This is a genomic window from Streptomyces sp. NPDC056061 (genome assembly GCF_042266885.1).
Lineage (GTDB): Bacteria > Actinomycetota > Actinomycetes > Streptomycetales > Streptomycetaceae > Streptomyces.
On the sequence record NZ_JBHJWQ010000006.1, the window covers coordinates 1 to 114,357 of the forward strand.

Genomic DNA, 114,357 nt, shown 5'->3' on the forward strand with positions numbered 1-114,357 from the left:
GCGGATGACACCGCCGCGCCGCCCCACCGGCCGCTCCCGCACCGGGGTACGCCCCGTGTCCGGGGGGATTGTCCGTGGGTTTCCCGGGGGTTGGGGGGGTTTCCCGGGGGTTGTCCGGGAGTCAGCCGCCGCACTGCGCCAGCATCGCCGTCTTGTCGGCGGTGGTGACGGGCAGTTCGTACTTCAGGGCCACCTGCGCGAACCGCACCGCGTACGCGCAGCGGACCGGTTCGTAGGGCGGCAGCCAGGTCGCCGGGCCGAAGTCCCGCTTGGCGTTGTTGGCGGGACCGTCGACCGGAATGAGGTTCAGCGGGTCGTTGGCGATCTGCTGACGCTTGGTGTCGTTCCAGCGGGAGGCACCCATCTGCCAGTCGTACGACAGCGGCATGACGTGGTCGATCTGGACTCTGGTCGGCTTCTCCTTGCGCCAGTCGATGGTCGTGCCGGTGTACGGGTCCTTGAGCGTCATCGACACGACGACGCAGTCCGAACCGGAGCGGAGCTTCACGTCCTTGCCGTCGCGGGCGAGGAGGTCGTTGCGGGTGTCGCAGTGGTTCCGGGCCAGCGGTATCCCGTCGACCGTGTCCTTCCAGGCCGAGCCGAACTTCTCGCGGGCGTACCCGGTCCTCGCGCCCCGGCGCTTCGTCGCGACCTTCTCGATGACCTTCCGGCCCGCCGCCCGGTCCGCCTCCGTGGTGAGCGGCGCCAGTCCGGGCTTCGTCCCGTCGGGGTTCTCCAACGGGCTCACGCCGAAGCCGTCGACGGCCCGGCCGCCCTCGTTCGACCCACCGCCCTGCGAACTCCCGTTCCGCGAACCGCCGTCCTTCCGTCCGGCCCCGGAGGACCCCTCCTCGACGTCGCAGCCGGCCAGGGCCAGCACGGTCGCCGCGCTGAGCGCGGGCAGCATCACTCGGTACACACGGGGAGATATCACTCGAAGCCGTCCTGAGAGGAAGAAAGCCGAACGCGGGAATCGTACGGATGTCTTCTCTTCTGACGGTCGTTCAAGCGTGCGCGTCGGTCGAGGTGCGGCCGGAATCACACGGTTCGCGACCCGCGCGTGCACACGAGCCCGGAATCGACCGCCCGAACCGGACGCGTCGCGACCGAACCCCGGGAGGCACCCGGCGCCCGACCCGATCCCTGCGAGGACACCTGCCTCTACGCCTTCATTGATTACGCTGCGTAACACGCATCGAGGTATGATACGTAAATGAATGTTTCCCCAGTGCGCCGAAGCACCGGGGCCGGCAACGATCCGCCGACCGCCTCGACACCGCGTTGATCACCGGCGGCTGCCCGTACCCAGTACGCGACCGGGCGAGGGCGACGACTCCGCGCCGACGCCGCCTCTGCTCACTCGTCCCGTCACAGCCCCGGGCGCGTCGCCGGGCAGCGGCCTCGATGGTGTCGACTCGACTTTCGTGTTCACCGTCCGCAACCGTTCCGACCGGATGAGCCCGCGTGGGCAGGTCACCCGGCCGTGAACTCGTACTGAAGCTCGTACAGATGGCCCGCCTTGACCATGACGGTCGCCTCGATGGGGCGCCGCTCGTCGCTGAAGACCACGCGCAGTGTCCGCAGCACCGGCAACCCACCGGGCAGCCGCAGCGCCCGGTACTGCTCCTGCGTCGGAACCCGCGCGGAGACCCGGTCGACACTGAGCTGCGGCGGGTAGCCCAACTCGGCGAGCAGCGTCGGTGTGCCGCCGGGAATCTTCCGGCGTTCCGTCACCGCCGTTCCGCGCACGATGTCCAGCGGGTAGTACGAGGAGACGAGTTCGGCCGGCTCGTCGTCGATGGTGAGAAGTTGGCGCCGCAGGAGTGCAGTACCGGACGCCGGGAGCCCAAGGGCCTCGGCCACGTCGGCGGGCGGCTCGCACTCGGTGACTTCGAGAAGGGTGCTGCGGGCACGGGAGCCGTTCTTCGCGCTCTCCGTCAGCCAGCGGTACGGCTCGCCCGAGCCTGCCGGGGCCATGTACGAGGCCGGGCGAACGGTGCACTGGCGATGGTCCCGGACCGTCACGGCGGCGCCCGCCCTGCCGACCACCAGTCTCTCGTCCTTGAGCAGTTGCAGGGCCTTCTGAACCGTGGCGTTGGAGGCGTCGAACCGTTCCTTGAGATGCACGGTCGAGGGGAGGCTGGCACCAGGAGCGAGGTCGCCGCTCAGAATCTGGTCCCTGAGGTCGGCCGCGATCCGCTCGTGCAGTGAGCGGCGATCGACAGCATGCGTTTCGGGTCTGGGCACAGTCATCCGATCCTCATCTCGTACCGCAACTTCTGACGCCGTGGCGGCATGGCCATGACGTCGACCTGAATGGGCCGGTCCGAGGCGTCCAGAGTGAGCCGGGTCAGTTGCAGCACCGGTTCACCTGAAGTCAGCCACAGCTTCTCCTGCTCGTGCCGGGTCGCCGGCCTCGCGGTGATGTCCTCGCGCACGCGTACGCCGACGTGGCCCAGTTCCGCCAGGAGCCTGATCGCCCCGCCCCGGATCTTCGCCGTTCCGGCGAGGGCCGTGCCGCCCGCAATGCCCAAGGGGTAGTAGGTGTCCGTCAACTCGCACGGCTCGTCATCGAGGTACATGATCCTGCGGCGGGTGACGACGTGTTGGCCGACAGGCACCCCCAGCAGCTCCGCGACCGCCTCCGGCGCGGCCACCTCGCCCGCCTCGGCGATGCGCTGACTGCCCCGGCGCCCCTCCCCGGCAGCCTCCGCGGCCCACACGTCGCCCCGCGCGCCGGAAGGCTCGGCGAGATACGGCACCGAGGTGCTGACCCATTCACTGCCGCCCATGACCTTCTCCTCCGCAGCCGATCCCGTACCAATCTGCCGCATCACACCGTGGGCGACTCGACCGCACCCCCACAGATCTTGCCGCTTTTCGCGAATAGCGATACAGCCACCATCGCATTACAGCCCGTGAGCAAGGTGGTGAATCACCGTGTACCTGTCGAAGCAGCGACGTTTCCCCCGCAGACGCACGTCGGTCGGGGCCTCACGCGACTTCGTCACCGGCGTCCTCGTCGAGTGGGAGCTCCACCCTCTGATCGAGGACATAAAGCTGTGCGTCTCAGAACTCGCCACCAACGCGGTGCTGCATGGCGTACCGCCGGGGCGCGAGTTCTGCGTCGGCCTTCGCCGGGGTGAGGAACTGGTCCGGCTGGAGGTTCGTGACAGCGGGCCGGGGCAGCCAATGGTCCGGCGCCCCGACCACGACGCCTGCTCGGGGCGCGGGTTGTACCTCGTAAACGACCTCGCCGACGGCTTCGGAGTCGACGACCACGTCGTCGGCAAGACCGTGTGGCTCGCGTTCAGGGTGCCCGCCGTCCGCCCCGCCCCGTGACACGCCTCGGCCCCGCCGGGTGTGCCGGCGGGGCCGAGGGCCACGGCTCTCCCCGGGCTAAGAGCCCAGGATCGTCGTCAGGAACTCCCCCGTCCACGCCAGCAGTTCGCGGCCCACGACCGGCTTGCCGCCGATCCTGCCGGTGGTGGGGCGCGGGACCAGGATCTGGTGGACGGCCGGCTTGATGACCGTCTTGGGGTACAGGCGCTTGAGGCGCAGCTCCTGGGACTCGCGCAGCTCGACCGGGGCGAAGCGGATGTTCGGGCCCTGGAGCACGATCTCGGCGACGCCGCAGGCGCGGGCCAGCATGCGCAGGCCGGCGACCAGGAGGAGGTTCTCGACCGGCTCGGGGAGCTTGCCGTATCGGTCGGTCAGCTCCTCGCGGACCGCCCTGATGTCGTCCTCGGAGTTGGCGGAGGCGATGGCCCGGTACGCCTGGAGGCGCAGCCGCTCGCCGGGGGCGTAGTCGTGCGGGACGTGGGCGTCGACCGGGAGCTCGATCTTGACCTCCAGCGGCGGCTCCTCCTCGACGCCGCCTTCGAGGGAGGCCCGGTAGTCGGCCACCGCCTCGCCGACCATGCGGACGTAGAGGTCGAAGCCGACGCCCGCGATGTGGCCGGACTGCTCGCCGCCCAGGAGGTTTCCGGCGCCGCGGATCTCCAAGTCCTTCATCGCCACGTACATGCCCGCGCCCATCTCGGTGTGCTGGGCGATCGTGGCGAGGCGTTCGTGGGCGGTCTCGGTGAGCGGCTTCTCCGGCGGGTAGAGGAAGTAGGCGTAGCCGCGTTCGCGGCCCCGGCCGACCCGGCCGCGCAGCTGGTGGAGCTGGGAGAGGCCGAAGTTGTCGCCGCGCTCCACGATCAGCGTGTTGGCGTTGGAGATGTCGATGCCGGACTCGACGATCGTCGTGGAGACCAGGACGTCGAACTTCTTCTCCCAGAAGTCCACCACCACCTGCTCCAGGGCCTGTTCGGACATCTGGCCGTGCGCGGTCGCGATGCGGGCCTCGGGGACGATCTCGCGCAGCCGGGCGGCGGCCCGGTCGATCGACTCGACCCGGTTGTGGATGTAGAACGCCTGGCCCTCGCGCAGGAGCTCGCGGCGGATGGCGGCACCGATCTGCTTCTCCTCGTACGGGCCGACGAAGGTGAGCACCGGGTGGCGCTCCTCGGGCGGCGTGGTGATCGTCGACATCTCGCGGATGCCGGTCACGGCCATTTCGAGGGTGCGGGGGATGGGGGTGGCGGACATGGTGAGGACGTCCACGTTGGCGCGGAGCTTCTTCAGCTGCTCCTTGTGCTCGACGCCGAAGCGCTGTTCCTCGTCGACGATCACCAGGCCCAGGTCCTTGAACTTCGTCTCGGAGGAGAACAGCCGGTGGGTGCCGATGACCAGGTCGACGGAGCCCTCGCGCATCCCTTCGAGGGTGGCCTTGGAATCGGTCTCGGACTGGAAGCGGCTGAGCGCCCGTACGCTGACCGGGAACTGGGAGTAGCGCTCGGTGAAGGTGCCGTAGTGCTGCTGGACGAGGAGCGTGGTGGGGACGAGGACGGCGACCTGCTTGCCGTCCTGGACGGCCTTGAAGGCCGCCCGGACCGCGATCTCCGTCTTGCCGTAGCCGACGTCGCCGCAGATCAGCCGGTCCATCGGGACGGACTTCTCCATGTCGGCCTTGACCTCGGCGATGGTGGAGAGCTGGTCGGGCGTCTCCGCGTACGGGAAGGCGTCCTCCAGTTCGCGCTGCCAGGGGGTGTCGGGGGCGAAGGTGTGGCCGGGGGCCGCCATCCGGGCCGAGTACAGCTTGATCAGGTCGGCGGCGATCTCCTTGACCGCCTTCTTCGCCCGCGCCTTGGTCTTCGTCCAGTCCGCGCCGCCGAGCCGGTGCAGGGTGGGGGCCTCGCCGCCGACGTACTTGGTGACCTGTTCCAGCTGGTCGGTGGGGATGTAGAGGCGGTCACCGGGCTGGCCGCGCTTGGCCGGGGCGTACTCGACGAGCAGGTACTCGCGGGTGGCGCCCTGCACGGTGCGCTGCACCATCTCGATGTAGCGGCCCACGCCGTGCTGCTCGTGGACGATGTAGTCGCCGGTCTCCAGGGTCAGCGGGTCGATCGTCTTGCGGCGGCGGACCGGCATCCGGCCCAGGTCCTTGGTGGCGGTGCGCTGACCGGTGAGGTCGGTCTCGGTGAGGACGGCGAGCCGCAGCTCCTGGTCGACGAAGCCGTGGTCGATGGCGCCGCAGGAGACGTGGACGACGGACGGCGAGATCTCCCCCAGGTCGGGGTCCAGGCGGGCCGGGACGCCCTCCCCGCTCAGCACCTCCACGGTGCGGGAGGCGAGCCCCTGCCCCTCGGTGACGTACACCGTGCGCCAGCCGTCGGCGATCCAGCCCTTGGTGTCGGCCAGCGCGCGGGCGGTGTCGCCGCGGTACGCCTCCGGGGCGTGCATGCCGAGCTTGAGGGTGTCGGTGTCCTCATCGGCCTCGTCGGCGGCGAACGGGGAGACCGACCACCACATCATGCCCAGCTCGCGGGCCCGGTCCCGGATGCCGGCGATGCCCCACAGCGAGGCCGCGCCCACGTCGATCGGGGCCTGGCCGCCGCCCGCCGTCGCCGCCCACGACGCCTGGAGGAACTCCTGGCTGGTGGCGACGAGGTCGGCGGCCCGCGTCCGGACCCGCTCCGGGTCGCAGACCAGCGCCATCGACCCGGCGGGCAGCACGTCGAGCAGCAGCTCCATGTCGTCGACGAGGACCGGGGCGAGGGACTCCATGCCCTCCACCGCGATGCCCTCGGCGATCTTGCCGAGCAGTTCGCCGAGCTCCGGGTGCTGTTCGGCGAGGGCGGCGGCCCGGCCGCGCACCTCGTCGGTCAGCAGCAACTCCCGGCAGGGCGGCGCCCACAGCCCGTGTTCGGCGACCTCCAGCGACCGCTGGTCGGCGATCTTGAAGTAGCGGATCTCCTCGACGTCGTCGCCCCAGAACTCCACCCGAAGGGGGTGTTCCTCGGTCGGCGGGAAGACGTCCAGGATGCCGCCGCGCACGGCGAACTCGCCGCGCTTCTCGACGAGTTCGACCCGGGAGTAGGCGGCTGCCGCGAGCGCGTCGACGACGCTGCCGAGATCGGCGCTCCGCCCGGTGCGCAGCGCGACGGGCTCCAGGTCGCCGAGCCCCTTGACCTGCGGCTGGAGCACCGAGCGGATGGGGGCGACGACGACCTTGACCGGGCCGGTCTCCGGGTCGTCCGTGCTGGGGTGGGCCAGCCGCCGCAGCACCGCCAGGCGGCGGCCCACGGTGTCGGAGCGGGGCGAGAGCCGTTCGTGCGGCAGGGTCTCCCAGGAGGGGTATTCGGCGATGGTGTCCGGCGGCAGCATCGTGCGCAGCGCGGCGGCCAGGTCCTCCGCCTCCCGGCCGGTCGCGGTGACGGCGAGCACGGTCCGGCCGGACTCGCGGGCCAGGGCGGCCACGGCGAAGGGGCGGGCGGCGGGCGGGCCGACCAGGTCGAGGTGCATCCGGTGGCCGTCGCCCGCGGCCTTCACCGCTTCGGAGAGTGCCGGGTCACGTACGACGACATCCAGCAGACCGTGCAGACTCATGAAGGGCTTCCGTCCGGGTAACGAGGCAGGGTACCGGCAGCCGGCTGCTGCCAGGGGTCGGGGCAACGCGAAGGACCCGACACGTGCGGGAGGGCGGCTTCCGGGTCGGACCGGTCCGGACCGGGGAGCGCGGGCGGTGCGCACCGCCCGCGGCGGAGACCGGGACGCGCACGTGAACCGGAGAACGCGGACGTCACGGATGTGCGTGCCCGTCCTCGCGCCGTCACGCCCTCGCGGGCCGGGCCCGGCATGATCCAGGAGCCACCCCCGGCGGGCCGGGGACCACCAGCCTACGACTCCGCCGTGACGGCCGCGCCCGCAATCGCCCCGGACGGACACATGTGACCGGATCCCGGCCGACGTCTCGACGGCCACGGCACCGGGCGGCGGGCGACCGCGTCGGGCGTCCCGCCCGTGTCGTGGCCGGAATCCGCCGGAGGGTCCACGGGCCGGGCGGCGGCCCCGATACCGGCGGTCGCCCGGACCGGACCGCCCGTCGCGTATGCGGGGCCGCTCGTCGCGGGACGCGCACCGTTCATCTCCGTCTCGCACACAGTTGCGTTCGGGATCCTCACAGACATGATCTCAGCGTCTACTCTTTGGCCGAAAGATTCCACAAACAGTTGCACGGACAGTCAGTACGACGGCCGCAGACCAGTGCTCACGGGCGACCCCGGGAGTGCGCGGCCGCGCAGGGACCAGGCAGCGGGGGCGCACGTGGGCGACAACGAGATGTCCGTGTTCGGAGTCTCGGAGGCCGAGGAGGACATCTACCGGCATTTCCTGCGCAATCCCGGTACCTCCACCGATGATCTGCATCTCCTGCTGCACACGGACCCGCGGGCCGCGCGCGCCCACGTCGCCCGGCTCCAGGAACTGGGGCTCCTCCACCCCGAGGGGCCCGATCTGCGCGTCTTCCCGGCCGATCCCGAAGTCGCCGTGAGCCGGCTCATCGATCTGCGTCTGCACGCGCTGCACCAGGAGTTGCAGCGCGTCACCCGGTCCCGGCACGTCGTCGACGGCCTGCGCGCGGAGCAGGGGGCGCGAAGACCGCCTCCGCCGGGCATCGAGCAGTTGGAGGGGCTCGCGCAGATCCGCAACCGGATCGACGACCTCGCCTTCTTCGCCAGGGACGAGATCCTGTCCGTGGAGCCGTACACCAAGCTGTCACCGGAGAACATCGCCCGCTCGCGCCCGTTGGACCTGCGGTGTCTGCGGCGCGGCGTGAAGATCCGGAACGTGGTGATCCGGGCCGCGCTGCGGGACCCGGCGACCGCCGCCTACCTGCGGGAGCTCGCCGAGAACGGGGCGATGATCCGGGTGACGGAGCACAGCGCCGAACGCCTGCTGGTCTACGACCGCAGGGCGGCGCTCGTGCCGCTGGACCCGCACGACACCTCGCGCGGCGCCCTGCTGGCCCACCGCAGCGGCCTGGTGCGCAACATCATCGCCCTCTTCGAGAAGATCTGGGACCAGGCGGACGATCTGGGACGGGCGGGCGCCGAGGACGAGCAGGCACCGGACGACGACCTGACGGAGACCGAACGCCGGGTACTGGTGTCGATGTGCACCGTGGGCAAGGACGAGGCGGGCGCACGCGAACTCGGTGTCTCGGTGCGGACGTACCGGCGGCACGTGGCAGATCTGATGCAGACCCTGGGCGCCGCGAGCCGCGCCCATGCCGCGCTGCTGGCCCGGGAGCGCGGCTGGATCTGAGGCGCCGCCGGATCCGAGCGCGGTGCGCGGTGCCCGCGGCGGCGGGTGCGGCGGCCCGTGCGGTGCACGCGGCGGGCACGCGCGCGTGGCTGTTCCCGCGACGCGCGCGACCATCCCTGCCACGCACGTGACCGTCCCCGCGATGCCCGTGACCGTCCCCGCGACGCGCGTGCCGGGTGCGTGGTCGTCCGGGGGAGCCCTCGCGGGGACGGGCTCACGGCTCCTCCGCCCAGCCGTCCAGTGCCCGGTCGGCGAGGGCACCGGCGACGGCCAGGCGGACCGTGCCCCGGTCGACACCGCCGTCCAGGGCGATGCGCAGGGTGATCCGGTCCGGGCCCACCGACCGGGGGGTGCACGTCCAGTGGGCGGGAAGCAGGCTCAGCAGCCGTACGACGGTGGTCTCGCCGGTCGCGGCCGCACCGTCGCGGCGGACGGCGACCAGGTCGATGTGGCCGGTGCCGGGCACCGTCTCCTCCCGGCGGCGGGTCACCGGGGGCCGCCTTCCGGGGCCAGCATCCGCCTCGCCGCCGACACCAGGGCCGCGATGCCGGTGGGCAGAGCGGTACGGACGTCGGGGGCGAACTCCGGTGCGTGGTTCGGCGGCACCGGGGGCCCGCCGTCCCTGGCCCGGCGCCACTGCCCCGCCCCCGTGACGCCGAGCATCCAGTACACCGTCGGCACGCCCCCGGCACCGAACCGGGCGAAGTCCTCGGTGGCCGTGAGCGGGCCGCAGCCGACGACCCGTTCCGGGCCGAGCAGTTCCTCGTGCGCCCGGCGCACACGGACGGTGGCGGCCTCGTCGGTCAGCAGGGCGGGCGACCGGGCGGTGACGGTGAAGTCCGGATCCCCCGGGCAACCGGACGCCGCGCATTCGGCGCGCACGATCCGCAGCGCGGCGGCCGTCATCCGCTCGACCGCCGACTCGGACAACGCCCTTATGCACAGGGAGAGTTCCGCCGTGTCCGGGATCACGTTGCCGGGGCCCCCGGCGCGCAGCGCGCCGACGGTCAGCACCGCGTGCTCGGCCGGCGCGGTCTCCCGCGCGACGACGGACTGGAGTCGCAGCACGGTCGCCGCCGCCGTGAGGACCGGGTCGACGGTGAGGTGCGGGGTCCCGGCGTGGCCGCCGCGCCCGTGGAGCGTGACGTCCACCGCCGCGCTCGCCGCCATCAGCGGCGCACGGAAGTCCGCGGCGTGTGCGAGGGTGCCGGCGGGGGCTGGCGAGGTGTGCTGGGCGAGGACCGCGTCCGGGGTGCCGAACCGCTCGTACAAGCCGTCCGCCAGCATGTCCCGGGCGCCGGTCAGGGTCTCCTCGGCGGGCTGGCCGGCCACCAGGACCGTGCCGCGCCACGCGGACCGGGTCCGGGCGAGCTCGTCCACCGCCCCGGCGACCGCGGCGAGATGGAGGTCGTGACCGCAGGCGTGCATCACGCCCGGCACGGTGCTCGCGTAGGCGAGGCCGGTGCGTTCGGTGACCGGGAGGGCGTCGAGCTCGGTGCGGAGCATGACCGTGGGGCCGGCCCCGTTGCGCAGGACGCCGACCAGACCGTGACCGCCGCCGACCTTCCGGGCGACCTCGCAGCCGCTCCTCTCCAGCCCGGCGGCGAGCAGGTCCGAGGTGCGCCGCTCCGCCCCGGAGAGCTCCGGGTGCGCGTGCGCGTCGAGGTACAGCTCCAGCGCCGGGCGCAGGACCTCTCGCGACACCGCGGGGGTCGTGGATCGGGCCGGGGCCGGGGGCGGGGGGCCGGGTGGGGATGCGGGTGTCTCCTGCATGTCATCTCACCTCGTTCCGCTGGGCGGGCCGGTGGTCGTCCCGGCCCGCCGGGCACGTGTGGGGCCGGCTGCGTCAGCCTGCGCCGCCCCGGCTTCAGGAATGCGGCGTTCCGCTGTCAGGGGGTGCCAGCGGTCTGACAGCGGAACCGCGGCCGATCTGACAGTGGCGCCCGTTGCAATGGAGTCAGTGCAGGGGAACGCCGCCGGAGCCGCCGGCCCGTCCCCGGGACCCAAGGGAGAAGACCATGGCCCCCAAGACCGAGCTCGCCACCCTCGCCGACGAGATCCTGGAGCTGGAGTCGGAGACCTTCGAGATCTCGGACTACTCGGACGCCGCGGAGGTCGTGCTGGCCGGTTCGACGTCCTGCTCCTCGACCTCGACCTGCTCCAGCACCACCAGCACCACCTCCTGCAGCGCCTGACCTGTTCACCGGTCGCGCGTTCTTCGCCGGACCGCAGGCCCTCTCCGTGCCGTGAGCGCGGAGGGGGCCTGTGTGCTGTCGGCCCGGACGCACCGGTCACCGGCCCGGATTCACCGGTCACCGGCGCGATCCCGCGGCTCACGGGAAGGGGTGCGGGACGCGCTTGATCGCGGACTCCGGCAGGTCGTCGGCCCGTCTGCCCGCGGCCCGCGGCGCGGTGCGCAGCCGGGGCATGAGCAGGGCGCGCTGCCGGGCCCAGCCGAAGTCCAGCGGCAGCAGCCCGGGGACGAGGGCGGCGACCGTGTGCAGGCCCATGCGGCGCTGCTCCGGGGTGGTCTGGTCGACGGCGATGACGTCGTGTCCGGCGGCGACGAGCTGGTCCCGCAGCAGGTTCAGGTCGTCCAGCAGGTCCCCGGTGCGCGGGCGGTGGGGCTGCCAGTCGGCGAAGGTGTCGGCCAGCGGGCGCACGGCGACCGGTTCCAGGTACTCCCGGGCGTGTTCCGCCATCTCGGGCAGCCCGTACAGCTGGGCATGGTCCTTGAGCTGCCGCACCCGGGTGAAGTCGGCTGCCATGGCGGTGAGTTCGGTGTGGCGCTCGGCGACCTGGTAGGGCAGGTGCGGGATGTAGGTGAGGACTTCGGAGAGCGCGGACTCGACGGTCGCCTCCGGGTCGAATCCGGCGGCGGCGGCGAACGACAGCGTGCCGTATCCGCCGTCCCGGCGCACCGCGAGCGCGGTGACGACGGGGACGGCGAGGTCCATCCGGGTGTCGAAGGCGTGGACGTCGTAGCCGTGCAGCCCGGCCCGGTCGATCATGCTGCGGACTGCCGCGGACCGGCAGGTGGTGAGGTCGATCGCGGTGAGCGCGGTCCGGCCGTGCCAGGCCAGCAGGAAGGCGTCGCGTTCGACGATCTCCAGCAGCCCGTAGAGGATCGCCTCCTCGGGACTGCCGCCGGTGGCACAGCCGTTGGAGCATTCGAAGACGAAGTTGTCCGCCTCCACCCCGGCGCTGTAGTGGGCGAGCCGGGCGGGCACGAGGACCGGCCGGTCGTCGCGCAGGGAGTGGCCCCAGACCCACGGGATGGGCCGGTCCGGATCGAACGGGGAGACCATCGGGTCGCTCGCGTAGGTCTCGGGGGCGTAGAGACCGCAGGCGGCGGGGTCCAGGGCCCGGTCGGCGAGCCGGGTGTAGCTGTCCACGACGGGCGAGGTGCCGCGCCTGCGGGTGGTGCCCGCGTAGCGTTCCAGGCCCTCCAGGTGGGCGAGGACGCGGCTGGTGTCGTAGCTGTTGGCCTGGCCGCTCCAGGTGACGTCGTTGAGACCGGCGTAGCCGCGGACGAAGTGGGTGCCGGCGGCGGGTGCGGTGGTGGTGGACGTCGGGTTGATCCAGAGGTCCGAACCGAGGGTGCCGCAGACCGGGTTGACGAGCGCGGCGGTCGGCAGGGGGTAGGAGGACAGCGGCCGGAGCCGGTAGCCGTCCGGGTCCGGTTTCGGGGTCGGGCCGAGGTGCATGCGGGCCGCGTCGGCGGTGTCGGGAACCTCCTGGACGCAGGAGGGGCACAGCGGTTCGGGCAGGATCGGGAACGTCGCGGTGGCGAGGGTCACCAGGTCGATCCGGCTGACCCGGGGCAGGGCGCGGTCGGCGGGGGTGGCGTCGGGCAGGTCGTGGCCGCCGCCGAGGACCGCGCGGTAGAGGGCCCAGACCGCGTCGGTCGCGTAGTCGGTGAGGACCGGCCAGTGGACGGCGCCTTCCGGGCGCCGTCCGAGCTCCAGCGCCTCGCGCTCGGAGCGGCTGCGCAGCCGCTGCCAGCGCATGGCGAGGCACTGTCCGCAGGCGGTGGTTCCCGGCTCGCCGCCCCAGGGGCCGATCAGTACGGCGCGGGAGGTGAGCTGGACGTTGGCGGCCGGGCGGAGGCCGACGTACGGGTCGGGGCTGCCGAAGCCGAGTGTGTCGGCGGCGCCGAGCGGCACGACGCACGGCGCCGGCAGGCCCGCCGGGTCGGGAAGCTCCCGGTGGCGGCGGGCGAGGGCGTCGTGCAGGGCGGCGCGGGCCGCTTCCAGCGGGGTCTCGCCGCGCACCGGCGGTGTGGCGGGGGCGGTCGCCGTCGTCATGACTTGTCGCTCCAGCGGAAGGTCTTGAGCGCGATCGCGCACAGGACGACGGCGAAGCCGGTGAGGACCACGCAGGCGAGGCCGATGTCGCCGGTGGTGCCGCCGCCGGTGAGGGCGCCGGAGATGCCGTCGTTGAGGTAGCGCAGCGGCAGCACCCGGGAGAGGTTCTGCATCCAGTCCGGCATCGCGTCCAGCGGGAAGAAGGAGCCGGACAGGAACGCCATCGGGATCATCAGGCAGTTGGCGACGGCGGCGACTGCCTCGGGGGTCTTGGCGTAGCTGCCGACGATGACGCCCAGGGCGAGGAACGCGGTGATGCCGAGCACCAGGACCGGAAGGGCCAGCGGCCACCGGCCGTCGAGCCGGAGGCCGAACGCGGGCAGCAGCGCGACGGCCACGAAGACCACGGCCTGGACCGCGCCGATGCCGAGCGCGAGGACGTACCGGGAGGCGAGTACGGCGGAGACCGGCGTCGGGGTCATCCGGATGAGGCGCAGGATGTCGTCGCGCCGCCACTGCATGAGGACGAAGCCGACGCCGAACACGGCGGCGTTGCCGACGCCCCAGGACAGCACGCCGGGGGCGATGTAGTTGATGTAGGGCAGGCCGCTCTCCTCGACCGTCTTCCCGTGGAAGATCAGTCCGAAGACGACGAGGAAGATGAGCGGGAAGGCGAAGGTGAAGAAGAGCGTGGTCTTGTCGCGCGTGTAGGCCCGGTATCCGGCCTTGCTCAGCGCCGCGTATGCGCTCATCGAGGGGTGTCTCCGTATCACTGCTGGGGATCGTTGCGGGGGTGGGGGCGGCGGGCGGGGGCGGCCCGGTCGCCGGGGGTGCGGCGGTCCGGCGACCGCTACCGGCCCGGCGCGTCCGGGGCGCCGGAGGTGTCGGCCGGGGCGCCGGTGAGCGCGAGGTAGACGTCCTCCAGGTCGGCGGTGCGCGTCTGGACGCCCCGGAGACCGGCGAGTGCGTCGATCGCGGCGAGCACCTTGCCGGATTCGAGGGTTTCCAGCACCAGCGCGCCGGGCTCCTCGGTGACGGCGTCGACCCCCTCGATGGCCCGTGCCTGGGCGAGGGTGATCCGGTCGTCGGGAACGACCAGCCGGGTGGTGGGTGCGGCGGCGGCGATGAGGTGGGCGGGGCTGTCGAGGGCGACGACGGCACCGTCGACCATGATGGCGACGCGGTCGCACAGGGCCTCGGCCTCGTCGAGGTGGTGGGTGGTGTAGATGATGGTGCGGCCCTCGCCCTTGAGGTCGCGCAGCACCTGCCACAGCGCGCGCCGGGCCTGCGGGTCGAGGGCGGCGGTCGGCTCGTCCAGGAAGATCACTTCGGGTTCGTGGACGAGCGCGGAGGCGATGGCGAGGCGCTGGCGCTGACCGCCGGAGAGGTCGTCCACCCGGACGTCCCCCTGCTCGGTGAGGCCGACGGAGGCCAGGGCCCGGTCGGCCGCCGCGTCGTCGGTCCGGTAGAGGGCGGCCATGGTGCGCAGGTGTTCGCGGGCGGTGAGGCGGACGAAGAACGCCGAGGTCTGGGTCTGCACGCCGAGCCGGGGCAGCAGGGCCGGGTTGCGCGGCCAGGGGCTGGTGCCGAGCACGGTGACCGTGCCGGAGTCGGCCCGGCGCTGCCCCTCCATGATCTCGACGAGGGTGGTCTTGCCCGCCCCGTTGGGGCCGAGCAGTCCGAAGAACTCGCCGCGCCGCACGGTGAACGACACCCCGTCCACGGCGTGCCGGTCGCCGTACGTCTTGCGTACGCCGTCGAGGGCGACGGCGGGCGCGGACCGGTCGTCGTCCGGGCCTGCCTGGTTCCCCGGGGAGGCGGAGGGGGCGGTGGGGGTCATGGAACTCTCCTTGTGCGCCGCTGATCGGCGTTCTGGTGGGTCGGGCCTGCGGGGGTCAGGTGGTGAGCAGATGGTGGGCCGCCGCGACGAGGGCGGCCAGGACGGCGGCGGGCACCAGCACCGCGACCAGTCCGTAGACGCGGTACGCGATCCGGGCGCGGCGCGGGTAGTCCGCCGCGGCCGGGTCGCGGCGGACGGTGAGACGCAGGTGGGCGACGGTCGAGGTGGCCAGTTCGGTGGCCCCGCACAGCTGACTGGCGATGCGGTAGCCGTCGAGCGGCGGGAGCGGGACGAGCATGGCCAGTGCCTGCACGCTGCCCAGGAGCAGCAGCGCGCCGAGTGCGTCATGGGTGGCGGCGTCCAGGGGGGCGAACAGCCACAGTGCGCAGAACGGGAGCAGGAACAGCAAGTTCATCACGGCGCCGGCCAGTGCCGTCTGGATGCGTTGCCAACGGGAGCCAAGATAGAGGTAGTTGTCGACCGTGCAATACATGATGATCACGGGCAGCCGCCACCGCAGTCCAATTTCGGCCACCGTGCCGCCATGGTGCCGGGCGACCACCCCGTGGGCCAGTTCGTGCAGCGCGGTACTGAACCAGAGCAGTGTGGCGGTTCCCACCAGCAGCACCGGATTGGCGAACAACTCCCTTGCGGCATCGAGCAGTTCGCCAGCCCGGAGGGCGACCACCGCCTCCATCGCCAGCACCAGCGCCAGCAGCGGCACCAGCCAGCCGGGCGCCAGCAGGAAGCCGACCGCCCGGTGCAGCCGGTCGGTGGTGGCGTCCGCGTCGGCGACCAGCCGGATGCTGCCGCGCAGCAGCCCGCGCTCCGGGTCCGTGCGCCCGGCGGACCTCGCGGGGGCGGATGCCGGCCCGTCGGCAGGGCGGGCGGGGGCCCCGGCCAGCAGCCCGCGCGTGCCCAGCATCCGCAGGATCTGCTGCCAGCGCGCGGCGTCGAGCCTGCGGCCGTACTCCCGCGCGTACTCCTCGCCGATCTCCGCCAGGCTGCGGCTTCCGTCCATCCGGGCGATCAGGAAGTGCTCCTTGGGTCCGACCCTGAAGGAGCCGCCGCCGACCGTGTCCTTGATCAGATGCACCGTCGCCGCGCCGTGCAGCAGCGCGTCGCTCAGCAGGACCTGCGGGCCCAGTTCGGGCCGGTACTCGGCGAGGCCCTCGACGGCCCCGGGCGGGGCGGCGCTCATCCCGGCTCCCTCAGCGCCCGGCCCAGGACGTGCGCGAGGTACGCCTCGTCGCGGATGGTCACATGCAGCCGGTTGTTGGTCATGTGCATGTATGGCGAGAGGAGCAGCGGCAGCGCGACCGCCGGATCGGTGACCCGTTCGTCGCGCTCCCCGTCCCAGGACCGGAACACCAGATCCCCGTTGAGCGTCAGCTCCACTGCTCGTCGCCGGAGTTCGGCGCAGTGCTCGGCCCATCCGGCCAGGAAGCCGGGCAGCCGCGCCGGGTCGTCCCCACCGGTCCCGACAGCCGTGTCCCCCGGTTCGGCCGGTTCGGCGACGGCGGCGCGTATGCGGGCGAAGCGGGAGGCCAGGCCGGGCGCCATGGCGGCGTAGTTGCGGTCGTACTCGTCGCTGCCGATGAAGCCGGTGCCCGGGAACGCCTTGTGCCAGAACTCGTAGTAGCTGTCCAGGTAGCCGGCGAGTTCCGTGCGGTCGGGCAGGAACGCGGCCGACATCACCATCATCAGCTGGGCGGAGGTGCCGAGCAGCACGGTGCGCAGATGGAGGTTCTTTGTCCGGAACGCGTCGATGACCAGGTCGCTGGAGTGCCGGAAGTGCCATTCGGCCAGCTCGATCCCGGCCGGTCCGCCGTACTTGCCGTACTCCGGCTCGTACGGTTCGGCACTGCGCGAGTTGTTCGGGCGCAGCCGCATGCGGCCCGCTTCGTCGGTGTAGTGACCGCGTTCGGCACCGGGGAACTCGATGTCGAACAGGGTGTTGTAGAAGTCGTTGAGGAAGCCGGAGTCCACCTCGTACAGGGCGGGGCGTTCGGTCAGGAACGTGTCCACCGCCGCCTGGGTCCGGCGCCGGACCTCGGCCTCCGCCTCCGGGGCGGCGGGCTTGATCCGGAGCCGGACGTGCGGCCCCTCCAGCCAGTAGTTGATGAAGAAATAGCCGTCGATCAGGCCGTCCGCCTCCAGTTCCTCGATCAGCGGGCGCACGCACTGCGTCAGCATGGGGCGGGGGTTGGCGGCGTAGAAGACGTGCGTGGCCTGCCAGGCCCCCGCCCGGTCGGTCCCGGTGGCGGCCGGCGTGGGCGGCGCTGTGCTCATGACGGGTTGCTCCTTTCGGCGGGGGCGGCGGTCTCCACCGCGAGTTCGGCGACGTGGCGGCCCCGGCCGGAGACGGTGTGCAGGCCGTCCTCGTCGGGGAGCATCTCCCGGAACACGACCCGTGCCCCGGTCGTCTTGATCAGGGCCTCGAACGCGGCCAGCGAGAGCGGGCTGTCGAAGTCGACGTAGGAGGGTTTGGCGCCGGTCGCGCCCCGCGCCCCGCTGTCGGCGACGGTCGCGAAGACCCGGTCCGGCAGCCCGTGGGCGCGGCGGAACGCGTGCCAGCCCAGGAACCACGCGTCGTCCGCGTCGGCCGGTGCGCGCAGCGGCAGTTCGGCTGCGGGCGCGCTCCAGCTGCGCCGGGCGAGCACCACGCTGCCGTGCCGGACCCGCGGCCTGCCGGTGACCCCGTTCACCGGCACGCCCTCGGGGACGCCGCCCCAGACGTTCAGCGGGGACATCGAGGTCGGCGAGAGCAGGAGCAGGGTGCGGGGCAGTTCCGGCAGGGCGAGCGGGACGAGGTAGCCGAGGTAGACCGGCACCACTTCCTTGCCCAGCCGGGTGGAGCGCAGCACCAGGCGGTCGGTGTCGCGGTCGTGGACGAGGTGGAGGTCGTCCAGGTGGATCCGGTTCCCCTCCGGCAGGGTGCCGCGCTCGCCGGGGCAGACGATCTCGTACTCGGTGAGCCGGCCGTGCAGGTTGAGGTTGCTGGTGACGGGCCCGCCGGTGACCTCGGCCAGGACGGCGCCGTCGGGCAGCAGGTCCGCGGTGGCGGCGAGGAGCTGCTCGTCGAGGCCGTCGAAGAGGTGGGTGAACCTGCTGAACGGGAACGACACCCCGCCGTAGGAGCGGTTGAGCACGACCAGCGGATCACCGGGCCGGTCGGCGATCTGTACATGGTGCGCGAGCGGGGCGAACTCACCGCGCACGGTGGCGAGTTCGGCGGCGACCTCGTCCAGGAGGGCGTCGTCCACCCGGATCTCCGCGTCACCGGGCCCCGACCGGTCCCCCGGGTTCGTCTCCCAGGCCGCCCACAGGGCACGCATCCGCTCCACGAAGGTCTGCCGGGCGGTGTCGAGCGCCTTGAGCTGCGGCAGCGAGAGCCAGTTCTCCTCGGGGACGTAGCTGCCGTCCGCGTCGAACGTGGTGCGCTTCGCGGTGAACGACATGTACTGGTCGAAGAAGTCCTCGTGGAAGTCGTGGACCAGTTTCAGCAGGTCGTCGCAGCGCCCGCCACGCCCGTACCGGGCGAGGAAGAACCCCTTGAACGTGATGCGCTGCGGCAGCGTCAGGTCGAAGGCGGGCAGCACCCGCTCCACCGCGCCGAGCGGTCCGGCCGCCAGTTGCTCCCAGGCGGAGGCGGACAGTTCGGTGTGCCGTCCGGCCGCCACGTCCTCGTAGAGGAGGGTCTGCGGGACGCGCGCCCCGTCCACGCCGAGTTCCTCCTCCTGGAGGGTGCGCAGCGAGGAACGCAACTCGCCCATCAGCGCACGGCGTTCGGCCGGATCCGCGTCGGCGAACCGCTCGATGCCGGACGCCGGTTCCTCCAGGCGGTCGGCGAGCCGGCCGGCCCAGGGGCGGCCGAGATCGCGCAGCGAGTGCTGGAGGGCGCGCAGCGGGTCGGTGTCGTGGACCTCGGTGCGCAGGCACGGCACCTGCACCATGCCGATGTCGAGGAGCGCCCGGAGGTACTGGGCGCACTCCTCGGGGTCCGCGTCCCGGTCCTTCGCGAGCCAGTCGGCGAGTTCCCCGTACCGGAGGGTGCCGCGTTCCTCGAACAGGCCGAGGAGGCGCTCCAGGGTGCCGCTGCGGCGCAGGAAGAACAGCCGGTCCTTCACCGCGTCGAAGGTGACGGCGGTGTCCTCGTCGCCCTGGGTGACCCAGCGCCGCACGTAGCGGACCCGGTCGTCGTCGCGGCCCCAGCCGGAGGCCGGAGCGACCGGCAGGTCGGCCCGGCGCACCGGGTCGGCGATCACGGCCTCGGTGAGCCGGCCGACGGCGGCGACGTTCAGCCGCAGCCGGCCGTCCCACACGTCCTCGACCCGGACCCGCAGGCTCTGTTCCCCGCCGCCTTCGCCGCCCTCGCCGAAGGTGCCGAGGGCGACCCCGGTGAAGGTGGAGAACGGGCTGGTCTTGCACGCCGTGCGGTACAGGTACGAGAGCAGCGAGCGCTCGATCTTGCGCTGCTTCTTGTCCGGTGGCACGGCGGCGTCGGAGCGCACGTAGGTGTCGAGTTGCGCGTCCAGGACCGGGGAGGCGAGCGGCAGCGCCCTGCGCAGCCGCTCCTCCCCCGCCAGGGCGCGCAGGTGTCCGCGGGCGCGGGCGGTCTCCTCGGCGAGCAGGGCGGCGCCCGCCGCCCGCTGCTCCTCCAGGCGGCGCCGGGCGGCGAGCCAGCCGGTCAGCGCCTCCCCGGCCGCGTCGCCCGCCGGTCCGAGGCCGCGCACCAGGGCGAGGGCCCGTTCGACGGCCTCCGGGCGGGGCAGCCGGTTGTTGAAGATGTCGCGGCGCAGCGCGAGCAGGGTGCGGCGCAGCGTCTCGTCGTCGCTGCCGCCGACGAGGTCGTGGAGCAGGTCGCCGAGCCGTTCGCCGTCGGCGCGCACCCGCTCGGTGGTGTGCAGGACGTCGTCGGCCCAGCGTCGGCTGTCCGGGCAGCGCAGGCCCCGCACGCTGTCGACCGGCAGCCCGGCGACCCGCAGCATGAAGCGGGGGCGGGTGACGGCCGCGGGTGCGGCGGTGGCCGGGTGGTCCGGCGTCATGGCGGGGTCTCCCCTTCTCGTTCCGGTCGTCTGGTGGTGCTCACGGGGCGGGCGTGCTCACGGCCCGGGGAGCGGCAGGGAGCGAGCTCCCGGGGTCGTCAGGGCCTGCCGGGTGGCCCCCGGTCGGTCGGGGGCCACCCGGCGGGCCCTCACGCGATCTCGTACCGGAAGTCGGCCGGGGCGGGCCGCTCGTTGCCGATCATCATGATCAGCAGCGGGGCCTCGCCGGTGCCGTCGAGGCCGAGTTCCTCGATGTACGAGATGTTGTCGAAGCCGAGCGCGACGCCGCAGCCGACGCCGACGGCGGACGCGGTGGTGTAGGCGGTCTGGGCGATCGCCCCGACGGTGGCGTTGACCAGGCGGTATCCGCGGTCCCCGACGGCGTCGAGGACGGCGTCGGTGCGGACGGTCGGCACCAGGACGGCCGCCGCCTGCTCCAGGTTGTAGTTCGACAGGAAGTAGTTCTTCTGGAGGAAGGCGCCCGGCGCACCGGCCTTCACCAGGCGCAGGGCGTGCGCGTCGGGGTCGTACTCGTACGCCCCCGGTTCGATGCCGTCGACGTGGCCGACGAACGCGTAGAGCTTCGCCAGCCGCTGTCCGCCGCTGTCCCCGCCGATCCGCGAACCGGCCACCGAGGCCGCCAGGCAGGAAGCCAACTGCTCGGCGGTCATGGGGTGCTGGGCATCGAAGCGGCCGAAGCTGCTGCGGCGGGCGCGCAGCGCCGTGCGGACGTCGGTGGCGAGCGGCGGGCACGGCGGCAGCGCCGTCACGGGGCGGTCCGGGACGGCGGGGTGCGCGGCGGCCGGGGCGAGGGACTCGGGGGCGGGGCGGTCGGTGGCCCCGGAGGCCGTCACTGCCTGCATCCGCCGCAGCGCGTCGAAGGTGAGGACGGTGCGCGAGCGCTCCCGGTCGCGGTGACGCACCGCCACCGACGACGGGGCCGGGGAGACGGGGCGGGAGGCGGCGGAACCGGCCCACTTCAGCGGGACGACGGCGAAGACGCCCTCCTCCGCCGTGTCGACCCCGAGGAGCCGCCCGAGCCGTTCCTCGTCGAACCAGAGCGCGGGCTCGACGGACAGCCCGCGCGCCCCGGCCCACATCCGCCAGGTCTGCACGCACGCGCCGAGGTCCATGGTCACGGCGTGGAAGGAGAAGTTGTTGTACTTGAAGGCGTTCTGCCAGTACTTGATGGACAGGACGAGGTACTGGTCGGTGTCCGGGCCCGGGGCGCCGTCGCCGAGCGCCGCCCGCACCTCACCGGTCACGTCGCCGGTCAGCAGCCGCCGCATGGCGTGGTGCCGGGTGGAGTAGTAGTGCACCCCGGGCGGCACCGGGCCGCCGGCCCCGGAGACCCAGTGCACGGCGACCGGGTAGAGGCCGCCGCCGGAGGCGGTGCCCCGGGACCAGTTGGCGAGCGGGTAGAACGGCAGGGCGTTCAGGTCGGTGTTGGCCTGGACGCCGAGACGGCGGCCGGTGAGCCCGTAGGAGTCGCGGAGCATCCCGGACAGCAGCGCCAGGTCGAACGCGCCGTCCCCGCCCGCGTCCGGGGCCAGGCCCCGGTCCAGGTCCGCGTGGGCCGGGTAGTCGCAGTCGGGCAGCGGCATGCTGTCGGTGCCGGGGTAGAACTTCGTCTTGCGCGGGCCGTCCGACCAGTTCGGCACGAAGTCGGCGGGGTCCATCGGGACCCGGCCGCGATGCAGGATCGCGGTGGCGTATTCATGGGCGTACCCCATGGCGGGCTCCTCGGTCACGGGAAGGGGTGCGGGGCGGTCGGCGGGCCGGTGGGCGCGGGCGGCCGACGGCCCCGGTCGGTCGGCGGTCATGGGAAGGGGTGCGGGGCCGGGTTGAGGTCGGCGTCGGTCAGATCGCGGTCGCGCAGCCCGGCGGCGCGCAGCGCGGTGCGCAGCCGGTCCATGCCGAGGGCGCGCTGCCGGCTCCAGCCGAAGTCGATCGGCAGCAGCCCCGGCACCAGGACGCTGACCGTGGTCAGGCCCAGTGCGCGCTGTTCCGGCATGGTCTGGTCGACGACGATCACGTCGAACCCGGCGGCGGTGACGGCGTCCACGCACCGGGTCAGGTCCTCGCGCAGGTCGTCGGAGACCGGCGGCACCGACCCGTCGCCGTACAGCGCGTCGAAGGACCGCTTCGGCGGGCGGGGCGCGCCGGGTTCGCCGATCAGGAAGTGCGCGTGGTGGCCCATCTCGGGCAGGCCGTAGACCAGCGGGTGGTCGTGCAGCGCCTCGACCCGGTGGAAGTCGGCGGCCATGGCGCGCAGCCGCTCCCCGTCGCGCTCCGTGCGGTGGGGCAGGTTCACCGCGTCGGTGGCGATCTCGCAGAGCGCCCCGGCGAGCGCGGCCTCCGGGTCGAGCCCGGCCCCGGCGCCGAAGCACATCAGGCCCGGCCCGCCGTCCCGGCGCACCGCCACCCCGGTGACGACGGGGATCGGGAAGCTGATCCGGGTGTCGAAGAAGCGGGCCTCGTAGCCGTACATCTCCAGCCGGTCGACCATCTGCCGGGTGGCGGGGCGGCGGCTGGTCGCCGGGTCGATCTCCGGCAGCGCGGCCCGCCCGTACCAGGTGAGCAGGAAGGCGTCGCGCTCGACGACCTCCATCAGACCGAAGTAGACCGCTTCCTCCGGGCAGCCGCCGGAGGCGCAGCCGTTGGAGCTCTCCTGGACGAAGCGGTTCTCCAGGCCGGGGGCGTGGTAGTACGTGAGGACCTCGGGCACCAGGATCGCGCGCCCGTCGCGCAGCGACCAGCCCTGGACCCAGGGGACCGGGCGGTCGGGGGTGAACGGGGCGACCCGGGGGTTGGCGCGGTGGAAGGCGTCCGAGTACAGGCCGCACACCCGCGGGTCGAGCGCGTGCTCGCCGCGGGCCCGCAGGGCGTTCAGGGAATCCGTCGTCCCGGCCCGCTTGGCCCGGGACCGCATCCCCGCGTACCGCTCCAGCCCCTCCAGCACCCCGATCCGCATGCTCTCGGCGTAGGTGTCGGCGTGGCCGCCCCAGAACGTCTCGCGCAGGTAGTCGCCCGAGCGCATGGAGAAGCAGCCGATGGCCGCGGAGGTGGAGGTGGAGGAGACGTCCTGGACGACGGACGGGCCGAGCGAGCCGCACACCGGGTTGGCGTAGGGCTCCACCGGCAGGTCGTACGTCTCGATGTCCCGGACCCGGAAGCCGCCGGGGCGGCGCTTGGGCGCGGGACGCAGGACGAGTTCGGCGGCCTCGGCGGTGTCGGACTCGGTGACCCCGCAGCGCGGGCACTCGGGGTCGGGGACGAACGGGTAGTGCCGGACCGTCAGCGTCTCCAGGTCCACCAGGTGCACGGCCGGGCGGACCCCGGTGTCCGGTCCGGCCCCGGCGAGCCTGGCGGCGACGAGTCCGGCGACGGCGTGCGCGGCGAACGGGGTCGGGTACGGGGACTCACCGGCCGCCCGGGTGCCCGAGCCGAGCTCCAGCGCCTCCCGCAGCGCGACCGAACGGACCGCCTGCCAACGCCGTTCCAGGCACCGGGCGCAGACCCGCCCGGCGGCTCCGGGGCCTTCGGGGGCCCCGGACGGGCCGACGGGTGCGAAGGGACCGACGACGACGTGCCGGCCGTAGAACCGCACGGGCACGGCGTCCCCGGCACCGGGGCGGTCGGTGCCGCCCGCGTCCGCCGGTTCACCGGCGAAGGCGTCGTGCACCCCGAGCGGGGCCACGTCCAGCGGAGGCGGCGTGCCGTGCCGGGCCAGCGCCTCCCGGAGCGCCGCCGCGAACACGTGCGCGGTCCGGGTCGGCGCGGGGATCTCCCGGACCGAGGTATCAGCGGGCATCGGAGCCGCCCTCCGCGTTCGCCGTGCCCGCCGCACCGCCGTCGACGGTCAGCAGCACCCGGGCGGTGCTGATGCCGCCCGCCGCGAGGTCGGCCGGGGTGGTCGGCACGTACAGGGCGTCGCGGCCCGCGGCCCGGAGCGCGTCGAGGACCGCGTCGAACGTGGTCGCGGGCCCGTCCACCGCGACCGGCGAACCGGCCACCGCGACGCTCGCCGCGGCGAGGTCCCGGACCAGCGGGTCGCCCATGTCCACCACCGTCCCCGGGTCCTCGGCGGCGAGCTGCGCCTGCCCGAGCAGGTCCCGCAGCGCCGCACAGGCCGCCGCCCGGCGCGAGAGCCCCGCACCGACCGCCCAGCGTCCCCGCGCGTTCCCGCCCTCGGCCTCCCGGGCCAGCACCGCGTGGGCCGTGGTGCGCCCCTCCTCGCCCAGGTCCAGCAGCTCCACCGCCAGGTCCAGGTTGGCGGCGGACTTCAGCAGGAACACCAGCTCCGGGTCGTCGCCGTCGGCGGCGACCGGGCGTACGTCGGTGGCGCCCCGGACGGCCCGCAGCAGTGCGTCGTGCGCCAGCGCCGACATCAGGCCGGTGCCCGCCGCCTCCCGCGCGTCGGCCCCGGCCCCCGAACCGGCGGCCGTCGCGAGGTGGACGCGGTCCCGGTTGTGCGCGCCGAAGGACCGCACGGCCGCGGCGGGCACCCGGACCGGGTCCTTTCCGGTGAGCGAGGTGGCGACCGTCCAGGTGTCCGGGAGCGCCCCGGTGCCGCCGCCGGTGGTCAGCGCGTCCGGGCCGAGCACCCGGTCCGTGCCCCCGCCCGCCGCCGGGTCGAGCGGCACCAGGTGCTCGACGTACGCGATCGCCGCCGTGTACAGGGCCCGCATCCGCGCGCCCGCCAGGTGGTGCACGTCGAAGGCGGCGATCCGCCGCCGCGCCCCGGCCCCGAGCGCCACCTCGACCCGGCTGATCTTCAGCGGGGTCTGGGTCAGCGCCTCGTCGTCCCAGCTCCGGAAGATCCCGGTGTGCGGGCGCACCAGGGCCGCGCTGTGCCGGTTCAGCTCGTCGACCAGGTCCTCGGCGTCGCGGGCGGTCTCCACGGTCGCGGTGACCGGCAGTGCCAGGCCGTCGGGCAGGTCCGCGGCGGGCCCGCGGTCGTCCGGGCCGGTGCAGCGTGCGCAGCGGGGGTGCGGGCCGACGGGTTCGGACATCACGTCCAGCGAGGCGAGGTCCTGGATCAGGACCTGCCGGTCGGTCTCCGCGGGCAGCGCGCCGGTGGTGAGGCGGAAGATCTCGTAGCCGAGGAGGTTGCCCACCATCGCGGCGATGGGCCCGGACAGGGTGTTGGCAGGTGCGGGGACCGCGCCCGCCGCCTGGCTCCACAGCTCGGCCGCCGCCCCGGCGTCCACGTTGCCGCCCAGCCGCAGCACGGCGCAGGACCAGCAGCCGGTGGAGGCGGCGGTGGCCAGCGGGCCCACGACCAGGCGCTCGCCGAACAGCCAGGCGGGGATCAGGGTCCGCCCCTGCGGCACTCCGGCGGCGAGCAGCCGGTGGGTGCGCGGCCCGGCCCCGGGGCCGGTCACCACGACGACGTCGTACCCGTCCAGTTCCGCCCAGCCGGCCCCCGGACCCGCGGTGATCCGGTCGGCGCGCGCGGCGGCCCGGCCCGCCTCGGCCGCGACGTCGCCGAACTCCGTGGTCGTGCCGATCCGCACGCACCCGTTGCGCAGCAGGCTCAGCGCGCACCAGCGGGCGATCTCGTCGTCGCCGAGCACGGCGACCCGGGTGGCGCGGAACCGGGCGAAGCGTTCGGCCGCGCCGTCGGCGTAGTGGTCGAGGTAGGCGATCTGCGCGGCGAACCGTTCGGCGACCTCGTCCGGCACCGCCTCGGGCCCGGTGCCGGGCTCGGGCACGTCGCGGGCGAACTCCCGTGCGTACAGCGTCTTGACGAGTTCCGCGGCCATCGCCCGCTGGGCCGGTCCGAAGCCCGCGCAGAGGTCGGCGAGCCGGTGGTGGCCGGTCAGGTGCGGGACGACGAGCGAGGCGAAACGGTAGGCGGTGCGGCTGGCCAGGTGGAACCCGCCGTCGGCGTTGTGGAAGAGCACCCCGCCGGGGGTCTCGGTGAACAGCACGTCCCGGCGGATGCGCGGACGGGTCGTGGCCAGCGCGTCGAACGTCGCGGTTCCGGGGACATCCTGCGCGCCCCCGGGTGCGGGCGCTGCTGCGGTGTCGGCCGTCCGGGCGGGCTCGGGGGCGCGTTCGGCGGTCTCGGCGGTCTCGGCCATGGGGGTCTCACACCTTCTCTGTGCGGCGGATGCGTTCCTGGTCGGTTCTTCGTGCGTGGGCGCGGAGCAGTGCGTGGATCCGGTACGGGCCGGGCGGGCCGTCCTCCAGCAGCCCGGCGTCGGCGAGCCGTTCCAGGGCCGCTTCGGTGACGTCCGGGACGTCGTCGGCCGTGAAGGTGCCCCCGGTGCCGGCGGCGGCCCGGAGGAAGACCTCGGACAGCCGTGGGTCGAGCCGGTTCAGGGCCCCGTCCAGGACGGCGGTCACCGACAGGCTCGGGGAGTCGGTGAGGGCGAGCCGGGCCAGCGGGTCGTCGCCGAGCCAGTCGACGGCGTCGCCGAGCCGCAGGGCGGGGCGGGTCAGCAGCCGGGCCGTCAGGATGCGCAGGGCGAGCGGGAGGTGGCCGCAGAGCTCCGTCAGCCGGCGGGCCGCGTCCGGTTCCGCCCCGACGCGTTCGGGGCCGAGGACGGAGACCAGCAGCGCGTACGACTCGGTGCCGGTGAACACGGAGAGCCGGTGCACCCACCCGCCGTGCGTGGCGACGAGTCCGGCGAGGCCCATCCGGCTGGTGACGATCACCGCCCCCTGCGCCTGGGCGACGGCGGGCAGCACCGGGCGCACCTGGTCGGCGTCGACGACGTCGTCGAGGACGAGCAGGACGCGTCCGCCGTCCCCGCCGGGGCGCAGGGCGGCCGACGCCTCCGCCGCGATGTCGGCGGGCGGGCGGGCCTCGCCGTCCGGCCGGGTGGCCCGGATGACCGGCCGGCCGCCCGGGAACGCGTCCCGCACCAGGTGGGCGACGTGGTGGGCCAGGGCCGATTTGCCGATGCCGGGCGCCCCCGACACCAGGATGGTGGGCGGGTGCCGGTCGGCGTCGTCGGCGGACGCGGTGAGCCGGGCCGTCATGGCGGCGGTCTCGGCCTCGCGCCCGGTGAAGTTCGGGACCGAGGGGGCCGTGGGCGGCCCGGCCGTACCGGTGGACGCCCCGACGGCGGCGCGCGTCCCGGCGGGAACGGCCGCGGACGGCGGCGGGACCGGGGCCGGGACCAGGGCCGGGACCGGGACCGGGGCCGCGGGCGGGACCGGGGCACCGGCCACCGCGTCCGTCCCCGAACGCCCGGACTCCCCGGCGACGGGCGCCGTCGGCAGCGGGGCCGGGACCGCTGCCGGGACCACCGGCCCTTCGAGCGCCCTCGCGTCGCCGTCGGCGATCCGCACGACGGTACGGGACGGCAGCGCCGCCCGGCCGTCCCCCGGCCCCAGGTCCTCACCGCGCAGGATCGCGAGCTCCAGCTGCTGGAGTGCGGGCGAGGGGTCGACCCCCAGCTCGTCCAGCAGGAACCCCTTGACCCTCCGGTACTCGGCGAGGGCCTGGGTCTGCCGCCCCGTCCGGTAGAGCGCCTCGATCAGCTGCTCGTGGAGCCGCTCGTGGCCCGGGTATACGCGCGTAGCAGTCCACAGTTCGACGAGCGCCTCGCCGTGACGTCCCAGCCCCAGCAGCAGGTCGCAGACCCGTTCCACGCTCCGCAGTCGCTCCTCGGCGAGGCGCGGCACCTCGTCCCGGTGCAGCACGTCGGAGCGCACGTTGGCGAGCAGGGAACCCTGCCACAGCGACAGCGCGTCCTTGAGCTCGCAGAGCTCCGCCTCCGGGTCGTGGGACAGGAGCACCGCGCGGCGCACCTGCTCCCGGAAGCCGAGCAGGTCGAGGGTGTGCGGCTCGGCGGTGATCCGGTAGCCGCCGGGAACCGCCTCGATCGACGTCTCGGTCACCCCGTGCTTGGTGAAGAGCCTGCGCAGCCGCAGCACACAGGTCTGGAGCGCGGCCTTGGCGGTGGCCGGCTGCTCCTCTCCCCACACGGCCCGCTGGAGGTAGTCGGCGGATACGACGGAGTTGGCGTGCAGGAGGAGTGCCGCCAGCAGGATCGTCGGCTTCGACGGCTGGAGCACGACGGCCTCGGGGCCGTCGGTGAGGGTCAACGGGCCGAGCAGCTGAAACCGCATCACCGCGGTCTAGTCCCAGCCGTTGACCAGCTTGCACACCGGTATCGGCCCGGTGGGCAGGTGGAGTCGGACGAGGATCGCCTCCACGTCCGTGCAGACCCGTTCGGCGACGGGCGCGGGCGGCTGCCCGACCGTCGCGGCCTGTGGGGAGGCGGGGGCGGCGGATGCGGCGCCGACCGGGAGCGCGAACGCGGCGAGCGCGAGGCCGGCGACGGCGACGGCGACGGCGCGGGCGACGGCGGCCGGCCGCCGTGAAAGCGAAGAACTGAACACCTTTGTCCCCTTCGGCTGTTGCGTCCTGCCGGGGGTCTCCCGGCAGGACGACCATGCCAGCGGGGAGGGCGCGGGAGCAGGGGCGACCGTGTCAGCTTGTTGCACGGCCCGCGGCAGCTTCGTGCAACCGGGCGCCCCCGCCCCGGAGCATCCGGTACGCCGCGCAACGCGCGCCCGGCCGGGCCCCGGGCCGGGCGCGGACACGACACCGGCCCCGGGGTGTTTGGAGGAACACCCCGGGGCCGGCCAGTCATCCTACGTCGGCGGTGTCGCCGCGCGGTTCTCGCGTCACTCGGACGCGATCGCGTTCAGGACGTTCATCCTGCCCGCCCGGAACGCCGGTACCAGGGCGGCGAACAGTCCGACGAAGGCCGAGGCGACGAAGACGGTGAGGATCGTCGGCCACGGGATCTCCAGGACGCCGAGGCCCTCCAGGGCCAGCAGCTTCTGGGCCGCCGTGCCCCAGCCCATGCCCAGCCCGAGGCCGAGCAGGGCCCCGAAGACCGCGATGACCACCGACTCCAGGCGGATCATCCGGCGCAGCTGGCGGCGGGAGAGACCGATGGCGCGCATCAGGCCGATCTCCCGGGTCCGCTCGACCACCGACAGGGCCAGGGTGTTCACCACGCCGAGCACCGCGACGACGATCGCGAGCCCCAGCAGCCCGTAGACGATGTTCAGCAGCTGGCCGATCTGGTCCTCCACCATCTCCTTGAAGTCCGCCTGATTGCGCACCTCGTACTGCGGGTACGGGGCGAGGGCCTTCTTCAGCGCGGCGTACGCCTCCTTCTCCTTGCCGTCCACGGCCTTGGCGAACATGAGCATGTTGTCCGGCATGGCGTCGGCGGGCAGGTACCGGGCGGCGGTCGCGGTGCTGACGTACATCGAGTTCGCGTCGACGGTCGCGTCGTCCGAGGTGATCGCGGCGACCTTCAGCTTCGCCGTCTCACCGCCCGTGAACGCGACGGTGATCCGGTCGCCCACCTCGACGTGGTGGTCGGCGGCGAACTTCTCGCCGACCGACATGGCGTCCGGGCCGTACGCGTCGTCGATCTTCCCGGCCACCGTCTCGCGGCGGAGGTCGTCCGGGTACGTGGGGTCGGCGGCGGACAGGCGCGCACCCTTCTCGACGGCGCCGTCCGGGGTGGTGAGCCGGGCGCCGACGACCTTGTACCCGGTGAAGTGCTCGATGCCCGGCGCGGACTTCACGGCCTTCACCGCCTGGTCCACCAGGAGCGCGCCCGCACCCCCCGTCGGCTGGATGATGAAGTCGGCACCGACCGACTTGTCGAGTTCCTCGGTGGCCGAGGCGACCATGGAGGAGCCGACGACCGAGAGGCAGGCCACCAGGGCGAGGCCGATCATCAGGGCGGCGCCGGTCGCCCCGGTGCGGCGCGGGTTGCGCAGGGCGTTGCGTTCCGCGAGTCGTCCGACGGGACCGAAGACCCGCAGCAGGATCATGCCGAGCACCCGGACCACGAGACCGGCCAGCAGCGGCCCGATCACGATGAAGCCGACCAGGCTGAGGACCACACCGACGCCGAGCCACAGCGCGCCCGTGCCCGACTCGCCGGCCCGCGTCGTGGCGTACAGCGCGGCGGCGCCGCCGAGCGTGAGGACCAGGCCGATCACGGCCCGGACCCGACCGGCGCGCACGTCCGCCGGGGTTCCTGCGTCGCGCAGGGCGGCCATCGGGGAGATCTTCCCGGCGCGGCGGGCCGGGATGTACGCGGCGACGACGGTGACGACGATGCCGAGCACGAGGCCGATCACCGGGGTCGCCCAGGTGACGGTGAGGTCCCCGGTGGACAGTTCCATGCCCACGGCGCCCATGAGCTTCATCAGGCCGACGGCGAGGCCGATACCGGCGCCGACACCCAGGACGGAGCCGACGACGCCCAGGAGCAGCGCCTCGATCAGCACGGACCGGTTGACCTGCTCGCGGCTCGACCCGATGGCCCGCATCAGCCCGATCTCACGGGTGCGCTGGGCGACCAGCATCGAGAAGGTGTTGACGATCAGGAAGATGCCGACGAGGAAGGCGATCCCGGCGAAGCCGAGCATCGCGTACTTCATGACGCCCAGGAAGGAGCCCATCGAGTCCTTGCTGGCGTCCATCGCCTCCTTCTGGGTCTGGAGCTCGTACCCGGAGGTTCCGCCGAGCGCCGCGGCCACGTTCTTCTTCAGCTCGGTGTGGGAGACGCCGGACTCGGCGGTCACGAAGACGACGCTGAAGACGCCGGGCGTGCCGAGCAGCCTCTTCTGCGCGGTGGCGGTGTCGAAGTAGACGGCCGCCGCACCGGGGTTGGTGACCTTGAACGTGACGATGCCGCTGATCCTCGTCACGAGGTCGCCGCCGGCGGTGATGGTGCGCAGGGTGTCGCCGAGCTTCAGGTGGTGCTTGTCGGCGGTGTCGGCGTCGACCATCGCCTCGGTCGGGCCGCGCGGCACGTGACCGGAGGTGATCTCCATCGAACGCAGGTCGTTCTTGGTCCAGTTGCGCGCGATCGTCGGCGCGCCCGTGGTCGAGCCGATGTTCTCGTCGTGGCTGTCGACGACGGTGACGGACGTGCTGACGACGGCGCCCTCGGCGTACCGCACGCCGTGCGCGCCGGCCGCCCGCTCGACGGCGGCGGCGGGCACGGTGGCGGGCCTGCCGTTCCCCTGGGGCGGGGCGTCGTCCTCGGGCTTCTCGGGCCTGACGGTGACGTCGGCGGCCGTCGCGGCGAAGAGCTTGTCGAACGTGGTGTTCATGGTGTCGGTGAAGACGAGCGTGCCGCACACGAACGCCACCGACAGCAGGACCGCGACGGCGGACAGCGCCATGCGCCCCTTGTGCGCGAGGAAGTTGCGTCTCGATGTCTTCCAGACGGTCATGACGTCCGCCCGCGCGCGTCGAAGTCCTTCATCCGGTCCAGGACCTGGTCCGCGGTCGGCTGGTGCATCTCGTCGACGATGCGCCCGTCCGCGAGGTACAGCACCCGGTCCGCGTAGGAGGCGGCGACGGGGTCGTGGGTGACCATCACGATGGTCTGGCCGAGTTCGTCCACCGACCTGCGCAGGAAGCCCAGCACCTCGGCGCCGGACCGCGAGTCCAGGTTCCCGGTGGGCTCGTCGCCGAAGATGATCTCGGGGCGGGCCGCGAGCGCCCTGGCCACCGCGACCCGCTGCTGCTGCCCGCCGGACAGCTGGGTGGGCCGGTGCTTCAGCCGACCGGAGAGGCCGACCGTCTCCACGACCTGCTGGAGCCAGGCCGCGTCCGGCCTGCGGCCCGCGATGTCCATCGGCAGCGTGATGTTCTCCAGTGCGTCCAGCGTGGGCAGCAGGTTGAACGCCTGGAAGATGAAGCCGATCCGGTCGCGGCGGAGCTGGGTGAGCTTCTTGTCCTTGAGCCCGGATATCTCCGTCTCGTCCAGGAAGATCTGACCGGACGTCACGGTGTCCAGCCCGGCCAGGCAGTGCATCAGGGTCGACTTGCCGGAACCGGACGGTCCCATGATGGCGGTGAACTGCCCGCGGACGATGTCCACGTCGACGTGGTCGAGGGCGACGACCCGGGTCTCCCCCTCCCCGTACGCCTTGACGACCTGCCGTGCTCGTGCGGCGACGGCCGTACGCCCTCCAGCGCCCCCATGCCTGGGAATGGTCACAGCCGTTGTCACAGTTCTTCTCCTAATTTCGGTCGATGTTCGAGATGTCGCGGCGTACGGGTACAGCGTGAGGTTCACGAGGGGTCCGGCGCGCTGGGGCATGACCCCGACTTCGGGTGGGGTTTTCCCCACCCCGCCCCGTGGCCGGCCGCGTCCGCGGTGTGGCGGTGCGCTGCGGAAACACGCTACGGAACGCCCTGCGACCGCCACGTCGTCCGCCGGGACGAACCGCCCCTCCGTAAAAGTGGGGGCCGGCCCTTAAGGGCTGTCTCCTCGGACAGGGCTGCCGGGAAACATGAGGGCGCCCGCCGGGCTCACGGTCGGTTCCGTGTGCGCGGCGGGCGCCGGTAGATGCGGGCCGGAGCGGTCCTGGATCAGGTGCTCCTCAACCCTGAGGGGATCGACTTCAGTTGGTGCGGCGTCGGCGCTTGCCGACCCCGAGGACGAGTCCACCGGCGGCCGGCAACGCGGCACCGACCCCGAGGAGGGTGAGTGCCTGTGCACCCGTGGATGCCAGCCACCCGGAGGACTTGGAGGCCGACGGAACCGGTCCGGTTCCCGGGACGTTCGGGGTGCCGGGCCCGTTCGGGGCACCCGGTCCGTTCGGGACGCCCGGTCCGGCGGGCTTGCCGTCCGGCGTGATCTTCACCGTGGCACCGGCCTCGGGGGAGAAGACCTCCTTGTCGCCCGACTTCCCGGAGGCCGTTGCCTTGTTGACGGCCTTTCCGTTCGTCACGTCCTTGGCGGTGATGGTGTGCGCCGGGGCGGTGCAGTCCATCGACGCCCCCGGTGCCAGGCTGGTGGCCGGGCAGGCCACCTGGCCCGCGGTGGGGTCCGACACCCTGATGTCGGTGACGGTGCGGGTGCCCGTGCCCCGGTCGCCGCGTCGTAACCCGTATGGAAGACATTCGGGTTCGTCGTACACGTGACAGTGGGCACCGCTGCCCGTGCAGGCCCCGGAGCCCTCCCGGAGTCCGCATGAAAGATCCGCAGCCCTCACGAAATGCCCCGGTGGGACACCCCGACGACACCCGATCGGCATTCGGACGGCCCCCGGGGAACACCCTCGAAGGCCACGCTCCCGAACGACCGCACACAACTACGCCAATCGGCTCGGCAGTTCGAGCCAAGGTCTCCCCAAGCCCGCATACCGACGAGTAATGTTCACGCTTCCGAGCACTCCCCCACCCCGCACTCCTGCCTTGCCGTCCAGCCAGGAACCGAGCCACGCAAGGAGCAGCACCCCCATGTCGCACGGAAACCCCCCGCCCCCGTCCCCCTACTCCTCCTGGCCCGGACGGCCGCAGCAGCAGCCGCCCCGGGGGCACCGGCCCCCGCCCCCGCAGCAGGCCGACTACCTGCTGCCCTGGCAGCGCTCCCGGCCCGAGCCGTTCCCCGGGCCGTACCCGGACCCGCCGCACGGCCCCGCAGCACCCGGCACCGCCCCGGCCGCCGCCACAGTCCGCCATGGCGACCTGCGTCGGCTGCGCACCTCCTACCGCCAGGTCAGGCGCATCGCCGTCCTGACCGCACTCGGCTACTTCGTCGCCTTCCTGCTGCTCTCCGGCTTCGCCGGGGGCCAACTGGGCCGCCCCCTGTTCGGTGGCCTCAACCTCGGCCTGGCACTCGCGCTCTGCCAGCTTCCCGTGACCCTGCTCGCCATCGTCCGGTACGAACGGACCACCCGCCGCACGGTCGACCCGCTCGCCGCCCGGCTCCGGAAAGAGGCTGCGGACCAGTGAACGGATTCGACGACTCCGCCCGGTCGATGTCCCTGGTGGCCTTCCTGGCCGTGGGAACCCTCGCCCTGCTGCTCTGCGTGATGACCGGCCCCGACCGGGACGACCTCGACGAGTTCTACTCCGGCTCGCGCACCCTGTCCCCGCGCCGCAACGGCCTCGCCCTGGCCGGCGACTACCTCTCCGCCGCCACCGTCCTCGGCACCACCGGCATCATCGCCCTCACCGGCTACGACGGGATGATCCTCGCCCTGAGCATCACCCTGTCGCTCGTCCTGCTGATGTTCCTGCTGGCCGAACCCCTGCGCAACACCGGCGGATTCACCATGGGCGATCTGCTCGTACGCCGCGCCCCCGGCCGCGCGGTCCGCATCGCCGCCTGCGCCACCACACTCGCCGCCCTCATCCCGATGATGGTCGTCCAGCTCGCCAGCACCGGCGACCTGCTCGCCTTCATCCTCGGATGGGACACCTCCGGATTCCGCTCCGGCGCCATCATCGGCCTCGGCGTCCTGATGATCGCCTACGCGGCCATCGGCGGCATGCGGGGCACCGCCCTGATCCAGATCGTGAAGACCGTCGTCCTTCTCGTCGCCGCGTCCACCATCGCCGTACTGATCATGAACCGCTTCGACTGGAGCACCGCCTCCCTGCTCGCCGCCGCCCGGCAGGGCAGCGGCGAGGGAGCCGCGTACCTGCGCTCCGGGCTCCAGTTCCAGGGCAGCGGACTCGACATGGTGAGCTCCGAGCTGACCGTGGTGCTCGGCGCCGCCTGCCTGCCCCACGTCACCATGCGCATGACCAGCATCCGTTCCTCCCCCGCCGTCCGCCGCTCGCTGTCCTGGGCGGTCGGCGTCGTGGCCGGAATCTGCCTGCTGCTCGTCGTGATCGGCTTCGGCGCCGCGGCACTCGTCGGCCACGACGGCATCACCGCCGCCGGAGCGTCCGGGAACAGCGCCGTCCTCCAGGTCACCGGCGCCGTCGCGAGCGGCGGACGGGCGGGCGCCCTGATCGTCACGACGATGACGACGGCGATCTTCCTGACCCTGCTCGCATCCGTCGCCGGAATGATCCTTGCCTGCGCGAACTCCCTCGCCCACGACCTCTTCGCCCACGGCCTGCGCGGAATGCGCCGCCCCGGCGCGAAACCGCTCGCCGGCCGCACCGAGATGCGCACGGCACAGGCGTCCGCGATCGTCGTCGGGCTGCTCGCCACCACCCTCGCCGTCGTCGCCCGGCACTGGAACGTGCAGGCCCTTGCCACGCTCGCGTTCTGCGTCGGCGCGTCCGCCCTGGCCCCGGCCCTGATCTACAGCATGTTCTGGCGACGCTTCACCCGCACCGGCCTGCTGTGCACCCTGATCGTCGGCACCACCACCGTCATGGTGCTGATCACCGGCACCAACCTGGTCTCCGGCTCGCCCTCCTCAGTCTTCCCCGACCACGACTTCAACTGGTACCCGTTCACCACGACCGGGCTCGTCTCCATCCCTGCCGGTTTCCTCGCCGGCTGGCTCGGCACCGTCCTGCCCCGGCACACCGCCCCCACCGCACGCCGGCTGTACCAGGGAGAGGAACGCCGCATCCTGACGGGCGGGTCACCGGCACCGCACGACTGAGCACCACCACGCACCACCACGCCCGGCCCCCACGGCCCCAACCGCCCGCCCCGGCCCCGGTCCGCCGCCGAGTCCGGGCCACCTGCCCGGTGGGCGCCGCCCCGGAGCCACCCTCCCGGTGGGCGCCGGGCCCGGACACCTGCTCCTCAGGTCGTCGGCTCAGTCCGCCGCCGGGTCCTGGGACACCCGCCCGGTGAGCGCCGCGAGCGAGTTGCGCACATGCGCCATGTGCGCGTGCAGCTCCTCGCGCGCCTCCTCGTGCTCCCGCAGAATCCGCTCCGTCTCCCGGACCACCCGCTCCTCACGCATCCGGCCCTCCGCGATCAGCTCCGCCGCCCGCGCCTCGGTGTCCTCCCGGCGGTGCCGCGCCTCCTCCTCAGCCCGGGCCAGCTCCCGCCGCGCCTCGGCCAGCCGGTCCTCCGCCCGCCCGGTCAACTCCTCATGGTGCGCCACCTGCGCCGCGTCTGCCTCGTCCAGCTCGTCCTCGGCCGACTTCCACCGCTCGGCGTGCTCCTGCTCCTGATGGGCGAGAACGCTCGCGGTACGACGATGTGTCTCCTCCATCATCGACCGGGACTCCTCCCGCACCCCCTCGGCCTCCGCACGGGCCTCGGCGACGATCCCCGTCGCCTCCTCGCGGGCCCGGGACAGCGTCTCGTCGCCATGCTTCCCGGCCGCCTCCCGAAGCGCCTCGGCATCCACCCGCGCCGACTCCCGCAGCGCCCGGCCCGCCTCCTCCGCCGCGTCCCGCAGCGCCCGGGCCTCCTCCTGGGCAGCCCCGTTCAAGGAATCCGCCTCGCTCTGCGCCAGCGCCAGAATCCGCTGGGCACGCTCGCCGAGCGACGCGTAGTCCTGCGGGGCGAGCGTCGCGACGACCTCGCCCAGCCGCACCGCCTCGGCCGACAGCTCCTCCACCTGTGCGGTCAGCGCGGCCAGCCGCTCCCGCGCCTCGTCCCGCTCCGCCACCAGCCCGGCCATGGCGCGTTCCACCTGCTCCGGACGGTAACCACGCCCCCGCATGCCGACGAAGCCAAGCCCGGACACCGGTGCAGAACTCATCCCTGAAGCCTCTTTCCGACTCGCCGACCATCAGCAATACGTCAAGGATGCGGCAATTCGCACAGAAGTCGGAATCGATCAGCTGCTTTCAAGACGGAAGCGACAGGCATCACAGACCCCGTACGACACAGACCCCGGCCCCTCCCGGAACCGGGCACCACACCCGCGGAACCACCGCCCCGGACCCGATCCGACGGACCGCCCGGTGCGGGCCACCGTCCCGCGCCCACCGGATCGCCCCGCCCGATCGGCCCGCGATCAGTTCGCCGGATCGGCCCGTCGAATCATTCCGCCGGATCAGCCCACCGACACAGCCGACCCGCCGACACCGCCCCGCATCAGATCAGCCCGTCCCACATCTGCTCCAGGAGAACCGACCACCAACTCTCCGGCGACGCCAGCGCCGCCGCGTCCAACGCCGCCAGCTGAGCCTGGAAATCGACAGTCCAACGGCCCGCCTGCTCCGGGTTCAGCCCGAAACGCAGCCGCCACATCCGACCCAGCAACGCCATCGAACGCTGGAACTCCGGCAGCCCGGTGTTCACGAACTGCGGCGCCACCGACTGCCCGCCCGGACCCGCCTCGACCGGCACCGCCACGATGTTGGCCGTGCCGTACTGGACACAGATCGCCCGGCCGAAGTCGGTTCCCATCACGAGGTACGACCCCGCGTCCGGCGCGGCCTGCACCTGCCGCTGCGCGGCCAGCTCACCCAGCGTCGGCACCACCGGCTGTCCGGGCTGCGCCCAGAAGAACGGCCCGAAGTCGGCGGGCAGCCCCGCCCACACCAGCGTCCGCGCCACCGGCTCCGGCACGCCCTGCCGGGACACCGCGCGCTGGTCGAAGCGCAGGATGCCCTGCGGCCCGAAGCTCTGCAACAGCTCCTGGGCGACGGCCTCGGGCGGCACCGCCGGAGCGGGCGCCACCTGCGGCAGCGGCGCCCGTACCGGCGCCGGACGCGACGGACCGTCCGCCACCTGATGCAGCTCGCCCTGGTGCGTCAGCAGATGCTGCATGCCCTGCTGCCGGCTCGCATGATCGGTGCCGTACGGAGCGACGCTGGTGATCCGCACCTGCGGCCACGTCTCACGGATCATCCGCGCGCAGTAACCACCGGGCAGCTCGCACGACTCCAGCTCGGTGTGCAGCTCGATGACCTGCTGCGGCGGCACGTTCATGGCCCGCAGCTCATGCAGCATCTGCCACTCCGGGTGCGGGGTGCCGGGCGCCGAACGACGGATGAGCTGCTGCTCGCTGCCGTCGGGCGCGCGGTAGCGCAGCACGGCCTGGTAGCCGGGACCGACGGTCGGCTGCCCGCTCGGCTGCTGCGGATACCCGTACGCCGGAGGCGGCGGGGTGTGGCCGGGCGGCGGCACGGGCCCCGGGCCGCCCTGCGGCGCTCCGGGCGGGCCGGGAGGAGCGGGCGGGCCGGGAGGCTGAAGGGTCCCCTGCCCGCCCATGCTCGGGTCCGCGAGCATGGTCGCCGCATGATGCACCCCGCCACCCGGCGGAGGCGTCGCACCCGGAGGCGGCACCGCAGCACCCGGAGGACCGGGCGGACCAGGCGGACCAGGCGGACCAGGCGGACCAGGCGGACCGGGCGGCGGCGGAGTCACCTCACCAGCACCACCCGGCACACCCGGAACTCCCGGCACACCCGGAGCACCGGGCGGGCCAGGGGGACCGGGAGGCTGGAGGGCCCCCTGCCCGCCCATGCTCGGATCGGCGAACACCGTCGCCGCATGATGCACCCCGCCACCCGGCGGAGGCGTCGCACCCGGAGGCGGCACCGCAGCACCCGGAGGACCGGGCGGACCAGGCGGACCGGGAGGCGGCGGAGTCACCCCACCAGCACCACCCGGCACACCCGGAGGCATCGGCGGCTGCGGAGCGCCAGGGGCCCCCGGCGCGTCCGGCAATCCCTGTTCGGAAACGAGCTGCGTCGGCAGATACCCACCGGCCGGGGCACCCGGCGCACCCGGCCCCGAGGGCGGCGGCACCGGCGCACCCGGACGAGCACCGGGCGCCCCCGGCGCTCCGGGCGGCGGCGGCGTCGACGGACCGCCCCCGCGCGCGCCGCGCGGCGGCACGACGGCCCTGCTGGTGGACGCGTCCGCGATGTCACCGGCACCCGGCCCGGGAGCCCCCGAACCATCGGGCGCCTCCGGAACCGGCGCCCCCGAGGCGGGCTCGTCGCCGCGTCGCGGCCCCAGGCCCGGAACGATCGCCGTCGGAGGCAATTGGCTGCCACCCGACATCAGAGCGGTCGGCGCCTCGGCCGGAACCACCGGCGGCGGAGTGCCCTCGTCGTCGGCACCCGAGAGCGGCGGCGCGAACACCGTGGCCGGCAACGGCACCGCGCCCTCGTCCGAACCCCCGTTGGTGTCCGTCCCGTCCCACGGGGTGGAACCCGCCGACACCCCCGGCGCCGACGCCGGAACACCGTCGTTCGCGGTCGGCTCGTACGCGACCGGAGAAGACGGCACGGCGAACGAAGGCGGCGTGGCCGACGACGGCGAGGAAGCGGAAGAAGAAGGCGAAGAGGGCGAAGAGGGCGAAGAGGGCGGCGAGGAAACGGGAGCGGAGGAGGACGGCGCACCGGGGAGGGCCGCACCGGCCGACTCCCCGTCCCGACCGTCCCCGGCATCCCGGCCGGTCCCACCGCCCCGGCCCTCCCGCTCGGCCCGGTGATCCGGAATACCCAACTTGTCGGCCGCCTCCTGGAGCCACTCCGGAGGGCTCAACAGGAACGACGTCTGATTCAGATCGACCCGCTGCGGCGGCTCCGGAGCAGCCGGCCCGGCAACGACCGACCCGTACTCCTCCTCGTACCGCCGGATCACCTCACCCACCGGCAACCCCGGCCACAGCGTCGCCTCACCACTGTCCCTGGCGATCACCAGCCGCTGACGACCGCCGTCCGAGACCGGACCATCGACACGGTCCTCGCCCCACACGACGAAACCCAGCTCGAACTCCCGCACCCGCACCTCGCGGTGCTGATACGCGGGCACCTCACCATTGATCCACTCATCGGCGCGCTCCTGCGCCTGCGCGAACGTCACCACCACGCTCACCCCTCCACCGGGACGGCCCGCGCGAAGCCACCGTCCACCATCAGGTTCGCCACGGTCTCCAGCTCCGGCGGATTGCCCGCCAGACGCTCCAGGAACACATCGAAATCGTCACCGCACGGCAGCAACAGCCGATCCACCCGCTCCTGCACGGTCCAGCCGTCCCGGTCCCGGGCGTCGTCGTACGCACAGAACCAGACCGAGCCGATCCCGCCGCCCCTCACCTTCACCGCGAGCAGCCCGCCCTGCACGAAACCGACCCCCAGGAAATCCTTCGTCAGATGGTCCCGCAGGCACTTGTTCACATACACCAGATCATTCACGGCGGCCTCATCGCGCACCGTGAAGAACGGCTGGTCCACCAGCAGCCCCAGCTGCGCGTCCAGCGCCGTACCCACCGGCGCCGAACCACCCGCCGCCTTCAGGAACGAACGATAGGCACCCGGCAGCCGGTATCCGAGATCCTCCTCGACCCCCAACACCTGCTGCTCGCTCACCGCCACCGCACCCTTCGGCAGGCGGAAGTGCGCGGGCCGGGTCTCCTGCAACGGCCGGGTACCCCGCTTGTTCTGGTCGACCGCGGTCGCCGCAAGCCCGGCATGATGCCTCAGCAACGCCTTGACCTCGACCGGGATCAGCTCCATCCGCCGACCACCGGGAACGTGGTGCCACGTCCAGCCGTGCGGCGTCGCCACCGCCGGAATCGTGTCCCACAGCTCATGCCCGCTCGCCGCCAGCGCCGCGTTCGCCGAGACGTAGTCGGTCAACCGCAGCTCATCCACACCGAAACCCTGCGGGGGCTCCGCGATCTCCGCCGCAGCACGCGCGTACGGCGAAAAATCCGGACTCCCGCCCGCATCCATCCGCACACCGCCGGGATGGCGGGCCGCCCGGACCGGGTCCGGGAAATGCACGAGCTGCCCGGCGTAGGCCGCGTTCGGTGGCGCGGCTTGCTGCCCGAGCCGACCTGTCGTCATGGCGTTGCCCCCTGCTGCGTCCGGCTGGTGACGACCGACCCGCCACGCGTGTCTTCCACACTGCCCAGGGGGACGGTCCGGGCACAGCCTATGCGGTGCCGCAAGCCCCCGACCCGCCCATACGCCCCCTCCTCCCCATCCGTCACGAACCGTCACAGCGATGTGACGGACGAGCGACCGCCCACCCCCACGAGCGACACAAAGCCTCATAACCCCTCCCCAGCTTCCCCACGAGCCCGGACATTTGGCAGGCTGTCACCGCGACTCGGGGGCGTGCACATCACGCGGCCACCGCCGCGGGCACGGGAGGGAAAAGCGCCATGCACACTGCACAAACAGTTACATCCGGGGATCCCCGCCTCAGCTGGAGCAGCACCCGCACCAGCCACGCACCCCACCTGCGCCACCGCCGCGACGGCATCCTGCCCGCGGTGGCCGCGGCCCTGTCCGTACGCGGCGAAACCCTCACCTGCACCGCCGGCAAGGGCGACCAGCCACCCGCGCTCCACCCCCTGGTGCAGGACTTCCTCGACGCCCTCACCAGCAAGCAGCGCGAACGCTTCACCGGCCGCTGCCCCGAAGCCATACTCCTCTCCCGGCACCTCACCGCCGCCGAATCCGCCCGCTCCAAGCGCGCCCGGCGCAAACCCCTCACCAACGGCGAGGCCCGCCGCGCCCTCAAACACTCCCGCCTCACCGCACGACACATCCGCGAGGACGGCGACCCCCTGCACGGCAGCTACGCATCGCCGTGCCGCTCCTGCACGGCGATGCTCGCCCACTTCGGCGTACGTCCCGTCGACGTCACCACGGACGGGACGGCGACCACCGCCGAGAAGGGCTGACCACGCACCGATGAACGACCGACCCGCCCCGCCCGTACCCGGGCAGGCACCCCCCACCGACCGCCCCGCACCGTCCCGCTTCCCCGCAGCCGTCGACACCGCCCTGCGCACCGCGGGCTGGCAGCCCGGCCGCTGGGACATCCGCCGGGCCGAGGAATGGGCCGACGCCCTGCGCTCCCACCAGTCACCCGCCGGACACCGGCACGCCGTCTTCCCGGCCGCCGTCGAGGCATGGGCCGAATTCGGCGGACTGCACATCAAGGCCACCGCACCCGGCCGGCAGATCGCCCCGGCCCCCGTCCGCATCGACCCGATGAACGGCCTCCACCTCGCCCGCACCCTCGGCGACCTCGGCCGGGCCCTCGACACCGAGGTCAGCCCCCTGGGCGAGGAGGGAAACGGACAAGCCGTCCTCGCCATCGACGCCGAGGGCCGCGTCTACAGCGTCGACCACACCGGCGACTGGTACCTCGGCCCCGACATCGACCAGGCCCTGACCGCACTCGTCACCGGCATCCAGCCCGAACGCCTCGCCCTCCCCGACTGACGCCCCACCGACCGGGCGACCGCACACCGGAACCACCCGCCCCCACACCGCCCCGGCCCCTCGGCCGACACGCCCCGCCCCACCACATCACGCCGACGACGCGGCCCCGCGGTCCGGCAGCACCGCCGACACCCGGAATCCCCCCGCGTCCGTCGGCCCCGACACGAACACACCCCCCAGCCCCTGCACCCGCTCCCGCATGCCGACCAGCCCGTTGCCACCGCTCGGCAACCCCGCATCCGCCGTCGCCGCGTCCGACGGACCGTTCTCCACCTGCATCGCGACCTCCGCACCCCGATGCGCCAACCGCACCCACGCCTTCGCACCCGCCGCATGCTTGTGCACGTTCGTCAACGCCTCCTGCACCACCCGGTACGCCGTCTGCTCCACCTCCGGCGCATACGGACGGGCCTCACCGTCCACCGACAGCTCCACCGTCATACCCGCCGCCCGGGACTCCCCCACCAACTTCTCCACCTCGGACAGCCGGGGACCGTCCTCCACCACGGCAGCCGCCGCAGCTGCCGCCGCCCGGCCGACCGAAGCCAACGGCACCTGCGCCGAACGGGACACCACCGGCTCCCCCGACCGCAGCACCCCGAGCATCTCCCGCAGCTCCGTCAACGCCTGCCGGCCCATGTCGCCCACCAACGCCGCGTTCCGCACCGCCTTCGCCGGATCCTTCGGCGCCACCGCCTGGAGCGCCGCGGCATGCACCACCATCAGGCTCACCCGGTGCGCCACCACGTCGTGCATCTCCCGGGCGATCCGGGTCCGCTCCTCCGTACGGGCCCACTCGGCCCGCTCCTCGGCCCGGTCGGCGAGCAGCGACAGCTCCCGCTCCAGCGAGTCCGCCCGCTCCCGCAGGCTCTCCATCAGCCGCCGCCGAGCCCCTATGTACAGGCCGAACAGCACCGGCGGCGCGGTGAGCCCCAACGACATGATCAGGGAGATCACCGGCACATACCCGTCGCCCGGCCCGAAATCGGCCTGCTCGGAGACGCTCTGCCGCAACCGCACGTACGTGACGATGAACGTCCCCGCGAACGACATCCCGGTCAGCACCGCGGTGATCCTGCGCGGCACCTCGGAGGCGGCCAGCGTGTAGAGGCCGACCAGCCCCATCAGGAAACCCATCTCCGCGGGCGTCGTCGCGATCGCCACCAGCACCACGACGATCGGCCAGCGCCGCCGCACCACCAGCACGGACCCCGCCAGCAACCCGAACACCACGCCGACCGGCAGCGGCAACGCGGTGTCGGCCGCGAACTCCACCCCTTCCAGGGCGCACTCCAGCGCCGACAAGAGCCCGAGCCCCACATCCAGTGCGACACTCCGCCGCCGTCCCCACCACGCATAGCCGCGGGCGGTCGTACCCACGCCTTCCTGGTATGCCCCCGTTGCGGTCATGCCGTCCACCCTACGGGCGCCCGCACCTCATTCTCGGACGACCGGGACAGCACGCCCGTCCGTCGAACAGGGACAGAACAGCCACGTATCGCTTGAAATGGTGAATCGAGCAGGCTTTCGCACCGGACGTCCGCATTCCGGACAACGCTCGGCGCATGACGGAAATCACGGGCAAGTACGCCGACTTCGAAGGTCTGCGCGAGAAGGCCGTCGCCCTGCGAAGAGCCGGCCTCAGCCGCCGCCAGATCCGCGATCGCCTCCTCGTGGGCAACAACGACATCCTCAACCGCCTGCTGGAGGGCGAGCCCGCCCCGGAGTGGACCAAGCGCCCCAACGCCAAGGACGACCTGCGCGAGAAGGCCCGGGAACTGCGCCTCCAAGGCTGGACATACGACCGGATCCAGGTCGAGCTGGGCTGCTCCAAGAGCTCGATCTCCTTGTGGGTACGGGATCTGCCGAAGCCCGTCCGTAGCCGCACCGCCGCCGAGCAGGCCCGGCTCGCCGGACGGATGCGCTGGGACCACGAGCTGGCTGTGCGAGATGCAGAGCGCCGGAAGACCAAGGCCGCCGCGAAGGAGGAGATCGGCGCAATGACGGACCGCGAGCTCTTCCTGGCCGGAGTTGCCCTGTACTGGGCAGAAGGGGCCAAGGACAAGCCCTACGATCGACGCGAGACCGTTGCCTTCATCAACAGCGACCCTGACGTGATCACGGTCTTCCTGGCCTGGCTGGACCTGCTCGGAGTGGCAGCGGAACGCCTGTCCTACCGCGTGATGATCCACGAGTCCGCGGATGTGAACGCTGCCGAGCAGTACTGGGCCGACCTCGTACGCATCGATATCTCCGCATTGCAGAAGACCACTTTGAAGAAGCACAATCCGAAGACCGTCCGAAAGAACGTCGCGGAGGGCTACCGGGGATGCCTCGTCATCCGCGTCTCTCAGGGCGCCGCCTTGTACCGCTGCATCGAGGGATGGTGGTCCGGCTTGGCTTCCGACGCCAACGCCCGGCTCCGGCGCGGCTATCGACCCGGTAAGGTTTAAGCAGTGATCCGCCGTGGGGTAGCGGCATCCCGCAGGCCTTTGGAGCCTTGAGACGCTGGTTCGAATCCAGCCGGCGGAGCCCACGGGTGCGGGCCCCGGCCGTCAAGGCCGGGGCCCGCGCCCATGTCCGGCCACAGGCGCCCCGGTATCCTGCGGATGTCCACCACCCGAAGCCGAAGGGCATTTCCGTGAGCTCCGAACGCCCGGCAGCAGTCGTCGTCCTCGCAGCGGGTGAGGGCACCCGCATGAAGTCGAAGACCCCCAAGGTCCTGCACGAGATCGCCGGGCGTTCGCTCGTCGGCCATGTCGTCGCCGCCGCCCGCACCCTGGACCCGGCCCATCTCGTCGTGGTCGTCGGCCACGAGAGCGAGCGGGTCACCGCACACCTCACCGCCGTCGACGACCAACTGCGCACCGCCCACCAGGCCGAGCAGCGGGGCACCGGCAACGCCGTGCGCGTCGGGCTCGACGCGCTGGGCGGGACCGTCGAGGGCACCGTGATCGTCGTCTGCGGCGACACCCCGCTGCTGTCGGGCGAGACGCTCGCCGCGCTGGCCGCCACCCACACCGCCGACGCCAACGCCGTCACCGTGCTCACCGCCGAGGTCCCGGACTCCACCGGCTACGGCCGCATCGTCCGCGACCCGGCGACCGGCGCGGTCACCGAGATCGTCGAGCACAAGGACGCGGACGAGGCCCAGCGGGCGATCCGGGAGATCAACTCCGGGGTCTTCGCCTTCGACGGCCGGCTGCTCGCGGACGCGCTCGGGAAGGTCCGCACGGACAACAGCCAGGGCGAGGAGTACCTCACCGACGTGCTGTCCATCCTGCGCGAGGCCGGCCACCGGGTGGGCGCCTCGGTCGCCGGGGACCACCGGGAGATCCTCGGCATCAACAACCGGGTGCAGCTGGCCGAGGCCCGGCGGCTGCTGAACGGGCTGCTGCTGGAGCGGGCCATGACGGCCGGGGTCACCGTCGTCGACCCGGCGTCCACGCTGATCGACGTCACCGTCACGTACGAGCGGGACGCGATCGTGCACCCGGGCACCCAGCTGCTGGGCACCACGCATCTCGCCGAGGACGCCGAGGTCGGCCCGAACTCGCGGCTGAAGGACACCGTCGTGCGCGCGGGCGCGCGGGTGGACAACACGGTCGCGGACCAGGCGGAGGTCGGCGAGGGGGCGACGGTCGGCCCGTACGCCTATCTGCGGCCGGGCACGCGGCTCGGGGCGAAGGCCAAGGCCGGTACGTACGTGGAGATGAAGAACGCCACGGTCGGCGAGGGCAGCAAGGTCCCGCACCTGAGCTATGTCGGGGACGCGACGATCGGTGATCACACCAACATCGGTGCCGCGAGCGTGTTCGTGAACTACGACGGGGTGGCCAAGCACCACACCACGATCGGCTCCCACTGCCGTACCGGCTCGGACAATATGTTTGTGGCTCCCGTCACGGTCGGGGACGGCGTCTACACCGCGGCGGGGTCGGTCATCACCAAGGACGTACCGGCCGGTTCGCTGGCCGTCGCCCGGGGCCAGCAAAGGAATATCGAGGGCTGGGTGGCCCGGAAGCGGCCGGGGAGCGCGGCGGCGCAGGCGGCTCAGGCGGCCACTTCGGAGCAGACGAGCGAAAGCTGACCGGAAACAGGTACGTCGAGCACGGCGTACCGTGATAGGTGCTCACCCCATTTCGGCTGGCTCGTCGCAGATCGGGACACTGCGCGCGGCGCCAGGAACACGTCTGAGGAGACTGTGCTGTGACCGGGATCAAGACGACCGGCGAGAAGAAACTGATGCTCTTCTCCGGCCGCGCCCACCCCGAGCTTGCCGAGGAGGTCGCACATCAACTGGGTGTCGGTCTCGTGCCGACGAAGGCCTTCGATTTCGCCAACGGTGAGATCTACGTCCGCTTCCAGGAGTCCGCGCGCGGCGCCGACTGCTTCCTGATCCAGAGCCACACCGCTCCGATCAACAAGTGGATCATGGAGCAGCTGATCATGCTGGACGCGCTGAAGCGCGCGTCGGCCCGCTCCATCACGGTGATCGTGCCGTTCTACGGGTATGCGCGTCAGGACAAGAAGCACCGGGGCCGTGAGCCGATCTCGGCGCGTCTGGTGGCCGATCTGATGAAAACGGCGGGTGCGGACCGGGTGCTCACGGTCGATCTGCACACGGACCAGATCCAGGGCTTCTTCGACGGCCCGGTGGACCACCTGTTCGCGCTGCCGATCCTTGCCGACTACGTCGGTGCGAAGGTCGACCGTTCGAAGCTGACGGTGGTCTCTCCGGACGCGGGCCGGGTGCGGGTGGCGGACCGGTGGTGCGACCGTCTGGATGCTCCGCTGGCGATCGTGCACAAGCGTCGTGACAAGGACGTGGCCAATCAGGTGACCGTCCACGAGGTGGTCGGCAACGTCAAGGGCCGGGTCTGTGTCCTGGTGGACGACATGATCGACACCGGTGGCACGATCTGTGCCGCGGCGGACGCGCTGTTCGCGCATGGTGCGGAGGACGTCATAGTGACGGCGACGCACGGTGTGCTGTCGGGTCCGGCGGCGGACCGGCTGAAGAATTCGAAGGTCAGCGAGTTCGTGTTCACGGACACCCTGCCGACGCCGGGTGAGCTGGAGCTCGACAAGATCACGGTGCTGTCGATCGCGCCGACGATCGCGCGTGCGGTGCGCGAGGTGTTCGAGGACGGTTCGGTGACGAGCCTGTTCGAGGAGCAGTAGGCAGTAGGCGTGGCGGGTCGGTAGATCCGTTTTGGGGTGCGGCCTCCGCGCCGGGTAGACTCTTGGGGTTGCTCGGCGAGGGAGGCCGTACTCGTATGTACGGCGGTCCGTTATCGACGCGCTCTTCGTAGCAGGCCTGTCGTGGGCCGGGTGACCGTCCGAGTGTTGTCACCTTACGAGGAGTGCAGTCATGGCTGAGGTCAAGCTCGCCGCCCAGGTTCGTACCGAGTTCGGCAAGGGTGCCGCGCGTCGTGCGCGTCGTGCCGGTCAGGTTCCCGCGGTCGTCTACGGTCACGGTGCCGAGCCGGTTCACATTTCGCTGCCGGGTCACGCCCTGATGATGGCGCTCAAGACGGCCAACGCCCTGATCGGTCTGGACATCGACGGCAAGGACGCGCTGGTCATCCCGAAGGCGGTGCAGCGCGACCCGCTCAAGGGCGACATCGAGCACGTCGACCTGCTGACGGTCAAGCGTGGCGAGAAGGTCGACGTCGAGGTCGTGGTGCACGTCGAGGGCGATCTGGCTCCGGGCAGCAACCTGCTGGAGTACGTCATGAACACCCTGCGCATCCAGGCCGAGGCCACCCACATCCCCGAGTCCGTCACGGTCTCGATCGCGGGTCTGGACGCCGGTGCGTCGGTGTTCGCCAAGGACATCGCGCTGCCCGAGGGCTCGACGCTGGTGGACGACGAGGAGGCCATCGTGCTCCAGGTCGTCGCCGCGCAGGCCGAGGAGCCGGCCGCCGAGGCCGCCGAGGGCGAGGGTGCCGGGGCCTGAGCCTCGCTCGTTCCGCTTCATTGACGGGGCGGCGGTTTCTCCGTTCGGGGTCCGCCGTCCCGTTTTCCTGTCGACCGGGCCGTCGGGGTCCGGTGTCCGTCCGTGGGTGAGGAGACCGAGCCGAGATGTCCGATGCCACTGCTCCCTGGCTCGTCGTGGGCCTGGGCAATCCCGGTCCGGAGTATGCGGCGAACCGGCACAACGTGGGTTTCATGGTCGCCGATCTGCTCGCCGAGCGGATGGGTGGGAAGTTCAAGCGGGCGCAGAAGGCGCAGGCGCAGGTCGTGGAGGGGCGGGTGGGGCCGCCGGGGCCGTCGAGTCGCCGGGTGGTGCTGGCCAAGCCGATGTCGTACATGAATCTGTCCGGTGGGCCGGTGTCGGCGTTGTGTGATTTCTACAAGGTGCCGGTGGACCGTGTGGTGGCGGTGCATGACGAGTTGGACATCGATTTCGGGACCTTGCGGTTGAAGTTGGGTGGGGGTGACAACGGGCACAACGGGTTGAAGTCGATGACGAAGTCGTTGGGTGCCGGTTATCACCGGGTGCGGTTCGGGATCGGTCGTCCGCCGGGCCGGATGCAGGTGGCGGATTTCGTGTTGAAGGATTTTTCGTCGGTGGAGCGCAAGGAGCTGGCGTACTGCGTGGACCGGGCGGCGGATTCGGTGGAGTGTCTGTTGGCGGAGGGGCTGGAGCGGGCGCAGGGGGCGTACAACTCCTGACGTTCGCCGGTCCGGTGTGTGCGTGAGGTGTTCGTGGCACGGGCCCGATAGGCACACAAGCATGGACATTTCGGTCGGCGGTCCGGGGTTTTCCGGCCGCGAGTTGACCCGGTGCGCCGCTCTGCCCAAGGATCGCTGCCCATGAAGCGGAGCTCCTCCCACCGCGCCCTGGCCCCTGCCCGTACCGCTGCCATGGGCTTTGTCGTCCTGTTGCTGCTCGTCGCGGGGGTGCGGTCCTCGTGGGACACGGCGCACCACATCGTTCTGGACAAAGGTCGCGAGCACGGCACGATGACCGTGACGGGGTGTGGTGCGGAGGTGTGTACCGGGCCGTTCGCGCCGTCGGGTCAGGCTGCCGCGCGGGGGCGGGTGACGGTGGAGAAGTCGGTCGGGGCGCGGCGGGGTGATCGTTTTCCGGTGGTGGTGCGGCCGGGGACGGATGATGTGGTGCGTTCGGGGGTTGCGGGGTTCTTGCACGCGTGGGTGCCGCTGGGTGGTGCGCTGGTGCTGGCGGCGTTGGTCATCGGGGGTGGTATGCGGCTGACCCGGGTCGCGTGGGGTACGGGGATTGCGGGGGCGGTTCTGTTGGTGGCGACGTTCTTCGCGTTGTGACGTTTTTCGTGGCGTGAGGGAGCGCCGTGTCGGCGGGCTGTGGCAGCTCGTCGGCACGGCGCTCCGTGGTGTGTGTTGCCGGGGTGTGGTCAGCCGGTGTTGCGCAGGCCGGCGGCGACTCCGTTGACGGTGAGGAGGAGGGCTCGGGCGAGCAGCGGGTCGGGTTCTTCGCCGCGTTCGGCGGCGGCGCGCTGGCGGGCGAGCAGGGAGACCTGGAGGTAGGAGATGGGGTCGAGGTAGGCGTCGCGGATGGCGAAGGTCTGCTGGAGGACGGGGCTGGTGCCGAGGAGTTCGGTGGCGCCGGTGACCTTCAGGACTTCCTGGACGGTGAGGGCGTGTTCGGCCTCGATGTCGGCGTAGACGTGCTTGAGCTCGTCGGGGACGAGGGTGTCGACGTAGTGGCGGGCGATGCGCAGGTCGGTCTTGGCGAGGGTCATCTCGACGTTGGAGATGAAGTTGCGGAAGAAGTGCCAGTGTTCGTGCATTTCTTCGAGGACGGTGTCGAGGCCGGCTTCGCGCAGGGCCTTGAGGCCGGAGCCGACGCCGTACCAGCCGGGGACGATCTGGCGGGACTGGGTCCAGCCGAAGACCCAGGGGATGGCGCGGAGTCCGTCGAGTCCGGCGCCGGAGTCGGGGCGGCGGGAGGGGCGGGAGCCGAGGTGGAGTTCGGCGAGCTGGTCGACGGGGGTGGAGGCGAAGAAGTAGGCGGGGAGGTCGGGGTCCTCGACGAGCTTGCGGTAGGCGGCGTGGGCGGCGTCGGAGACGGTGTCCATGGCCGCGTCCCAGCGGGCGAGGGCTTCGTCGGACTGCCGGGGTGCGGTGTGCAGGGCGGATGCCTGGAGGGTGGCCGCGACGGTGAGTTCGAGGTTCTCGCGGGCGAGGGCCGGGATGAGGTACTTGTCGGAGATGACCTCGCCCTGTTCGGTGACCTTGATCTCGCCTTCGAGGGTGCCCCAGGGCTGGGCGAGGATCGCGTCGTGGGAGGGGCCGCCGCCGCGGCCGACGGTGCCGCCGCGGCCGTGGAAGAGGCGCAGGCGTACGCCGTAGCGGTGGGCGACGTCGCGCAGGCGGCGCTGGGCGCGGTGGATTTCCCACTGGGAGGTGGTGATGCCGCCGAACTTGGAGGAGTCGGAGTAGCCGAGCATGACCTCCTGGACGTCGCCGCGCAGGGAGACGAGGCGGCGGTAGGAGGGGTCGGCGAGCATCTCGTCGAGGATGACGTCGGCGGCGCGGAGTTCGTCGGTGGTTTCCAGGAGCGGGACGATGCCGATCTTGGCCCAGCCGGCGTGGAGGTCGAGGAGTCCGGCCTCGCGGGCGAGGACGGCGGCGGCGAAGACGTCGTCGGCGCCCTGGCACATGGAGATGATGTAGGACTCGATGACTTCGGGTCCGAAGCGTTCGAAGGCTTCCTTGATGGTGTGGAAGACGCCGAGGGTCTTCTCGCCCGCGGCGTCGAGGGGGGCCGGGGTGGGGGCGAGGGGGCGGCGGGAGCGGAGTTCCTTGGCGAGGAGCTTCTGCCGGTAGTCGCGGGGCATGTCGGCGTAGCGCCAGGATTCCTCGCCGAGGCGGTCGAAGAGCTGGCCGAGGGCGTGGTGGTGGGCGTCGGCGTGTTCGCGGACGTCCATGGTGGCGAGCTGGAGGCCGAAGGCGGCGAGGGTGCGGATGGTGCGGTCCATGCGTCCGTCGGCGAAGAGGCCGCCGCGGTGTTCGCGCAGGGAGGTCTGGATGAGCTGGAGGTCGGCGAGGAGGTCGGCGGTACCGAGGTAGTCGCAGCCGGGGCGGTGGGGGGTGCCGCCGGCGAGGCGTTCGCGAGTGTTGACGAGCTTCTGCCGGATGCAGGTGGCCTTGAGGCGGTAGGGCTCCTCGGCGTTCAGCCGCTTGTAGCGGGGGCTGATCTCGGGGAGGCGTTCGAGGTCCGCCTGGAGGGAGGTGAGGAGTTCGTCGGTGGCGCCGGTGTAGCGGATGGAGTTGGAGAGCTGGGCGCGGAGGTGGTCGACGAGTTCGAGGGCGTCGGTGATGCCGTGTTCGTGCTGGAGGATGAGGACTTCGCGGGTGACGGCGGGGGTGACGTTGGGGTTGCCGTCGCGGTCGCCGCCGATCCAGGTGCCGAAGGTGAGGGGGCGGGTGCCTGCGGGGAGTTCGACGCCGACGCGTTCGAGTTCGGCGGCGAGGTCCTCCAGGACGTCGCCGACGGCGCCGAGGTGGAGTTCGTCGAGGTAGTAGATGGCGTTGCGGGCCTCGTCGGCGGGTTCGGGCCGGACGACGCGGAGTTCGTCGGTCTGCCAGATGAGGTCGATGTTCTCGGCGAGGCGGAGGTCCTGGCGGCGCCGGTCGGCGTCGATGACGGGGGTTTCGAGGAGTTCGGCGATACGGCGGAGCTTGTTGAGGACGGAGCGCCGGGCGGCCTCGGTGGGGTGTGCGGTGAAGACGGGTCGCACGTTGAGGTTCTTGACGGTCTCGCGCAGGTGCTGCGGGTCGGCGTCCTTGAGGCGGTCGGCGGTGCGGGCGAGGAGCCCGCCCTCGGCGGCGCGGCGGTCGCGCATCTCGCGGGCGCGGTGGACCTGCTCGGTGACGTTGGCGAGGTGGAAGTAGGTGGAGAAGGCGCGGACGAGGCGTGCGGCGGTCTCCAGGTCCGTGTCGCCGAGCAGTTCGGCGGCGGCCTCGCCGTCGGTGCGGGTGAGGGCACGGACGCGTTCGACGAGGTCGAGGAGTTCCTGGCCCTCCTGGCGTACCAGGGTCTCGCCCAGCAGGTCGCCGAGGCGGCGGATGTCGGCGCGCAGCGCGGGGCTGGCGGCGGGGGTCTGGTCGGCACTGCTCACAGTGTGCGGCTCCTTGCAGTGAATGAGGAGGTGCGTCGCGTTGCGGCTGCCACCGAAGGGTGGTGGTGGAGGCCGCGCGGGCACGGGGTCTCCGGGGCCGCGGCCGGCGGCGGTGCCGACGCCACCCCGGAAAGCGGAGTGCGGACCGCGCTGTCCGACTCCACCAGGATAGGTGTCCACGTCGTCGGCACCGCTGGCGCCCCGTTCGGGTTTTCCCGTACGGGCGCGTCGTCGCGCTCTCGTGCGGTGGGGCGTCGCGCTGTCATACTTACGTAACCGTAGGTTACGGAACCGTAGCCGGACCTGTCCGTCGCATTCCTCATCCCCAGGGGACCCCCCATGAACACCAGCCCCGTGCTGCTCGACGATGCCCAGCCACCGGGGGCCGACGGCCCTGCTCTTCCGTCCGCCACGCTCGGCGGGGACAGCAAGCGGTCGGTCGAGCAGATCGCCCTTCTGCTGTTCATCGTGGTGCCGTTCCTGGCCTTGGTGGCGGCGGTGCCGCTGGCCTGGGGGCGGGGGGTGAGCTGGCTCGATCTGGGTCTGCTGGTGGCGATGTATTTCATCGGCTGCCATGGCATCACGATCGGCTTCCACCGCTATTTCACGCATGGTTCGTTCAAGGCGAGGCGTCCGTTGCGGATCGCGTTGGCGGTGGCGGGTTCGCTGGCCGTGGAGGGGCCGCTGGTGCGGTGGGTGGCGGATCATCGCAAGCATCACCGTTTTTCGGACGCGGAGGGTGATCCGCATTCGCCGTGGCGGTTCGGCGAGTCGCTGCCGGCGTTGTGCAAGGGGCTGTGGTGGGCCCATATCGGATGGATGTTCGATTCCGAGCAGACGCCGCAGCACAAGTACGCCCCGGATCTGATCAAGGATCCGGGGCTCCGTGCGGTCTCGCGCCACTTCGCCACCCTCACGGCCGTGTCGCTGGCGGTTCCGCCGCTGGTGGGTGGGCTGGTGACGTGGTCGTGGTGGGGTGCGGCGACGGCGTTCTTCTGGGGGTCCCTGGTCCGGGTGGCGCTGCTGCACCACGTCACCTGGTCGATCAACTCGATCTGCCACGCGGTGGGGAAGCGCCCGTTCCGGTCCCGTGACCGGTCGGGGAACGTGTGGTGGCTCGCGGTGCTGTCGTGCGGCGAGTCGTGGCACAACCTGCACCACGCGGATCCGACGAGCGCGCGGCACGGTGTGGAGCGGGGACAGATCGATTCGAGCGCCCGGTTGATCCGCTGGTTCGAGAAGCTGGGGTGGGCGTCGGACGTGCGCTGGCCGGACGCCGCGCGGATCGAGTCCCGGCGTATCGGCGCCCGCCGCGACCGTGCGCACGCCGACGCGGCATGATGGACGACGTGGCGACCGACTCCAGAACCAGCAGCGAGACCACCCGTTCTCCCTCCTCCCGGCGGGCCCGCCGGGTCAGGATGACCGGCAAGGAACGCCGCGAACAGCTGCTGGACATCGGGCGCACCCTTTTCGCCGACAAGGGTTTCGAGGGCACCTCGGTGGAGGAGATCGCGGCCCGCGCGGGCGTGTCGAAGCCGGTGGTGTACGAGCACTTCGGCGGCAAGGAGGGGCTGTACGCGGTGGTCGTCGACCGCGAGATGCGGCGGCTGCTCGACATGGTGACCGGTGCGCTGACGGCGGGCCATCCGCGGGAGCTGCTGGAGCAGGCGGCGTTCGCGCTGCTGGACTACATCGAGACGTACACGGACGGTTTCCGCATCCTGGTCCGGGACTCCCCCGTCGCCCAGTCGACGGGCACGTTCGCGTCGCTGATCAGCGATATCGCCACGCAGGTGGAGGACATCCTGGGCCTGGAGTTCAAGGCCCGCGGCTTCGATCCGAAGCTGGCCCCGCTGTACGCGCAGGCACTGGTGGGGATGGTGGCGCTGACGGGGCAGTGGTGGGTGAACGCGCGCAAGCCGAAGAAGGCGGAGGTCGCGGCCCACCTGGTGAATCTGGCCTGGCACGGCCTGGAGAACCTGGAGTCGAAGCCGCGGCTGATCGGCCACCGGAAGAACTGAGCCATCGGCGCTCGGGGGGTGCTCACTCGTTGTGACGACGCCGCGTCGAAGCGCCTCGTGCTGTGGCGCGCAGGGCCGAGAATCCCGTCCATGGGAGGAATCGTGACCGCCGAGCCGATCGCCGGGCACAGCAGCCGCTGCCGGTGCCGCCCCAGGACGGATACGCGGTGGACGACCTGTTCACCCTGCCCGATCTCCCACCGCTGCCCGCCCCGGAGGCCGCACGACCCGGCCCCTCCGGCCGAACGCCGCCGGTCCGGGGACACGGCCCGGGGCGGGCAGCGGCGGGACAGGCAGGTTCCCCGGTTCACCCGCCCAGCGGCTCCAGGAACTCCAGCCGGTTGCCCACCGGGTCGTGGCTGAAGAAGCGGCGGTGGCCGGGCAGGTCGTCGTCCCATCGCACCGGGGCTCCGTGGGCCTCCAGCCGGGCGGCGTACGCCTCGATGCCGGTGACGCGCAGGCCGGGGTGGGCCTTGCGGGCGGGGCGGAAGTCCTGCTCGATGCCCAGGTGGAGCTGGACCGGTCCGGCCTGGAACCAGCAGCCGCCGCGGGCGGCGAGGGCCGGGGGCTTGGCGGTCTCCGTCATGCCGAGGGCGTCGGCGTAGTAGGCGCGCAGGCTGTCCTCCGAGCCCGCGGGGGCGGCCAGCTGGACGTGGTCGAGCGCGGCGATCATGAGTTCTCCTTGTGGGCGACGGCGAAGACGCGGCGGAACGGGAAGACGGTGCCGTGCGGGCCGGCCGGGTAGGCGGTGCGCAGCAGGTCGCGGTACTCGGCGAGGAAGGCGTCGCGGGCCTCGGGGTCGTCGTCGAGGACGGTCAGGACGGGGCGCAGGCCGGTGCCCTTCACCCAGTCGAGTACCGGGTCCTGCCCGTGCAGCAGGTGCAGGTAGGTGGTTTCCCAGACGTCGGCCGTGATGCCGGGGCCCGTGAGGGCGTCGAGGTAGGCGGTGGGGGCGGGTACGGCGTCGGCGTGGCGCAGGACGCCGTGCAGGCGGTCGCGCCAGCGCGGGGAGGTGGCGAGTTCCCGCATGAGGACGTGGGAGGGCTGGTCGAAGTTGCCCGGGACCTGGAGGGCGAACGTGCCGCCCGGGGTGAGGGCGTCCAGCCAGGCGGGGAAGCGTGCGGTGTGGCCGGGGACCCATTGGAGCAGGGCGTTGGAGACGATCACGTCGAAGGGTTCGGCCGGGACCCAGGTGGTGGCGTCGGCCTCGGCGAAGTCCAGGAGCGGCCCGGCGTGCGTCCGGGCGCGTTCGAGCATCTGGGGGGAGTTGTCGTAGCCGGTGATGCGGGCCCTCGGCCAGCGGTGGGCGAGGAGGACGGTGGCGTTCCCGGCGCCGCAGCCGAGGTCGGCGACGCGGGGTGCGGGGGCGGCCGGGGGTTCGGGGACGCGGGCAAGGAGGTCGTGGAAGGGGCGGGTGCGGTGATCCGCGTGGCGCAGGTACTGCTGCGGATCCCAGAGGGGTGTGCTCATGGCTTCAGCATCACGCCGATATTATCTTGATGTCAAGACACTTGAATTCAAGAGACTTCATGTCGACAGACCCTCTACACTGATCGACATGGAGGACGAGGTCGACCGACTGGTCGCTGCATGGCGCCGCGAGCGCCCCGACCTCGACGTGGAACCGCTCGAGGTGCTGAGCCGCGTCTCGCGCCTGGCCCGCCACCTGGACCGGGCGCGCCGGATCGCGTTCTCCGAGCACCACCTGGAGCCGTGGGAGTTCGACGTCCTGACGTCGCTGCGCCGCGCGGGCGCCCCCTATCAGCTCTCCCCCGGCCAGCTGCTCACCCAGACGCTGGTCACCTCGGGCACGATGACCAACCGCATCGACCGGCTGGCCAAGAAGAACCTCGTCGAGCGGCTTCCCGACCCGAACGACCGGCGCGGGGTGCTCGTCCGGCTCACCGCCGAGGGCCGCGACAAGGCCGACCAGTCGCTCGCCGGTCTGCTCGCCCAGGAACGCGCCATCCTGGCCGAACTCTCCTCTCAGCAGCGCGGCGAACTCGCCGGTCTGCTACGCCAGTTGACTGCCCCGTTCGACAACGTCCCCGGATAGGGCGGCTCCGGAAGGTCCCGGGGCCGCCGCCTCCAGGTCGACCGGCCCGATGCCCGCCCGGCGCGCCAGCGCGACCGCGGCCAGCGTGGAGTGCACGCCCAGCTTCCCCAGTACGTTCTGCATGTGCGTGCGCACCGTGTGCGGGGAGAGATAGAGGCGCTCCGCCACCGCCTTGCGCCCCAGCCCCGCCACCATGCAGCGCAGCACCTCGCGCTCGCGCGGGGTCAGCGACTCGACGAGCCGCTCGCTCTCGGTGCGGTGCTTGCGGGCCGCGGTCAACTCCCGCAGGACGCCGGTCAGCAGGGCCGGGGGCAGATGCGTCTCGTCGCGCAACACCCCTCGGACGACGGTGAGCAGCCGTTGCAGCGAGCAGTCCTTGGCGACCCAGCCGGAGGCACCGGCCTGGAGGGCGAGGGCGGCCCGGTGCGGGTCGTCCTTCTCGGCGAGCACCACCGTGCGCACGGAGGGCCGGTCGACGTGGACGCCGGCGACCAGGGAGATGCCGTCCACCGGGGCGTTCTCCCCGGCGCGCGGCACCGGGACGGGTGCGTGGCGACCGCCCGCCGCGGTCAGGATGCCCAGTTCGGCGTCGACCAGCATCACGTCGTAGCCGCGCCCCTCGGCGGCCGCCCGTTCCAGACAGCGCAGCGCGGCCGGGCCGCTGCCCGCCGCCGACACCTCGACGTCGGGCTCGGCCGCCAGTGCCGCCGCCAGCGACTCGGCGAAAATGCGGTGGTCGTCCACCACGAGAACACGGATTCGAACCACGGGCACCCCCTGCTGCCTACGCTGCCGGGCCGCCCCGGCCCGCCGAAGGGACGGGAACGGCGCGGGTACGGTCGCCCGGATGGGAGAGACGGACCGCAGCCCCACGGCCGCCGCCGTGCGTCGACTGCCACCCGTCCCGGGCGCCGTACCCGACTGTCTCGTACCCCTGAATCGGCACCGGCCCCCACCGGTGCTGTGCATCAGGGTACGGCGCGGCGACCGGCGCGGAAGGCGATTCGCAGAACTGACCGGCACCTGCCGGTCGGTGGCCGGTGCCGGCCGGTTCGTCGTGCGTTCGTGGCCGGGACCGTCCGGCGGCGGGTGGGGGCGTGGAACGACCGGCCGGGGGTCAGGCCAGTCGGCGGGCGCCCGCCGAGGGCACCGCCGGGAAGATCCCCGGCTCCGCGTGCCCGGCCGCGGCGAACGCCGCCCGCACCGCCCCGGCGACCGCGTCCGCCCGTGCCTCGTCCACCAGCACGATCGCCGAGCCGCCGAAGCCGCCGCCGGTCATCCGGGCGCCGAGCGCCCCGGCCTCGCCCGCCGACGACACCACGAGGTCCAGTTCCGGGCAGGAGACCCGCAGATCGTCGCGGAGCGAGACGTGTCCCGCGTCGAGGACCGGGCCCACCGCGCGCACGTCGCCCGCGTCGAGCAGGGCGATGACCTGCCTCACCCGTTCGTTGTCGCCGACCACATGGCGCACGTAGCGCACCACGGACTCGTCCGCGCCGGACGCGGCCAGCGCCTCCAGGGCCGTTCCGAGCCCCGGGAACGGCAGGTCGCGCAGCGTGCGCAGGCCGAGCGCGGCGGCCCCCGCCTCGCAGCCGGCCCTCCGCTCGGCGTACGCCCCGTCGCCCAGCGCGTGCTTGACCCGGGTGTCGACCACCAGCAGCCGCAGTCCGTGCGCGGAGAGGTCGAAGGGGACCTGGCGCTGGGTGAGGTCCCGGGTGTCGAGGTACAGGGCGTGACCGTCGGTGCAGCAGGCGGAGGCCATCTGGTCCATGATTCCGCACGGCACGCCGACGAACGCGTTCTCGGCGCGCTGCCCGATCACCGCCAGCTCCGGTGCCGGGAGCCCGAGTCCGAAGAGGTCGTTCAGGGCGAGTGCGGTGACGACCTCCAGGGCGGCGGAGGAGGAGAGTCCGGCGCCGGTGGGCACGGTGGAGGTCAGCTGGATGTCCGCCCCGCTGACCGGGTGGCCGGCCTCGCGCAGCGCCCAGACGACACCCGCCGGGTAGGCGGCCCAGCCGTGCCCCTGGTGCGGGGCCAGTTCGTCGATCCGGAGCCGGACGACACCGCCCGGCACGTCGGAGGAGTGGAGCCGCAGTTCGCCGTCGGTGCGGCGGGCGACGGCGGCGCGCGCGGTGTGCGGCAGCGCGAGCGGCATCACGAAGCCGTCGTTGAAGTCGGTGTACTCGCCGATCAGGTTGACCCGCCCGGGGGCCGCCCAGACACCCTCGGGGGCGCTGCCGTACAGGGCGGTGAAGGCGTCGGCCGGTTCCCGGGTGGCGTCGGCCGGGTCGCCGGTGGGGACGGCGGCCGGATCGCTGTGCTCGGTCATGGGGCGGTGGGCTCCTCTCGGCGGGCGAACGCCCAGGCGTCGGTGACGATTCCGGCGAGGTCGGCGCGCGACGGCGTCCAGCCGAGCCGCTCCCTTGCGGTGGCCGCGGAGGCGACCAGCACGGCGGGATCACCGGCGCGGCGCGGGGCGGCGGTCTCGGGGACGGGGTGGCCGGTGACCTCGCGGACGGTCTCGATGACCTCGCGGACCGAGAAGCCGTTGCCGTTGCCGAGGTTGCAGATCAGATGCTCGCCCGGGGTCGCCGCGTCCAGGGCGAGCAGGTGGGCCTCGGCGAGGTCGGCGACGTGGATGTAGTCGCGGACGCAGGTGCCGTCGGGGGTCGGGTAGTCGTCGCCGTACACCGCGACGGACTCCCGGCGGCCGAGGGCGACCTGGAGGACGAGCGGGATGAGGTGCGACTCGGGGTCGTGCCGCTCCCCGCACCTGCCGTAGGCCCCGGCCACGTTGAAGTAGCGCAGCGAGACGGCGGCCAGGCCGTGCGCCTTCGCCTCGCCGGTGATCATGTGGTCGACGGCGAGCTTGGTGGCGCCGTAGGGGCTGGTGGGCGCGGTCGCGTCGGACTCGGTGATGGGGCTGGTGGCCGGTTCGCCGTAGGTCGCGGCGGTGGAGGAGAAGACCAGGGTCCGCACCCCGGCGTCCCGCATCGCGGCGAGCAGTTCGAGGGAGCCTGCGACGTTGTTCGTCCAGTACTTCTCCGGGTTGGTGACGGACTCGCCGACCTGCGAGTACGCGGCGAAGTGCAGCACCCCGTCGTAGGAGGGGTCGAGCCACTTCGCGGCGTCCTGGACGCGGCCCTCGACGAACTGTGCCCCGGCCGGGACGCCCTCCCGGAAACCGGTCGACAGGTCGTCGAGGACGGTGACCGCGTGACCGGCCTCCAGCAGGTGCTGGGCGACCACGCTGCCGACGTATCCCGCGCCGCCCGTGACCAGGTACTTCTTCTGGGGCTTGCTCACTCGCTCGCTACCTCTCGCAGTCGCTGGGCCGCGGCCTCCGGCGGCACATCGTTGATGAACACGTTCATGCCGGATTCGGAACCAGCGAGGAACTTCAGCTTGCCGGAGGTGCGTCGGATGGTGAAGAGCTCCAGATGGAGCCCGAAGTCCTCCCTGCCGGGGGCCTCGAACGGGGCCTGGTGCCAGGCCGCGATGTACGGGGTCGGCGGCTCGCCGGGCCCGAAGATCCGGTCGAATCGCCTCAAGAGTTCCAGATAGACCTGTGGGAATTCCGTGCGCGCGGCGTCGTCGAGTTCCCGCAGGTCGGGGACGCGGCGGCGGGGGTGGATGTGCACCTCGTACGGCCAGTGGGCGGCGTGCGGGACGAAGACGATCCAGTGCTCCCCGGCCAGGACGACCCGCGAGCCGTCGGCCTCCTCGCGGGCCACCACGTCGTCGAAGAGGTTGCGGCCGGTCGCGGCGCGGTGGGCGGCGGTCGAGCGCAGCATCAGTTCGGTGCGCGGGGTGACGAAGGGGTACGCGTAGATCTGCCCGTGCGGATGTCCGAGCGTGACACCGATCTCGGCGCCCCGGTTCTCGAAGCAGAACACCTGCTTCACCTGCGGGAGTCCGGCGAGCTCGGTGGTGCGGTCGGTCCAGGCCGCCAGGACCAGTGCCGCCTGCTCCTCGGTGAGGTCGGCGAAGGACGCGTCGTGGTCGGAGGTGAAACAGACGACCTCGCAGCGGCCGGAGTCACCGGCGAGCGAGGGGAAGCGGTTCTCGAAGACGGCCACCTCGTAGTCCGCCTCGGGTATCTCGCTCAGCCTGCCGTCCCGCGAGGGGCAGAGCGGGCACTCGTCGGCCGGCGGGTGGTAGGTGCGGCCCTGCCGGTGCGAGGCGATGGCGACGCTGTCGCCGAGAAACGGGTCCCGGCGGATCTCGGACGAGGTCGAGACGGCGTCGAGGGGCCGCCGGTCCACGGCGTCGCGCACGACGTCGTCACGACGGTCGTAGTAGAGCAGTTCCCGGCCGTCGGCGAGCGTCGTAACCGTCTTCTTCACCAGACTCCTCCAAACAGAATCAAACATAATGAACCACAAGCCAACAGGTGCGTCAATGGCGGCTCCGTGCGTCCGGGCCGGTTCCCGGGTGTGTGAACGGTGATGTGCGGGTGCGCGGGCGTGCGAGTGGGCAGCGGGACGCGCGGGTGCGAAAGAGACGAAGGAAGTGAGCGGGTACACCGGAATGCGCCGGAGTGCGGTGGGGTGCGGTGGAGCGATCGGAGTGCGGCGCCGCACTCGCACCGGAGTGCGCCGGTGTACCGGGGGTGTGCCCGTGGCACGGGGCAGACACGTGCCGGGCGGGAACGGGGCGGGGACAAGGCGGGAACGGGGCGGGAACAGCGCGGTGCGACACCGGACGAGGGCATGTCCGTGCCGGTCGGCGCCGTGTCGGTCGGCGCCGTGCCAGTCGGCGCCGTGTCAGTCGGCGTCGTGTCGGCCCGTATCGGTGCCGGTCGACCGTATTGGTGCCTGTCGGCCTGTAGCGGTCCGCGGCGGCCGACGCGGCCCGCACCGGTCCACGGACGGCTGTCCGCGTCAGGTCACAGCCGTTTGCGTCAGTGCGCGGCCGTCTGCGTCGGGGCTTGCCGGGGTGCCGGGCCGGGGGCGGACGCGGCCCGGTCCAGGAGTCCGGTGCGGGCCGCGAGTGCCGCGGCCTCCAGCCGGGAGCCGACGCCTAACTTCATCAGTACGCGCTGCACGTGCGTGCGTGCGGTGCTCGACGCGATCCGCATCCCGGCCGCGATCAGCCGAGTGTCCTCGCCCTCGGCGACCCGGACCAGCACCTCGGCCTCGCGCGGGGTGAGCATCCGGAGCAGCCGTTGCCCTTCGTCGTCCGGGGCGGCGGACGGATCGAGCAGCTCGGCGAAGGCGACCTGGAGCAGTTGGGGCGACGCCGCGGCCTCCCCGGCACGTGCCCTGCTCATCGCCCGCTCGACGCCCTCCATGCGCTCGTCGTGGCGGACGTACCCCGCGGCGCCCGCCGCGAAGGCCGCGGCGATCCCGCGCGGACTGGGTACGGGGCCGAGCACCACCACCGCCACCTGGGGGCGCTCCCGCCGGATGCGCGCGATCGGGTCGAAGACGCCGGGTTCGGCGGGCGCGGCGGTGCCGAACAGGCAGACCTCGGGAGCCCTGCTGATCACCAGTTCGGCCGCGCCCGCGGTCGGCGCCGCCGCGGCGAGCACCCGGTGGCCCCGCAGCTTCAGCGCCGAGGCGAGCGCCTCGGCAAGCAGTCGGTGATCGTCGATCACCATGAGCCGCACACCCATCGAGCACACCCCCGTAGCGGTGGTGCCAGACCCCCCGGCCCACCATGACCCGGCAAGCTACACGCTCGGCCGATGCCGCGGACGCGTTATCGGCCAAAGGCGCACCCGTTCAAAACGGCGCCCGTTCAAACCCGTTCAAACCCGTTCAAAGGGGTGCCCGTTCAACGGTGCACGCGTTCCGATACGCGTGCGGGGGCGGGGCCGCCGGGCGGACCCCACCCCCGCACCTGCGCGGTGGTCGCTCGTGCTGCCGCGTCACTCCCTGCCGAAGCTGACGAACAGACGTCGGCTGGTGTCCAGGCTGCCGTGGGGCTTGCTCACCATGGTGCTGGACAGGTACAGGTGCCCGTCGTTGTAACGGAACTCCGAGTAGTCCGGAGTGAAGCCGGTCTCCACGGCACGGACGGTCCTGTCGGCCGGGTTCTCCATCAGGACGGTCTGCTTGAACGTTCCGCCGTCGATGGAGACGATCTGGCCGCCCTTGTCGTAGGGAGGGGTCCGGTACGCGATGATGTTGCCGCCGTCCATGCGCAGCGGGAACATCTTGTAGCGGTCGCCCGCGTCGGCCCGGTCGCTGGTCGGCTTGCCCGTGGTGAGGTCGAACGAGACGATCTCGTTGGTGTCGCCGTACTCCCCGGTGCCCTCGTGGCCCTCGGTCGGCAGGTAGATGCGGTTGTTGCCGACCGCCAGCTGGCCGCAGCTCTCGACCACGGTGGACTTGCAGCGTGCGGCGTACTTGTCGGCGTCCGCCGCGATCCTGGTGAGCAGCTTGCCGGTGGAGGCGTCGATCGAGAAGAAGTCCGAGATGCCGCTGCCGTCCCCGGCGGTGTCGCCGACGTCGGCCGCGACGACCAGCGGCTTGGTGGAGACGATGTTCGCGTAGTCGACGCCGGGCGGCATCTTGTACGAGGAGATCGGGGCGCCGTCGGCCGGGTTCAGGGCCTGGATGACGAGCTGCTGGTCGTCGTACTTTCCACAGGCGCGGACCACGGCGAGCGCCTCGCCGCCGCCGTAGCCGCGGTCGGAACAGCCGTCGGTGCTGGCCTTCGGCTTCCACAGCTCGGCGCCGGTGTTCAGGTTGAAGGCGGCGCCGCCCTCGTTCCCGCCCGCGGCGACCGTGGTGCCGCTGACCGTGACCTCCTCGAACCTGACCGGTGCGTCGCCGCTGGTGACGGCGGTCACGGACTTGCTCCACATCAGCTTGCCGGTGCTCAGGTCCAGCGCGCCGATCTGGTTGCACGGCTGGTACTTCTTGGCCTTGGTGGGCTTGCCCTCTTCGAAGGCGATGGCCGTCTTGTAGTCGGCGGTCATGTGCCGGGAGGCGGCGCAGAGCTGCCCCGCGAGCGGTATGGACCAGAGTTTGGTGCCCTTGACCGCGTCGTAGCCGACGATCTCGTTGATGCCGGTCTTGACGTACGCCTTGTCGGTCAGCCAGGAGCCGGAGACCGTGGTGACCTCGGTGACCTTCGGCATCGGCAGCTGGAAGGCGACCTTGGACGCGGGGTTGTCCGGTGCCTTCTCCTTGCCGGCGCCGTCGGGCGCACTGCCCTTGCCGCTGTCCTTGCCGTCGGAGGTGCCGCCGCTGGACTGGGCGGCCTCGTCCTTCTTGTCGTCACCGCCGCTGCCGGCGTACCAGATGCCCGCGCCGACGATCAGCACCACGGCGACCGCGGCGGCGACGATGATCTGCATCTGGGTGCCGAACTTCTTGCCGCCGTTCCCGTTCCCGTTCTGCTGCGGCGGGTACTGCTGCTGCATCGGGGCGGTCGGGTAGCCGTAGCCCTGCTGCGGCGGCTGACCGGGCGGCATGGCGTGCGGGAAGCCGTAGCCCTGCTGCGGCGGCTGACCCGGCGGCAGCCCCTGCGGCGCGCCGTAGCCCTGCGGCGGGTAGCCGTAGCCGGGCTGGGGCGGCTGCCCCTGCGGCGGGTAGCCGTAGCCCGGCTGGGGCGGCTGCTGACCCGGCTGCGGGTTGCCGTAACCGGGCTGCGTGGGCTGACCCTGCGGCGGCTGGCCCTGCGGGTTGCCCTGGGCCGGGCCCGGCTGCTGCGACGGGCCCGCCGGCGGGGTGGCGTCGGCGGGCGGCGGGGTCGGGGCCCCGAAACCGCCCTGGGGCGGATCCTGCGGGGCGCCGAACCCACCCGGTGGCGGATCCTGCGGGGCACCGAAACCGCCCTGGGGCGGTTCGTTGGACGGCTGGGGCGGCTGCGTCATGGCGTACGTACCTCGGGGGAAAGGGAGGGAAAAGGAGTGTCGGTGGGTCGGTCGGGGCCGACGGCGGGTACGGATACCGGCCCGCCACCGGTCATGATCCGGCGGGCGCCGGAGGCCCGATGCCTCCGGCGCCCTCGTGGACCGTCAGTTGCCGAAGGCCATCATGGTCTTCGTCTCCAGCTCTTCCTTGTCGTTGCTCGCGCTGACCCGGCCGCTCGCGATGACGCAGCGGCCGTTCGCGTAGAGGACCTTCGAGTTGTAGAAGGTGCTCTCGATCTGGGACGTCGACACCGGGTGCTGCAACAGCATCTTCGGCGCGCCGCCGGTCGGGGCGAGCGTGGCGATCCCGCCGCCCTTGTTGTATCCGGCCTCCACGTAGAGCAGCACGTCGGAACCCTCCATGCGGAGCGGCTTCACGATGCGCTCGGCCGGGGCCGCGGCCTTCCACTTGGTCCTGCCGGTGTTCAGGTCGAACGCCACGACCTTGTTCGTACGGGCGAGGCCGCTGGAGTCCGAGGCGGTCGCCATGTAGAACGTGTTCGCGTCCGCGGCGACACCGGTGCAGCCGTCCAGGGACTTGCCGAAGATGGCGAAGGTGCTGCCGCAGTCCGGCGCGAACTTGTCGTCCTTGTCGCTGTTGAGTCCGGAGCGGAGCGTGCCGTTCTCCCTGAGGGAAAGGATGCTCCACTCCTTTTCCTTCTTCAGCGAGACGACCAGCGGGTTCACCGAGTAGACCCGGTCGACCTCCCAGCCCCGCTTCGGCTGGTACGTCCACCGGGGCTTCCCGGTCACCGGGTCGAGTTCCTGGATCTGCTGCTGCGGATTCTCGATGTCGTCGGTACGGCAGTTGGAGGCGGCGATCAGCTTCGCCCCTCCGGCGAAGGCGAACGGCTGGCAGTTGCCCGGCTGCTTGCCGAACAGCTCCTTCCCGTCGCTGATCCGGAAGGCGTTGGAGTTGCCGGTACGGCCGACGGTGACCGTGTCGCCGCTGATGGCGAGCGAGATGTCCGACATCAGGTCCCAGATGCCGTTCTTCTTGATCGACTTCTTCCAGCCCACCTTGCCGGTCTTGAGGTCGATCATCTGGAGGTCCGAGCAGTCCGCCTTGCTGGTGGTGCCGTTCTTGACCCCGATGACGATCTTGCCGTCGGTGGTGGTCTGCGCGGGTGCGGCGCACAGATCGGCGGGCAGCTGCACGCTCCACTTCGGCTTGCCGTCGGCCAGGGAGTAGCCGGATATCCCGCGGTACATGCCCTTGACGACCATGTCGCCGACGAGCCAGGGGCCGTACACGCTCGAACCGTTGCGCGGCAGGTCGATGTCGTTCTTCGTCAGCCAGAGGACCTTCGCCTCGCCCTCGCGGCGTCCGGCGTTGAGGTCCTCGTCGACGTCGCGGCCGTCGCCGTCGCCACTGCCCTGGTCCGCGGAGGCCGAACCGCTCGGCTTGGCGTCCTCGCTCTTCCCCACGACGGGCTTCTTGTCGTCGTCGCCCCCGTTCACGGCGAAGAAGACACCGGTGCCGATCACCAGGAGCGCGGCGGCCGCGGCACCGATGATCAGCGCGGGCTTGCGCTTGGCCCCGCCCCCGCCCTGACCGTCCGGGACCGGGACGCCGGGGTATTGCTGCGGGTAGCCGTAACCGGGCTGCGCGGGCTGGCCGTACGGGCCCGGCTGCTGGCCGTAGGGACCCGGCTGCTGGTTGTACGGTCCGGGCTGCTGCCCGTAGGGGCCGGGCTGCTGCTGGTACGGGCCCGGCTGCTGCCCGTAGGGACCCGGCTGCTGGTTGTACGGTCCGGGCTGCTGGCCCGACTGCTGCGGGTAGCCGTAGCCGGGGGCCTGGCCCGGCGCCTGACCCGGCTGCTGCGGGTAGCCGTAACCGGGCTGTGCGGACGGCGGAGCCTGCGGGGGAGGCGGGGTCTGCGGCGGGGTCTGCGGCGCCGACGGGGCCTTCGAGAACGAGGGTGCCTGCGGCGGCTGCGCGGGCGGCGGACCCTGGGGCGACGGCGGCTGAGGACTCCCCTGCGGCGGTTCCTGTGGCGCGCCGAAGCCCCCCTGCGGCGGTTGCTGGCTGGGCGGCTGGCTCATCAGCACGTCCCCCTTCGTGCGGTCCGGTGCCCGTTCCGGTCTCCCCCGCGATTCCGAGGCGCACAGAGAGTCCGACAAGACCCCCTGAACTCCACAGAAAGGAGCGAATCGGGCATGGATCCCGCGGTGTTACGACAGTCGAGCGGGGCTTCTTTGTACCACCCGCAACACCTCGGCCACCGGATCGGTCCACCCCCTGTTCCCAAGGGAGAACCGCCCCGTGATGCCCTCGTTACGCCTCGGACGGCCCTCCGGACACGTCCCGCGACACCGGCCGACCGGCCCCCTCACCACCGGCCGACCATGTTCCGGACCGTCAGTTCCCGAAGCCCGCCATCGACTTCATGAACATCTCCGCCTCGTTGTCACCGCTGGTCGTCGCCTGCACGAGGAAGCTGCGAGCGTCCCGGTAGGCGACCCGGGAATCGGCGAAGTCCCGTTCGGCGTCGACCGCCGCTCGTGCCGTACCAGATCCCGGCACCTGCCGGCAGCGCGACCGCGACCGCGACCGCGACCGCGCCTGCGACGACCGCGCCGCGCCTGCCCCGGAAGACCCCGCCGCCCCGGACTGCGGCGGGGACTGCGGCGGGGGGCCGTACCCGCCACACGGCGAGTGGCCCGGGAAGGACAGGCGTCGGGGCGTCCGACGGTCAGGCGTCCTCGGCCAGTTCCAGCCAGCGCATCTCCAACTCATCGCGTTCCGCGACGAGTTCCCGCAGTTCGGCGTCGAGCTCGGCCACCTTCTCGAAGTCGGTGGCGTGTTCCGCGATCTGGGCGTGCAGTGCGGTCTCGCGCGTCGACACCTTGTCGAGCTGCCGCTCCACCTTCTGCAGTTCCTTCTTCGCCGCGCGGGCGGCCTGCGGGGAGAGCGCCGCAGCCGGGGCGGCGGCCCGCTCCTCCGCCTGGACGGGGGCGGCGGAGGGGGTCGCCGCCTCCTCCATCCGCCGCCTGCGCTCCAGGTACTCGTCGATGCCGCGCGGCAGCATCCGCAGCGTGCGGTCGCCGAGCAGGGCCATCACCCGGTCCGTGGTCCGCTCGACGAAGAACCGGTCGTGCGAGATCACGATCATCGATCCGGGCCAGCCGTCGAGGAGGTCCTCCAGCTGGGTCAGGGTCTCGATGTCGAGGTCGTTGGTGGGCTCGTCGAGGAAGAGGACGTTCGGCTCGTCCATCAGCAGGCGCAGGATCTGGAGCCGTCGCCGCTCGCCGCCGGAGAGGTCGCCGACCGGGGTCCACTGCTTCTCCTTGGTGAACCCGAACTTCTCGCAGAGCTGCCCGGCGGTCATCTCCCGGCCCTTGCCCAGGTCGACCCGGTCCCGCACCTGCTGCACGGCCTCCAGCACCCGCAGGTTCGGGTCGAGTTCGCGCACCTCCTGGGAGAGGTAGGCGAGCCTGACGGTCTTGCCGACGACGATCCGCCCGGCGGTGGGCTGGATGTCGCCCTCCGTGCGGGCCGCCTCGGCGAGGGCCCGCAGCAGCGAGGTCTTGCCCGCGCCGTTGACGCCGACCAGGCCGATCCGGTCGCCGGGGCCGAGCTGCCAGGTGAGGTGTTCGAGCAGGGTCTTCGTACCCGCCCGGACGGTCACGTCCTCCAGGTCGAAGACGGTCTTGCCGAGCCGGGCGCCGGCGAACTTCATCAGTTCGCTGGTGTCGCGCGGCGGCGGGACGTCGGCGATGAGTTCGTTGGCCGCCTCGATGCGGTAGCGCGGCTTGGAGGTGCGGGCCGGGGCGCCGCGGCGCAGCCAGGCCAGCTCCTTGCGCATCAGGTTCTGCCGCTTGGTCTCCTCGGTCGCGGCGATCCGCTCCCGTTCCGCGCGCGCGAAGACGTAGTCGCTGTAGCCGCCCTCGTACTCGTGGACGGCGCCGCGCTGGACGTCCCACATGCGGGTGCAGACCTGGTCGAGGAACCACCGGTCGTGGGTGACGCAGACGAGCGCCGAACGGCGGGCCCGCAGATGCCCTGCGAGCCAGGAGATGCCCTCGACGTCGAGATGGTTGGTGGGCTCGTCGAGGACGATCAGGTCCTGCTCCGCGATGAGCAGCTTGGCCAGCGCGATCCGGCGTCGCTCACCACCGGAGAGCGGGGCGATGACGGTGTCCAGGCCGTGCTCGAAGCCGGGCAGGGCGAGCCCGCCGAAGAGGCCGGTGAGCACGTCGCGGATCTTGGCGCTGCCCGCCCATTCGTGGTCGGCGAGATCGCCGATCACCTCGTGGCGGATGGTCGCCTGCGGGTCGAGCGAATCGTGCTGGGTGAGCACGCCCAGGCGCAGTCCGCCGCTGTGGGTGACGCGTCCGCTGTCCGCCTCCTCCAGCCTGGCGAGCATCCGGATGAGGGTCGTCTTGCCGTCGCCGTTGCGGCCCACGACACCGATCCGGTCCCCCTCGGACACTCCGAGGGACACACCGTCGAGCAGGGCACGGGTGCCGTACACCTTGCTTGCCTGCTCGACATTGATCAGATTGACGGCCATTTCACTCCTGCCCCGGGGACTCGATCGGCTTCCCAGGGTACGGGGCCGGGGCGGTGCGCCGTCCGTGTGCCCTTGCCTCCCCCGGACCCTCGACGCCGTCGTCGGCGATCGCGAGGGAGTCCGGTCGCCGCTCGCCGCCGCCCTTACAGTCGGTGAACGGCCGGGGTCTCGATCGGAAGATGTCCGGCCGTTCAAGGGGCGGAAACTCAGGAATTCAGGGGCTCAGGAACTATGGGGAAGTCGATCGGCCACGACTCCGTACGGAGTGCCGTACGGAGTGCCGTACGAAGACCGTGGCGGCAGGCGGTGGCAGGGGCGTTGCTCGCGACGGCCGTGCTGACGGGCTGCTCGTCGGGATCGCAGGATCCGGGCGCATTGCCTGCACCGGCATCGGGCAAGGGCTCCGGGGACGCGAGGCCGGCCGGCGAGCTGGCGGAGCAGACGGAGGCGGGCGCGGGGGCGGAGGCGGGGGCGGCCGGGAAGGTCGCCGCGAAGGGCGGCACGGTCGGCGGTTCCGGTTCGGCCTGCCCGCTGCCCGTCGCCTTCGACCTCGCGGCGTCCTGGAAACCGAAGGCTGTCGACGTCGCCCCGGACTCCGAGCTCGCCGCCGCGCTGGGGGTGCGGGGCGGCACCACCATGGCCTGCGAGATCGATGCGAAGCCTGCCGGGCACATCGGTTTTCTGCGGGTCTGGCAGGGCGAGAAATCGGACCGGACACCGCGCCAGGTCCTGGAAGCCTTCGTGGCCGACGAGCCCGGGGCCGAGAAGATCACGTACACCGAGGGCAGGGCCGGTGACCTGCCCTCGACCGAGGCCGCGTACACGGTCGTCAGCGAGGTTCTGGACGGGCCCAAGAAGGAACGGGCCTTCGCCGTCGCCACCCCGGACGGGCCGGTCGTGATCCATCTGGGCGGGCTGGACGCGCAGGAGCACGAGGCGATGCTCCCGGCGTACGAGCTGGCGAGGAAGACCCTGCGACTGGGCTGACGGCCCGCCGCGGAGCCCGGGGCCCCGCCGAGCCCCGGGGCCACTCGGAGCCTGGGCACCTCCGAGCCCGGGGCGTGCCGCGGGCCCCGGGGCCGGTTCGGATCAGTTCAGTACGGTGGCGCCCGGTGCCGGGGACACCGCGATCCGGGCGTCGCGGCAGGTCCCCGAGGCGATCAGGGCCTCGGCCACCTTCCGTGCCGACTCCTCGTCCGCCACCAGGAACGCGGTGGTCGGCCCGGAGCCCGAGACGAGAGCGGCCGACGCACCGGCCGCGGTGCCCGCGGCGAGGGTGTCGGCGAGTGCGGGACGCAGGGAGAGCGCTGCGGGCTGGAGGTCGTTGCTCAGGGCGTCCGCGAGGGCGGCGGCATCACCGGTCCGCAGCGCGTCCAGGAGCGCGGGGGACGCGGCAGGGGCCGGGACGTCCGTGCCGGCGGTGAGACGGTCGAATTCGCCGTAGACGGCCGGGGTGGAGAGCCCGCCGTCGGCGACCGCGAAGACCCAGTGGAAGGTGCCGCCGACCTCGACGGGCGTCAGCCGTTCGCCCCGGCCGACGCCGAGGGCGCCGCCGCCGACCAGGCTGAACGGGACGTCGCTGCCCAGTTCGGCGCAGATGGCGAGGAGCTCGTCGCGCCCGGCATCGGTGGACCAGAGGGTGTCGCAGGCGAGCAGCGCGGCGGCGCCGTCGGCGCTGCCGCCCGCCATGCCGCCCGCGACGGGGATGTCCTTGGCGATGTGGATGTGCACGTCGGGTGCGATGCCGCGCCGTTCGGCGAGGGCGATCGCGGCGCGTGCGGCGAGGTTCGTCCCGTCCAGGGGGACCTTCGCCGCGTCCGGGCCGGTGCAGGTGACGCGCAGCCGGTCGGAGGGGGTGACGGTGACCTCGTCGTACAGGCCGACGGCGAGGAAGACGTTGGCGAGGTCGTGGAAGCCGTCGGGGCGTGCGGCGCCGACGGCGAGCTGGACGTTGACCTTGGCGGGTACGCGTACGGTGACGCTCACTCGGCGCTCCGGGAGGACTGGTGCTCGGCGGTTTCGGAGGACTGGCGTTCGGCGGTCCCGGCCGGGGTGGGCCCGGCGGTCGCGGATGTCGAAGGATCGGCGGGCCGGTCGGCGTCGGCGGGGCTCTCGGCCGCCCGGCCGGGCTTGTGCTCGGCGATGGCGGCGAACTCCTCGACCGTCAGGCCCTCGCCGCGTGCCTGCGGCGAGATTCCCGCCGCGACCAGGGCGGCTTCGGCGGCGGACGCGGAGCCGGCCCAGCCGGCCAGGGCCGCCCGCAGTGTCTTGCGCCGCTGGGCGAAGGCCGCGTCGACGACGGCGAAGACCTCGGTCCGGCTCGCGCCGGTCGTGACCGGTTCGGTGCGGCGGACCAGCGAGACCAGACCGGAGTCGACGTTCGGGGCGGGCCAGAAGACGTTGCGGCCGATCGACCCGGCGCGCTTGACGTCCGCGTACCAGTTGGCCTTCACCGACGGGACGCCGTAGACCTTGTTGCCGGGCCGGGCGGCGAGCCGGTCGGCGACCTCGGCCTGGACCATCACGAGGGTCCGCTCGATGGACGGGAACCGTTCCAGCATGGTCAGCAGCACCGGCACCGCGACGTTGTACGGCAGGTTGGCGACCAGTGCGGTCGGCGCCGGGCCCGGCAGCTCCCGGACCAGCATCGCGTCGGAGTGCACCAGGGCGAACCGGTCGGCGCGCTCCGGCATCCGGGCGGCGACCGTGCTCGGCAGGGCCGCCGCCAGCACGTCGTCGATCTCGACGGCGACGACCCGGTCCGCCGCCTCCAGCAGCGCCAGCGTCAGCGAGCCGAGCCCCGGGCCGACCTCGACGACGACGTCGTCCGGGCGGACCTCCGCCGTGCGCACGATCCGGCGGACCGTGTTGGCGTCGATGACGAAGTTCTGGCCGCGCTGCTTCGTCGGGCGTACGCCCAGGGCGGCCGCCAGCTCGCGGATGTCTGCGGGGCCCAGGAGGGCGTCGGGCTCAGTGGTGCTCACCCGGTAAGCGTAACGACCCGGGGAGCAGGAGGCAGCGGGCTCCCGACGCCCCGCGACTCCGCCCCGGACGCGAAGCCGCACGACGCCGCTCACCGTTCCGCCTCGATGCGCTCCCTCTTGCTCCCCGGGTCGTGAGGCGCTTCGCCGTGCACGCCCGACGACCGGCCGCCGTCAGCAGCCGAAGGCGCGCACAGTGGGTGTCCCGTGTCGACGACCCGCCGCCGTCAGCAGTCGCAGGCGCGCACCGGGGTGTCCCGTGTCGGCGACCGGCGACCGGCCACCGTCAATAGTCGAAGGCGCGCGCGGTGTTGTCGGCGACGGCCTCGGCGAGGGTGTCCTCGTCGAGGCCCTTCACCTCCGCCATGGCCCGCAGCGTGACCGGGACGAGGTAGGGCGCGTTCGGCCTGCCCCGGTACGGGGCGGGGGTCAGGAAGGGCGCGTCCGTCTCGACGAGGACCAGCTCCGTCGGGGCGACCGCGAGCACGTCGCGCAGCGGCTGGGCGTTCTTGAAGGTGACGTTGCCGGCGAAGGACATGAAGTACCCGGCGTCCGCGCAGATCCGGGCCATGTCGGCGTCGCCGGAGTAGCAGTGGAACACGGTCCGCTCCGGCGCGCCCGCGTCCGCGAGGATGCGCAGCACGTCGGCGTGGGCCTCGCGGTCGTGGATGACGAGCGCCTTGCCGTGCCGCTTGGCGATCTCGATGTGCGCCCGGAACGACTCCTCCTGGGCGGCCATGCCCTCCGGGCCGGTGCGGAAGCGGTCGAGCCCGGTCTCGCCGACCCCGCGTACGTGGTCGAGCGCGGCGAGTGCGTCGATCTCGGCGAGCGCCTCGTGCAGCGCGGCCGTCCCGCCGCCCTGCCGCACCCCCTGCCGCGACCGGCCCTCCGGGTCCCCGTGCACGATGCGTGGCGCCTCGTTGGGGTGGAGGGCGACCGCCGCGTGCACGTTCGGGTGCGCGGCGGCTGTCTCGGCGGCCCACCGCGAACCGGCCACGTCGCAGCCCACCTGGACCACGGTGGTCACGTTGACCGCGGCGGCCCTGGCCAGGCCCTCCTCGACGGTGCCGTCCTGCATGTCCAGGTGGGTGTGCGAATCGGCGACCGGTACCCGGAGGGGTTCGGGCAGCGGCGGGGCTTCGGTACGGCTCATGCCGACGATCGTACGAGGGCGGCGCCGGGCGCCCGCGCGTGGCCGAGCCGCGGGCGGGAGGGGGCGCTGCTTGCGCTGCTCGGGGGCGGGGGCGCTACTTGCGGTGGAAGGGATGCAGCAGGTCGGACAGGTGCCAGTGGCGCTCCGCCCCCGTGGACGCGGCGGTCGCGGCCGCGGCCCCGTCCTCCCGGGGGGTGACGTTCCCGGCCGCCGACGGGTCCGGCTGGGTGTGGCGGAGGAGCTGCTGAACTGTCGACACCCGGCCGGCGCGCATGATCCGGACCACGTGGCCGCCGCAGTTCGTGCAGGTGGGCCTGGAAAGGGGTGACGGCACCCGTTCCCCGTCCGCCTTGTAGATGATGAAGGGGTTGTGGGAACCGTCGACGTGATGCTCTATCTCGTATGCCTGTTCCCAGCCGTATCCGCACCTCATGCAGGCGAAGGCATATGCCTCGTGCACGGTGGTTGCTGCGATCTCACTCATGCCTGCTCCTTTGTCCGCCGGACAAGCACTCCGGAGAGTGCGTCCCCGAACCAGTGGACGCCCGCACCGGCGGGAGCGCATCAGGCCCTGTCGAGTGTTGGAGCGTTTTTGGCCTTCTCGTGGCAGAAAGGCCGCCTACGCGACTCGCGCTTTCCTTTTTTCACGATAGTCCTTTGCATTACGCGGGGCCGGTCCACAGCGTTGCGGGCCCACGCGGGGCCGGACCGCGGCATCGCGCGGCTACGGCGCCGCTGGTCCGCACGGCCCCGGCCCACGGCATCGCGGGTCTACGCGGGCTTGGTCCGCGCCGCGTTCTTCGCCGCCACGACCGCGTCGAAGACCTCACGCTTGGGCAGTCCCGCCGCCGCGGCGACGGCGGCGATCGCCTCCTTGCGCCGCTCCCCCGCCTCCTCGCGCACCCGCACCCTGCGCACCAGCTCCTCGGCGTCGAGTTCCTCCGGGCCGGTGTCGGCGGCGCCCTCGACGACGACGGTGATCTCGCCGCGCACGCCTTCCGCGGCCCAGGCCGCCAGTTCACCCAGCGGGCCGCGCTTCACCTCCTCGTACGTCTTGGTCAGCTCCCGGCACACGGCCGCCCTGCGGTCGGCGCCGAAGACCTCGGCCATCGCCGCGAGGGTGTCGTCGAGCCGGTGCGGGGCCTCGAAGAAGACCATGGTGCGCCGCTCGTCGGCGACCTCCCGGAGCCTGCCGAGCCGCTCGCCCGCCTTGCGCGGCAGGAAGCCCTCGAAGCAGAACCGGTCCACGGGCAGCGCGGACAGGGCGAGTGCGGTGAGCACCGCGGACGGGCCGGGCACCGCGGTGACCCTGATGCCCTGCTCCACGGCCGCGGCGACGAGCCGGTAGCCGGGGTCGGAGACGGACGGCATCCCGGCGTCCGTGACCAGCAGCACGCGGGCGCCACCGGACAGCGCCTCGACGAGTTCGGGGGTACGGGCCGACTCGTTGCCCTCGAAGTAGGAGACGACCCGTCCCGTGGTGTGGATGCCGAGCGCCTGGGTCAGGCGGCGCAGCCGTCGGGTGTCCTCGGCGGCGACGACGTCGGCCGACTCCAGCTCGGCGGCGAGCCGGGGCGGGGCGTCCGCCACGTCCCCGATGGGGGTTCCCGCGAGTACCAGCGTTCCAGTCATTCCAGTCGTTCCAGTCACATGAGTCATCCTCGCAGCACCGGCGACAGCGCCCGCACGGGCGCGTTCCCTACGATGGCGCGGTGACGAGTACTGCGCCCGAGGCCCGGCCGGGCCAAGACGCCGGGAATCCGCACGGCGAGGAGCCGCCCGCGTGGCAGCGGCGGCTGCGCCGCTTCGGCCATGTGCCACGGCCCGGGATCGGGCTGCGCGAGCGGCTTGTCCCGCCGTACACCCGGCCCGGCGCCCAGCTGTGGTCGGTGCTCGGAGTGTCCCCGGGCATGGCCGACCGCCTGGTGCGCTGGTCCGCGTGGGGCGGGCCGCTGCTGGTGGCACTGGTCGCCGGGGTGCTGCGGTTCTGGAAGCTGGGCAGCCCGCACGCGCTGATATTCGACGAGACGTACTACGCCAAGGACTCCTGGGCCCTGGTCAACCAGGGCTACGAGGGGAACTGGCCCAAGGACGTCGACAAGCTGATCCTCGCCGACCCGTCGCAGGTGCCCGTCCCGGCCGACCCGGGCTATGTGGTGCACCCGCCGGTCGGCAAGTGGATCATCGGGTTCGGCGAGCAGCTCTTCGGCTTCACGCCGTTCGGCTGGCGGTTCATGGTCGCGGTGCTCGGCACGCTGTCGGTGCTGATGCTGTGCCGGATCGGGCGGCGGCTGTTCCGTTCGACGTTCCTGGGATGCCTGGCGGGCACGCTGCTGGCCGTCGATGGTCTGCACTTCGTGATGAGCCGCACCGCGCTGCTCGACCTGGTGCTGATGTTCTTCGTGGTGGCGGCGTTCGGCGCGCTGCTGATCGACCGCGACTGGGCGCGGCGCAGACTCTCCGCCGCGCTGCCGGTGGACGAGGAGGGGGTGCTGCGCCCGGACGCCGAGGTCGCGGAGCACCTGCGGCTCGGGCTGCGTCCGTGGCGGCTGGTCGCCGGCCTGATGCTGGGGCTGGCCTTCGCCACCAAGTGGAACGGCCTGTACACCCTCGTCGCCTTCGGTCTGATGACGGTGCTGTGGGACGTGGGCGCACGGCGCACGGCGGGCGCGGTGCGCCCGTACGCGGCGGTGCTGAGGCGGGACCTGCTGCCGGCCTTCGTCTCGACGGTCCCGGTCGCGATCGGCACCTATCTCGCCTCCTGGACCGGCTGGATCGTCACCGGCCGCGGCTACTACCGCGACTGGGCCGAGGGCGACGGCAGCGGCGGCAACTGGACCTGGCTGCCGGACTGGCTGCGCAGCCTGTGGCACTACGAGTACCAGGTCTACGAATTCCACGTGAACCTGACCTCCGGCCACACCTACCAGTCCAATCCGTGGAGCTGGATCGTGCTCGGCCGGCCGGTCTCGTACTTCTGGGCCGAGGAACCGGGCTGCGCGGCCTCGGCGACCGGCAAGTGCTCCCGCGAGGTGCTGGCCATCGGTACGCCGCTGCTGTGGTGGGCAGCGTGCTTCGCCCTGGTGTACGTGCTGTGGCGGTGGATCTTCCGGCGCGACTGGCGGGCCGGGGCGATCGCCTGCGGCGTCGCGGCGGGCTGGCTGCCCTGGTTCCTGTACCAGGAGCGGACGATCTTCCTGTTCTACGCGGTGGTGTTCGTGCCGTTCCTGTGTCTGGCGGTGACGATGATGATCGGCGCGATGCTGGGCCCGGCGGCCGGCACGGGCCCGGCCCGGGAGATCGGTCTGATGACCGGCGACCCGTCCGGCGAGCGCAGACGCACGCTCGGCGCGGTCGCGGCGGGCGTCCTGGTCCTGCTGATCGTCTGGAACTTCATCTACTTCTGGCCGATCTACACGGGCACCCCGATCCCGGACGATGCCTGGCGCGAACGGATGTGGCTGGACACCTGGATCTAGCTGGGCAGGAACCACCGAGGGGCCGCGGTCGACTGCGGCCCCTCGGTGGTTGTCGGCCTTCCTCGGTGCCGGGGCGCATGTCGAAAGCGCCGACGGGCCGGGCGGGGGCGATGCCGCGTCCGACCCGTCCGTTTTCCGCTAGAGGTCGAGTTGGTACTGGTGTGTCGTGTGCGTGGGCGTGTAGCCGAGACCGTCGTTGATCTGTCTCATGTGTGTGTTGTCGCTCGCGGTGTCGGCCAGAAGGCCACCGAGCTCCGGATACCGCTCGTGGGCCTGCCGGATCGACTCGGCCTTCATCCATCGGCCGAGGCCGTGCCCGCGGTGCTCGGGCAGCACACCGGTGCCGTAGTGCTGGCCGTCACCCGTTCCGTTGCCGGGGACGACGAGTTCGGTGAACCCGGCGATCGTGCCGTCGGAGGCGGTGACGGCGACGACGGTGTGCAGCCGATCGCCCCGCTGCTCGACGGCCCTCGCAACGGCCCGGACCCGGTCCACGTCCCAGAACATCGTGCCGTAGTCGGTGTCGCCCATGGGCATGTCGTCCATCGCACGGCGTGAGGCGGCGAACGTCCGGGCGAGGCCGTCGGGGACGGTTCCCTGCCATGACACCAGCCGGTAGCCGGGATGCGGACGCTCGATGATCTCGGCGAGGGCGGCGGTGCGCACGTCGGCCAGGGGGCAATCGGGAGAACCTCAGGGTGAGGACCTTGCGGAAGCCGTGTGCCGTCAGGAAGGTGTCGCCGGGCGAGCCGGCATCGGCCTGCGCGGTGACGCAACGACGGGCTTCGTCCCGGGCCGCGGCCACGGCGGCGTCGAGGAGCCGGGAACCGACGCGCTTGCGGCGCTCCGCGGGGTGTACCTGGAGGGTCAGTTCGGCAAGGTGCTCCTGTCCGGGATCGGTGAACAGGCGCAGAAAGGCCGTCCCGACAGGGATGGCATCGGCGTCGGACGCCAGCCACGCGTGACGTCTGCTGTACGGCCTGTGGGCGGGGTCGGTCAGTGGGGTGATGCGAATCGACAAGGTGTCTCCGTCGTGGGGAGGGGGCAAAGGCCGGTACGCGGGCTCAACTGCTGGGCACTCCTGCGCATGTGCTCCACACCTCCTCGTCGACAGCGCCGGTCCGGAACGACGCGGACGGCCCACCGCCCCTCGGCAAAGGGATATCGAAAGGCCGGTAGGCGTGTGGTCACGGCATTGACGGCTGTCCCGTCGTCCGCGGCGGATCGGCGCGCGGCGTCGGCTGTGATGCGTCCCAGGGCAGAGGGGAGCCCGGATACGGAATTCCGGATGCGTGCGAGCGTTCCGACGACGCGGCGAGGAATGCCTTCCCTGCCCGAGGCAACCGAGAACTCGGGGAATCGGCCGTCGCCGCGCGCCCACCAGCGATTACGGGAAAGTTCGGGGAGATCGCCTCACCTCGCCCCGACCGCCTTCGGATCCCGAAGTCGATCACTGTGGGCTATTGCCCCGGGAAGGCATTTCCTGCCAGTCATCTGGTATGCGGCCACGCCTGCACACTTCCCACAGAAGCGGGCAGTGCGACTACCTGACCGGGTGTAGCCTTCCAACAGGCGTGCAGCGCCCAGTAGTCGGCTGGATGCACCATCAGGGGGATGGGTGGGGGAAGAGCTACAGCCACGCAGGCACAAGGAAAAGGCTGTGCGTGAGGCGCTGGAGGACATCATGGCGTCAGGCGGATGGGAACTGCGCTCGGGCGGCCACTGGGGTCTCCTCACGTGCTCGTCCGGGTGTCATCGCCTCTCGGTGAACGGAACCCCCCGGGTCCCCGAGAGGCACGCCCGTGACCTGGTACGCGAAGCCAGGACCTGCCCTCTGCCGGATGGCGACCCTCGCAGCGTGAAGCGCCCGTCAGAGTGAGAAGCGCTTGACGAGGCGCTAGGTGGGTATCGTACTGTTGACGGGTGTCAACAGGTTGCATCGCTGACCTGAGTGGGGGAACAACGATGAAAACCTATGTTCTGAAGTTTGAAGCACCACTGCCGCGCGACACGTCGGCACTTGAGTCCGAATTCTATGACCACTTCGACGGCCTGCTGGCGGAGTCTTTCGGGCGACTTCTGATAACCGTATACATGGAGGGCCATCAAAATGGCGCCATGGCTGCGAAGTGTGCCGCATTCGAAATCGACAAGAATCTCGACGTCATGGTGACGCGGATTGATCGCGATCTGGTGGATGCGGCCGAAATAGCTCGACGCATGGACCGCAGCAGGGAAAGCGTCCGCCAACTGATTCAAGGCGAGCGCCGCAAAGGCGAGCCATTCCCCACCCCCGTTGGCTCGCCCAACGGAAAGAAGATTTGGGAATGGTCCACCGTGAACGAATGGCTGCGCTCCAATGTACCCGGAGCGGGCGATCCCGAATATGGCCTCACGCGTGACGAGATGGCGATTGTCGACAACTGGCTGCTGCGCTGGGGAACCCTGTCGCGCGATCAGCATGTCGGGCTGGAGTTCTATGAGATCACGGCCCCTGTAGCCCTCCGCGAAGAGCTCCACGTTCGCTCCAGTCGCGTCTCTGAGGCATGGGTGGCTTCCTGGAATCGCGGGAGCCGAGTCGTGAGAAGCGAACCGTTTTCCACAGTCAAGAACTGCTAGGAGCAATGGTGGCTTTCACGATCAAGAACTCTGGCGAGCTGCATCGGCTGGCCGCACCTGTCGTTGCCTGTGCCCAACTTGTCGACGTCAGGACTTTCCTGCTTCATGCAGAAGTTCTGAACGTGGAGGCATCTGGCGAGCTCCAGGAAATCAAGTCGCTGGAGACGACGATGGGCATAGGCCGAGAAAAGGGAAATCTGACGTACCATTTCGAGCATGAAATCGTGCTTCAAGGTACGCAGGGCAAGGATGCGGTGAAGCTGCAAGTACACCTGGGTACCCTTTTCGAATTCCCTGATGAGAGTGATCCGGGTGGGGACGTGACAGAAGAAAGTCTCGTCGCCTTTGGCCAGACAGCAGCTCAGCTCGCGGTGCACCCCTACTTGCGTGTTGCGGTTTCCGACCTAACCGCTCGCTTGGGTTGCCCGCCTGTCACTCTTGCGCTCTTGAAGCGCTGAGCGGTCAACGTATCGGTGCACGGAGGTCGGCGGGGCAGGATGCAGAGGCAGTACGCCGACCGGCAACTCTGTCAGGCTGTGAACCTGCCCGGAATGCAAACGAGCGGCCTCTGGGCTCGCTCGCTGTGGGACCCGAACCGGGAGATGGCCAAAGCTGCGGCGCCGATCGTCCCCGACGCAGTGGATTTCTCCCCACCAACGGTCTTTCCCGCATTCCGACCGCACGGGAAACCGCCGGGAGGCCGCAGTCGTCAGCTGCGGCCTCCCGGCCGTTTCCCGGCGATCTCCCAGTGATTCTCCGGCGGATTCCCGATGATTTCCCGGGCGGGCCCTCGACTGGGGCACGGCCTTGATTCGGGCACGGCCCGGAAGACCGGCCTCCGTCGTACGCTGAGGACCGCACGTGAGGCACGTGAGGCGCAGGAGGCCGACATGTCCGAGGTGACCGCCGAGTTGGCCGAAGTGATGGTCGAACTCGCCGCGCTCGACGACCCGAGGACGCGCGCGGTGAACGAGAGACACGGCGACGACCACGGTGTGAACCTCGGCAAGCTGCGCGCGCTCGCGAAGCGGCTGAAGACGCAGCATGAACTCGCGTCCGGGCTCTGGAAGACGGAGGACTCCGCGGCGCGGCTGCTGGCGATCCTGATCTGCCGCCCGAAGGCGTTCACGCGCGACGAGTTGGACGGCATGGTGCGCGGGACGCGCACGCCCAAGGTGCACGACTGGCTCGTGAACTACGTGGTGAAGAAGAGCCCGCACTCCGAGGAGCTGCGCCTCTCCTGGTCCGCCGATCCCGATCCGGTGGTCGCGAGCGCCGGGTGGGCGCTGACCGCCGAACGCGTGGCGAAGAAGCCGGAGAGCCTCGACCTCCCGGGCCTGCTCGATGTCATCGAGGCGGAGATGAGGGACGCCCCGCCCCGCCTCCAGTGGGAGATGAACCACTGCCTCGCCCGGATCGGGATCGAGCGCGCCGAGCACCGTGCCCGTGCGATCGGCATCGGGGAACGCCTGGAGGTCCTCAAGGACTACCCGACCTCCCCGGGCTGCACGTCCCCGTTCGCTCCCGTCTGGATCACCGAGATGGTGCGTCGACAGCAGGACGCGTAGGACCGCCCGCCTCCCCCGGACCCCCGGCCTCCGGGACCCCGGCCCGACCCGGCCCGGAACCGGCTCACCCGGTGTGTCAGGGCGCACACATCCCGTTCCGATAACGACGGTCCCGGCCTTCGGCGGGGTCACGTAGTGTGCCGAGCGACATCCTCTTGAACACGTTCAAGAGGAACTCCTGGGGAGGGGACTGCACGTATGCGCAGTGGAGCAAAGGTCGCGATAGTCGGCGGGGTGTTCGCGGTCGTGGCCGGCGGGGTGGGCTACGGGGCGTACAACGTCCTGGGCGCGCTGAGGGACGGCAGCAGTGGCGGCTCGGGGAGCACGTCCGCCTCCGCCGAGGTGAAGACGGGCCCGGTCACCAAGGCCGAGATCGACGACGTGTCGAAGAGGTTCCTGGACGCCTGGGCCAAGGGCGAGGCCGCCGTCGCCTCGCAGCTCACGAACAACGCGGCCGAGGCCGAACCGGCCCTCGCCGGATACCAGGAGGAGGCCCACGTCACCGAGGCGGTGATCACTCCGGGCCCCGCGGTCGGCACGAAGGTGCCGTACACGGTGAAGGCGACGGTGTCGTTCGGGGGGAAGTCCAAGCCCTGGTCGTACTCCTCCGAACTGACCGTGGTGCGCGGCCTGACCACCGGCAGGCCCCTTGTCGACTGGGCCCCCACGGTGATCCATCCGGAGCTGAAGCCCGGCGCGAAACTGCGGACGGGCGAGGCGTCGACGCCCGCGATCGAGGCCCTCGACCACAACGGCAAGGTACTCACCAAGGAGAAGTACCCGTCCCTGGGCACGGTCCTGGACGCCCTGCGCGAGAAGTACGGGCAGAAGGCGGGCGGCAGCGCGGGCATCGAGACCGTGATCGAGAGCGCGGACGCGGGCAGCCCGGACAAGAGCCTGCTCGTCCTCAGCAAGGGCAAGCCCGGCACCTTGCGGACCACGCTGGACGCGGGCGCACAGGCCGCGGCCGAGACGGCGGTCAGGAAGTTCAGCCAGGCGTCCGTGGTCGCGATCAGGCCGTCCACGGGCGCGATCCGCGCGGTCGCCAACAACCCGGCCACCGGCTTCAACGCCGCACTCCAGGGCACGCAGGCCCCCGGCTCGACGCTGAAGATCATGACGGCGGCGATGCTGATCGAGAAGGGTTTCGCCTCGGCGAACCAGAAGATCGAATGCCCGCCCACCGTGACGTACATGGGGCGCACCTTCAAGAACCTGGACGGCTTCTCCATCGCCGACGGGACCCTGACCACCAGCTTCGCCCGGTCCTGCAACACCGCCTTCATCAAGCAGATCGACGAGGTGGACGACGACTCGGCGCTCGCCGAGGAGGCGCGCGATGTCTTCGGCATCGGGCTGAACTGGCAGACCGGCGTGGTGACCGTCGACGGCAAGGTGCCGGAGGCCACCGGCGGTGAGGCTGCCGCGCAGTACATCGGTCAGGGCACGGTCCAGATGAACGCGCTCAACGTGGCGTCCATCACCGCCACCGCACGGACCGGCACCTTCCGTCAGCCGGTCATCGTCGACCCGGACCTCGACGGCAGGCCCATCGCCACCGCCGCCCGGTCGCTGCCCCCGTCCGTCTCCCAGCAGCTCACCAACATGATGCGCCAGACGGCAAGTTGGGGCACCGGCAAGGCGGCGATGGCCTCGGTCGGCGGCGACAAGGGCGCCAAGACGGGCTCCGCCGAGGTGGACGGCCAGGCCACGTCCAACAGCTGGTTCACCGGCTTCAGCAACGATCTGGCCGCCGCGTCGGTCGTCCAGGCCGGCGGCCACGGCGGCGACGCGGCGGGCCCGGTGGTGGCGGCGGTGCTCCGCGCGGGCTCCTGAGCACGCGGAACGGGCGGCCGGGGCCGGGACTGCACCTGGGCCGTGCCACAACACCCCCGGCCCGGGGAGGCGCCCCGCTTCGGTAGCGTGCGGGACATGAACACCTCTGACACCGCACCCAACACCACCGCAGCCACCCCGTCCGAGGCCCACCCCCGATTCGCCGCGGCCCTGAGCGAATTGGGCCTCGATGTCGAGGTACGGAGCTTCCCCGAGGCCACCCGTACGGCCGCCGAGGCGGCCGCAGCGATCGGCTGCGACCTCGCGGAGATCGCCAAGTCGCTGATCTTCGAGGCGGACGGCGTACCGGTGCTGGTCCTGATGGACGGCGCCTCGCGCGTCGATGTCGAGCGCGTACGCATCGAGCTGGCGGCCGGGAAGGTCCGGCGGGCCGGCGCCGAACTGGTCCGGGAGACCACCGGGTACGCGATCGGGGGCGTTCCGCCCTTCGGCCACCGGACGAGGACCCGGGTACTGGCCGACCGGGGACTGCTCGAACACGACGTGGTGTGGGCGGCGGCGGGCACACCGCACACGGTCTTCCCGCTCGACCCCGAAACACTGATCGGGCACGCCGGCGGCACCGTGGTGGACGTGCGCGAGCGCCCCGCGTGACACCGCTGGTCGCCCTCGCCGTACTCGTCGCCGCGGTCACCCACGCGAGCTGGAACGCCCTCGCGCACGGGATGGCGGACAAGCTCGTCTCCTTCACCCTGATATCCGGGGGTGCGCTGCTGATCAGCGCGGTGGCGGCCTGCTTCGTCCCGTTCCCGGCCGCCGGGGCCTGACCGTACCTCCTGGTCTCGGCCGCCCTGCACGTGGTGTACATGCTGCTGCTGATGCGTTCGTTCACCCTTGGCGACTTCGGCCAGATGTATCCGATCGCCCGGGGCACGGCCCCGCTGGTGGTGACCGTCCTGGCCGCCGTCTTCGTGGGCGAGCGGCCCGACGGCTGGGCCACGGCCGGGGTCGTGGTGGCCTCGACCGGGCTCGTGGGACTGGCTCTCCGGGGCATCCGGGGATCCGGCAGGCGCCCGGACTGGCCCGCGCTGCTGGCCGCCGTCGCGACCGGCCTCGCCATCGCCGGGTACACCACCGTCGACGGGGTGGGGGTGCGGGCCTCGGGAACCCCGCTCGGCTACATCGCCTGGCTGATGATCCTGGAGGGACTGGCCATCCCCGCCTACGCCCTCTATCGGCGACGGGGCGAACTTGTCGCGCAGTTGCGCCCGTTCGCCGCGCGCGGGCTGCTGGGGGCGGCGCTCTCGCTGATCGCTTACGACCTCGCCCACGATTGGCAGTGGGGAAGGAGCGGCGTCCGGGGCCTTCGAGTCCAAGGCGGAGGAGGGAGTCGACGCTGAGCGTCGGCGACCGACGACAACACCGGAGGCGGAGGTCCCGGACGCCGCGACGCCGCTGCCAATCGTGGGCGAGGTCGTTACGGCCTCGTGCTGTGGGCACAGACCCGGGCGGCCCTGGCCCCGATCGCGGCCCTCCGGGAGTCGTCGATCATCGTCGGCGCGGCCATGGGGACCGTGTTCTTCAAGGAGCGGTTCGGCACGCCGCGCCTCGCGGCGGCGGGGCTGATGGTCATCGGCATCGGGATGATGCTGCATACGAGTTGAGCGGGCGGCGGGAGCGCCCTCCGATGGGGTGAAACGGGGTGCCCCCACCCTGCATGAACGTTTCAGCACGAGTGGGGGCTGTTTGGATGCGCAGGGCTCGCGTTAGCGAACCCGCTTGTCCGAAGCACTCCCCCGCTCCGAGAAGGACATCGCCATGCCCAAGCGCCACCACCCCGGCAGGGTTCTCGCCGCCGCCGTCCTGGCCGTTGCCGGTCTCGCCGCGGCCGGCCAGGCGCCGGCCTCCGCCGCGCCCACCCCGAACCAGGACCTGATCAACAAGATGGACGGGAGCCGTCTGGCGCTGCTCAACAACAGCACCGCCGAGGGCGCCACCGGCATCACCCTGCGCGACCCGGCGTGGAAGTACAGCACCGAGCGGTGGGAGATCGACCTTTCCGCCTGGCAGGCGGACGCCCCCAACACCTACACCGCCACGCTGCGGAACGAGGCCGCGAACAAGTGCCTCCAGCCCAGCGCCGCGACCCCCCAGCGCGGGACCGCGGTCGTCGTGCGGACCTGTGACGGCTCGCGGCTCCAGAAGTGGAGCCTGTACCCGGAGAAGGCCGGTGACACCTACACCGGCTGGTGGATGTACCGCCCGATGGTGAACAAGGACCTGGCGCTCAGCCTGAACCGGTACAACGACGGCAGCTGGGACACCCTCTACCTGAACATCGCGCAGCCGAGCTCCGATCGGCTGTGGCGCAGGACGGGCAACGACAGCCCCGTCGCCAACGGCTGACCGGCCGCGATCGCACCCGCACCGCTGCCCGATGCCCGCACCGCCGCATGCCGCGGCCGGGGCGGGCATCGTGCCGTGCGGGACCGAACACACGTCGCCCCTCCGCCCCGCCCGGCCCGGATCCGTCCCGTCCCACGCCCCGATGCCCTTCCCGGTCCGCCCGGCGCCACGCCCCGCCGTCGCGCCCCGGCGCCACGCCCCGCCGTCGCGCCCCGGCGCCGCGTCCTGTCGTCGCACGCCGTCCCGTCCGCGCGGCCTCCTATACTCCGCGCCATGCCGAAGACGAGCTGGGACGAACTCCCCGACGAGGTCCATGTGGCGGTCCGCGAGCGGACGGGCCCGATCGAACGGGTCGAACCGGTCGGGCAGGGATTCAGCAGTCAGTTCGTCGCCGTCCTGGACACCGCGGCGGGCCGGTGCTTCGTCAAGGGAGTACACCGGGACCAGCCGTTGGTGTGGACGCAGGCGCGCGAGGCGGCCGTGAACCCCTACGTCGTCCCGGTCGGGCCGAAGCTGCTGTGGCGCGCCACGACCACCGACTGGGACCTGCTCGGCTTCGCGTACGTCCCGGGCCGCAGTGCCGACTACGCACCGGGTTCCGCCGATCTTCCCCTGGTCGTCGAGGCCATGACGACGCTCGGGCGGATTCCGTGCCCCGGCATCGAGGTGGAGGACGCCGTGGAGCGTTTCGGCGGCCTGCTCGACGACCCCGCCGACGCGGCGTTGTTCGCGGGTACGGCCTTGCTGCACACCGACTGGTTCCACACCAATGTGCACATCGCCGATGGCGTCGCGGCCGACGCAGGTACCGGGGACGGCCGGGGCGGCGTCCATGTCGTCGACTGGGCGTGGGCCACCCGGGGCGCCGCCTGGATCGATCCCGCGTGCTGGGTGGTGTGGCTCGGCTTCGCCGGACACGGACCGTACGAGGCCGAGCAGTGGGCCGCCAAGGTGCCCGCCTGGTCGACCGCCTCCGCCCACGAGCTGGACGCCGCCGCCCTCGCCCTGCAGCGCTACTGGCGGTCCACCGAGGAGGAGCACCCCAACGACTGGACGCACCGGCTGCGGGGCGCGGCGGACCGCTGGGCCGCCCACCGGCTCGGCCGCTGACGGCCGGGCGGGACGAGCCGCGGTCGGTTCCGCGCCGCGGTCCGTTCCGCCGTCGGGGCAGCCCGTGGCCGCTATTCCCCGTCGCCCTGCCACGCCCCCGAAATGAGCTTCCGGAAGCCGTAGTTGGTGGCGGTGATCCCTCCGTCGACATGCAGGGTCGTACCGGTGATCCAGGCCGCGTCGGAGGAGGCGAGGAAGGCGACGGCGGCGGCGACGTCGTCCGGCTCGCCGACCCGGCCGAGCGGGTAGATGCCGCTCACCCGGGCCAGTGCGTCGTCCTTGCCCGCCCAGTTGGCCGTGCGGATCGTGCCGGGGGCGATCATGTTGACGCGGACGCCGCGCGGTCCGGCATGGCCCGCGAGGGTACGGGTCAGGCCGCCCAGCCCGGCCTTGGCCGCGCTGTAGCCGTGATTGCCGAAGTCCTGTTCGCCGTTGACCGATCCGATGTTGACGATGGCGCCCCGCCCGGACGCCTCCAGGTGCGGGAGGGCGGCGCGGGAGCACCGGTAGGCGCCGGTGAGCGTGATCTCCAGGTCGTTCCGCCAGTCCTCGTCGGTCTCGTCCTCGAAGAGCGGGACGTCGGGGGAGCACGCGAACGCGTTGTTCACCAGGACGTCGAGCGAGCCGAACGTGGCGACGGCGTGCGCGACCGCGGCCTCGACGGACGCCCGGTCGCCCACGTCGCAGACCAGCGCCTCGGCCGTCGCCCCGGCCGTCGTGCCGGCCGTGGTCCCGGCCTCGCGTATCGCGGCGGCGGTGCGCTCGGCCCGTTCGCCGTCCAGGTCGGTGACCAGGACCCGGGCGCCCTCCGCGGCCAGGCGGCGGGCGATGGCAGCGCCGATGCCCCGGCCCGCGCCGGTGATGAGTACGCCGTATCCGTCGAACCGTGAACACGCAGCAGGAGGAGGAGTCATGGGGCCGACCGTACTGCCCGGACGAGTGCCTGGGCACGGGGATCGGCGGTGACTCCCTTCTGCAGACCGTTCGTCACATAGCCGAGGGCGATGCCGGATTCGGGGTCGGCGAAGCCGAGCGAACCGCCCCGGCCGGGGTGGCCGAAGGAACCGGGAGCGAGCAACGGGGCGGCCGGGCCGTGCAGCATGTGGCCGAGTCCGAAACGGGTGTTGACGACGAGGACCCGGTCCGGACCCGCCGATTCCTCGGTGCGGGCGAGGGTGAGGGTGGCGGGGGCGAACAGGCGGTGCCCGTCGACCGGGCCGATCATCGCGGCGTAGCAGCGGGCCAGGGCGCGGGCGGTGGCGATGCCGTTGGAGGCGGGGAGCTCGGCCGCCCGGTAGCCGGGGTCGTTCTCGTCGGGCAGCGGGTCGATCGCCCCGAAGGCGCGGCGGGTGAGGGAGTGCGGGTCGCGGTACGCCTCGGCGACGGACCGCTTGGGGCGTACCCGCAGGGCGCCGCCGTTGCCCGGTCCGGCCGGGGGTTCGACGGGCCCGATCCGGCCCACCCGGTGGGCCTCGTCGTCCGGCAGGCCGAACCAGAAGTCGAGGCCGAGCGGGCGGGCGATCTCCTCGGCGATCCAGCGGCCGATGGTGCGGCCGGTGACCCTGCGGACCAGTTCGCCGACGAGGAAGCTGTAGGTCTGGGCGTGGTAGCCGTGGTCGGTGCCGGGCTCCCACTGGGGGCACTGGGCGGCGACGGCCTGCGGCCCGGAGATCCCGTCGGCCGCCTCGGAGGGGGTCAGCGGGCAGTCGAGGGCGGGGATGCCCGCCCGGTGGGCGAGGAGGTGGCGGACGAGGACGCGTTCCTTGCCTGCCGCCTTGAACTCGGGCCAGTAGGTGCCGACCGGGGCGTCGAGGTCGAGTTGGCCGCGCTGGTGCAGCAGCAGCGGTACGGCGGCGGCGATGCCCTTGCCCGCGGAGCGGACGATCTGGACGGTGTCCACGGCCCAGGGTTCGGTCCCGTCGACGTCTCTCGTGCCGGCCCACAGGTCGACGACCTTGCTGCCGTCCCGGTAGACCGTGACGGCAGCGCCGCGTTCGCCGCGCTGCTCGAAGTTACGGACGAACGCGTCCCGGACCGGTTCGAATCCGGCCGCCACCGTGCCCCGTACGTCCACGTCTGCTCCCGCGCTCCCGCTCATCCCCCCATGGTGCATCGCCCCGCGGGCGGGACGGGGGCCGGGTCAGGTCTTGTCCGCGGTCGTCAAGTGTTGTTCACGGTCACGGAGCGCGGATCGAAGCCGAAGGGCAGTTCCAGGCGGTGGGTGCGCATCAGTTCCTCGTCGCAGAGCAGGTCCTGGGTGCGGTCGTCGGCGGCGATGACGCCGTCGCTCAGCACGACCGCGCGCGGGCAGAGCTCCAGGGCGTACGGCAGGTCGTGGGTGACCATGAGGACGGTGACGTCCAGGGACCGCAGGATGTCGGCGAGTTCGCGCCGGGAGGCGGGGTCCAGGTTGGAGGACGGTTCGTCCAGGACCAGGATCTCCGGCCGCATCGCGAGGACGGTGGCGACGGCGACGCGGCGGCGCTGGCCGAAGGAGAGGTGGTGCGGTGGCCGGTCCCCGTACCCCTCCATGCCGACCTGCTTCAGGGCCTCGGTGACGCGTTCCTCCAGTTCGGGGCCTCGCAGCCCCGAGGAGGCGGGGCCGAACGCCACGTCCTCGCGGACGGTGGGCATGAAGAGCTGGTCGTCGGGGTCCTGGAAGACGATGCCGACGCGGCGGCGGATCTCGGCGAGGTGGCGTTTCTCGACCGGGAGTCCGGCGACGCGGACGGTGCCCGCGCCGGCGTCGAGGATGCCGTTGAGGTGGAGGACGAGGGTGGTCTTCCCGGCTCCGTTCGGGCCGAGCAGGGCGACGCGTTCGCCCCGGCCGACCGTGAGGTCCACCCCGAACAGGGCCTGATGGCCGTCGGGGTAGGCGTAGGCGAGGCCGCTGACCTCCAGGGACGGCGCGGCTGCGATGGGGGTGCTCATACGGTCCATCCCAGCAGACACACGAGGAGGGCGGGAACGGGGAGTGCCGAGGCGTACGCCCACTGGGTGCGGGACGCGGTCACCTCGTCGATGACCGGCATGGAGCCGGTGTAGCCGCGGCTGACCATGGCGAGGTGGACGCGCTCGCCGCGCTCGTAGGACCGGATGAAGAGGGCGCCCGCCGACTTGGCCAGAACACCCCACTGACGTACCCCGCGCGCCTCGAAGCCCCGGGAGCGGCGGGCGATCGACATTCGGCGCATCTCGTCGGTGATCACATCGCCGTACCGGATCATGAAGGAGGCGATCTGGACGAGCAGCGGCGGCAGTTTCAGCCGTTGCAGGCCGAGGAGCAGTGCGCGCAGTTCGGTGGTGGTGGCCAGGAGCACGGACGCGGCGACGCCGAGGGTGCCCTTGGCGAGGACGTTCCAGGCGCCCCAGAGGCCGGGGACGCTGACGGAGAGGCCGAGGACGTGGGCCTGCTCGCCGGGCACCACGAACGGCATGAGCAGCGCGAACGCGACGAACGGCACCTCGATCAGCAGCCGCTTGAGCAGGAGTCCGGCCGGGATGCGGGCCGTGGCGGCGACGGCGGCGAGCAGCGCGGCGTACAGCGCGAACGCCCACATCGCCTCGCGGGGCGTCGAGACGACGATCACGACGAAGCAGAAGGCCGCGGCGAGCTTGCAGTGCGGTGGCAGGGTGTGGACCGGCGAGTTGCCGGGCCGGTGGAGCCGGTGGGCGTGCCCGGCGCCCATGTCAGACGTTCTCCCCGGTGCGCGGGGCGTCGGCCGCGGTGCCGGACCGGGTGTCCGGGGTGCGACGGCGGCGGAGCACGTAGAAGACGCCGCTGCCCACCACGACGGTGCCGCCGACGCCGATCACCCCGGCGAGGCCGCCGGAGAGCCGGGCGTCGGAGATGTCCTTGACGCCGTAGTCGGCGAGCGGGGAGTCCTTGGAGGCGTGTTCCTCGGTCTTTCGGTCGATGCCCTGGTCGGCGGCGACCTTCTCCAGGCCGTCGGGGGAGGCGGAGGCGTAGAAGGAGACGAAGCCCGCCAGGACGAGCGCGGTGACCAGGCCGGCCGCCCAGAAGCCGCGGGTGGACCGGGCGGCGGCCGGGGCCGGGGCGGGCTGCCGGGCCGGGGCGTCGACGAGTTCGCCGTCGACGCGCAGCTTGAGCGGGGCGGCGAGCCCGCGGGCGCCGTGCACGAGGTCGGGGCGCACGGCGAGGACGGCACCGACGGTCAGCGCGGTGATCAGGGCCTCGCCGATGCCGATCAGGACGTGCACGCCGACCATGGCGGTGAGGACCTTGCCGATCGGGATGTCGGTGGTGCCGCCGATCCAGTAGAGCAGGGTGAAGACACCGGCCGCCGCCGGTACGGAGAGCAGGGCGGCGACGAAGGACGCGACGGTGGTGGAGCGGCGGGTCCGGGGCAGCACACCGGTCAGGCCGCGGAAGACGGCGTAGGCGACGACGGTGGTCGTGATGCCCATGTCGAGCACGTTCACGCCGAGTGCGGTGAGGCCGCCGTCGGCGAAGAGGATGCCCTGCATGAGCAGGACGACCGAGACGCAGAGCACCCCGGTGTACGGCCCGACGAGGATCGCGGCGAGCGCACCGCCCAGCAGGTGTCCGCTGGTGCCCGCCGCGACCGGGAAGTTCAGCATCTGCACGGCGAAGATGAACGCGGCGACGAGACCGGCGAGCGGTGCGGTGCGCTCGTCCAGCTCCTTCCGCGCGCCGCGCAGGCTGACCGCCACCGCACCCGCGGCGACCACTCCGGTGGCGGCGGAGACGGGCGCGTCGATGAATCCGTCGGGTACATGCATGCGGGCTCCGCTTCCTGCGACCCTGTGCAGCCGCGGACGGGTGCTGGGGACCGATCCGTCGTGGGGACAGATCCCTCATGGGACCGATCCGTCGTCGGGACCAACCTGTCGTGAACCGCTCAATGATAGGGCCTTGCTGCAAAGCGTTCGCAAGAGCGACCGGGTCACAGCTGCGGAAAGGTCTCGGCCGTTGCCCCACCCGGCGGCACCCGTGACGGCTCGAACGCTCAACGTGCCCGCCATCGAAAATGTGCGACATTTGATGACAAAGATGACAAAGAGGAATGACGACCTGGAGAGCAACAGGGGTGGATCACCCCAGGTCGTTAACAGGAGGAGTCGGCCATGTCCCCCGTGATCCATGAACAGGCCGAAGCCTGGCTCGTCAACGACACTCCCGACCTCCCGGCGGTGCCGGTCGACCTGCTGTACGACGCCGACGCCGACCCCCGTACGGTCCACGTCGCCTTCCCCGGCGGCATCGACTGGGCGTTCAGCCGCGAGCTGCTGGAACGCGGTCTGCTCTCCCCCGCCGAGCGCGGCGGTGTCCGGGTGTGGCCGTGCGGCCGGACCCAGCTGGTCGTGGAGCGTCACTCGAAGGAGGGCGTGGAGGTGGTGCAGTTCGACAGCGCGCCGCTGGTCCGCTTCCTCTACCGCACCCGCGTCGGCGAGGACGCCGACGACGAGGGTGTCGGCAGCCACGCCGTCCACTGACCGGGCGCGCGCACGCGCCGGGCCCGGATACGCCGGGGAGACAGGGCTCGGATACGCCTGGGGCGCGTGTGCCGCTCGCACACGCGCCCCCGGGGCCGGGCGGGCCCGTCCTTGCGTCCCGGACGTCTCCCGGTCCGCCGCGGACCGGGCCGCCCGAGGCCCCGGACATCGCCGGGGCCCCGTCGGCTCAGGCCCGGATCAGCTCGCGCCCGTCCCCGCCGTCGCCGCGTCCGCCGTTCCCGTTCGCGCCGCGATCGGCGTCGTCCGTACCCGTCTCGCCGAGTTCCTTGCGCAGGCCCTCGCCCTCGACGTCCACGTTCGGCAGCAGCCGGTCCAGCCAGCGCGGCAGCCACCAGGCACGCCGGCCGAGCAGGGCCAGGACCGCGGGCACGATCGCCATGCGGACCACGAACGCGTCGAAGAAGACGGCGATGGCGAGCGAGAAGCCGATCATCTTGATCATCTGCTCGCTGGATCCGATGAAGCCGGCGAAGACCGCCATCATGATCACGGCCGCGGCCGTGACGACCCGGGCGCCGTGCCGGAAGCCGGTGACGATCGCCTGGTCCGGCGTCTCGCCGTGGACGTACGCCTCGCGCATCCGGGTGACGAGAAAAACCTCGTAGTCCATCGCGAGACCGAAGACCACGCCCACCATGAAGATCGGCATCATGGACATGATCGGGCCGGTCTGTTCCACGCCGAAGAGCGAGCCGAGCCAACCCCACTGGAAGACCGCGACGACCGCGCCCAGGGCCGCGACCACCGAGAGCAGGAAGCCGAGGGCCGCCTTCAGCGGCACCAGCACCGAGCGGAACACCAGCATCAGCAGCACGAAGGCCAGGCCGACCACGAGCGCCAGGTACGGCATCAGCGCGTCGTTCATCTTCTGCGAGAAGTCGATGTTCATCGCCGTGGAGCCGGTGACCAGGAGCTTCGCACCGGTGTCGGACGTGATGTCCGCGCCTGCGTCACGGATCGCGTGGACCACGTCCTCCGTCTCGGTGGAGCTCGGGCGGTCCTTCGGGATGACGGTGATCATCGCGGTGTCGCCGGCCTTGTTGAACTGGGCCGGGGTGACCGCGCCGACGCCCCGGATGCCGGAGATCTCGTCGGTGACCTGCTTGACCGCAGTCTTGCCGTCGGAGCTGTCCGCGGTGTCGACGGCGACCACCAGCGGCCCGTTGAAGCCGGGGCCGAAGCCTTCCGAGAGCAGGTCGTAGGCACGCCGCTGGGTGCTGCTGGTGGGCTGGGAGCCCTCGTCGGGCAGGCCCATCTCCAGGGAGGCGGCCGGTACGGCGACGACACCGAGGCCGATGACCCCGGCCAGCAGCACCCACAGCGGCTTGCGCAGCACGAACCGGGCCCAGCGGGTCCCCATGTTCGGCTTCTCCTCGGCCGGGACGGACATGGCGGCGGCCTTGCGCGCCCTGCGGCCCATGACCCGCTTGCCCGCGAAGCCCATCACCGCCGGGACCAGCGTGAGCGCGACGAGGACCGCGATCACGACCGTTCCGGCCGCGGCGAAGCCCATCTTCGTCAGCATCGGGATGTTCACGACCGCGAGGCCGACCAGGGCGATGACCACCGTGAGCCCGGCGAAGACCACGGCGGAGCCCGCCGTGCCGACGGCCCGGCCGGCCGCTTCCTCCTGCTCCCGGCCCTCGGCCAGTTCGGCGCGGTAGCGGGAGACGATGAACAGCGCGTAGTCGATGCCCACCGCGAGGCCGATCATCATCGCGAGGGTGGAGGTGGTGGAGCCGAGGTCGAGCGTGTTCGCCAGCGCGGTGATCGTCGAGACACCGATACCGACCCCGATCAGGGCGGTGAGCAGCGGCAGCCCGGCGGCGACCAGGGACCCGAAGGTGATGACCAGCACCACCGCGGCGATCGCGACACCGATGATCTCGGTGACCCCGGCCTCCGGAATCGTCAGGAGCGCGTCACCACCGATCTCCACGGTCAGCCCGCTCTTCTGCGCGGCGTGGCCCGTGTCCTCCAGGGCGTCCCGGGTCTCGTCGGTCAGATCCATGGTGCTGACCTTGTAGGACACCGCGACGTAGGCCGTGGAACCGTCCTTGCTGACGGCGCCGACGGTGTACGGGTCGGCGACCGAGGCGACCTGGTCCGAGCCGGACTTCAGGCCGTTGACGACCTTGGTCACCTGGGCCTTGTTCGCCGGGTCGGTCATCTTCTGGCCGTCGGGGGCCTTGAAGACGACACGGGCGGTCGCGCCGTTGGCACTGACTCCGGGGAAGCGCTGTTCGAGCAGGTCGAAGGCGCGCTGCGCCTCCGTGCCCGGTATGGAGAAGGAGCTGGAGGCGGCGGTGGACGCGGAGGCCGCGCCGAATCCGGCGAGCGCCAGCAGCGCCACCCAGATCAGGGCGACGTAGCGGCGGCGCCGGAAGGCGAGCCGTCCGAGTTTGTAGAGGAAAGTGGCCACGGAGGCGTACTCCCGGGTCGGTCGTGTGCTGGAAATGGGCGTGAGGTGCCGGCCCGACGACGAGAGCGGCGTGTCAGGTGGTTCAGGTGGGTCTTGGGGGGCGAGGGCCGTGCGCGGGAACTCGGGGAATCAGGGACTCGGGGAGTCGGGAACTCGGGTACGCGGGGACGCGGGGACGCGGGGAGAACAGACTCCGAGAGCGGGGAGAACCACGGAGTCGACGTAGTCGAAGAGGAATTCCTGATCGACGAAGCGATCCTCGACCAGCTCCCGGGCGGCGATGGCGCCGACCACCATGTGCGGGACATACTTCAGCGCCGGGTGGTCCGCCGGCACTTCGCCCCGGTCCACCGCCCGGCGCAGCACCGTGCCGAGTCCGGTCATCTCCGGCTCGATCAGCAGTTCCCGCAGAGCCTGGAGCAGATCGGGATTGCCGTGGACGGCATGGCTCAGACCCCGCAGCAGCTCGGAGTCCTTCTTCATCTGGCAGTCGTCGGTGCGGCTCACCAGCGCGTGGAAGTCGCCCCGCAGGGATCCGGTGTCGATCTCCGCGAAGGAGACCGGTTTGTTGTGCCGGAGTGCTCTGACGACCAGCTCGGGCTTGCTCCCCCACTGGCGGTAGAGGGTGGCCTTGCTGGAATGAGTCCGGGCGGCGACGGCGTCCATGGTCAGGGCGTCGTAACCGACCTCGCGGAGGAGGTCGAGAACGGCGGCGTACAGCTCGCTCTCGCGCTCGGGCGTGAGCCGGGTGCGTGCCATGGGTCGACCTCCGTTTCGTGTCCGTGCGCGTCATCCGCGCGACACCGGTTCGGTTCCGCCCGAACACCGGCGAGGACACCGGCAAGGACGCCAGTCCATCGAACGAAACTGTTTCGTACACATCGACGATAGCGCGCCCGCCGAGCGAAACGAAAACGTTTCGCTTGTGTTCCGCACCACAGCAAACGCGACGCCGGTCGACCCGCCCCGGGCACCCTCCCCGCACCACGAGTTGCCGGGGCCCTGCCGCGCGGAAAGCATGGAGGGGTGAGTGACGACGTCGCGTATCTCCGTTTCCCGCACCTCCACGACGATCTGATCTGCTTCGCGGCCGAGGACGACCTCTGGGTCGCACCCCTCGCCCCGGAGGGACAGCGGCCCGGCCGGGCCTGGCGGCTGACCGTGGACCGCACCCGGGTCGGCCACCCGCGCTTCTCCCCCGACGGGACCCGCATCGCGTACACGACCTGGCGCAGCCTGGACCCCGAGGTCCACCTCGTGCCGGTCGAGGGCGGACCGGCCCGCCGGCTCACCTACTGGGGGTCGACGGACGCCCGGGTCTGCGGTTGGACCCCCGACCCGGGCGACGCCGCCCAGATCCTCGCCGTGTCCTCGCACCGGCAGCCGTTCTCGCACGTCTCCTGGGCCTACGCCCTGCACACCGACGGCGGCCCCGGCGGCAAGCTGCCCTGGGGCCCGGTCTCCGACATCGCCGTCGCCGACATCGACGGGGAGCGCCGCACCCTCCTCCTCACCGGGAAACCACCGCACGAACCCGCCTCCTGGAAGCGGTACCGGGGCGGCGCGACGGGCCGGCTGTGGCTGCACGGCAAACGGCTGCTCCCGGACATCGGCGGCCATCTCGACGCACCCATGTTCGTCGCCGGACGGATCGCGTTCCTCTCCGACCACGAGGGCGTCGGCAACCTGTACTCCTGCCGCCCGGACGGCACCGACCTGCGCCGCCACACGGACCACGACGCCTTCTACGCCCGGCACGCGTCCAGCGACGGACACCGGGTGATCTACCAGTGCGCGGGCGATCTGTGGCTGGTCGACGACCTCGCCTCACCGGACGCCGCGCCCCGGAAGCTGTCGGTGCGGCTCGGCGGCCCGCGCGCCGGGCGCCGCACGTACCAGGTGCCGACGGCCAGCAACATCGACTCCCTCTCCGTGGACGAGACCGGCCGGGCCAGCGCCGTCGCCGTGCGGGGCAGCCTGTACTGGCTCACCCACCGGGACGGCCCCGCCCGCACCATCGCCGACACCCCCGGCGTCCGGGTCCGGCTCCCCGAGATGCTCGGCAGCGGCGGCAAGGTCGCCTACGTCACGGACGCGGACGGCGACGACGCGATCGAGATCTCCTACCTGCCGCGCGCCAGCGGCGACCGCCCGCCGATCCGACTGGCCTCCGGCCTGATCGGCAGGGTCCAGGAACTCGTCGCGGACCCGGACGGCGAACGCCTGGCGATCGCGACGAACGACGGACGCCTGCTGCTCCTCGACACCGACGAGGAGACCTCCACCGGTGTGCCCGTGGAATTGATCCGCTCCGTCAACGGCCCGGTCCGCGACATGGCGTTCTCGCCGGACGGCGCCTGGCTGACCTGGTCGCACCCCGGCATCGGCCGTTCGCTGCGCCAGATCAAGCTGGCCCGCATCCTCGGCACCGGCGCCCCGGTGATCGCCGACGTCACCAACGGCCGCTTCGAGGACGAGAACCCCGTCTTCACCGGCGACGGCCGCTACCTCGCCTTCCTCTCCTGGCGCGGCTTCGACCCGGTGTACGACGTCCACACCGGCGACCTGTCGTTCCCGCTGGGCTGCCGCCCGTACCTGGTGCCGCTCTCCTCGGCGACACCGTCCCCGTTCGCGCTGTCCCCCGAGGGCCGCCCGGCGGCGGGCGGGCTCGACCCGGTCGACGAGATCGCCACGCCCGCCACGGCCGAGGGCCCGTCGACGGTCGGCGTCGAGTTCGAGGGGCTGGAGAGCCGGGTGACACCGTTCCCGGTCTCCGCGTCGAAGTATTCGAGTCTGCACCCGGTCAGCGGCGGCGGGCTGGTGTGGCTGCGCTGGCCGATCTCGGGCGCGCTCGGCGAGACCTTCGCCAACCCGGCGGACATGTCGGGCCGCCCCACCCTCGAACACTTCAACATCTCCAAAGCCCGCAAGACCGAACTCGTCGCCCACCTCGACTGGTTCGCGGTCAGCGGCGACGCCACCCGGCTGGTCGTCATGGACGAGGGCGAACTGCGTGCCGTGCCCGCCACCGAGGTCGCGGACGGCGACACCACGGTCTACCTCGACCTGCGCCGCATCCTGCACGAGGTCGACCCGGCGGCGGAGTGGCGCCAGGCGTACGCGGAGGCGGGGCGCATCATCCGGGCGTACTTCTGGGAACCGGACATGTGCGGCATCGACTGGGACGGGGTGCTCGACCAGTACCGCCCGCTGGTCGAACGGGTCGCCTCACCCGACGAGTTCGCCGACCTGCTGCGGGAGGTCCTGGGCGAGCTGGGCACCTCGCACGCCTACGTGTCGCCGTCCCGCCGCAACGAGGGCCCGCCCCACTACCAGCGGGCGATCGGGCTGCTCGGCGTCAACTTCCTGTGCCGGGACGGCGATTGGACCATTCGCCGCATCCTGCCCGGCGACTCGTCCGACTCCAAGGCGCGTTCCCCGCTGGCCGGTACCGGCATCCGGGAGGGCGCGGTCCTCACCCATGTCGACGGCCGCCCGGTCGACCCGGTGGCGGGCCCGTACCCGCTGCTGTCCGCGGCCGGCGGCACCACGGTCGAACTCACCTTCCGGCCCGCCGAGGGCGAGGGCCCCTCCCGCCGGATCGCGATCGTCCCCCTGATCGACGAACGCCCGCTGCGCTACCAGGACTGGGTGGCCAAACGCCGCGAGGTCGTACGGGAGTTGAGCGGCGGCGAATGCGGCTACCTGCACATCCCCGACATGGGCGGCTCCGGCTGGGCACAGTTCAACCGGGACCTGCGCATGGAGATGTCCCGCCCGGCCCTGATCGTCGACGTGCGCGGCAACGCGGGCGGCAACATCAGCGAACTCGTCGTCGAGAAGCTCACCCGCACCATCCTCGGCTGGGACCTCACCCGCAACGCCCAGCCCGTCTCGTACGCCTCCAACGCCCCGCGCGGGCCGGTGGTCGCCCTTGCCGACGAGGCGACGGCCTCCGACGGCGACATGATCACCGCCGCGTTCCGGCTGCTGCGACTGGGGCCCGTGGTGGGCCAGCGGACCTGGGGCGGCGTCGTGGGGATGACCGGCCGCCACCGGCTGGGCGACGGCACGGTGATCACGGTCCCGATGAACGCCGCCTGGTTCGACACCTACGGCTGGTCGGTCGAGAACTACGGCGTGGAACCGGACGTGGAGGCCCTGCGCACCCCGCTCGACTGGGCCGAGGGCCGGTACGCCGTACTGGACGACGCCGTCCGCGTGGCCCTGGAACTGCTGGCCGCGCACCCGGCCGCCACCCCGCCCTCGTACGACACCGTCCCGGACCGCCGCCGCCCGCCCCTGCCGCCGCGCTGAGGGCCGCCGCGCCGAGGAACGGCGTCGGCGGGCCGAGTCGACCCGGCCCCTCGTACGTGATCTGCCTCACTGTCTGTCACACCACCCGCCCACCCGGTGTCTTGATGTCGAACGGCGAGGTCAACTCACTCAAGAGGGTGTCGTCACGCTACCTGCGACAGGAGTTCACCGACCGCGTCAATCGCTTCATCACGCACGGCCGGTTCTGGTCCGGCTCCTACTTCGCCGGGTCCTGCGGCGGGGCTCCGCCGAGCATCGTCGAGCAGTACATCGAGCAGCAGAAACGTCCATCGTAGTCTGCGGGTCAGAGCATTCCTGAGATCGGATTCCCTCCCTGCCCAAAGGCCAAGGCCGTGAAGTTAGGGTCTGCCAGGAAACAAGCCGTCACTTCCGGCTCTGTGGATCGTTGTTGTGGTATGGGGAGACCGGAGGGGATCGAGGTAGCACTGGCCGCGAAGTTCGCGACGCCGTTCCCGCATCTCGACGAGCGGCAGCGGCGGCTGGCCATAGCAGCAGAGGCACGGTCGCTGGGCCATGGGGGCATCAGGCTCGTCGCTCGTGCGGCCGGAGTCCGGGAAGCGAGATGGGCCGGCAACTGCGCCTGGGTGGGTGATCCCGAGGACGTGCGCAACCGCTGCAACCGGCCGACGAACCAGCTTTGTGGTGAGCCCGGTCCCCTCATGTACGCCGCTTTCCCCGTCGCGTTCTCCGGAATCGTCCGGACTTCGGAGTCCGGAAATGTAGCCCATCCAGCGGGGGAGCCCGGCGGATCCGGACTTCTCCGGGACCGCCGCGCCCGAGCGGCGCCGCCCTCAACATAGACGTCGACATCCGTGCAGCGACGAAAACCGGTGCCCGAGCCCGGGAACCACTGTCCCGGGCCGGCCAAGGACATCATCCGAGGGGATCAATCATGGAACTCAGGGGAAACCTCGTTCGACTCGCCGGTGCGGGCGCGGCGATCGCGTTCACCTCGACGCTGCTGGTCGGCGCCACGGCGTCGGCGCAGGCGGCGGCGGTGAACTACCAGGTGATCAACGGCAACAGCAGCAACTCCTGCCTCCAGGTGAACATCTCGGGAGGCAAGGGAAACCTCGTCCTCGGCAACTGCGACCGCAGCGCGAAGCAGGTGTGGCAGATCAGCGGCGGCGTGTTCAAGAATCCGGCGTCGGGGCACTGCCTCGACGGAAACGGCACGGATGTCTACACATACCCGTGCAACGGTGGCGCGTTCCAGAAGTGGACGACCACGTCCGGCAGTCCGAAGTCCATCAAACACAACCAGAGCGGCAAGTACTTGGACGCGAACGGAAAGGTCGGGGCCCAGGTCGTCTTCCAGCCCACCATCGGGACGGCGTCCCGCTGGGTGATCGACCAGGTGTGACGGGTCGGCCGACCCCGTGAGCGCGGCGGGCCGCTCCCTTTCGCGGCCCGCCGTCCCGGAGGACACCGGCGCGCGGGACCGGTGTCCGCCGCCCCGCCCAGTTCGCGTGCGGCCGACACGTCCCGGACCCTGTCGGCAGGTCCCGGCCGTCCCGCTCTACACAGGCGTCCCCCCGGCGCCGACCACGGCCGGCGCGTCGGCCGGCACGTCGTCCCACCCTCTCGGCAACGGCAGTTCGCACCAGATCGTCTTGCCCCGCGCCCCCTGGTCGACGCCCCACCGCGACGCCAACGCGCCGACCAGCGCCAGCCCCCGGCCCGACTCCTCCTCGTCGTCGGCGCAGCGGGGTACGGGCCAGGAGCCGGGCTCCGGATCGGTCAACTCGACCCGGACGTGCCCGGAGGGCGTACCGATGACCCGGAGCGTGACCGGCGTGCCCTTGCCGAGATGCACGATCGCGTTGGTCAGTAACTCGGAGACGCAGATGAGCAGATGGAGCGCGTCCTCCTCCCGGCACCAGGCGCGCAGCATGCGGCGCACCTCCGGTACGACCTTCGGTACGGCGACCAGATCCATCGTGAGCGCGACCCCGGTCATCCCCCGGCCGCCGTACGCAGCACCTCGGCCAGCCGACGCGCGGTCGCCACGTTGCAGTTGCCGAGCGCGACCAGCGGCGTCCGGGGCTCCCACCAGGCGAGCGTCAGCGGGTCCACGCCCAGAGAGGGCAGAGTGATGCCGTGCGCCGAGAGCGCGGCACGGAGCGCGTTGATGTCCACGTCGATGTCCGCGTTCATGTCCGCGTTCATCTCCCTGCCGGTGTCGCGGCCGGGTGCGTCGTGAGTGTCGTGAGTGTCGTCCACGAGGGACCGCCCACCTTTCCTTGCTTACGGTGACGAACCCCTCACACGCTGCCGCATCGAGCCCCGCCGACAAAGGGATTCCCGCTCCGCAACGCACGACGTGGAAGGTGACCGGAAGCGCCTCCGCGGCTCGCGGGCGAGCGACGGGAGCGAAAGGTCTCGTCCGGTTCACCGATCGTGATCGGGGTCGAACTGAAGCCTCGTCAGCGCGAACACGATCACGAGATCGAGTGCCATCACCGGGATGGCCCACACCGGGTAGTACGGCACGAACATGAACTGGCTGATCAGGCTGATCCCTGCCGCCGCAATGCCGGCCCCGCGTCCCCAGCTCGTGTTCGTCAGGATTCCCAGGGCGGCGACGACGAGCGCCACTCCGATCACGAGGTGGATCACGCCCCAGGAGGTGAGACCGAACCGGTAGGCGTAGTGGGACGAGGAGAAGAACAGGCTGTCCCGCACGATGGCAGCGACACCCATGAGAATGCTGAGCGGCCCGCTGAGCATCAGCGCGGCCCCGGCGAACTGGGACGCGCCGTTCACTTTTCCCCTGTCGGGCATCCCGTGCCCCGACCGCGTCTTGTCCGACATCACTGCCATGGCCGTCGCCTTCCTGTACAGCGCAGTCACCGACGCACACTGTCCGCACGAAGCCAACCGCGCTCCCCTGCCAGGATCACCGCAATCCTTCGGTGCCGCGACTGCAACCCGCCCCGGGGGGAACGACGCGCAGGCACATGCCCGAGCACCCCGCGCACAGGCCCGGACACGCTCCGCTCGGGACCGATCGGCACCCGACCCGCGCTCGCGCAATCCCCCTGCGGTCAGCGGATGTTGGTTGACTGTCCCCCATGACCTCCGCCGCGTTCGAGACCGCCACTCCCGACCCGATCGCCTACCTGGACCGGGTCGCCGCCACCGACATCGGCCGCTCCTACAAGGAGCGCATGCTCGACGAACTGGGCATCCGCCCGGGTCAGACCGTGCTGGACCTGGGCTGCGGCCCCGGCACCGATCTCGCCTCGCTCGCCCGAGCCGCCACGGCGACGGGCACGGTGATCGGTGTCGACCACGACCGGGCCTCGGTCGACACCGCCAGGGAGCGCACCGCCGACCAGCGCACCGTCACCGTGCGACTCGGCGACCTCCACGACCTGCCGTTGCCCGACCGGACCGCCGACGGCGCCCGCACCGACCGGGTACTGCAACACGTCACCGACCCCGCCCGAGCCCTCCACGAGATCCACCGTGTACTGCGGCCGGGCGGGCGGCTCGTCATGGGCGAACCGGACTGGGGAACTCTGACCGTCGACCACCCGGACGACGACCTCACCCGCGCCTACACCCGGTACGTCACGGACGAAGCGGTCCGCAACGCCCGCATCGGCAGCCAACTCCCCCGGCTGGCGGCCGGTGCCGGTTTCGCGGTGCCCTCGGTCATCCCGGTCACTTCCGTGTTCCGGGACGCCGGTGCGGCCGACGCGATCCTCGGACTGGAACGCACCACACAGCGAGCCGTGACCGCCGGATACCTCACCGAGGAAGCGGCCCGGCGCTGGCTCGACCACCTCACCACCGGACCGTTCCTCGCGGCGGTGACGCTCTACATCGTCGTGGCCGAGTCCTGAAGCGGCCCGAGCTTCCGCCTTTCGTTGCTTGCTGTGACGAACGCCTCACACGCTGCCGCCCGACGCTCTACCGTCAGAGGGATTCCCGCTCCACACCGCACGGCAGAAAAGGTGGTCACGCGTGGCTACGCGCAAGGAGATCGACGGTTCGGCAGGCGTCCCGCAGTTCTACGGCAAGGAACTCCGCTACCAAAGGGAGAAAGCCGGGCTGACCCTGGAGAAGCTGGTCGAGGGCAGCTACTACGGCATCACGTTCCTCAGCGAGATCGAGCACGGCAACCGCCGCATCCCGCTGGACCTCGCCAAGCACGCCGACCTGGTACTCGGCACGGACTACTTCGCGCGGAGCTGCGACGACGTACGGAAGGCCAAACGGGGGGCGCATGCGCCTTCGTTCGCCCCGGTCGTGGAAGCCGAGACACGGGCCCGGACCATCGACCACTGGTCCAACACCCTCATCCCAGGACTGCTCCAGACCAGGTCGTACGCGCACGCCGTCATCCGCTCCACGCACCCGTTGGACGCACCGGAGGACGTCGAGGCCAAGATCGCCGCCCGGCTGCAACGGGCCCGGCTCTTCGACGAGCCGGCGAAGCCGGAGTACTGGGCGGTCCTGCACGAGACCCTGATCCGCCAACCCATCCTTCCGCCCGAGGAGATGGCCGAGCAACTGGAACACATCGCCGCCCTGGTGCGGCGCGGCCGCATCGTCACCCAGATCCTTCCGTGGAACGGCCCCACCCGGCCCTTCACCGAGCTTCCGCTGTTCTTCATGAGCTTCGACGACGAGGCACCGCTGCTCTACACCGAGGGTCCCTACCACGGCCAGACCATCGATGATCCGGCCCTCGTGATGCAGTACCGCAAGGCATACGATCGGCTGAGGGCCGCCGCCTTGCCGCCGGAGGTGTCCCTCGAACTGATCGAGAAGGCGGCCGAGGAGTACCGGCATGGCCCGCATCGGTCCTGATCTCCGCCTGGCCACCTGGCGCAGGAGTAGCTACAGCAACGGCAGCGGCGGAGAATGCCTCGAAGTCGCCGAGGAGTTCGCCCGCTGGCGCAAGAGCAGCCACAGCAACGGCAGCGGCGGGAATTGCCTCGAAGTTGCCGAGGGTTTCGCCCCCTGGCGCAAGAGCAGCCACAGCAACGGTGACGGTGGCAACTGCCTCGAAGTCGCGGACGGCGCCCCCGGTCTCGTCCCCGTTCGCGACTCCAAGCGCCCCGAAGGCCCGGCCCTGATCATCACCGCGTCCGCCTGGACCCCGTTCGTCGAGTCCGTCAAGGCGGCGGCCTGAACGACACCGGCGGGTCCGGGGACACCCGCCCGCCGGTCTGCCCGACGACTTCGGCGTGCCGCTCTACCGCAGCGCGCCGAGCGGCGACAACTACCGCTGAGGTAATCGCGACTTGTCGCCCCCGGCCGCACCCTGGTGGTCCGTTCCTCCCCCTCCGGGAGACCGGCCACGAAGGAGTCCGCCCATGCCCGCCTACGGATTCGCCCATCTCCGCGACCGCCACCACCACGCCGACGTACTCGAATACCTGGCGCGCATCCAGGCAACCCTGGACCCGTTCGCGGGCCGCTTCGTCATCCACGGGCCGCCCGCCGAGGTGCTGGAGGGAACGTGGTCCGGCGGCATGGTGCTGATCGAGTTCCCCGACCTGGCCGAGGCACGCGCCTGGTACGACTCGCCCGCCTACCAGGACATCCTGCGGCTGCGCACCGATCACGTCGAGGGCGATGTGGTCCTGATCGAGGGTGTCGGCCCCGGCTACGACCCGACCGAGCGGGCGGACAAGCTCCGTGCCGACGCCTTGGCCCCGCAGGCGGATGTCAGCAGAACACAAGCGGGACGTCAGCGACGGGTTGCAGAGTAGCGACGGGTTGCAGAGTAGGGAGTGCCGATCGGTCCAGCCGGGTGACACCGGCCGGGCTGGCGGGCACGACGCACGGGCCCACGTCACCGTCCGCCCCTGCACCAACCGCCCCTGCACCATCCGCCCCCGGCCCCGTCCTCCCGGCGCCGTCCGTCCCATGAGCGCGCGTCCCGGCACCGCCCCTCCCATGAGCGCCCGTCCCACTGCCGGTGGGCGCCGGCCCGGGCCCGACCGGCGGACGGACCGGTCGGGCGGGCCGGCAACTCGTCACACGTCAGTCGGTCGGCTTCTGAAGCGGGTTCGGCCGGGTGGTGAGCAGCGCGGTGATCTCCTGGGCGAGCTTCGGGCCGAGTTCGCCCCAGCGCTCCTTGTAGCCGTAGACGCTCGCCAGGGTGCGGGCGTCGTAGTCGCCGTTCATGATCTCGATGTCGGAGGTGGTGATGAGTGCCGGGTGGGCGACGCCGACGGCTCCCGAGACCTTCAGCAGCTCCTTGCGCAGGGTGCGCAGGTAGACAGCGGCCCGAGTGGCCTTCGACGGTGCGTCGACACCGCGCACCAGCCACGGGTCCTGGGTGGCGATGCCGGTGGGGCACTTGTCGGTGTGACACTTCTGCGCCTGGATGCAGCCGATGGACAGCATCGCCTCACGGGCGACGTTGATCATGTCGACCCCCAGCGCGAAGGCGACGACGGCGTTCTCGGGCAGGCCGAGCTTGCCGGAGCCGATGAAGGTGATGTCGTCGGTGAGACCGCGCTCGGCGAACGTGCCGTAGACGCGGGAGAATCCCATCCGGAACGGCAGCGACACCGAGTCGCTGAAGATCAGCGGAGCCGCGCCCGTGCCGCCCTCGCCGCCGTCGATGGTCACGAAGTCGACCCCTCGATCGCCGCGCGCCATCAGCGTGGCCAGCTCCTCCCAGAAGCTCATCTCGCCCACGGCGCTCTTGATCCCGACCGGCAGACCGGTCTCGGTGGCGAGCAGCTCCACGAAATCGAGCATCGAGTCGACGTCGTGGAACGCGGTGTGCCGGGAGGGGGAGGCGCAGTCCTCGCCCGCCGGAATGCCGCGGATCTCGGCGATCTCCGGGGTCACCTTCGCGCCCGGCAGCATCCCGCCGAGCCCCGGCTTCGCGCCCTGGGAGAGCTTGATCTCGATCGCCCTGACCGGGGCTCCGGCGACCACGTCCTTGAGCTTGTCGAGGTTGAAGGTGCCGTCCTCGTTGCGGCAGCCGAAGTACGAGGTCCCGATCTGGAGGACGAGGTCACCGCCGTTGCGGTGGTACGGCGAGAGGCCGCCCTCGCCCGTGTTCTGCATCGCGCCGGCCAGCCCCGCGCCCTTGTTGAGCGCCGTGATGGCCGCGCCGGACAGCGATCCGAAGCTCATCGCCGAGATGTTCACGACGCTCGCCGGCCGGAACGCCTTGGCGCGCCCGCGCGGGCCGCCCAGCACCTTGGCCGAGGGCAGCGGGGCCTGCGGGTCGCGCAGATCGGGCAGCGCACCGGCGAACGTGCGCTGCTTCACGTACGCGTGCCCTTGCACGTGCTCGACGTCCACGTCGGTTCCGAACCCGAAGTAGTTGTTCTCCTCCTTCGCCGACGCATAGATCCAGGTGCGCTGGTCGCGGCTGAAGGGGCGCTCCTCCTCGTTGGACGTCACGACGTACTGCCGCAGCTCCGGCCCGATCGTCTCCAACAGGTACCGGGCGTGACCTATCACGGGGAAGTTTCTGAGCAGCGCGTGCTTCTTCTGGACGAGGTCACGGGCAGCCACCAGCGCCAATGCTGTTGCGGCGACCGCGCCGATGTTCCGAGCACGCATGAACCGTTCCTCTCCTCGACTGCTCGACACCCCACTCCATCGCTGTGCGGCGGACGTCGTGGGCGTTGGGCGCCGGACACGGCCGGGCAGGCATCGGCGTCCGGCGACAAAACGTCACATGATACTAGACGTCGTACGGAGGGGCGGGCGGGTCAGGGTTCATGAGTGGCCCGGCCGGGTCCGCGCCGACCTCGGCCCGCCCTCGGCCCCGACCTGCAAACCGTGCGTGTCCTCGTCGCCCTGCCCGCCATCCTCCCCGCCCATGCTCCGGGCGGATTCCGACGTCGGCCCGCTCGTCCCTCCGGCGTCCTCCGGAATCAGCAGGGGCATCCGATGAGGCCGTCGGCAATGCCGTTCGACGGACCGGCGAGAGGTTCTTCGGGGACCATGGCTGCCGACTCGACGATCCGAACGGAACGGCCCTGTGATGACGACACTTCCAGAGATCACCGCCCTGTTGGGCGAACCCCGGTTCAACTGGTCCGATCCGGCGCCATGGATCGAACTGGAGCAGGAGATCGGCGGTGAATTTCCCGCAGACTTCCGGGAGATCGTGAACGCCTACGGTTCGATCGAGATCAACAAGCAGCTGTACCTGAAGCACCCCGCCACCCATCTTCTGCACAGTCTGGGAGAGACGATCAAGGGAGATCTCGAACTGTGGCGTGAGGATGACATGACGGAGTTCCTGCCGAGTCCGGTGGGGACCGCCCCCGGGGAACTGATACCGGTGGCGTCGGCCACGACGGGCGAGGCGGTCTTCCTTCGCGTTCCCGACACTCCCTCGTCGCCCTGGCGCGTAGTGGTCCAGGAGTTCGACAGCCCGTCCTGGACTCTCTACGAGATGACGTTCGGTGAATGGCTGCTGGCCTATCTCAGGGGCAGGGACGTGACGCTGTGTTCTCGTAACGTCGCGCCCGACGGACCGTTCTACGACTTCCTGCCCTGAGGCGGTCCGGCACGCCGCCACTGCCGGGCCGAACGACGCGCGATGCGCCGCCCGGCGGCCCGGCAGTCCTCATCCGCGCAGGTACCGTGCCGGTGGGCGTGCCGGATGCCCCGGCCTCCACGACGCCGGACCGCCGGACAGGAACCCACCGCATCCGGCGGGCTGCTGCCGCACCGGGCGGGCGCGTCACGGATGGATGGTCTCGCCGTTCTCCAGCATCGTCACGTACTTCGCGATCCGTCGGGCCCGCGTCTCGGGCTTCTTGGCGTCGTGGACGCGGTACAGGATCGCGTACCGGTTCTGCCGGTTCAGCGTGCCGAAGAACGCCTCGGCCGCCGGGGCGGCCTTGAGGGCGGCGGCGAGGTCGTCCGGCACGGCGGCCGTCCGGGACCCGTCGTAGGCGGCCTCCCAACGGCCGTCCGCCTTGGCCCGCTCGATCTCCGCGAGGCCCGGCGGGCGCATCCGGCCCTGCTCGATGAGGGCCGCCACCTTGCCCTGGTTGACCTTGGACCACCTGCTCCTCGGCCGACGCGGAGTGAAGCGCTGGAGCCACCACTCGTCGTCCGACTTGGCCTTCTGCCCGTCGATCCAGCCGTAGCACAGCGCGACGTCGAGCGCCTGCGCGTAGTCCAGGGAGGACACCCCCGGCCGCTTCTTCCTCAGCCTCAGCCACAGGCCCGGCGAGGCGGCGTGATGCTCACCGAGCCACGCTTCGAAGTCCTCGGCGGTTTCGAACGTGATGATCTCGCGGTCCTCGGTCACTCCGGCAGTGAACCACGCCCCACCGACAACGCCCCTTCGCCGAGTTGTCCGGGGCGGCACGCGGCCGGGACGCCCGCCCGTGCCGCGTGCCGCTCGTCGCCGGGCCGGATGGTGGGATGAACACGGATTGCGGGGCCGTGAGGACGCACCGGGCGCGGCCGGACACGATGACGGCGAGACGGTTGCCTCGCCCCGTGCGACGCGGCCCCGGACGGCGTGGGCACGGCTGTACCCACCGCCACCGTGCGGGCAGTCCCCGTGACCGGCTGCCACCGGGCACGGCGCGCGTGCCCTCCGTCCCCGCACGCCGCCCACCGGCGTCGGCACGTTCACACCACGCGGAGGAAGTCGTCGAGGACCGCGTCGAACACGTCCGGGCGTTCCATGTTCGGATAGTGGGCGGTCCCGTCGATCGATGCGACGCGGCCGTCGGCGACGGTGCTGGCGAGGCGTTCGGCCATGCCGATGTGGTCGGGTGAGTCGACGCCGCCGTTGACGGCCAGTACGGGGACGTCGATCGCGGCGGCGCGTTCCCAGGTGTCGTGGAGCGGGACGAGCCAGTCCGGCTCGTCGGGGGTGTGCTTGGACAGCGTGCCCCGGGTCATCGCGCGCAGCCGGCCGACGACTTCGGGATCGAGGTCGTCGAGGGTGCGTTGCGGGCCCGCCGCGAAGAGCGTGAACGTCTCCACCGCCGCGTCCAGGTCACCGGCGGCCAGCGCGGCCTGCCACCCCGCCAAGGTGTTCGCGGTCCAGGGGTCGGTGAAGTACGGCTCGCTGGTCCCGGCGCCGCCGACGACCACGGCACCGACCAGCTCCGGGTGTTCGAGCGCCGTGTCGACCGCGATGCTCGCCCCCATGGAGATGCCCACCAGGACGGCCGGGCCGGTGTCCAGGCGGCGCAGCAGCGCGGCGAGATCGTCGGTGTGACGGAACGGTGCGGTGGCGTTGGCGGAACGGCCGTGTCCACGGGCGTCCGGAGCGATGACGCGGTATCGCCGGGCGAAGAAGGAAATCTGGTCGTCCCACATCGTGTGGTCGAGGAAACCACCGTGCAGGAGGACGAGCGGGCGACCGGTGCCGGTGTCGAGCCAGAACAGATCAGTCATGACAACCAGGGTGTCATGACTCTCGCCGAATGACAACCGAGGTGTCATGATGACGGGGTGAGTGAGAAGACGGACCAGGACCTGGCGTCCGAAGAGCGGATCAACCGGCTGACCGAGGTGTTCGACCTGGTGGGGCCCTTGTACCGGCGCACCCAGCGCAAGGTGGAGCGCGATGTCTCCGCCCAGGGGCTGTCGGTGGGGGTACGAGCCGTGCTCAGCCTGCTCCGCGAGCACGGGCCCATGACCGTTCCCGAGATGGGCCGGGCCCAGGCGTTGAGCCGTCAGTTCGTGCAGCGCATGGTGAACGACGCGACCGCGCCGGGGCTAGTCGAGTCCGTCCCCAACCCGGCCCACCGACGGTCGTCCCTGATCCGGCTGACCGCACGGGGCCACGACGCCATCACCGGCGTGCTCGACCACGAGCGCGCGATCCTGCGGCGGGCGGGCGACGACCTGAGCGATACGGAGGTCGATGCCTGCCTGCGGGTACTCGCACGCCTCCTCGACCTCATGGGCCCGGACGAGGAGGGCGAGAAGGACGGGGACATCGATTGATCCGGGTCGGGAAAACCGTACCCGGCCCCCGCCGGGAGCCCGGCCGCCCGCCGGTCCCGCCGGACCGCATGGCACCGGACGCACCGGCCCCTTCGCTCCCCCGGACGCGTGCGGTGGTGGACGGCGACCGCGGCCGTCGTCGGTGCTGCGGCGGACTCCCCGGCCGCCCGCGCCGTCGGCGGCGCGGACCCGGGACCTGCGGGAATGGTCCCGCAGGGTGACGGACGGGGCGGGACGGTGGGACGGTGGGGCGACACACGACCACCGGCCGGGCCCGGCGCCCGGCTGAGATCCACTCCCGGCAGGAGCGACGACGTGCACGGACTCACCTACGACGACATCAAGGCCGCCACCGAGCGGATCACCGGGCAGGTCCGCCCGGTCGCCATCGCCCCCGTCGCCCCGGGGACGATCCGCGCGGCGCGGCCGGGCCCGCTCGACGACCGGTCCGGGGAGCCGTGCGAGGTCTGGTTCGCGCTGGAGTACATGCAGCACACCGGCTCCTTCAAGGCGCGTGGCGCGCAGAACTTCATCCAGGCCCACCGCGAGGCCGGAACCCTGCCGGACGCGGGCGTGACCATCGCCTCCGGCGGCAACGCCGGACTTGCCTGCGCGTGGGCGGCCCGGCAACAGGGCGTGCGGGCCACGGTGTTCCTGCCGACCGTCGCCCCCGAGGTGAAGGTGGCCAGGCTCCGCCGACTCGGCGCGGAGGTACGGATCGTCGGCGCCGAGTACGCCGAAGCCCTCGAAGCGTGCACGGAGTTCGCCGCCGCGTCCGGGGCACTGGCCTCGCACGCCTACGACCATCCGCTGATCGCGGCCGGGGCCGGAACCCTGCTGGAGGAGATCCACGCCCGGATCCCCGGGCTGGACACCGTGGTGGTCTCGGTCGGCGGCGGCGGTCTGTTCGCCGGTGTGGCCACCGCCGCCCGGCACCACGGAATCCGGACGGTCGCCGTCGAACCGGAGAACTGCCGGGCACTCGACGCCGCCGTCGAGGCAGGCCGACCGGTCGACGTGCCCGTCGACTCGATAGCCATCGACTCCCTCGGTGCCCGCCGCGCCACCGCTCTCGCCCTGCACGCGGCCCGTGCGGACGATGTGCGCCCGGTCCTGGTCCCGGACAGCGACATCGCCCGCGCCCGGCAGGAGTTGTGGGACCACCACCGCATCGTCGTCGAGCACGCCGCCGCCACCGCGCTGGCCGCCCTGACCGTCCCGGACCCGGACCGCCCGGAAACCCCGTCGGACCCGGGCCACGGCTACCGGCCGAGCGGCGGCGAGCGCATCGCCGTCGTGCTGTGCGGGGCGAACACCGACCCGAGCGACCTGGTACGGCCCGCCGCGGACTGACCCCCGTCCGTCGGCACGACGCGACGCGGAACCGCATACTGGATCCAGGCGGGTGTTCCGGCAACGCGACGAGGCACCACGGCCGCGTCGTCGCACGCCCGCCGGGGATCACGAGACGGTCCCGAGGGCTGTCGCCCCGGCCTCCCCCCCGGCCCCTCCCGGAGCCGGGCGGTCGCGCCGCACGGCGGCACCGGGCGTGTTCCGGCCGGAAAATGGCCGAGTTCCGGGGCTCCCTCGACAACACGAGCAGCACTGCCGATCATGGGCATCGCATCGCGTGCCGGTCACCGTCCGGGTGAGGCATGGAGGTGCCGAGATGCCTTACGGAGGCATTCCACACATGTCAGTCGAGTTGAACCACACCATCATCCATTCCCGGGACAACCGGGAGTCGGCCGAGTTCCTGGCGCAGATCCTGGGCCTTGAGGTCGGAGCCGAGTGGGGACCCTTCATTCCGGTCGAGACCGCCAACGGGGTCACCCTGGACTTCGCCACCATTCCGGCGGAGTCGATCGTCATGCAGCACTACGCGTTCCTGATCTCCGAGGAGGAGTTCGACGCGTCCTTCGCGCGGATCAAGGAGGCGGGAATCACCTACTACGCCGATCCGCACCGGAAGCAGCCGAACGAGATCAACCACAACGACGGCGGGCGCGGCCTGTACTTCATGGACCCCGCCGGGCACGGCATGGAGATCATCACCCGCCCGTACGGTGGCATCGGCGGGCAGTAGGCGGCGCCGAAGGACACAGTGACCATGACGTGAGGGGCGCGCCCGGTCACCCGGGCACGCCTCTCACGGACAGTGCGCAGCGTCACGACGTCACGACGTCACGAAGGCACGAACGCGGTCAGCGGTCGCGGCGCTCGCGGATGTCGTCCGCGGTGCCCTGGGCCCGCTCACGGGGCTGCCGCGATGTCTTCGAGGCCCGCCCGGACGCGTCCTGCGTCCGTTCCCGGCCCTCGGTGCGACCTTCGGTACGGCCTTCGTTCGCCTTCTTCTTCGCCTGGTCGGCGAGTTCCTGCGCCTTGTCCTTGAACTGGTCGGCGATACCCATGCTGTTCACTCCTCGTGATGCTCGGGGGGCGGTCCGTAAGGACCTCGATCACCGTCGCACGCCCCCTCACCGCTCGCATGTCGATCAATTACGCTGCGTACGCACCGCCCGGGCGTCCCGGTCGGCCGCGCCACCGGCACCCACCAGCCCCGTACCCACGCCCGCCAGCCGCGGCCCGAACCGGCGCATCTCACGCCGGCCCACCGCCCCGATGAGTGCCGGCAGGTATCCGCGCACCGACTGCATCCCGCGCAGCCACCACTGCGCGTACACATGCGCGGAGCGCCGTTCGATGCCGTCCACGAGCCGGTCGACGGCCGGGCCCAGCGGGTACGTGCGGTTCGTCGGCCACGGCAGCCGCTGCCGCAACTCCCGCATCACGTCGTCCTGATCGGCGCCCCGCACCATGTCCGTGTCGGTCCAGGACAGGTAACCGACCCCGACCCGCACTCCCCGGTACCCGACCTCGGCGCGCAGGCTGTGCGCGAACGCCTCCACACCCGACTTGGACGCGCAGTACGCCGTCATCATCGGCGCGGGCGTCATCGCCGCGAGCGAGGCGATCTGGAGGAAGTAGCCCCGGCTCTCCATGAGCACCGGCAGAAATGCCCGTCCGGTGACCGCGCCGCCGATCAGGTTGACCTCGATGACCCGGCGCCACGCCTCCGGATCGGAGTCCGTGAACCGACCGCCCGTGGCGACCCCGGCGTTGGCGACGACGACGTCGACCTTCCCGAACCGCTCCTTGACCTCCTGGGCGACGCGTGCCATCGCCTCGTGGTCGGTGACATCCGCGAACCAGTGGTCGCTCTCCGCGTGCAGCCGCTCGGAGACCTTCTTCAGCTCGTCCGGTTCCAGACCGACCAGGGCCAACTTCGCCCCGCGCGCCGAGAGTTTGCGCGCCAGCAGTTCGCCCACACCGCGCGCCGCGCCCGTGACGACGACGACCTGCCCTTCGAGGCTCCGTACGCCGCTCATGCCACATCCTCCTTCTCGGCCATGCCGTCCGAACTCCCCTGCCCGGCCCCACCGTTCGCACCGTTCGCCCCGGCCGGGACGTACGCGGCGACGAGCTCCCGGATCTTCGCGGTGACCGCCTCCGGCGCCTCCACCGGAGTCATGTGCCCCGTGCCCGTGAGCATCGTGACCCCCAGGCAGTCGGGCAGCGCCGCCGCGAGGGCGCGGGCGTGCACGGGCGGCGTCAGCCGGTCCTCCGTACCCGCGATCACCGCCGTCGGCACCCTCAACTCCCGTACCCCGGCGTCGAGATCGATGTCGGCGAGGACATGCCCCCAGGCGACCCTCGCCCGAGTGGGGCAGGCGTGCACGATCCGGGCGCAGGTGTCGACCCGGTCGGGTGCCGAGCCCGGACCCATCGTCGCGTACTTCAACACCCGCCTTGACAACGGCGTGACGGGCCCGAGGGGTGCGCTGGCGCCGAGGATCGCATGCGTCATCCGGTCACGGACGGCCCCGGGGCGCAACGGCACCACCCGCGATTCGGCCATCAGCCGCGAACTCCCGGTGCTGCACAGCAGTACGGCGGCTGCGTGTTCCCGCAGTGCGGCCCGCCGCGCGGCTGCCATCACCGTCATGCCGCCCATCGAGTGCCCGGCGATCACCGCCCGTTCGCCCGGTTCCAGTGTGGCGCTCAGCACCGCTTCGAGGTCGTCGGCGAGCGCGTCCGTGCTGTACCCCTCCGGCCCCACCACGGGCGAACCGCCGTGGCCCCGCTGGTCGTAGGCGATGACCCGGTGATCGGACGCCAGCTCCCCGATCTGCGCGTCCCAGAAGCGGGTGCTGCACGTCCAGCCGTGCGCCAGGACCACCGCCGGGGCACCGTCCGGACCGTGCACCTCGACGTGGATGCGGGCGCCGTCGGCGGAACTCGCGGTCAGTTCGCGGGTGGGGACGGGCGCGACAGCGCCGCGTCGCATCGGCCGGCTCATCGGGCGGCCTCCCCGGTGACGGCGTCCGACGCCGGGGCCCCGGCCGCGACGACGGCCTTCTCCGCCGCGCGCACCACCTCGTACTCCGAGAGGTGCACCGACCGCGTCGCCTTCCGGAACTCGGCGGTGGTGCCCGGCCAGACCGTGGTGTTGCGCCCGCTGTCGTCCAGGTACCAGCTGTCGCAGCCGCCGGTGTTCCACACCGTGCGCTTCATCCGCTGCTGCACGCGGCGGTTCCAGACGTCCACCGCCCCGGGGCGTGCGTCGAGGGCGACCCGGCCGCCGAGCGCGTCCAATCGGCGCAGGTAGTCGGCCATGTAGTTCAGCTGGGATTCGATCATGAGGATCATCGAGGAGTTCCCCAGGCCCGTGTTGGGGCCGATGATCGTCATCCAGTTGGGGAAGCCGGCCGCGCTCGCACCGCGCAGCGCCTGCATGCCGCCCTTCCAGGATTCGGTGAGCGTGATGCCCTCCGCGCCCACCACGCGCTCGGCGATCGGCATGTCGGTGACGTGGAAGCCGGTGCCGAAGATGATCGCGTCGACCTCGGCCTCGCTGCCGTCCGACCCGACGACCGTGGAGCCGCGCACTTCGGCGAGACCGGAGGCGACAACATCGACATTGGGACGGGCGAGTGCTGGGTAGTACGCGTTGGACAGCAGGATCCGCTTGCAGCCGATGCGGTAGGAGGGGGTCAACTTGGCCCGGAGTGCGGGGTCCTTGATGGCGCGTGCCATGTTGGACTTGGCGATCCGTTCGACGAGGCCCAGCTCGTTCGGGTGCTTGGTGAACGCGCCGACCTGCAACTCCCGGATGCCCCACAGCAGTCCGCGACGCGCGGCGCCGGTGACCGGGAGCGTGCGGTGCAGCCAGCGCTCGGCTCCGCTGATCCTGCGGTCCACCCGCGGCATGACCCAGGGCGGGGTGCGCTGGAAGAGCGTCATCCGTCCGACCTTCGGCTGGATCGCGGGCACGATCTGGATGGCCGAGGCACCGGTGCCGACCATCGCCACGCGCTTGCCGGTGAGGTCGTAGTCGTGGTCCCAGCGCGCCGAGTGGAAGACCTTGCCGGGAAAACTGTCGATTCCGGGGATGTCCGGCGTCTTCGGGTCGGAGAGCGGGCCCGTCGCGGAGACGACGACATCGGCCTCGATCACGGCCCCGTTCGCCGTCTCTATCCGCCAGAACAGCTCCTCGCGGTCCCAGCGCATCAGCGTCACTTCGTGGTTGAACCTTATGTGCGGCCTCAGACCGAAGGTGTCGGCGACGTGCTCCAGGTAGGCACGGATGTGCCCCTGCCCGGAGAAGGTGCGCGGCCACTCGGGGTTGGGCGCGAACGAGAACGAATAGAGGTGGGACGGTACGTCACAGGCGCAGCCCGGGTAGCTGTTGTCACGCCAGGTGCCGCCGACCG

The 114,357-nt window shown here is 71.9% G+C and carries 95 protein-coding genes, 1 tRNA gene and 5 pseudogenes (1 of these 101 only partly in view); 41 read left to right on the plus strand and 60 right to left on the minus strand.

Going from position 1 to position 114,357, the window contains the following annotated elements:
- Positions 1-121 precede the first annotated feature (121 nt).
- The 3 genes from ACFC79_RS11600 to ACFC79_RS11610 form a co-directional block, all read right to left on the minus strand.
- Positions 122-907, minus strand: a complete 786-nt coding sequence (locus tag ACFC79_RS11600; protein ID WP_376238922.1) for an HNH endonuclease family protein — start codon at positions 905-907, stop codon at positions 122-124.
- A 566-nt stretch (positions 908-1,473) separates the two neighbouring features.
- On the minus strand, positions 1,474-2,253 hold the full coding sequence (locus ACFC79_RS11605; protein WP_376238320.1) for a GntR family transcriptional regulator: 780 nt from the start codon (positions 2,251-2,253) through the stop codon (positions 1,474-1,476).
- The gene (locus tag ACFC79_RS11610) at positions 2,250-2,792 is read right to left on the minus strand and encodes a GntR family transcriptional regulator (protein ID WP_376238322.1); all 543 of its coding nucleotides are present in this window, start codon (positions 2,790-2,792) and stop codon (positions 2,250-2,252) included. Before ACFC79_RS11610 ends, ACFC79_RS11605 begins: the two co-directional genes overlap by 4 nt.
- Before the next feature lie 148 nt (positions 2,793-2,940).
- Here ACFC79_RS11610 and ACFC79_RS11615 point away from each other — a divergent pair, with 148 nt between their 5' ends.
- The gene (locus ACFC79_RS11615) at positions 2,941-3,342 is read left to right on the plus strand and encodes an ATP-binding protein (RefSeq protein WP_376238323.1); all 402 of its coding nucleotides are present in this window, start codon (positions 2,941-2,943) and stop codon (positions 3,340-3,342) included.
- 57 nt (positions 3,343-3,399) lie between these two features.
- Here the strand turns inward: ACFC79_RS11615 and mfd are convergent, their stop codons facing one another.
- Positions 3,400-6,933, minus strand: coding sequence for a transcription-repair coupling factor (gene mfd / locus ACFC79_RS11620; protein ID WP_376238325.1), 3,534 nt, complete (start codon positions 6,931-6,933; stop codon positions 3,400-3,402).
- Positions 6,934-7,650: 717 nt separating this feature from the next.
- Between mfd and ACFC79_RS11625 the strand changes: the two genes are divergently transcribed.
- On the plus strand, positions 7,651-8,649 hold the full coding sequence (locus ACFC79_RS11625) for a helix-turn-helix transcriptional regulator (RefSeq protein ID WP_376238328.1): 999 nt from the start codon (positions 7,651-7,653) through the stop codon (positions 8,647-8,649).
- 214 nt (positions 8,650-8,863) lie between these two features.
- Here ACFC79_RS11625 and ACFC79_RS11630 read toward each other — a convergent pair whose 3' ends face one another.
- Positions 8,864-9,139 (minus strand): hypothetical protein, encoded by a 276-nt coding sequence (locus tag ACFC79_RS11630; RefSeq protein WP_376238330.1) that lies wholly within the window; start codon positions 9,137-9,139, stop codon positions 8,864-8,866.
- Positions 9,136-10,422 (minus strand): amidohydrolase, encoded by a 1,287-nt coding sequence (locus tag ACFC79_RS11635; protein WP_376238333.1) that lies wholly within the window; start codon positions 10,420-10,422, stop codon positions 9,136-9,138. The genes ACFC79_RS11630 and ACFC79_RS11635 overlap by 4 nt, the downstream gene beginning before the upstream one ends.
- Positions 10,423-10,667: 245 nt before the next feature.
- Between ACFC79_RS11635 and ACFC79_RS11640 the strand changes: the two genes are divergently transcribed.
- Positions 10,668-10,844, plus strand: a complete 177-nt coding sequence (locus ACFC79_RS11640) for a thiazolylpeptide-type bacteriocin (protein WP_359213941.1) — start codon at positions 10,668-10,670, stop codon at positions 10,842-10,844.
- 138 nt (positions 10,845-10,982) lie between these two features.
- Here ACFC79_RS11640 and ACFC79_RS11645 read toward each other — a convergent pair whose 3' ends face one another.
- The 14 genes from ACFC79_RS11645 to ACFC79_RS11710 all read right to left on the minus strand — a co-directional run bounded on the left by ACFC79_RS11645 (position 10,983) and on the right by ACFC79_RS11710 (position 32,696).
- The gene (locus ACFC79_RS11645) at positions 10,983-12,956 is read right to left on the minus strand and encodes a TOMM precursor leader peptide-binding protein (RefSeq protein ID WP_376238335.1); all 1,974 of its coding nucleotides are present in this window, start codon (positions 12,954-12,956) and stop codon (positions 10,983-10,985) included.
- Positions 12,953-13,708, minus strand: coding sequence for an ABC transporter permease (locus tag ACFC79_RS11650; protein ID WP_376238337.1), 756 nt, complete (start codon positions 13,706-13,708; stop codon positions 12,953-12,955). The genes ACFC79_RS11645 and ACFC79_RS11650 overlap by 4 nt, the downstream gene beginning before the upstream one ends.
- Before the next feature lie 98 nt (positions 13,709-13,806).
- Positions 13,807-14,796: an ABC transporter ATP-binding protein gene (locus ACFC79_RS11655; RefSeq protein ID WP_376238339.1), complete on the minus strand. Its 990-nt coding sequence runs from the start codon at positions 14,794-14,796 to the stop codon at positions 13,807-13,809.
- A gap of 55 nt (positions 14,797-14,851) precedes the next feature.
- Positions 14,852-15,997 carry a M50 family metallopeptidase gene (locus tag ACFC79_RS11660; protein ID WP_376238342.1) on the minus strand — a complete coding sequence of 382 codons (1,146 nt, stop codon included), beginning with the start codon at positions 15,995-15,997 and terminating at the stop codon, positions 14,852-14,854.
- On the minus strand, positions 15,994-17,088 hold the full coding sequence (locus ACFC79_RS11665) for a lantibiotic dehydratase C-terminal domain-containing protein (RefSeq protein WP_376238345.1): 1,095 nt from the start codon (positions 17,086-17,088) through the stop codon (positions 15,994-15,996). The genes ACFC79_RS11660 and ACFC79_RS11665 overlap by 4 nt, the downstream gene beginning before the upstream one ends.
- Positions 17,085-19,844 (minus strand): lantibiotic dehydratase, encoded by a 2,760-nt coding sequence (locus ACFC79_RS11670; RefSeq protein WP_376238348.1) that lies wholly within the window; start codon positions 19,842-19,844, stop codon positions 17,085-17,087. The genes ACFC79_RS11665 and ACFC79_RS11670 overlap by 4 nt, the downstream gene beginning before the upstream one ends.
- Positions 19,845-19,993: 149 nt before the next feature.
- Positions 19,994-21,577, minus strand: a complete 1,584-nt coding sequence (locus ACFC79_RS11675; protein WP_376238925.1) for a nitroreductase family protein — start codon at positions 21,575-21,577, stop codon at positions 19,994-19,996.
- Positions 21,578-21,663: 86 nt separating this feature from the next.
- Positions 21,664-23,658: a TOMM precursor leader peptide-binding protein gene (locus ACFC79_RS11680; RefSeq protein ID WP_376238350.1), complete on the minus strand. Its 1,995-nt coding sequence runs from the start codon at positions 23,656-23,658 to the stop codon at positions 21,664-21,666.
- On the minus strand, positions 23,648-25,933 hold the full coding sequence (locus ACFC79_RS11685; RefSeq protein ID WP_376238353.1) for a TOMM precursor leader peptide-binding protein: 2,286 nt from the start codon (positions 25,931-25,933) through the stop codon (positions 23,648-23,650). The genes ACFC79_RS11680 and ACFC79_RS11685 overlap by 11 nt, the downstream gene beginning before the upstream one ends.
- 7 nt (positions 25,934-25,940) lie before the next feature.
- Positions 25,941-27,932 carry a BTAD domain-containing putative transcriptional regulator gene (locus tag ACFC79_RS11690; RefSeq protein ID WP_376238355.1) on the minus strand — a complete coding sequence of 664 codons (1,992 nt, stop codon included), beginning with the start codon at positions 27,930-27,932 and terminating at the stop codon, positions 25,941-25,943.
- 9 nt (positions 27,933-27,941) lie between these two features.
- A complete protein-coding gene (locus ACFC79_RS11695; protein ID WP_376238357.1) occupies positions 27,942-28,205 on the minus strand; it encodes a hypothetical protein in 264 nt (87 codons plus the stop codon).
- Between the two features lie 288 nt (positions 28,206-28,493).
- Positions 28,494-31,082 carry an ABC transporter permease gene (locus tag ACFC79_RS11700; RefSeq protein WP_376238360.1) on the minus strand — a complete coding sequence of 863 codons (2,589 nt, stop codon included), beginning with the start codon at positions 31,080-31,082 and terminating at the stop codon, positions 28,494-28,496.
- A complete protein-coding gene (locus tag ACFC79_RS11705; protein ID WP_376238362.1) occupies positions 31,079-31,867 on the minus strand; it encodes an ABC transporter ATP-binding protein in 789 nt (262 codons plus the stop codon). The genes ACFC79_RS11700 and ACFC79_RS11705 overlap by 4 nt, the downstream gene beginning before the upstream one ends.
- Positions 31,868-32,261: 394 nt before the next feature.
- Positions 32,262-32,696, minus strand: coding sequence for a hypothetical protein (locus tag ACFC79_RS11710; RefSeq protein WP_376238365.1), 435 nt, complete (start codon positions 32,694-32,696; stop codon positions 32,262-32,264).
- Between the two features lie 406 nt (positions 32,697-33,102).
- On the opposite strand from ACFC79_RS11710, the gene ACFC79_RS11715 reads away from it, so the two are divergent.
- Positions 33,103-33,597 carry a DUF485 domain-containing protein gene (locus tag ACFC79_RS11715; protein ID WP_376238366.1) on the plus strand — a complete coding sequence of 165 codons (495 nt, stop codon included), beginning with the start codon at positions 33,103-33,105 and terminating at the stop codon, positions 33,595-33,597.
- Positions 33,594-35,213, plus strand: coding sequence for a cation acetate symporter (locus tag ACFC79_RS11720; protein ID WP_376238368.1), 1,620 nt, complete (start codon positions 33,594-33,596; stop codon positions 35,211-35,213). The genes ACFC79_RS11715 and ACFC79_RS11720 overlap by 4 nt, the downstream gene beginning before the upstream one ends.
- 159 nt (positions 35,214-35,372) lie before the next feature.
- Here ACFC79_RS11720 and ACFC79_RS11725 read toward each other — a convergent pair whose 3' ends face one another.
- The 3 genes from ACFC79_RS11725 to ACFC79_RS11735 all read right to left on the minus strand — a co-directional run bounded on the left by ACFC79_RS11725 (position 35,373) and on the right by ACFC79_RS11735 (position 40,323).
- A complete protein-coding gene (locus ACFC79_RS11725; protein WP_376238370.1) occupies positions 35,373-36,272 on the minus strand; it encodes a cellulose-binding protein in 900 nt (299 codons plus the stop codon).
- A gap of 338 nt (positions 36,273-36,610) precedes the next feature.
- The gene (locus ACFC79_RS11730) at positions 36,611-39,340 is read right to left on the minus strand and encodes an SUKH-4 family immunity protein (protein ID WP_376238927.1); all 2,730 of its coding nucleotides are present in this window, start codon (positions 39,338-39,340) and stop codon (positions 36,611-36,613) included.
- A gap of 5 nt (positions 39,341-39,345) precedes the next feature.
- Complete coding sequence (locus ACFC79_RS11735; RefSeq protein ID WP_376238373.1) at positions 39,346-40,323, minus strand: SMI1/KNR4 family protein; 978 nt, start codon at positions 40,321-40,323, stop codon at positions 39,346-39,348.
- Positions 40,324-40,643: 320 nt separating this feature from the next.
- Between ACFC79_RS11735 and ACFC79_RS11740 the strand changes: the two genes are divergently transcribed.
- Both ACFC79_RS11740 and ACFC79_RS11745 read left to right on the plus strand, forming a co-directional pair.
- Entirely contained in the window at positions 40,644-41,168 is a 525-nt protein-coding gene (locus ACFC79_RS11740) for a YwqJ-related putative deaminase (RefSeq protein ID WP_376238374.1), read from the plus strand.
- 10 nt (positions 41,169-41,178) lie between these two features.
- Positions 41,179-41,715, plus strand: a complete 537-nt coding sequence (locus tag ACFC79_RS11745; protein WP_376238377.1) for an SUKH-3 domain-containing protein — start codon at positions 41,179-41,181, stop codon at positions 41,713-41,715.
- An 87-nt stretch (positions 41,716-41,802) separates the two neighbouring features.
- On the opposite strand, the gene ACFC79_RS11750 is transcribed toward ACFC79_RS11745, so the two are convergent.
- Complete coding sequence (locus ACFC79_RS11750; RefSeq protein WP_376238380.1) at positions 41,803-43,125, minus strand: sensor histidine kinase; 1,323 nt, start codon at positions 43,123-43,125, stop codon at positions 41,803-41,805.
- A gap of 155 nt (positions 43,126-43,280) precedes the next feature.
- Between ACFC79_RS11750 and ACFC79_RS11755 the strand changes: the two genes are divergently transcribed.
- The 7 genes from ACFC79_RS11755 (at position 43,281) to ACFC79_RS11785 (ending at position 49,008) form a co-directional block, all read left to right on the plus strand.
- Positions 43,281-44,168, plus strand: a complete 888-nt coding sequence (locus ACFC79_RS11755; RefSeq protein ID WP_376238382.1) for a hypothetical protein — start codon at positions 43,281-43,283, stop codon at positions 44,166-44,168.
- A gap of 7 nt (positions 44,169-44,175) precedes the next feature.
- Positions 44,176-44,247: transfer RNA gene (locus ACFC79_RS11760), tRNA-Gln, on the plus strand.
- Positions 44,248-44,356: 109 nt separating this feature from the next.
- Positions 44,357-45,805 (plus strand): bifunctional UDP-N-acetylglucosamine diphosphorylase/glucosamine-1-phosphate N-acetyltransferase GlmU, encoded by a 1,449-nt coding sequence (gene glmU, locus ACFC79_RS11765; RefSeq protein ID WP_376238385.1) that lies wholly within the window; start codon positions 44,357-44,359, stop codon positions 45,803-45,805.
- A 119-nt stretch (positions 45,806-45,924) separates the two neighbouring features.
- On the plus strand, positions 45,925-46,899 hold the full coding sequence (locus tag ACFC79_RS11770; protein ID WP_376238387.1) for a ribose-phosphate diphosphokinase: 975 nt from the start codon (positions 45,925-45,927) through the stop codon (positions 46,897-46,899).
- Positions 46,900-47,089: 190 nt separating this feature from the next.
- Complete coding sequence (locus ACFC79_RS11775; protein WP_376238390.1) at positions 47,090-47,677, plus strand: 50S ribosomal protein L25/general stress protein Ctc; 588 nt, start codon at positions 47,090-47,092, stop codon at positions 47,675-47,677.
- Between the two features lie 125 nt (positions 47,678-47,802).
- Positions 47,803-48,396, plus strand: coding sequence for an aminoacyl-tRNA hydrolase (pth, locus tag ACFC79_RS11780; protein ID WP_376238392.1), 594 nt, complete (start codon positions 47,803-47,805; stop codon positions 48,394-48,396).
- 141 nt (positions 48,397-48,537) lie between these two features.
- Positions 48,538-49,008, plus strand: coding sequence for a hypothetical protein (locus tag ACFC79_RS11785; protein WP_376238395.1), 471 nt, complete (start codon positions 48,538-48,540; stop codon positions 49,006-49,008).
- Between the two features lie 89 nt (positions 49,009-49,097).
- On the opposite strand, the gene ppc is transcribed toward ACFC79_RS11785, so the two are convergent.
- Positions 49,098-51,827 (minus strand): phosphoenolpyruvate carboxylase, encoded by a 2,730-nt coding sequence (gene ppc / locus ACFC79_RS11790; protein WP_376238396.1) that lies wholly within the window; start codon positions 51,825-51,827, stop codon positions 49,098-49,100.
- 339 nt (positions 51,828-52,166) lie between these two features.
- On the opposite strand from ppc, the gene ACFC79_RS11795 reads away from it, so the two are divergent.
- From ACFC79_RS11795 to ACFC79_RS11805, 3 genes and pseudogenes are all read left to right on the plus strand, one after another.
- On the plus strand, positions 52,167-53,168 hold the full coding sequence (locus ACFC79_RS11795; RefSeq protein WP_376238399.1) for an acyl-CoA desaturase: 1,002 nt from the start codon (positions 52,167-52,169) through the stop codon (positions 53,166-53,168).
- Entirely contained in the window at positions 53,165-53,851 is a 687-nt protein-coding gene (locus ACFC79_RS11800) for a TetR family transcriptional regulator (RefSeq protein WP_376238400.1), read from the plus strand. Before ACFC79_RS11795 ends, ACFC79_RS11800 begins: the two co-directional genes overlap by 4 nt.
- A gap of 102 nt (positions 53,852-53,953) precedes the next feature.
- Positions 53,954-54,054, plus strand: a pseudogene (locus tag ACFC79_RS11805) (Uma2 family endonuclease); the annotation flags it as partial.
- A 104-nt stretch (positions 54,055-54,158) separates the two neighbouring features.
- Here ACFC79_RS11805 and ACFC79_RS11810 read toward each other — a convergent pair.
- Together ACFC79_RS11810 and ACFC79_RS11815 are read right to left on the minus strand one after the other, a co-directional pair.
- A complete protein-coding gene (locus ACFC79_RS11810; RefSeq protein WP_376238402.1) occupies positions 54,159-54,524 on the minus strand; it encodes a VOC family protein in 366 nt (121 codons plus the stop codon).
- Positions 54,521-55,321 carry a trans-aconitate 2-methyltransferase gene (locus tag ACFC79_RS11815; protein WP_376238404.1) on the minus strand — a complete coding sequence of 267 codons (801 nt, stop codon included), beginning with the start codon at positions 55,319-55,321 and terminating at the stop codon, positions 54,521-54,523. Before ACFC79_RS11815 ends, ACFC79_RS11810 begins: the two co-directional genes overlap by 4 nt.
- A gap of 88 nt (positions 55,322-55,409) precedes the next feature.
- Between ACFC79_RS11815 and ACFC79_RS11820 the strand changes: the two genes are divergently transcribed.
- On the plus strand, positions 55,410-55,907 hold the full coding sequence (locus ACFC79_RS11820) for a MarR family winged helix-turn-helix transcriptional regulator (protein WP_376238407.1): 498 nt from the start codon (positions 55,410-55,412) through the stop codon (positions 55,905-55,907).
- Here ACFC79_RS11820 and ACFC79_RS11825 read toward each other — a convergent pair.
- The 9 genes from ACFC79_RS11825 to ACFC79_RS11865 all read right to left on the minus strand — a co-directional run bounded on the left by ACFC79_RS11825 (position 55,866) and on the right by ACFC79_RS11865 (position 68,291).
- Positions 55,866-56,675, minus strand: coding sequence for a LuxR C-terminal-related transcriptional regulator (locus ACFC79_RS11825; protein ID WP_376238410.1), 810 nt, complete (start codon positions 56,673-56,675; stop codon positions 55,866-55,868). The two genes, ACFC79_RS11820 and ACFC79_RS11825, sit on opposite strands and share 42 nt — an antisense overlap.
- Positions 56,676-57,024: 349 nt before the next feature.
- Positions 57,025-58,236, minus strand: a complete 1,212-nt coding sequence (gene galK, locus ACFC79_RS11830) for a galactokinase (RefSeq protein ID WP_376238413.1) — start codon at positions 58,234-58,236, stop codon at positions 57,025-57,027.
- Entirely contained in the window at positions 58,233-59,213 is a 981-nt protein-coding gene (gene galE / locus ACFC79_RS11835; protein ID WP_376238415.1) for a UDP-glucose 4-epimerase GalE, read from the minus strand. The genes galK and galE overlap by 4 nt, the downstream gene beginning before the upstream one ends.
- Positions 59,210-60,253 (minus strand): galactose-1-phosphate uridylyltransferase, encoded by a 1,044-nt coding sequence (gene galT, locus ACFC79_RS11840; protein WP_376238418.1) that lies wholly within the window; start codon positions 60,251-60,253, stop codon positions 59,210-59,212. Before galT ends, galE begins: the two co-directional genes overlap by 4 nt.
- Positions 60,254-60,810: 557 nt before the next feature.
- Positions 60,811-61,524, minus strand: a complete 714-nt coding sequence (locus ACFC79_RS11845; protein ID WP_376238421.1) for a response regulator transcription factor — start codon at positions 61,522-61,524, stop codon at positions 60,811-60,813.
- Positions 61,525-61,779: 255 nt separating this feature from the next.
- Entirely contained in the window at positions 61,780-63,735 is a 1,956-nt protein-coding gene (locus ACFC79_RS11850) for a PQQ-binding-like beta-propeller repeat protein (protein WP_376238423.1), read from the minus strand.
- A gap of 144 nt (positions 63,736-63,879) precedes the next feature.
- A complete protein-coding gene (locus ACFC79_RS11855) occupies positions 63,880-65,820 on the minus strand; it encodes a PQQ-binding-like beta-propeller repeat protein (protein ID WP_376238426.1) in 1,941 nt (646 codons plus the stop codon).
- Positions 65,821-66,136: 316 nt separating this feature from the next.
- Positions 66,137-66,301: a hypothetical protein gene (locus ACFC79_RS11860; RefSeq protein ID WP_376238429.1), complete on the minus strand. Its 165-nt coding sequence runs from the start codon at positions 66,299-66,301 to the stop codon at positions 66,137-66,139.
- Between the two features lie 169 nt (positions 66,302-66,470).
- Positions 66,471-68,291, minus strand: coding sequence for an ABC-F family ATP-binding cassette domain-containing protein (locus tag ACFC79_RS11865; protein WP_376238432.1), 1,821 nt, complete (start codon positions 68,289-68,291; stop codon positions 66,471-66,473).
- Positions 68,292-68,666: 375 nt separating this feature from the next.
- On the opposite strand from ACFC79_RS11865, the gene ACFC79_RS11870 reads away from it, so the two are divergent.
- Positions 68,667-69,278, plus strand: coding sequence for a lipoprotein (locus ACFC79_RS11870; protein ID WP_376238435.1), 612 nt, complete (start codon positions 68,667-68,669; stop codon positions 69,276-69,278).
- 102 nt (positions 69,279-69,380) lie between these two features.
- On the opposite strand, the gene ACFC79_RS11875 is transcribed toward ACFC79_RS11870, so the two are convergent.
- From ACFC79_RS11875 to rsmI, 5 genes are all read right to left on the minus strand, one after another.
- Positions 69,381-70,277 carry a 4-(cytidine 5'-diphospho)-2-C-methyl-D-erythritol kinase gene (locus ACFC79_RS11875; protein WP_376238438.1) on the minus strand — a complete coding sequence of 299 codons (897 nt, stop codon included), beginning with the start codon at positions 70,275-70,277 and terminating at the stop codon, positions 69,381-69,383.
- Complete coding sequence (gene rsmA / locus ACFC79_RS11880) at positions 70,274-71,275, minus strand: 16S rRNA (adenine(1518)-N(6)/adenine(1519)-N(6))-dimethyltransferase RsmA (RefSeq protein WP_376238440.1); 1,002 nt, start codon at positions 71,273-71,275, stop codon at positions 70,274-70,276. Before rsmA ends, ACFC79_RS11875 begins: the two co-directional genes overlap by 4 nt.
- Before the next feature lie 283 nt (positions 71,276-71,558).
- Positions 71,559-72,425, minus strand: coding sequence for a TatD family hydrolase (locus tag ACFC79_RS11885; protein WP_376238443.1), 867 nt, complete (start codon positions 72,423-72,425; stop codon positions 71,559-71,561).
- Between the two features lie 94 nt (positions 72,426-72,519).
- Positions 72,520-72,909, minus strand: coding sequence for a hypothetical protein (locus tag ACFC79_RS11890; RefSeq protein ID WP_376238445.1), 390 nt, complete (start codon positions 72,907-72,909; stop codon positions 72,520-72,522).
- Positions 72,910-73,196: 287 nt separating this feature from the next.
- Complete coding sequence (rsmI, locus tag ACFC79_RS11895; RefSeq protein ID WP_376238448.1) at positions 73,197-74,057, minus strand: 16S rRNA (cytidine(1402)-2'-O)-methyltransferase; 861 nt, start codon at positions 74,055-74,057, stop codon at positions 73,197-73,199.
- Between the two features lie 80 nt (positions 74,058-74,137).
- Here rsmI and ACFC79_RS11900 point away from each other — a divergent pair, with 80 nt between their 5' ends.
- Positions 74,138-75,904 (plus strand): dolichyl-phosphate-mannose--protein mannosyltransferase, encoded by a 1,767-nt coding sequence (locus ACFC79_RS11900; protein WP_376238450.1) that lies wholly within the window; start codon positions 74,138-74,140, stop codon positions 75,902-75,904.
- Between the two features lie 138 nt (positions 75,905-76,042).
- Here the strand turns inward: ACFC79_RS11900 and ACFC79_RS11905 are convergent, their stop codons facing one another.
- Together ACFC79_RS11905 and ACFC79_RS11910 are read right to left on the minus strand one after the other, a co-directional pair.
- A complete protein-coding gene (locus ACFC79_RS11905) occupies positions 76,043-76,570 on the minus strand; it encodes a GNAT family N-acetyltransferase (RefSeq protein WP_376238453.1) in 528 nt (175 codons plus the stop codon).
- A gap of 103 nt (positions 76,571-76,673) precedes the next feature.
- Positions 76,674-77,285 (minus strand): annotated as a pseudogene (locus ACFC79_RS11910) (GNAT family N-acetyltransferase); the annotation flags it as partial.
- 584 nt (positions 77,286-77,869) lie between these two features.
- Here ACFC79_RS11910 and ACFC79_RS11915 point away from each other — a divergent pair.
- The 9 genes and pseudogenes from ACFC79_RS11915 (at position 77,870) to ACFC79_RS11955 (ending at position 85,404) form a co-directional block, all read left to right on the plus strand.
- Complete coding sequence (locus tag ACFC79_RS11915) at positions 77,870-78,523, plus strand: hypothetical protein (RefSeq protein WP_376238455.1); 654 nt, start codon at positions 77,870-77,872, stop codon at positions 78,521-78,523.
- A gap of 8 nt (positions 78,524-78,531) precedes the next feature.
- On the plus strand, positions 78,532-78,981 hold the full coding sequence (locus tag ACFC79_RS11920; protein ID WP_376238458.1) for a hypothetical protein: 450 nt from the start codon (positions 78,532-78,534) through the stop codon (positions 78,979-78,981).
- A gap of 432 nt (positions 78,982-79,413) precedes the next feature.
- Complete coding sequence (locus tag ACFC79_RS11925; RefSeq protein ID WP_376238460.1) at positions 79,414-80,091, plus strand: DNA alkylation repair protein; 678 nt, start codon at positions 79,414-79,416, stop codon at positions 80,089-80,091.
- Positions 80,092-80,289: 198 nt separating this feature from the next.
- Positions 80,290-81,927, plus strand: coding sequence for a penicillin-binding transpeptidase domain-containing protein (locus ACFC79_RS11930; RefSeq protein WP_376238463.1), 1,638 nt, complete (start codon positions 80,290-80,292; stop codon positions 81,925-81,927).
- 96 nt (positions 81,928-82,023) lie between these two features.
- Positions 82,024-82,542, plus strand: a complete 519-nt coding sequence (locus ACFC79_RS11935; RefSeq protein WP_376238466.1) for a YbaK/EbsC family protein — start codon at positions 82,024-82,026, stop codon at positions 82,540-82,542.
- A pseudogene (locus ACFC79_RS11940) lies at positions 82,539-83,204 on the plus strand (EamA family transporter); the annotation flags it as partial. The gene ACFC79_RS11935 and the pseudogene ACFC79_RS11940, both read left to right, overlap by 4 nt.
- A 162-nt stretch (positions 83,205-83,366) precedes the next feature.
- Positions 83,367-83,552: pseudogene (locus ACFC79_RS11945) on the plus strand (EamA family transporter); the annotation flags it as partial.
- Positions 83,553-83,706: 154 nt separating this feature from the next.
- Positions 83,707-84,294 carry an RICIN domain-containing protein gene (locus ACFC79_RS11950; protein ID WP_376238930.1) on the plus strand — a complete coding sequence of 196 codons (588 nt, stop codon included), beginning with the start codon at positions 83,707-83,709 and terminating at the stop codon, positions 84,292-84,294.
- Between the two features lie 273 nt (positions 84,295-84,567).
- On the plus strand, positions 84,568-85,404 hold the full coding sequence (locus ACFC79_RS11955) for an aminoglycoside phosphotransferase (RefSeq protein WP_376238469.1): 837 nt from the start codon (positions 84,568-84,570) through the stop codon (positions 85,402-85,404).
- A gap of 71 nt (positions 85,405-85,475) precedes the next feature.
- Here the strand turns inward: ACFC79_RS11955 and ACFC79_RS11960 are convergent, their stop codons facing one another.
- The 5 genes from ACFC79_RS11960 to ACFC79_RS11980 all read right to left on the minus strand — a co-directional run bounded on the left by ACFC79_RS11960 (position 85,476) and on the right by ACFC79_RS11980 (position 90,168).
- Positions 85,476-86,318, minus strand: coding sequence for an SDR family NAD(P)-dependent oxidoreductase (locus ACFC79_RS11960; protein ID WP_376238471.1), 843 nt, complete (start codon positions 86,316-86,318; stop codon positions 85,476-85,478).
- Positions 86,315-87,478 carry a serine hydrolase domain-containing protein gene (locus ACFC79_RS11965; protein WP_376238932.1) on the minus strand — a complete coding sequence of 388 codons (1,164 nt, stop codon included), beginning with the start codon at positions 87,476-87,478 and terminating at the stop codon, positions 86,315-86,317. Before ACFC79_RS11965 ends, ACFC79_RS11960 begins: the two co-directional genes overlap by 4 nt.
- An 86-nt stretch (positions 87,479-87,564) precedes the next feature.
- Positions 87,565-88,335, minus strand: a complete 771-nt coding sequence (locus ACFC79_RS11970) for an energy-coupling factor ABC transporter ATP-binding protein (RefSeq protein ID WP_376238474.1) — start codon at positions 88,333-88,335, stop codon at positions 87,565-87,567.
- Positions 88,332-89,093: a cobalt ECF transporter T component CbiQ gene (cbiQ, locus tag ACFC79_RS11975; protein WP_376238477.1), complete on the minus strand. Its 762-nt coding sequence runs from the start codon at positions 89,091-89,093 to the stop codon at positions 88,332-88,334. The genes ACFC79_RS11970 and cbiQ overlap by 4 nt, the downstream gene beginning before the upstream one ends.
- A 1-nt stretch (position 89,094) precedes the next feature.
- Positions 89,095-90,168 carry an energy-coupling factor ABC transporter permease gene (locus ACFC79_RS11980; protein WP_376238480.1) on the minus strand — a complete coding sequence of 358 codons (1,074 nt, stop codon included), beginning with the start codon at positions 90,166-90,168 and terminating at the stop codon, positions 89,095-89,097.
- A gap of 345 nt (positions 90,169-90,513) precedes the next feature.
- On the opposite strand from ACFC79_RS11980, the gene ACFC79_RS11985 reads away from it, so the two are divergent.
- Complete coding sequence (locus tag ACFC79_RS11985) at positions 90,514-90,882, plus strand: SsgA family sporulation/cell division regulator (protein WP_376238482.1); 369 nt, start codon at positions 90,514-90,516, stop codon at positions 90,880-90,882.
- Between the two features lie 187 nt (positions 90,883-91,069).
- On the opposite strand, the gene ACFC79_RS11990 is transcribed toward ACFC79_RS11985, so the two are convergent.
- Entirely contained in the window at positions 91,070-93,325 is a 2,256-nt protein-coding gene (locus ACFC79_RS11990) for an MMPL family transporter (RefSeq protein ID WP_376238484.1), read from the minus strand.
- Between the two features lie 129 nt (positions 93,326-93,454).
- The gene (locus ACFC79_RS11995) at positions 93,455-94,084 is read right to left on the minus strand and encodes a TetR/AcrR family transcriptional regulator (RefSeq protein ID WP_376238487.1); all 630 of its coding nucleotides are present in this window, start codon (positions 94,082-94,084) and stop codon (positions 93,455-93,457) included.
- A 267-nt stretch (positions 94,085-94,351) separates the two neighbouring features.
- Here ACFC79_RS11995 and ACFC79_RS12000 point away from each other — a divergent pair, with 267 nt between their 5' ends.
- The 3 genes and pseudogenes from ACFC79_RS12000 (at position 94,352) to ACFC79_RS12010 (ending at position 99,026) form a co-directional block, all read left to right on the plus strand.
- Positions 94,352-97,642 carry a S41 family peptidase gene (locus tag ACFC79_RS12000; RefSeq protein ID WP_376238490.1) on the plus strand — a complete coding sequence of 1,097 codons (3,291 nt, stop codon included), beginning with the start codon at positions 94,352-94,354 and terminating at the stop codon, positions 97,640-97,642.
- A gap of 89 nt (positions 97,643-97,731) precedes the next feature.
- Positions 97,732-97,938, plus strand: a pseudogene (locus ACFC79_RS12005) (transposase); the annotation flags it as partial.
- Positions 97,939-98,555: 617 nt separating this feature from the next.
- Entirely contained in the window at positions 98,556-99,026 is a 471-nt protein-coding gene (locus tag ACFC79_RS12010) for a ricin-type beta-trefoil lectin domain protein (RefSeq protein WP_376238492.1), read from the plus strand.
- Positions 99,027-99,182: 156 nt separating this feature from the next.
- Here the strand turns inward: ACFC79_RS12010 and ACFC79_RS12015 are convergent, their stop codons facing one another.
- The 3 genes from ACFC79_RS12015 to ACFC79_RS12025 all read right to left on the minus strand — a co-directional run bounded on the left by ACFC79_RS12015 (position 99,183) and on the right by ACFC79_RS12025 (position 100,486).
- Positions 99,183-99,623, minus strand: coding sequence for an ATP-binding protein (locus tag ACFC79_RS12015; RefSeq protein ID WP_376238495.1), 441 nt, complete (start codon positions 99,621-99,623; stop codon positions 99,183-99,185).
- On the minus strand, positions 99,620-99,820 hold the full coding sequence (locus ACFC79_RS12020; RefSeq protein ID WP_376238934.1) for a hypothetical protein: 201 nt from the start codon (positions 99,818-99,820) through the stop codon (positions 99,620-99,622). The genes ACFC79_RS12015 and ACFC79_RS12020 overlap by 4 nt, the downstream gene beginning before the upstream one ends.
- Positions 99,821-100,054: 234 nt before the next feature.
- Complete coding sequence (locus ACFC79_RS12025) at positions 100,055-100,486, minus strand: hypothetical protein (protein WP_376238497.1); 432 nt, start codon at positions 100,484-100,486, stop codon at positions 100,055-100,057.
- Positions 100,487-100,737: 251 nt separating this feature from the next.
- Here ACFC79_RS12025 and ACFC79_RS12030 point away from each other — a divergent pair, with 251 nt between their 5' ends.
- The 4 genes from ACFC79_RS12030 (at position 100,738) to ACFC79_RS12045 (ending at position 103,392) form a co-directional block, all read left to right on the plus strand.
- Positions 100,738-101,514, plus strand: coding sequence for a methyltransferase domain-containing protein (locus ACFC79_RS12030; RefSeq protein ID WP_376238500.1), 777 nt, complete (start codon positions 100,738-100,740; stop codon positions 101,512-101,514).
- A gap of 121 nt (positions 101,515-101,635) precedes the next feature.
- The gene (locus ACFC79_RS12035) at positions 101,636-102,484 is read left to right on the plus strand and encodes a helix-turn-helix domain-containing protein (protein ID WP_376238503.1); all 849 of its coding nucleotides are present in this window, start codon (positions 101,636-101,638) and stop codon (positions 102,482-102,484) included.
- Positions 102,465-102,809, plus strand: a complete 345-nt coding sequence (locus tag ACFC79_RS12040) for a DUF397 domain-containing protein (protein ID WP_376238505.1) — start codon at positions 102,465-102,467, stop codon at positions 102,807-102,809. The genes ACFC79_RS12035 and ACFC79_RS12040 overlap by 20 nt, the downstream gene beginning before the upstream one ends.
- Before the next feature lie 184 nt (positions 102,810-102,993).
- Positions 102,994-103,392: a DUF1330 domain-containing protein gene (locus ACFC79_RS12045; RefSeq protein ID WP_376238507.1), complete on the plus strand. Its 399-nt coding sequence runs from the start codon at positions 102,994-102,996 to the stop codon at positions 103,390-103,392.
- Positions 103,393-103,666: 274 nt separating this feature from the next.
- On the opposite strand, the gene ACFC79_RS12050 is transcribed toward ACFC79_RS12045, so the two are convergent.
- Positions 103,667-105,211: an FMN-binding glutamate synthase family protein gene (locus ACFC79_RS12050; RefSeq protein ID WP_376238509.1), complete on the minus strand. Its 1,545-nt coding sequence runs from the start codon at positions 105,209-105,211 to the stop codon at positions 103,667-103,669.
- 427 nt (positions 105,212-105,638) lie between these two features.
- Between ACFC79_RS12050 and ACFC79_RS12055 the strand changes: the two genes are divergently transcribed.
- A complete protein-coding gene (locus ACFC79_RS12055) occupies positions 105,639-106,160 on the plus strand; it encodes an SMI1/KNR4 family protein (protein ID WP_376238512.1) in 522 nt (173 codons plus the stop codon).
- A 186-nt stretch (positions 106,161-106,346) separates the two neighbouring features.
- Here the strand turns inward: ACFC79_RS12055 and ACFC79_RS12060 are convergent, their stop codons facing one another.
- Together ACFC79_RS12060 and ACFC79_RS12065 are read right to left on the minus strand one after the other, a co-directional pair.
- Positions 106,347-106,922, minus strand: a complete 576-nt coding sequence (locus ACFC79_RS12060) for a YdeI family protein (RefSeq protein WP_376238515.1) — start codon at positions 106,920-106,922, stop codon at positions 106,347-106,349.
- 329 nt (positions 106,923-107,251) lie between these two features.
- Positions 107,252-108,028, minus strand: a complete 777-nt coding sequence (locus ACFC79_RS12065; protein WP_376238516.1) for an alpha/beta fold hydrolase — start codon at positions 108,026-108,028, stop codon at positions 107,252-107,254.
- A gap of 57 nt (positions 108,029-108,085) precedes the next feature.
- Here ACFC79_RS12065 and ACFC79_RS12070 point away from each other — a divergent pair, with 57 nt between their 5' ends.
- From ACFC79_RS12070 to ACFC79_RS12080, 3 genes are all read left to right on the plus strand, one after another.
- The gene (locus ACFC79_RS12070) at positions 108,086-108,583 is read left to right on the plus strand and encodes a MarR family winged helix-turn-helix transcriptional regulator (RefSeq protein WP_376238519.1); all 498 of its coding nucleotides are present in this window, start codon (positions 108,086-108,088) and stop codon (positions 108,581-108,583) included.
- A 315-nt stretch (positions 108,584-108,898) separates the two neighbouring features.
- The gene (locus ACFC79_RS12075; RefSeq protein ID WP_376238521.1) at positions 108,899-109,936 is read left to right on the plus strand and encodes a serine/threonine dehydratase; all 1,038 of its coding nucleotides are present in this window, start codon (positions 108,899-108,901) and stop codon (positions 109,934-109,936) included.
- A gap of 340 nt (positions 109,937-110,276) precedes the next feature.
- Positions 110,277-110,669: a VOC family protein gene (locus tag ACFC79_RS12080; protein ID WP_376238524.1), complete on the plus strand. Its 393-nt coding sequence runs from the start codon at positions 110,277-110,279 to the stop codon at positions 110,667-110,669.
- A 118-nt stretch (positions 110,670-110,787) separates the two neighbouring features.
- Here ACFC79_RS12080 and ACFC79_RS12085 read toward each other — a convergent pair whose 3' ends face one another.
- The 4 genes from ACFC79_RS12085 to ACFC79_RS12100 form a co-directional block, all read right to left on the minus strand.
- Positions 110,788-110,994 (minus strand): hypothetical protein, encoded by a 207-nt coding sequence (locus tag ACFC79_RS12085; protein WP_376238527.1) that lies wholly within the window; start codon positions 110,992-110,994, stop codon positions 110,788-110,790.
- An 84-nt stretch (positions 110,995-111,078) separates the two neighbouring features.
- Complete coding sequence (locus ACFC79_RS12090) at positions 111,079-111,972, minus strand: SDR family oxidoreductase (RefSeq protein WP_376238529.1); 894 nt, start codon at positions 111,970-111,972, stop codon at positions 111,079-111,081.
- Positions 111,969-112,943 (minus strand): alpha/beta fold hydrolase, encoded by a 975-nt coding sequence (locus ACFC79_RS12095; protein WP_376238532.1) that lies wholly within the window; start codon positions 112,941-112,943, stop codon positions 111,969-111,971. The genes ACFC79_RS12090 and ACFC79_RS12095 overlap by 4 nt, the downstream gene beginning before the upstream one ends.
- Positions 112,940-114,357, minus strand: the 3' portion of a protein-coding gene (locus tag ACFC79_RS12100) for a flavin-containing monooxygenase (RefSeq protein ID WP_376238534.1). 121 nt of this gene lie beyond the right edge of the window; 1,418 of the gene's 1,539 nt are visible here — the last part of the coding sequence; its start codon lies off the right edge, out of view; its stop codon occupies positions 112,940-112,942. The genes ACFC79_RS12095 and ACFC79_RS12100 overlap by 4 nt, the downstream gene beginning before the upstream one ends.

What these genes read in the sequence shown, in the direction of transcription:
- ACFC79_RS11600 (WP_376238922.1), bottom strand. Translation starts at nt 907, where the DNA reads ATGCTGCCCGCGCTCAGCGCGGCGACCGTGCTGGCCCTGGCCGGCTGC.
- ACFC79_RS11605 (WP_376238320.1), bottom strand. Translation starts at nt 2,253, where the DNA reads ATGACTGTGCCCAGACCCGAAACGCATGCTGTCGATCGCCGCTCACTG.
- ACFC79_RS11610 (WP_376238322.1), bottom strand. Translation starts at nt 2,792, where the DNA reads ATGGGCGGCAGTGAATGGGTCAGCACCTCGGTGCCGTATCTCGCCGAG.
- mfd (WP_376238325.1), bottom strand. Translation starts at nt 6,933, where the DNA reads ATGAGTCTGCACGGTCTGCTGGATGTCGTCGTACGTGACCCGGCACTC.
- ACFC79_RS11635 (WP_376238333.1), bottom strand. Translation starts at nt 10,422, where the DNA reads ATGCAGGAGACACCCGCATCCCCACCCGGCCCCCCGCCCCCGGCCCCG.
- ACFC79_RS11640 (WP_359213941.1), top strand. Translation starts at nt 10,668, where the DNA reads ATGGCCCCCAAGACCGAGCTCGCCACCCTCGCCGACGAGATCCTGGAG.
- ACFC79_RS11645 (WP_376238335.1), bottom strand. Translation starts at nt 12,956, where the DNA reads ATGACGACGGCGACCGCCCCCGCCACACCGCCGGTGCGCGGCGAGACC.
- ACFC79_RS11650 (WP_376238337.1), bottom strand. Translation starts at nt 13,708, where the DNA reads ATGAGCGCATACGCGGCGCTGAGCAAGGCCGGATACCGGGCCTACACG.
- ACFC79_RS11655 (WP_376238339.1), bottom strand. Translation starts at nt 14,796, where the DNA reads ATGACCCCCACCGCCCCCTCCGCCTCCCCGGGGAACCAGGCAGGCCCG.
- ACFC79_RS11660 (WP_376238342.1), bottom strand. Translation starts at nt 15,997, where the DNA reads ATGAGCGCCGCCCCGCCCGGGGCCGTCGAGGGCCTCGCCGAGTACCGG.
- ACFC79_RS11665 (WP_376238345.1), bottom strand. Translation starts at nt 17,088, where the DNA reads ATGAGCACAGCGCCGCCCACGCCGGCCGCCACCGGGACCGACCGGGCG.
- ACFC79_RS11670 (WP_376238348.1), bottom strand. Translation starts at nt 19,844, where the DNA reads ATGACGCCGGACCACCCGGCCACCGCCGCACCCGCGGCCGTCACCCGC.
- ACFC79_RS11675 (WP_376238925.1), bottom strand. Translation starts at nt 21,577, where the DNA reads ATGGGGTACGCCCATGAATACGCCACCGCGATCCTGCATCGCGGCCGG.
- ACFC79_RS11680 (WP_376238350.1), bottom strand. Translation starts at nt 23,658, where the DNA reads ATGCCCGCTGATACCTCGGTCCGGGAGATCCCCGCGCCGACCCGGACC.
- ACFC79_RS11685 (WP_376238353.1), bottom strand. Translation starts at nt 25,933, where the DNA reads ATGGCCGAGACCGCCGAGACCGCCGAACGCGCCCCCGAGCCCGCCCGG.
- ACFC79_RS11690 (WP_376238355.1), bottom strand. Translation starts at nt 27,932, where the DNA reads ATGCGGTTTCAGCTGCTCGGCCCGTTGACCCTCACCGACGGCCCCGAG.
- ACFC79_RS11700 (WP_376238360.1), bottom strand. Translation starts at nt 31,082, where the DNA reads ATGACCGTCTGGAAGACATCGAGACGCAACTTCCTCGCGCACAAGGGG.
- ACFC79_RS11715 (WP_376238366.1), top strand. Translation starts at nt 33,103, where the DNA reads ATGTCGCACGGAAACCCCCCGCCCCCGTCCCCCTACTCCTCCTGGCCC.
- ACFC79_RS11725 (WP_376238370.1), bottom strand. Translation starts at nt 36,272, where the DNA reads ATGAGTTCTGCACCGGTGTCCGGGCTTGGCTTCGTCGGCATGCGGGGG.
- ACFC79_RS11735 (WP_376238373.1), bottom strand. Translation starts at nt 40,323, where the DNA reads ATGACGACAGGTCGGCTCGGGCAGCAAGCCGCGCCACCGAACGCGGCC.
- ACFC79_RS11740 (WP_376238374.1), top strand. Translation starts at nt 40,644, where the DNA reads ATGCACACTGCACAAACAGTTACATCCGGGGATCCCCGCCTCAGCTGG.
- ACFC79_RS11745 (WP_376238377.1), top strand. Translation starts at nt 41,179, where the DNA reads ATGAACGACCGACCCGCCCCGCCCGTACCCGGGCAGGCACCCCCCACC.
- ACFC79_RS11750 (WP_376238380.1), bottom strand. Translation starts at nt 43,125, where the DNA reads ATGACCGCAACGGGGGCATACCAGGAAGGCGTGGGTACGACCGCCCGC.
- ACFC79_RS11755 (WP_376238382.1), top strand. Translation starts at nt 43,281, where the DNA reads ATGACGGAAATCACGGGCAAGTACGCCGACTTCGAAGGTCTGCGCGAG.
- ACFC79_RS11775 (WP_376238390.1), top strand. Translation starts at nt 47,090, where the DNA reads ATGGCTGAGGTCAAGCTCGCCGCCCAGGTTCGTACCGAGTTCGGCAAG.
- pth (WP_376238392.1), top strand. Translation starts at nt 47,803, where the DNA reads ATGTCCGATGCCACTGCTCCCTGGCTCGTCGTGGGCCTGGGCAATCCC.
- ACFC79_RS11785 (WP_376238395.1), top strand. Translation starts at nt 48,538, where the DNA reads ATGAAGCGGAGCTCCTCCCACCGCGCCCTGGCCCCTGCCCGTACCGCT.
- ACFC79_RS11795 (WP_376238399.1), top strand. Translation starts at nt 52,167, where the DNA reads ATGAACACCAGCCCCGTGCTGCTCGACGATGCCCAGCCACCGGGGGCC.
- ACFC79_RS11800 (WP_376238400.1), top strand. Translation starts at nt 53,165, where the DNA reads ATGATGGACGACGTGGCGACCGACTCCAGAACCAGCAGCGAGACCACC.
- ACFC79_RS11810 (WP_376238402.1), bottom strand. Translation starts at nt 54,524, where the DNA reads ATGATCGCCGCGCTCGACCACGTCCAGCTGGCCGCCCCCGCGGGCTCG.
- ACFC79_RS11815 (WP_376238404.1), bottom strand. Translation starts at nt 55,321, where the DNA reads ATGAGCACACCCCTCTGGGATCCGCAGCAGTACCTGCGCCACGCGGAT.
- ACFC79_RS11820 (WP_376238407.1), top strand. Translation starts at nt 55,410, where the DNA reads ATGGAGGACGAGGTCGACCGACTGGTCGCTGCATGGCGCCGCGAGCGC.
- galK (WP_376238413.1), bottom strand. Translation starts at nt 58,236, where the DNA reads ATGACCGAGCACAGCGATCCGGCCGCCGTCCCCACCGGCGACCCGGCC.
- ACFC79_RS11845 (WP_376238421.1), bottom strand. Translation starts at nt 61,524, where the DNA reads ATGGGTGTGCGGCTCATGGTGATCGACGATCACCGACTGCTTGCCGAG.
- ACFC79_RS11850 (WP_376238423.1), bottom strand. Translation starts at nt 63,735, where the DNA reads ATGACGCAGCCGCCCCAGCCGTCCAACGAACCGCCCCAGGGCGGTTTC.
- ACFC79_RS11855 (WP_376238426.1), bottom strand. Translation starts at nt 65,820, where the DNA reads ATGAGCCAGCCGCCCAGCCAGCAACCGCCGCAGGGGGGCTTCGGCGCG.
- ACFC79_RS11865 (WP_376238432.1), bottom strand. Translation starts at nt 68,291, where the DNA reads ATGGCCGTCAATCTGATCAATGTCGAGCAGGCAAGCAAGGTGTACGGC.
- ACFC79_RS11885 (WP_376238443.1), bottom strand. Translation starts at nt 72,425, where the DNA reads ATGAGCCGTACCGAAGCCCCGCCGCTGCCCGAACCCCTCCGGGTACCG.
- ACFC79_RS11890 (WP_376238445.1), bottom strand. Translation starts at nt 72,909, where the DNA reads ATGAGTGAGATCGCAGCAACCACCGTGCACGAGGCATATGCCTTCGCC.
- rsmI (WP_376238448.1), bottom strand. Translation starts at nt 74,057, where the DNA reads ATGACTGGAACGCTGGTACTCGCGGGAACCCCCATCGGGGACGTGGCG.
- ACFC79_RS11915 (WP_376238455.1), top strand. Translation starts at nt 77,870, where the DNA reads ATGAAAACCTATGTTCTGAAGTTTGAAGCACCACTGCCGCGCGACACG.
- ACFC79_RS11925 (WP_376238460.1), top strand. Translation starts at nt 79,414, where the DNA reads ATGTCCGAGGTGACCGCCGAGTTGGCCGAAGTGATGGTCGAACTCGCC.
- ACFC79_RS11930 (WP_376238463.1), top strand. Translation starts at nt 80,290, where the DNA reads ATGCGCAGTGGAGCAAAGGTCGCGATAGTCGGCGGGGTGTTCGCGGTC.
- ACFC79_RS11935 (WP_376238466.1), top strand. Translation starts at nt 82,024, where the DNA reads ATGAACACCTCTGACACCGCACCCAACACCACCGCAGCCACCCCGTCC.
- ACFC79_RS11950 (WP_376238930.1), top strand. Translation starts at nt 83,707, where the DNA reads ATGCCCAAGCGCCACCACCCCGGCAGGGTTCTCGCCGCCGCCGTCCTG.
- ACFC79_RS11955 (WP_376238469.1), top strand. Translation starts at nt 84,568, where the DNA reads ATGCCGAAGACGAGCTGGGACGAACTCCCCGACGAGGTCCATGTGGCG.
- ACFC79_RS11960 (WP_376238471.1), bottom strand. Translation starts at nt 86,318, where the DNA reads ATGACTCCTCCTCCTGCTGCGTGTTCACGGTTCGACGGATACGGCGTA.
- ACFC79_RS11970 (WP_376238474.1), bottom strand. Translation starts at nt 88,335, where the DNA reads ATGAGCACCCCCATCGCAGCCGCGCCGTCCCTGGAGGTCAGCGGCCTC.
- cbiQ (WP_376238477.1), bottom strand. Translation starts at nt 89,093, where the DNA reads ATGGGCGCCGGGCACGCCCACCGGCTCCACCGGCCCGGCAACTCGCCG.
- ACFC79_RS11980 (WP_376238480.1), bottom strand. Translation starts at nt 90,168, where the DNA reads ATGCATGTACCCGACGGATTCATCGACGCGCCCGTCTCCGCCGCCACC.
- ACFC79_RS11985 (WP_376238482.1), top strand. Translation starts at nt 90,514, where the DNA reads ATGTCCCCCGTGATCCATGAACAGGCCGAAGCCTGGCTCGTCAACGAC.
- ACFC79_RS11995 (WP_376238487.1), bottom strand. Translation starts at nt 94,084, where the DNA reads ATGGCACGCACCCGGCTCACGCCCGAGCGCGAGAGCGAGCTGTACGCC.
- ACFC79_RS12010 (WP_376238492.1), top strand. Translation starts at nt 98,556, where the DNA reads ATGGAACTCAGGGGAAACCTCGTTCGACTCGCCGGTGCGGGCGCGGCG.
- ACFC79_RS12015 (WP_376238495.1), bottom strand. Translation starts at nt 99,623, where the DNA reads ATGACCGGGGTCGCGCTCACGATGGATCTGGTCGCCGTACCGAAGGTC.
- ACFC79_RS12020 (WP_376238934.1), bottom strand. Translation starts at nt 99,820, where the DNA reads ATGAACGCGGACATCGACGTGGACATCAACGCGCTCCGTGCCGCGCTC.
- ACFC79_RS12025 (WP_376238497.1), bottom strand. Translation starts at nt 100,486, where the DNA reads ATGGCAGTGATGTCGGACAAGACGCGGTCGGGGCACGGGATGCCCGAC.
- ACFC79_RS12030 (WP_376238500.1), top strand. Translation starts at nt 100,738, where the DNA reads ATGACCTCCGCCGCGTTCGAGACCGCCACTCCCGACCCGATCGCCTAC.
- ACFC79_RS12040 (WP_376238505.1), top strand. Translation starts at nt 102,465, where the DNA reads ATGGCCCGCATCGGTCCTGATCTCCGCCTGGCCACCTGGCGCAGGAGT.
- ACFC79_RS12045 (WP_376238507.1), top strand. Translation starts at nt 102,994, where the DNA reads ATGCCCGCCTACGGATTCGCCCATCTCCGCGACCGCCACCACCACGCC.
- ACFC79_RS12050 (WP_376238509.1), bottom strand. Translation starts at nt 105,211, where the DNA reads ATGCGTGCTCGGAACATCGGCGCGGTCGCCGCAACAGCATTGGCGCTG.
- ACFC79_RS12055 (WP_376238512.1), top strand. Translation starts at nt 105,639, where the DNA reads ATGACGACACTTCCAGAGATCACCGCCCTGTTGGGCGAACCCCGGTTC.
- ACFC79_RS12065 (WP_376238516.1), bottom strand. Translation starts at nt 108,028, where the DNA reads ATGACTGATCTGTTCTGGCTCGACACCGGCACCGGTCGCCCGCTCGTC.
- ACFC79_RS12080 (WP_376238524.1), top strand. Translation starts at nt 110,277, where the DNA reads ATGTCAGTCGAGTTGAACCACACCATCATCCATTCCCGGGACAACCGG.
- ACFC79_RS12085 (WP_376238527.1), bottom strand. Translation starts at nt 110,994, where the DNA reads ATGGGTATCGCCGACCAGTTCAAGGACAAGGCGCAGGAACTCGCCGAC.
- ACFC79_RS12090 (WP_376238529.1), bottom strand. Translation starts at nt 111,972, where the DNA reads ATGAGCGGCGTACGGAGCCTCGAAGGGCAGGTCGTCGTCGTCACGGGC.
- ACFC79_RS12095 (WP_376238532.1), bottom strand. Translation starts at nt 112,943, where the DNA reads ATGAGCCGGCCGATGCGACGCGGCGCTGTCGCGCCCGTCCCCACCCGC.